This window comes from Novosphingobium mangrovi, from assembly GCF_022818885.1.
GTDB classification, from domain to species: Bacteria; Pseudomonadota; Alphaproteobacteria; order Sphingomonadales; family Sphingomonadaceae; genus Novosphingobium; species Novosphingobium mangrovi.
In genome coordinates this window covers 1-114,813 of sequence record NZ_JALHAT010000006.1, presented here as the reverse complement: position 1 = coordinate 114,813, position 114,813 = coordinate 1, and the positions used below count along the sequence as shown (strand labels likewise).

The window sequence follows — 114,813 nt, the reverse complement described above, 5'->3', positions numbered from 1 at the left end:
GATGGCCCTGGCAACGGCAACGCCGGAAGGCGTACCCTCGGTGCGCATGGTGCTTCTGAAGGGCCATGGCCCCGACGGTTTCGTGTTCTACACCAATGGCCACAGCCGCAAGGGCGGTGAGATCGCGGCGAACCCGCACGTTGCGCTGCTGTTCCACTGGAAGAGCCTGCGCCGCCAGATCCGCATCGAAGGCGCCTTGAGCCCGGTGACGCCTGCGGAGGCCGACGCGTACTTCCACTCGCGCCACCGCGATTCGCAGCTGGGTGCGGTGGCCTCCGACCAGTCCGCCCCGCTCGACAGCCGCGAGACCTTCCTCGCCCGCTACGAAGAGGTGCGCGCGCGCTTCGAGGGCGGCGAGGTCGAACGCCCCGCGCACTGGGGCGGCTACCGCGTGGTGCCGGTCGCCATGGAGTTCTGGCAGGACCGTCCTTATCGTCTTCACGAACGCCGCCGCTTTGAGCGGGTGGGCGAGGGCCCTTGGTCGAGCACGCTGCTCTACCCCTGATGTCTCTGGTTTCGATGGGAATTGATTCATGAGCGATGGACGCAGCCAGGTCCGCGCAATGCTGACCCGCAGTGCGGCGTTCGCCAGTATCGCGGCGGCGCTGTTTCTGCTCGTGCTCAAGGTCTGGGCGGCGATCACCACCGATTCGACCGCGATGCTGGGCAGCCTTGCCGACACCACGCTCGATCTCGTCGCCAGTCTGGCGACGCTGCTGGGCGTGTGGATCGCGGCGCAGCCGGCCGATGACAAGCACCGTTTCGGGCATGGCAAGGCCGAGGCGATCACCGCGCTGTTCCAGATCGTGCTCATCGTCATCTCGGCGCTGGGCATTGCCGCGCGCGCCGTCGAACGGCTGCTCGTGGGCAACGAGGTCCAGGCAGCCGAGCAGGGCATCGGCGTCTCGATTGCGGCAATCGCGGTCACGCTCGCGCTGCTGGCCTGGCAGCGCCACGTCATCCGCCGCACCGGCAGCCTCGCGATCACCACCGACAGCGTGCACTACCAGTCGGATCTGTTCCTCAACCTCGCGGTGATCGTGGCGCTGGTCCTCGACACCTATGTGGGTATTGCGGGCGCGGACGCGCTGTTCGGCTTCGGTATTGCGGCCTGGCTTGCCTACGGGGCCTGGGGCGCTTCGGACGAAGTGCTCGACCAGCTCATGGACCACGAGTGGCCGGAGGAGAAAAAGGAGCGCTTCCTGCAGCTTCTGGCGACGTTTCCGGACATCAGCGGGGTCCATGACCTGCGCACCCGGACCTCGGGCGACAAGGACTTCGTGCAGTTCCATATCTGGGTCGACCCGCAGATGACCGTGCGCGAGGCGCACCGGGTGATGGACGGGATCGAGCACCGCCTCGAGGCCGACTTCCCGGGCGTGGAGGTCCTGATTCACACCGATCCCGATGGTCTGGTCGACGAGAAGGGGGAGGCAGGCCGCGACGTACTGCCGCCGATCCGTGTCGGGTTGGAGCAGGACGTGAAGCTCTAGGCGTACCGGATATAGAAAAAGATGAATCCGAGGGCCACTGCCCTCGGGCTCCCGGAACCGTCGACCTCACGATTCTCGCGCAATCTGGGCCGAGATACGTAAGGTAGCCGGTTTTGGGGACAAGGGGTAATAACCCCTTGAATCATTGCCTTCATTCTTAATTCTTTGACGTTCTACTTCCCGCCCGGAAACAGCGCCAGAAGCGCCCCGATGCGCTCGTGCACGGCGCGTTCCTGGTTGGGCGCGCTGCGGCCCAGGCGCACTACGGTCAGAAGCTGTTCGGGCGAGCTCACGACGTACTGGCCGTATTCGCCCAGGCACGCGAAGACATCGGCCGGTGCGGTGGCGGGCCAGAGCCTTGCGGTTTCACCGGGAGGCGCGGTGTTGAGCCAGACCCCGGCGCCGTAGGCTGCGTTGCGCGGGCTCGGCTCGCGCATGAACGAGATCCAGCGGCGTGGCAGGATCTGGGCGCCAGCGACCGAACCACGGTGGCGCAGGAACTCGGCGAGCTTGGCCCAGTCGCGCGCGTTGGCGTGAATCATGCCCGAGCCGATCAGCGTGCCCGCCCGGTCAAACCCGGCCTGGGTCGATTCCATGCCGATGGGGGTGAGGACGCGGCTTTGCAGGTAGCCCATGACGGCGGCGCGGCGCGCTTCGGGTGATCCGTCCGGGGCAAGGACCCGCGCGGCAAGATCGGCGAGGATGATCGCGTTCGCGCCCGAATCCGCAAAAGTCTGGCCTGCAGGCGACTCCAGTGGCTGTGCCTCGGCGTAGGCGGCCATGTCGTCGCGCCCGTCGAGGTAGAGGAGGCGCATCGCATCGGACTGCTCCGTGATGCCGCCTTCGCGCCCCGGCCGGCCTTTGGCAAAGCGCAGGCCCGAGCGCATCTGGAGAAGCTGGCGCAGTGTCACTTCGCCGCGCGGATCGCCCGGCCGGCGCCATTCGGGGACAGGCGCGGACTCGTTGAGGCGCAGGCGCCCGTCGCTGACCAGCTGGCCGATCATCAGGCTGGTGAGGCACTGGCCCGCGCTCCAGCCCGGCAGGCGCGTCGTGTCGGAGATACCGGGGCCATAGCGCTCGGCGATGACCGCGCCGCGCTTCATGATGACAAGCGCGTGCGTCGGGCCGACCGCATCGGAGTTGAAGAGGCCATCGATCGCGCGGCCGAGTGCGGCGTGGGGGGCCCCGCCGTCATCGGCGATGGCCGCTTCGGCCTCGGTGCTGGGCGGGGGCGGGCCCTCGCTCGCGGGTTCTCCACAGGCCCACAGGCTTGGCAGGGCCAGCAGCGGGAGGATAAGGCGGATCGGATACACCGGCATGACGCGCGGTGTAGTGTGCGAGAAGATCGGGAATGGCAACACCGCCCAAATCGGGAGCCGGGGACAAGCTGCGGCAGGCCTGGCAGCAGCGACAGGCATCGCGTGGACCTGAGCGCGGGCGTGCGTCGGGGGGCCAGCCTGCCGCCAGGGCCCCGCGCGCTCCCCATGCCGCGCGCCAGCCTTCGCGCTGGCTGCGCAACCTGGTGGTCCTGGCGCTGCTGGTGGGGGCAGGGCTCCTGGCCTGGCAGTGGGCGGACCTGCGCGAGCGGACGCGCATCGGGGGCGCTTATGCCGCGCGGCTCGGCTGCGTGTGCCGCCATGTCTCGCAGCGCGATCTCAAAAGCTGCGAGGCCGACCTTGCGGTGGCCCCGCTTGGCGGCATCGCGGGGCGCGTCTGGCTGAGCGAGGACGCCGAGACGCGCAGTGTCAGTGCCGGGCTACCGCTGCTCGGCTACCAGAGTGCGCGCTACGACAGCCGCCATGGTTGCCGTCTCGAGCCTTGGGACGGGTGATCGGGCGCTTCGCTCAGAGCGGGGTGGCGGGCGTGGTGTCCTCGATCCAGCCCCCGCCGACCACGCGTTCGCCCGCATAGATCACCGCGGCCTGGCCCGGCGCGACGCCGTATTCGGGATTGGCGAAGCGCAAGGTGGTCTCTGCACCCTCGCCCAGCGGACCTTCAAGCGTGACGGGCACGGGCTTGGCCAGCGAACGGACCTTGGCGGTGAGCGGCGTGCCCTCGGGGAGGGGGCCAATCCGGTTGGTCTCGATGATCCGGGCCGAGGCGACCGCGAGCAGATGGCGCGGGCCGACGAGGACCCGGCGTGAGGGCGCATCGATGCCCACCACGTAGAGCGGTTCGGGCTGGCCGCCGATCTCGAGCCCGCGGCGCTGGCCCACGGTGTAGTGGATCACACCCTGGTGCGATCCGAGGACTGCGCCGGTCTCGACATGGACGATGTCGCCGGGCGCGGCCCCCTCGGGACGGACCGAGCGCACGATCTTGGCGTAGTCGCCGTCGGGCACGAAGCAGATGTCCTGGCTGTCGGGCTTGTCCGCGACGCGCAGGCCCGCCGCTTCGGCGAGGCGGCGCGTTTCGGTCTTGGGCAGGCCGCCGAGGGGAAAGCGCAGGAAGTCGAGCTGGGCCTCGGTCGTGCCGTAGAGAAAGTAGCTCTGGTCGCGCGCCGGGTCGGCCGCGCGGTGCAGTTCCGAGCCCGCCGGGCCTTCCACGCGGCGCACGTAGTGGCCGGTCGCGAGGCAATCGGCACCCAGGTCCCGCGCCATCTGCAGGAGGTCGGTGAACTTGGGCCCCATGTTGCAGCGAATGCAGGGGATGGGGGTGCGTCCGGCGAGGTAGTCGTCGGCGAAACGGTCGACCACCTCTTCGCGAAACGCGCTCTCGTGGTCGAAGACGTAGTGGGCGATGCCGAGGCGGTCGGCGACTGCGCGCGCGTCACGGATGTCGTCGCCTGCACAGCACGCGCCCTTGCGGCCCGTAGCGGCGCCGTAGTCGTAGAGTTGCAGGGTGATGCCGATGGTCTCGGCACCGGTGGCCGCGGCCAGCGCGGCGACGACCGAGGAATCGACACCGCCCGACATGGCGACGACGATGCGGCGCGCCGAGAGCGGCGCGGGCAACTGGAACAGGTCGGCCGGATCGAGGCCGTTGAAGAGGTTTGCGTCAGGGGACATGGGGAGCGCTCATACAGCGCCTCGTCGCGAATTCCTACCCGATCGGCGCGAAGGCGCGACCATTGGGATCGCCCTGGGCCTGTCATTAATCTTCCATTGACCATGTGAGCCCTATCCTGCCGCCATAAGCCGGGTCGTTTGGTGTGGTCCTGCCGGGAAGGCTGCGAGCGCCGGAGGGCTCGCGACGGTCCATGTGCATCGGGCCGGAGGTGTGGGAGGCAGGTTTGACGATGCAACTGGATGAAAGCGCGAACTTTTCCTGCTTGATGAAAGCCCCTGAACGCCCCGTGGAAAATCCTTAATAAGAGTCCCTAATGCTCATTAACCGTACTGCTTCAAGCAATGGCAAGTCCGAATGGACAAAGAGAGGCTCACCACCGGCTCCAGCAAAACCGGTGGGCGAGGGCTAAGATGATCGAAAACCAGAAAATCAGACCCGCGCAGGTAATCGGGCCGCTGGGTGAACCGCTCACTCTGGAGTCGCTTCCCCCCGCCAATACCACGCGCTGGGTCGTGCGCCGCAAGGCCGAGGTCGTGGCTGCCGTCAATGGCGGTCTGCTGACCATCGACGAAGTGTGTGAACGTTACCAGCTGACGCTCGAGGAATTCGCCTCCTGGCAGCGTGCCGTGGATCGTTCGGGAATGCAGGGACTGCGCGTCACGCGCATCCAGCACTACCGCGATCTCTACGAGCGCCAGCAAAAGTACTGATCACCCCCCGATCAGTTCCGCGGGACCGACAAACGGCGACGAACCTTCCGGGTTTGTCGCCGTTTTTCTATGTCTGTTGGTTCCATGCCGTTGAACGAGGCGAGAAGTCGTTGGTCGATCCGGGGCGTATCTGGAGCGAGACCGCGTTGCCACCTTTAGAGCGCGCACGTATACGTCAGGATCAGGGATTAACGGCCATGATCCGGGCCGTGCGGGGCGATGCGTGACCTTGCACGGGAAACTGGGGGACCTGTGAGGGTGCCGGGACGATGCGGCCAGTGCGGTGACGGAATGAATTACACGAGCAAGTTGGACAAGGATCGCGCCGAAGTCGTGAGCAAGGAGGACCTCGGCGCACAGACGGGCGCGGACGGGGCTTTCGAGGCACATGAGGCGCAGGCGCAAGGGCCGGACAAAGGCTCCACGCGCCTGATCTGGCTTGGCGTTGCCGGGGCCTTCGTGCTCATCGTGGGAATCTGGTTCTACCTCCACAGCGGCGCGGAAACCGCCTCGGTTGAGTCGGCGCAGGTGCCGGTCGTGACCGTCGTCAAGCCGGGTCGCTCGACCGTCGTGGGCACAATCACCGCCACCGGATCGCTCGCCGCGCGCCGCGCCATGCCGATCGGCTCGGTGGGTGAGGGCGGCGAGGTCCGCCGCGTTCTCGTTGAACCGGGGGATTGGGTGAAATCAGGCCAGGTGCTCGCCGTTGTCGACAGTTCGGTGCAGGTCCAGCAGCAGGCCAGCCAGGCCGCGCAGATCAAGGCCGCCCAGGCCGACGCGCGCCTCGCCCAGTCGAACCTCGACCGCGCGCTCCAGCTGGTCGATCGCGGGTTCATCTCCAAGGCCGACGTCGATCGCCTCACCGCCACGCGCGATGCCGCGCTGGCCCAGGTCGAACTGGCCCGTGCCTCGCTGCGCCAGCTTCAGGCCCAGGCCGCGCGCCTCAACATCGTCGCGCCCGCCGCCGGGCTCGTGCTTGAACGCAATGTCGAGCCGGGGCAGGTCGTGGGCGGCGGCTCGAGCGTGCTGTTCCGCCTTGCCAAGGGCGGTGAGATGGAACTGCTCGCCAATCTCAGTGAGGACGACCTGGCGCGCGTGCGCGTCGGCGCGCAGGCCGAGGTGACCCCGGTCGGTTCGGAGCGCTCCTTCACCGGGCAGGTCTGGCAGGTCTCGCCGGTGATCGATCCCACGTCGCGCCAGGGCACCGCGCGCATCGCACTTGCCTATGACCGCGCGCTGCGTCCGGGCGGCTTTGCCAGCGCCACGCTGACCAGCGGCACGGTGGTCGCGCCGATGCTTCCCGAGTCAGCGATCCAGAGCGATGCCGAGGGCAGCTTCGTCTACGTCGTGGGCAAGGACAACAAGGTGGCGCGGCGCGGGGTCGAAACCGGGCTCGTTACCGCCGATGGCATCGTCATCTCCAAGGGCCTTGCCGGCACCGAGACGGTTGTCCTGCGCGCCGGTGGCTTCCTCAATCCCGAGGACACCGTCGAGCCGCGCATGGCCAAGGCCGCGGACTGACGCGTCGGGCAGGGACAGACATGAACTTTCGCAACATCTCGGCCTGGTCGATCCGCAACCCGATCATTCCGATCGTCTTCTTCATCGGTCTGATGATCGCGGGGATGGTCTCGTTCGGGCGCATGAACGTCAACAACATGCCCGACGTGGATTTCCCGGGCGTGGTCGTGCGCATCAGCCAGCCCGGTGCCGCCCCGACCGAGATCGAGACCCAGATCACCCAGATTGTCGAGGGCGCCGCGCGCTCGATCAGCGGGGTCGAGGAGATTGAATCCAACGCCTCGGAAGGCAGCTCGGTCACCTTCGTGCGCTTTGCCATCGGCACCGATGCAGACGTTGCGACCAACCAGGTGAAGAACGCGGTCGACCAGGTGCGCGGCGACCTGCCCGACGGCATCCTGGAGCCGCAGATATCCAAGGTCGAGGCAGGCGGTGGGGGGACCCTTGCGGTCTTCGCGGTCAGCGCCGATGACATGACCATCGAACAGCTGAGCTGGTTCATCGACGACACCGTTTCCAAGAATCTGCTTTCAGTACAGGGGCTTGCATCGGTCAGCCGCAACGGCGGCGTGGACCGCGAGATCCGCGTCGTGGTCGATCCCGACAAGATGATCGCCTTTGGCGTGACCGCGCGCGACATCAACACGGTGCTGCGCCAGGTAAACACCGATGCGGCGGGCGGCGAGGCGGAAATTGCCGGGTCGCGCCAGTCGGTGCGCGTGCTGGGCAATGCCGACAGCGCCTATGACCTTTCGCAGACGCGGATCAATCTGGGCAATGGCCGTCAGGTCAAGCTGTCGGACGTTGCCAAGGTCTACGACGGCTATTCCGAGCGCTACCGCATGGCCAAGCTGCGCGGGCGCGAGGTCGTCACCTTCAGCTTCGACCGCGCCATCGGTGCCTCCGACGTCGCGGTCTACGACGGCGCGATGGAAAAGCTCGACGCGATCCGCAAGGCCAATCCCTCGGTCCACTTCACCCGCCTGTTCTCGCAGGTGGACTACACCCGCGAGCAGTACACCAGTTCGATGGAGATGCTGGTCGAAGGCGCGGTGCTGGCCATCGTCATCGTCTACCTGTTCCTGCGCGACTGGCGCGCGACCTTCATCGCGGCCATCGCCATCCCGCTTTCCGCAATCCCGACCTTCTGGTTCATGGATCTGATGGGCTTCACGCTCAACTTCCTCTCGCTGCTCGCGCTGAGTCTGGTGGCCGGTGTCCTTGTCGATGACGCCATCGTCGAGATCGAGAACATCGTGCGCCACATGCGCATGGGCAAGAGCGCCTACCAGGCCTCGATCGACGCGGCTGACGAGATCGGCCTTGCGGTTGTCGCCACCACCTTCTCGATCGTGGCGGTGTTCTTCCCCGTCGGCATGATGCCGGGTATTTCGGGGCAGTTCTTCAAGGCCTTTGGCCTCACCATCGTCGTGGCCGTGCTGATCAGCCTTGCGGTCGCGCGCATGATCACGCCGATGGTCGCGGCCTATTTCCTGAAGTCACATGGCCATGCCGAACATGGCGGCGGGCGGATCATGGACTTGTACGTGAAGATCCTCGCCTGGACGCTCGATAGCCGTGAGGCGCTGCGCCGCAAGGCCGCGCTGGTGCGCCCGGATCATGGCCGCTGGTATGCGCTCCCGGCCGTGATGCTGCTCTTTGTCCTGCTCCTTGCGGGCATTGCGGGGGCCGTCGTCGCCTTCCAGGCGCTCGCCGCAGGCGTGGCCGCACTGGGGCTTGGCAACAGCGCGCAGGTCGTCCTGCCTTCGCTGATTGCTCCGCTGGCGGTGCCGCTCGTGATCTTCGGGCTGGGCAAGGTGTTCCGACTGGTCTGGGGGCTCATGGGCACCTTTGGCCAATGGTACCGCTACTGGCACGACCGCGTGGCCGCGCGCACGCGCGATCACCGCTTCTACGCCTTCCTCGCCGGTGTCTACGCGCTGGTGGTGACCTTCGCGTTGCTGCTGGGCCTGCCGCAGGAGTTCATGCCCGCCAACAACTCCGACACGAGCCGGGTCAACATCGAGATGGTGCCCGGCACCACGCTCGAGCAGACCGAAGCCGTGGCCGACGAGGTGACCCACATCATCGAGGCGCAGTCCGAGGTGGAGCTGGTCATGGCTGCCTCGCGCGAGGGTGAGGCGACGCTCTACATCACGCTCAAGCCTGCCGATAAGCGCGATGCGACCAGCATCGAGTTCGAACGCCGCCTGGCGCCCGAACTGCAGCGCATTCCCGATGCGCGCGTGAGCTTTGCCACCCAGTCGGGTGGCTTCGGGTCGGGCCGCGATATCTCGGTCATGCTTTCGGGCAGCGATTCCGACCAGCTCAACGAGACCGCGCAGATCCTGGTCGACCAGATGCGCGAGATCCCGGGCGTGGTTGCGCCGCGTATCGCGGCCGACCTCCAGCGCCCTGAACTTATCATCGTGCCCCGGCTTGACCTCGCCGCCCAGCTTGGCGTGACCACGACCGCGCTCAGCCAGACGATCCGTATCGCGACCCTGGGCGAGATCGACCAGAACGCGGCCAAGTTCTCGCTCTCGGACCGCCAGGTGCCGATCCGCGTGGTGCTCGACCGGGATTCGCGCCGCGACTTCTCGACCATCGAGAACCTGCCGGTGACGACGAGTGCGGGGGGCAGTGTTCCCTTGAAGCGCGTGGCCGAAATCCGCTTTGGTGCCGGTCCTACCGAGATCGCCCGCTACAACCAGGCGCGCCGCGTCTTTGTCGGGGCCGACCTTGGGCCCGGGCAGATCAAGGGCACGGTGATGGAGGCGATCCAGAAGCTGCCGATCATGCAGAACCTGCCGATGGGTGTCTCCAACGCGCCGGTGGGCGAGGACCAGTGGCAGGCCGAGATGATCACCAACTTCATCATCGCGGTGATCAGCGGCATCTTCCTCGTCTTCGCGGTGCTGGTGCTGCTCTACAAGCGCTTCGTCTCGCCGCTGGTGAACATGGCCTCGCTGCTGCTGGCGCCGCTCGGCGGCCTGCTGGCCATCGCAATCCGGGGCGAGCCGATTTCGATGCCGGTCTTCATCGGCATTCTCATGCTGCTGGGCATCGTTGCCAAGAACTCGATCCTCCTCATCGATTTCGCGATCGAGGAAATGCACCGCGGCGTGGAGAAGGTGACCGCGATCATCGATGCCGGGCACAAGCGCGCGCAGCCGATCGTGATGACCACCGTGGCGATGACGGCCGGCATGGTGCCAACCGCGCTCTCGATCTCAGGCGATGGGGCCTTCCGCGCGCCGATGGGCCTCGTGGTGATCGGCGGGCTCCTCCTCTCCACCTTGCTCACTCTGGTAATTGTCCCCGCAGCCTTTAGCCTTGCCGATGGTTTCGAGAAGCGGATCGGACCCAAGCTGCGCACGACGCTGCTGACGTTCGAGCCGCACCATGCCGAGGAGGCGCACGCCCGTTCGCAAGGGGGCTCCGCGCTTCCCGCCGAATAAGGGAAAGGCGCGTAGTCTTGGCGCAGGACAGTACATTCAAGGAGGTCGGCGAGGGTAACGGCAAGGCCGACAGGGCGCGCCGCATGCGCCTCTTCGCGACCGGTCTCCTCCTGACCATGGCCGCGCTGTTCCTGGTGCTTCACCGCCTGCACGGGCTCTTTCCCGCTTGGGACACGCCGCTGGGCTACGCCATTGCCTTTACCGAGGCGGCGATGGTGGGCGGGCTGGCTGACTGGTTCGCGGTCACCGCGCTCTTTCGCAGGCCGCTGGGCCTGCCGATCCCGCACACGGCGATCATCCCGGAGAACAAGGACCGCATCGCCGATTCCATGGCGCGCTTCCTGCGCGAGAATTTCCTGACCCCGCAGGTTGTCGCCCGGCGCCTGCAGGGCTTCAATTTCGCCGCGAGTCTCGGCGGTTTCCTCGGCGATCCGACGCGGGGCGAGAATCCGAGGATCCGGGCGGGCGCGGCCAATCTCCTTGCCGATGTGCTGGAATCGCTCGACCCCGAACAGATGGGAGGCATGGTCAAGACCGGTCTCAAGGCGCAGCTTGCGCGGATCGATGCCGCGCCGCTCCTGGCCCAGATGCTCGAGAACGCGATTGCCGACCAGCGCCACCTGCCCGTCCTCGAGGCGATGCTGCGCAAGGTGGGAGAGGTGATCGAGGCCAACGAGCCGATGATCCGCGAGATGATCCACGCGCGCGCCAACACGATCATGCGCTGGACCGGCCTCGACGAGCGCCTTGCCAACGGGGTCCTCGATGGGACCTACCGTCTTCTGGCCGAGATCATCGTGCAGCCCGACCATCCCTTGCGCGGCAAGGTCGACGAGGCGCTGACGGCCCTCGTGCGTGACTTGCGCAGCGATCCTGAAATGCAGGCGCGGGTGGCGCGCATCAAGGCCGAATTGCTGGCCAATCCGGCGCTGGGCGCCTGGATCGAGGCGATGTGGGAGCGGGGCCGCACCGCGCTGCTCGAAGCCATGCGCAACCCTGACGCGGCGCTCTCCGGCTCGCTCGGCGCGACGCTGGGACAGGGCCTTGGCCAGCTGGGCGCGGCGCTGGGCGGTGACGCGCGCCTGCAGGTCATGGTCAACCGCTTTGCTCGCCGCACGCTCGTCGGCGTGAGCGCGCGTTATGGCAGCGAGATCGTGCGGCTCGTCTCCGAGACAGTGAAGCGCTGGGACGCGCATACGGTGTCGGCCCGGATCGAGGGGGCGGTCGGCCGCGACCTCCAGTTCATCCGCATCAACGGGACGCTGGTGGGGGGCCTCTTCGGCCTTGCCATCCATACCGTGGAGCGTTTCCTGTGAGCCAGGAGCCCTGGCCCGAGGGCCTGACCGCGCCCCTGCTCACCACCGCGCGCTTTGAACTGTGGCAGCCGCGGGTGGGGGATCTGGCCGCGCACATGGCGCTTCTCGCCGATCCGGAGGTGACACGTTACCTCGCGCCCACACCGCCCGACCCGGAAAAGCACATGGAGCGTCTGATCCGCCATGCCGAAAGCTGGCTCCAGCACGGCTATGGGCTCTTCGCGGTGCGCCCGCATGGATCGGAGGCGATGATCGCGAGCTGCGGCCTGTTTCACTCGAACCGGGGCTTCGGCAAGGGCTTCGACGAGGTCACCGAGGCGGGCTGGATCGTGGCGCGCGACTGGTGGAGCCAGGGCGTCGCCCGCGAGGTCATGGAGGCGAGCCTCGACTGGTTCGAGGAACGCCACGGCCCGCGCCGCATGGTCTGCATGATCGAGGAGGGCAACCTTGCGTCCGAGCGTCTTGCTACGGCGCTGGGCTTCGTCGCCTACGACCGCAAGGAGCCCGATGCCGAGGACCCGGTCGCGCTCAACCTTTACGAGCGTCTGCCTTCAGACCTGACCTAATTTAGTATGAAGGTGGCCGTAACAGCCCAGTAGCTCGTCACCGGGGTATCATCGGCAAGCCGCGCGGGCTCGAACGTGAGATTCGTCATCCGTTCGCATACCAGTTCGTCGAACCTTGGGTCGTTCTGGGACAGGGGCACGCGGCATCCCTGCATCTTCCCTTGCGGATCGACCGTGACGACGACGTTGACGCGGGCTTGTGCGCCCTTGCGGATGAGATTCCTTGGAAATTTCAGACCCATCTGTCGGCGCAGTTCGCCATCTCCGGCCGGGCGAGCTTCGTAGGCAACCTGATCTTGGACATCGGGATCGACGCCCCATTGGCGCAAGAGATCCCGAGTGCAGGTGCGCAAGGCGGCCAGAGGCTTCTCGAGAGCGCCGGTATTGAATCTGAGCGTGCGGGGGCCGAGGTCGACATCGAAATGATCGACTTCGCCGGCAACGGGACGCACGAAATGCGGATTGGGCTCCTCGCCTTTGGCGAGGGCCGAGGCACGCTGATCGGCGTCCATGCGATCGAGTTCATCGTGATCGATGGCGATCTCGGTGGTGAAGAGCAGGGAGTCGTAAGTGTCATCGACTTTCGCTGCGATCGCATCGGCTTCGTAGGAGGGGAAGGGTGCAAAGGCGACGTCGATGTCCCGGTGGGGCAGGTTGAGCTTGGCCGGGCCTCCGGTGAGCTGGATCTGGTAGGTGTAGTCCGGCGTGAAGTTCATGAAGCGCAGGAGGACGCCCTCCTCGCCCTCGCCGTACATGCGCTGCAGGAGGCAGGCGTTGTCGGCCCAGTCCACGTTCCAGGGCGAGGAGGCTTCCAGTACGAAGGTGTCCGGCTTGGCCTGTGCGTCCGGCGCCGTCAGCAGCCCACATACCGTCGCAATGGCCCAACCCGTCCTGCGCATTTCGATATCCCCCATCCAGTTGACCAAGACTGGCATGAGGCCGGGTAGGGGGCAAGCCGGTCTTGGGACGGCAATGTCGTATCGATCTACGAAAAAGCCCCCGCCAGGCCGGAGCCGGGCGGGGGCTTTTCAAACCTTCGGGCCGAAGCCTCAGAGCTTGCCGGTAAGTTCCGGCACCGCGTCGTAGAGGTCGGCGACAAGACCGATGTCCGCGACCTGGAAGATCGGGGCGTCCTCGTCCTTGTTGATGGCGATGATGGTCTTGGAGTCCTTCATGCCCGCAAGGTGCTGGATCGCGCCCGAGATGCCGACCGCGATGTAGACTTCGGGAGCCACGATCTTGCCGGTCTGGCCGACCTGGTAGTCGTTGGGGACATAGCCCGCATCGACCGCCGCGCGGCTGGCGCCGACGGCCGCGCCGAGCTTGTCGGCGAGCGGCAGGATGGTCGCTTCGAAGGTGTCCGCGTCCTTGAGGGCACGGCCGCCCGAGACGATGACCTTGGCGCTGGTGAGCTCGGGACGTTCGCTGGTCGCGATTTCCTGGCCCACGAAGCTGGAGAGACCCGCATCGCCCTTGCCCGAGACGGCCTCGACGCTGGCCGAACCGCCCTCGGCAGCGGCCTTGTCGAAGGCGGTGCCGCGCACGGTGATGACGAGCTTGGCGTCGGTGCTCTCGACGGTGGCGATCGCGTTGCCGGCGTAGATCGGACGGGTGAAGGTCTTCTCGCCCTCGACCGAGAGGATGTCCGAGACCTGCATGACGTCGAGCAGGGCGGCGACGCGCGGCGCGATGTTCTTGCCGGTGGTCGTGGCGGGCGCGAGGAAGGCGTCGTGATCGCCCATCAGTTCGACGATGAGCGGGGCGACGTTCTCGGCGAGGCCATGCTCGTAGGCCGCGTCCTCGGCGAGGTGTACCTTGGCGACGCCTGCGATCTTGGCGGCTTCGTCGGCGACGGCCGCGCAGCCTGCGCCTGCAACGATGAGGTGAACCTCACCCAGCTTGGCGGCGGCGGTGACGGTGGAGAGCGTCGCGTCCTTGACGGCGGCGTTGTCGTGTTCGACCCAAACAAGCGTCTTCATTACGCGACTCCCATTTCCTTGAGCTTGGCGACAAGCGCATCGACGTTCTCGACCTTGATGCCGGCGCTGCGCACCGGCGGCTCGGCGACCTTGAGCGTCTTGAGGCGCGGCGCGATGTCGACGCCATAATCAGCGGGCGTCTTGGCATCGAGCGGCTTCTTCTTGGCCTTCATGATGTTGGGCAGCGAGGCGTAGCGCGGCTCGTTCAGGCGCAGGTCGGTGGTGACGATGGCGGGCATCGCGAGCTTGACGGTTTCGAGACCGCCGTCGACTTCGCGGGTGACGGCGACGCTATCGCCCTCGACCACGACCTTGGAGGCGAAGGTGCCCTGCGGACGGCCCAGGAGAGCCGCGAGCATCTGGCCGGTCTGGTTGGAATCGTCGTCGATCGCCTGCTTGCCCAGGATCACGAGGCCCGGGGTCTCTTCCTCGACCACGGCCTTGAGGATCTTGGCGACCGCGAGCGGCTCGACTTCTTCGTCGGTGGCGACGTGGATCGCGCGGTCCGCGCCCATCGCCATGCCCGTGCGCAGGGTTTCGGCGGCCTTGGCCGGGCCGATCGAGACCACGACGACCTCTTCGGCGTTGCCCGCTTCCTTGATCTGCAGCGCTTCCTCGACGGCAATCTCGTCGAAGGGGTTCATGCTCATCTTCACGTTGGCAAGGTCCACCCCGGACCCGTCCGCCTTTACCCGCGGCTTCACGTTGTAGTCGATCACCCGCTTCACGGGCACGAGGATTTTCATGAGAATATGTCCTCTCAAACTCTGCTGCAGGCCTGTTTAGCCATGCGATTAAATTGCGCGGTGGATGCCATCGCGCCCCACGCTCAAGACGTCAACCCCCGCAATTGTTCCATCGCCCCAAGAGGGGCTTTAGTCATACAGGGGCAATTGGCCCGGGGAGTGCATGAGGGGGGCTGTCCCCGGCGTACAGAGCCGGGCCGGGCCCTGTTCAAAGGGCAAAAAGAAAGCGGCGGGGGCCTCGGGCCCCCGCCGCTTTGCGTGTCGTTTCGATGCCTGTGGGGCCGATCAGGCCGCCTTGACTTCGGCGACGATCTTCTTGGCTGCATCGCCCAGGTCGTTGGCCGGAACGATCGGCAGACCCGAGTTGGCGAGGATGTCCTTGCCCTGCTGCACGTTGGTGCCTTCGAGGCGAACCACGAGCGGCACGCCCAGGTTCACTTCCTTGGCCGCCGCCACGATGCCTTCGGCAATGACGTCGCACTTCATGATGCCGCCGAAGATGTTCACGAGGATGCCCTTCACGTTGGGATCGCCGAGAATGATCTTGAACGCCGCGGTCACCTTTTCGGTGGTGGCGCCGCCGCCCACGTCGAGGAAGTTGGCGGGGAACGAGCCGTTGAGCTTGATGATGTCCATGGTCGCCATGGCAAGCCCTGCGCCGTTCACCATGCAGCCGATGTCACCATCGAGCTTGATGTAGGCCAGGTCGTACTTGCTGGCTTCGATCTCGGCCGGATCTTCCTCGGTCTCGTCGCGCAGTTCACGCACGTCGGGGTGACGGTAGAGTGCGTTCGAATCGAAGCTCATCTTGGTGTCGAGGACGAGCAGCTGGCCGTCTTCGCTTTCCACCAGCGGGTTGATCTCGAGCATGTCGCAGTCGAGGTCCATGAAAGCCTCGTAGATCTGCTTGGCGATCTTCTGCGCCTGCTTGTTGAGATCGCCGGTCAGCTTGAGACCGAAAGCGACGGCGCGGCCGTGGTGGGGCTGGAAGCCTTCGGCCGGGTCGATCGTGATCGTGGTGATCTTTTCCGGAGTCGAGTGGGCGACTTCCTCGATGTCCATGCCGCCTTCGGTCGAGGCGATCATCGCGACGCGGCCGGTGGCGCGGTCGACGAGCATCGAGAAGTAGTATTCCTTGGCGATGTCGACGCCGTCGGTCACGTAGAGGCGGTTGACCTGCTTGCCTGCATCACCCGTCTGGATGGTGACGAGGGTGTTGCCGAGCATTTCCTTTGCGAATTCCTCAACCTCGTCGATCGACTTGGCGAGGCGCACGCCGCCCTTGGCGTCAGGGCCGAGTTCCTTGAACTTGCCCTTGCCGCGGCCACCGGCGTGAATCTGCGCCTTGACGACGTAGAGCGGTCCGGGAAGCTGCTTGGCGGCGGCAACGGCTTCTTCGACGGTCAGGGCGGGGATGCCGGCGGGGATGCCCACGCCGTACTTCGCAAGCAGTTCCTTGGCCTGATATTCGTGAATGTTCATCGGTCAGTCGCTTTCTGCTGGAGTTTCCTCGAAGGAGGGCGCGAATGGTGATTTTTGCAACGCCGCCTAAGCATATCCCTGCGCGCTTGAAAAGGCCTCTAAGGCTCCGCATGACGTGGGAAATGGACATCCGGGCGACTTTGTCGGCAAATCGCGAGGGAGTTTCGGCATAATGCGAAGCAATATCAATAGATCGGCGCCGGAGGGCTTCCCGCGATGATCGACCGCGCACGTCTCGAGGCGATCGTGCGTGAGGCCGGGCGCATTGCGCTCGCCGCCTGGCCGGGCGACGGACATGTCCTGGCGCACTGGGAGAAGGACCCGGGCAGTCCGGTCAGCGCCGCCGACCTTGCCGTGGATGCCTACCTCAAACGCGAGCTGCGCGCGCTGCTACCCGCTGCGGGATGGTTGAGCGAGGAGACGCTCGACAGCGACGCGCGCTGCGCGCAGGACCTGGTCTGGCTGGTCGATCCCATCGACGGCACGCGCGACTTTATCGGCGGGCGCGATGGCTGGGCGGTCTCGGTCGCGCTGGTCAATCGCCACCGTCCGCTCTTCGGCTATCTCTATGCGCCCGCGCGCCGGCGCGATGAGGGAGGCGAGTTCTGGAAGGGGGAGCTGGGCCGCGGCGCCACGCGCAATGGCATCCCCCTCATGGCGAGTGCGCGCCCCGCGCTGGCAGGCGCGCGGGTGCCGGCACGCAAGCTCGCGCCCGAAGACGCGGATCTGCTGCGCATCGAGCAGCCCAACTCGATCGCGCTGCGCATGGCAATGGTCGCGGCCGACGAGGCGGACCTGCTGGCCACGCTGCGCTGGGGGTTCGAATGGGACATTGCCGCCGCGGGGCTGATTGCCCGCGAGGCGGGCGCGGCCGTGACCGATGCCTTCGGCAAGCCGCTCAACTACAACAAGCACGATCCGCGCGCGTTTGGCGTCCTGTGCTGTTCGAGCGCGATGCACGGCGAGGCGGTGGCCCGCCTCGCCGACCGGGCCGCACGTTACTCGGCGTAGGCCTGAGGGGCGTGGCTCTCGTTCGAGGCACGCCACAGCTCGCGCATCTGGCGAAGTCCCGCATCTTCCTGGGACTGGATCACGCTCGGGGCCAACTGGGGGAAGACGCTCTCAGCTTCGCTGGTCGCCGGCGCCTTGGCGGAATGCGCCGCGGCCACCGAGAGCAGCGTCGACTTCAGTTCCTCGGCGCCGCAGGGCCAGGGCAGATATGCGCCTGCCCCCTTGAGGAGCGCTGCGGAACGGCGCTGCGGGCTCGCGTCGGCCGAGAAGGCAACGAAGGGGAGGTCCTTGTGGTGCATGTGCAGGAGACGGCACAACGAATCGACCGCTCCGCCGGCATCCTCGACCAACAGGACCGCGTCCCTGGGCCAGCACTGGGTGAGTTCGGAATAGTGTTCCAGTGGAATCACGTAACTAGCTAGATTGGTCAGCTCATGGGCAATTCTTGCCCGTCGATGCACATCGCTATCTATAAGTACAAACTGCGCTCTTTCCACTTTCGCCTCCATACTGAAAACAAACTCTCTCATGAAAATACATAAAATCACGAATGAATTGATTTCGTATTTCACGTAATGGATAACCAATAGTGCTTCTGCTCTAAGGGTAATTACTAAGAGGTCGGCCCGTATGAGGGTGGAGGGCGCAATTAAGCGTCAATGTGGTGGAGAAATAATCAGAAGTGCAAAACTGCGGGTGAGTCCGGTGCAACTGGAGCCGGATTCCCGAGGCGCGGAAAAGCGGGGATGTTGCACTTTGTGCAACATCGTTCGCCGTTTCGTCATTTGCCCGAATCCGGGGTTGAACGTACATGGGACGGGCCTTTCAGGCATCCTCTCCCAAATGAACTAAAACGGCCGGTCCGCCATGGACCGGCCTTTTTTTTGCCCTGCGCGGGCGAGGATGGGGAAGCGTGCAGCCCATGGGGGCGCACGCTTCGCATGTCGGGGCGCTCAGTTCGCCGACTGGGCTTCCTCGGTCGTGACCGGGGTGATCTTGATTTCCACGCGGCGGTTGAGCGCACGGCCCTCGGCGGTGGTGTTGTCCGCCACGGGGTAGTCCTCGCCCATACCCTGGGTCTGCAGACGGGCTGAAGCGACGCCGCGGCTGATCAGGTAACGCGCGACCGAATCGGCGCGTCGCTTGGAGAGGTCGAGGTTGTAGCTGGCCGCGCCTGTCGAATCGGTATGGCCGTAGACGTCGACGAGGCTGTTGGGATACTCGACCATCGACTGGGCGACCTTGTCGAGCGAGCTCTGGAACGAAGGGCTGATCGCGGTCGAATCGACGGCGAAGGTCACGTCGGGCAGGTTGACGAGAATGCCGTCGCCTTCCTGCGTCACATCGATGCCCGAACCGGCGGTGTCTTCCTTCAGTTCCTTGATCTGCTTGTCCATCTGGTAGCCGACCACGCCGCCCGCAACGCCGCCGATGCCGGCGCCCAGGATACGTGCAGTGCGCCCGCCGATGACGCTGCCCAGAAGGTAGCCCAGGCCCGCACCGCCGGCACCGCCGATGGCCGTGCGCGACACCTTGCGCTCGCCCGTGTTGGGATCGGTGACGCAGGCCGAGAGGCCCACCAGCGAAAGAGCGGCCGCTGCACTGACGAACAAACGCGATTTTTTCATAACGATGCCTTTCCTAGATCCGCATGCCTGCAGGAGGTCTGTGCTGTCGTGCACATTAATCCGTCCTGTCCACCTTGCCCACAACGAACAATGGGTCAGGGTGTTCCGCAGGCGGGCCCAAAGTCGTTTTTGAGAGGGAAGGGCTACGCAACCGCTTCGCGCTGCCGCCGAACTCTGCTAGCGCAGATCCATTGTGACGCCATTTCCCTGGACCGACCTTCTCGTCATCGTTGGGCTGATCCTGCTCAATGGCCTTTTTGCCATGTCCGAGCTTGCGATCGTGTCGGCCCGAGTCCCACGCCTGCAGGTCAGCGCGGACAAGGGCAACACGGCGGCCCGCACCGCGATCGCGCTGGCGCAGGATCCGGGCAAGTTCCTCTCCACCGTCCAGATCGGCATCACCCTCATCGGCATCGTCGCGGGCGCCTATTCGGGTGCGAGCCTGGGCGGTCCGGTGGGCGAGCGTCTGGCCATGCTGGGCGTGCCCGCGGCCTATGCCGACGAAGCGGGCTTTGCCCTCGTGATCGTGGCGACGACCTACGCCAGCCTGGTGGCGGGGGAACTGGTCCCCAAGCAGCTCGCGCTGCGCGCCGCCGAGCCGGTGGCTATCGTCATGGCCCTGCCGATGGCCTGGATGGCGCGCATCATGGCGCCGTTCGTGTGGCTGCTCGATCGCTCCTCAGGCTTGATCCTGCGCCTCCTGGCGATCCGAGGCGGCGCGCAGGAGCGGCTGACGTCCGAGGAACTCCAGATGATCTTCGCCGAGGCCACGCGTTCGGGCGTGATCGAGGAGGAGGAGCGTGCGATGATGGCGGGCGTCATGCGCCTGGCCGACCGCCCGGTGCGCGAACTGATGACGCCGCGCAACCAGCTTGACTGGATCGTCCTCGACGCGAGCGAGGAGGAACTGCGCGCCCGGATCGCGGAAACGCCGCATTCGCTGCTCCCCGTGGCGCAGGAGGAATCGCGCGACACCATTGTCGGCGTGCTGAAGGTGCGCGAAGTCCTCGCGGCGCTGGTTGCGGGTGAGCGCGTCGACATCGCAAAAATGATGACGCGCGCCGAGGTCATCCCCGATCAGCTCGATGCCATGGACGCGCTGCGCAAGCTCCAGAGCGCGCCCGTCGCGATGGCCTTCGTCCACGACGAATACGGGCACCTGGAAGGCATCGTGACACCCACAGACGTGCTTGAGGCGCTGGTGGGCAACTTCGCCAGCCATCAGGACTTGGGCGATGCGCCGCTGGTGATCGACCGGGAGGACGGCTCGATGCTCGTCTCGGGCGCGATGCCGGCTGATGCGCTCGCCGATCGCCTCGCCATGACGCTGCCCGAAGACCGCGAATTCGCGACGGCGGCGGGCTATATCCTCGCCGTCCTCAAGAAGGTGCCGGGGGAGGGCGAGCACTTCACCGAGCAGGGCTGGCGTTTCGAGGTGGTCGACATGGACGGTCTCAAGATCGACAAGATCCTCGTCCAGCGGCAGGGCGACGAGGCGGAAGGCGACGGCGTTACCGGCGAGGGGTGAGATACCACCAGAAGAATGATTCCGAGGGCCATCGCCCTCGGGCTCCCCAAACTGTCGAGCGCACCTTACATGCGCACGCTTGGCTAAGGCGGCGAGGACAAATTCGTACGTTGGGTTTCGCCTCATTGCGGACGGCAACGGATGCTGGCATCCTCTCTATGGATGATGAAGGGGCGAAGCCTTGAGCCAAGATTTGAAGGACTCTATTTTTCTTTGGTTGGTTGGAATCGGCTTTGCGGCTTTGATCTGGGCAGGCTTGCATTTCAAGCCGATGGAAGGCGTTTCAAAAGGTTGGAGAGACGTTGCAGGTTGGAGAGACGTTGCAGGTTGGGTGCTTTGTATAATCAACCTTGGATGGTTCTTCTGGGGCCTTTGGCAACGCCGCGCATCGAATCCTAATAATCCCAATCAAAACTAATTCGTTGACGCCCACTTTCCCGATATTTCGGCCATGACGAGCCGCTTGCGCGGAGCCCGATGGCAGGCGATTGTTTATGGCCCGGACCGACGGCTTCATTTGTCCACGCAGACTCGTACGGTGAGGTCGCCTGGTTCGGGTTCAAGGGACGATGGCCCCTTGAATCGGGCTCCTATTCTCTCCCGACTTCAGACGCAAAAAGGGCCGGAAGCGCATCGCCCTCCCGGCCCTTTTTGCGTCTTTGGAAGCCTGGCTCAGCCGCCGACGGCGACCTGGGCTTCGCGGCCGTCGCCTTCAGGGGCGGACAGGATCGAGCGGGTCACCTGGCCCTTGGCGACGGTGTAGGTGTCGGGATCGCCCACGGTCGAGCGGATGCCGGGCTCGGCCTTGCCGGCCATGGCGAGGGTGGCCGTTTCCACGTCGCTGCGGGCCTGCGGGCCGCCGAACAGCGCATCGAGGGTCTGCTCCTGAAGCGCGCCGTCGGAGGGGCGCGGTTCGCCCTGCTTGGGCGGCTGCAGCGAGAAGTCGGGCGGCACGACCAGCGGCGTCTGGCGCTGGACGGCGAATTCGTCCGGCCGCGCGCGGTTGAACAGGCCGCTGCTGCCACAGGCCGAGAGCAGGAATGCGCCGCTCGTGACAAGGATCAGGGCGCCGGTCTTCTTAACGAACATCAAATCAACTCTCCGGAGCGGGGCTTGCTGTGGTTTCGGGCTTGTCGCGCGAAAGGAGCGTGCGGGCAAGGATAATCAGGACGCCCAGGGTAATCGCGGCATCGGCGATGTTGAAGACCAGGAAAGGCCTCCATTCGCCGAAATGCAGGTCGGCAAAGTCGACCACGTAGCCGAAGCTGAAGCGGTCGCGGATGTTGCCGAGCGCGCCGCCCAGGACCAGGCCGAGCGCGCCGATCTCGGGCAGCTTGCGCTCGCGCAGCAGCCACACGAAGACGAACAGCGCAATTCCCGCGGTCATCGCGACCAGCGCCCAGCGCCCCTCGGGCGAGCCCGCGGTGAAGAGGCCGAGCGAAACGCCGAAGTTCTGCGTGAAGCGCAGCGCGAAGAAGGGCAGGATTTCCTGCACGTCGCCCACCCGGTCGATGCCGAGCGGGCCTGTGACCCAGGACTTCACGCCCTGGTCGACAAGGAACACAAGGGCTGCGGCCAGAAGGCCGAGCAGGCGCTTGCGCATGAGGGTCACGCGGCGGTCTCCGGCGCGTCCACCACGTCCTCGCAGCGCCCGCACAGCGCGCCGTCTTCCGATACTTCGGGAAGCAGGCGCCAGCAACGGCCGCACTTGTGGTGGGTGGTCTTGGTGACGGTCACGTCCTCGCCTTGCCCGCGCGAGACTGTCGCGGTGATGAACAGCGCGGCCAGGTCGGCGTCCGAGAAGCCCTCGGGCACGGCGCTGGCGGGCACGGTGACTTCGGCCTCGAGGCTGGAGCGCACGGTCTTCTCGCGGCGCAGCGGCTCGATGGCTTCGGTGACCTTTTCACGCAAGGCGCGCAGGGCCGCCCAGGTGTCCTTGTCAGCCTCGGGCGCGGGGACTTCGGGCCATTCCAGAAGGTGGACGCTGCCGCCTTCGGGATAGCGCGAGGTCCACACTTCCTCGGCCGTGAACACGGTGACAGGGGCCGCGTAGCGCACCAGTGCGTGAAACAGCGTGTCGAGCGCGGTGCGGTAGGCGCGGCGCTCGAGGCTGGCGGGATCGTCGCAGTAGAGACGGTCCTTGCGGATGTCGAAGAAGAAGGCCGAGAGGTCCTCGTTGCAGAAGTCGAGGAGTCGCCGCACGTAGGTGTTGAAGTCGTAGTCGGCGACCGCCTGCTTCAGGTCCGCGTCGAGATCGGCGAGCAGCGCGAGCATGTAGCGTTCGAGCTCGGGCATGTCGGCCAGGGCCACACGTTCGTCCTCGGCGAAATCGCTGAGGGCGCCGAGCATGTAGCGGAAGGTGTTGCGCAGGCGGCGGTATTGGTCGCCCACGCCCTTCAGGATCTCATCGCCAATGCGGTGGTCCTCGGTGAAGTCGACCGAGAGCGCCCAGAGGCGGATGATGTCCGCGCCGCTGGTCTCCATGACCTTGATCGGGCTGATTGTGTTGCCCAGCGACTTCGACATCTTGAAGCCCTTGGCGTCCATCGTGAAGCCGTGGGTGAGCACCGCCTTGTAGGGCGCATGGCCGCGCGTGGCGCAGGCTTCGAGAAGTGAGGACTGGAACCAGCCACGGTGCTGGTCGGAGCCTTCGAGGTAGAGGTCCGCGTGCGGGCCTTCATAGCCTTCGGGGCGCAGCAGTTCGGGCCACTTGCCCGATTCGAGGACGAAGGCGTGGGTCGAGCCGGAATCGAACCAGACATCGAGAATGTCGACGACGCGCTCGTAGTCCTCGGCCTTGTAGGCCTCACCCAGGTATTCCTGCGCGCGCTCGTCCGACCAGGCATCGACGCCGCTTTCGCGGATGGCCGCGATGATGCGCGCGTTGACCGCCTCGTCGACGAGGTATTCGCCGGTTGTGCGGTTCACGAAGAGCGTGATCGGCACGCCCCAGGCGCGCTGGCGCGAGAGCACCCAGTCGGGGCGGCCCTGGACCATCGCGCCGATGCGGTTGCGGCCCTTGGCGGGCACGAAGCGCGTGTGGGCAAGCGCCATCTCGGCGGTTTCGCGCAGGGTCATGCCATCGGGCATGCCCGAGGTTGCGGACGGCGTGTCCATGGGCACGAACCACTGCGGGGTGCAGCGGTAGATGACCTTGGCCTTCGATCGCCACGAATGCGGGTAGGAGTGGCTGTAGTCGGCCGAGGCCGAAAGCAGCGCGCCAGCCTCCTTGAGGTCCGAGCAGATCGGGCCGTCGGGGGCGGTGAACCTGGGGTTGATGACCGAGGCCGAGCGTTCGTCGGTGCGCGGCAGCCACAGCCAGTCCTCGCGGTAGCGGCCATCGGCCTCGACCACGAACTTGGGATTGAGGCCGTTGGCCTTGCACAGGTCGAAGTCGTCCTCGCCGTGATCGGGGGCGAGGTGGACAAGGCCGGTGCCCGAATCGGTGGTGACGAAATCGCCCGCCAGCATCGGGCGCAGTTCGGCGTAGAAGCCGCCCAGGTGATGCATCGGGTGGCGCACCTTGGTGCCTTCGAGGCCTGCGCCCTTCATGAAGAAGTGCAGGTCGTGCGTTTCATGGCCCAGGCGCTTCACGAAGGCGTCGACCAGCGGCTCGGCGATGAGGTAGCGGCGCCCGTCGGCCTCGATCAGGTGGTAATCGATGTGGGAACCGTAGGCGAGCGCCTGGTTGACGGGGATCGTCCAGGGCGTGGTTGTCCAGATCACCGCGTAGGCGCCGATGAGGTCGGGGTCCTGCGATTCGACGATCTCGAAGGCGACGTCGATCTGGGTCGAGACGATGTCCTCGTACTCGACTTCGGCTTCGGCGAGCGCGGTCTTCTCGACCGGCGACCACATGACCGGCTTCGCGCCGCGGTAGAGCATGTTGCTCTGGGCAAACTTGAGGAGTTCGGTGACGATGGTGGCTTCGGCGTCGAAGTCCATCGTCAGGTAGGGCTGGTCCCAGTTGCCGTTGATGCCCAGGCGCTTCAACTGCTCGCGCTGGGTGTCGACCCACTGGCGGGCGTAGGCCCGGCATTCGGCGCGGAATTCCTCGGCGGGAACCTCGTCCTTGTTCTTCTTCTTCTTGCGGTACGCTTCTTCCACCTTCCACTCGATGGGAAGGCCGTGGCAGTCCCAGCCCGGCACGTAGGGCGCGTCCTTGCCCAGCAGCGTCTGCGTGCGCACGACCATGTCCTTGAGGATGTGGTTGAGCGCATGGCCGATGTGCATGTCGCCATTGGCGTAGGGCGGGCCGTCGTGGAGGATGAACTTCTCGCGGCCCGCGCGCGCGGCGCGAACCTGGTCGTAAATCCGCTCGTTTTCCCAACGCGAAAGAATACCGGGCTCCTTCTGGGCGAGGCCGGCCTTCATGGGGAAATCGGTCTTCGGCAGGAAGACGGTGTCTTTGTAGTCGCGTTGTTCAGTCATGACCGGCCGCCACTAGAGCAATTGCGCGGTTCTTGGAAGGGAGGAAGAGTCCATGAACGGACTCTCTTTTACAGATCAGGTCAGGGGAGCGAGAAGTTCGCGTGCCTTGACGCAGTCGCGCCCGATCTGAGTCATCATTTCCTCGATCGAGGCGAACTTGGCCTCGGGGCGGATGAAGTGGTGGAACTCCACCTCGATGATGAGGTCGTACATGTCCTCCGACACGTCGAAGAAGTGCGGCTCGAGCAGCTCCAGCGGAGGCTGGATCGTCGGGCGGATGCCCAGGTTCGCTGCGCCCGGAATCCGGCGCCCGTCCGGGAAATTGCCGATCACGGCATAGATCCCGTAGTGCGGGCGCAGGTAGCTTGCCATGTCGATGTTGGCGGTGGGAAAGCCCATCTGGCGCCCGAACTTGTTGCCGTGCTGGACGGGCCCGCGCACCGCGAAGGGGCGGGTGAGGAGGCGTGCGGCGGCCTCGCAGTCGCCCGCGATGAGCGCTTCGCGCACGCGGCTCGACGAGATAGGTCCATACTGGTCGTGAACCGCAGGCACCGTGCGGTTGGTGACGCCGAATCGGGCTCCGATCTCGCGCAGCACGTCCGGATTGCCGCCACGGCCCTTGCCGAAAGTGAAATCCTCGCCGGTGACGACGCCAGCCACGCCGAGCTGGCGGTGGAGAACTTCCTCGATCCATTCAGCCGCGGTCATGCTGGCCATCAGCCGGTCGAAGTGGAGCACCAGCATGGCATCGGCCCCGGCCGCGCCGAACAGGTCCTCGCGCTGGTCGAGGGTGGTCAGCCGGAAGGGCGCTGCATCGGGCTGGAACAGGCGCACCGGGTGCGGATCGAAAGTCGCCACGATGACCGGGCGGCCCTCGGCGCGCGCCCAGCGGATCGCTTCGCCAACGACGGCCTGGTGGCCCTGGTGGAAACCATCGAAGTTGCCCAGCGCGACAATGGCGCCATGGAGCGAATCGGGGACGGGTACGCGGTTGTCGAGGCGAATCATGTCTGGCGGCTATAGGTTGCGCTGGAGGGTCACGAAAGCGTGAGGCGGAAAATTGCCGTTTGCCGGATGTTCCTCGCGCGCGGTCTCGCGCCAGGTGTCGTCCAGGATCGGGAAATGCGTGTCGCCGACGTAGTCCTCGTGGATCTCGGTCAGCTCGATGCGGTGGGCGTGGTCCAGGAACAGCGCGTAGATCTCGGCTCCGCCGATGATCGCGATCTCGCCTTCGCCTGCCTGCGCCAGCGCGTCCTGGGCGGTGTGGACCACTTCGGCGCCCTCGGCCTGCCAGGTAACATCGCGGGTGAGCACGATGTGGCGGCGGCCGGGGAGGGGCGAGGGAAAGCTCTCGAAGGTCTTGCGGCCCATGATCATGGGCTTGCCCATGGTCAGCGCCTTGAAGCGCTTGAGGTCGGCAGGAAGGCGCCAGGGCAGCTGCCCGTCGAGGCCGATCACGCCGTTCGCCGCGCGGGCGGTGATGAGGAAGATGTCCTGCACCTGCCCGCTCAGTCGAAAGTCAGGCGGGTGACGTGGCCCATCTTGCGGCCCGGGCGCACATCGCCCTTGCCGTAGAGGTGCAGGTGGTTGGCCGGGTCCTTGAGGATCTCGGCCCAGTCGTTTGCGGCCTCGCCGATGAGATTGCGCATTTCCACAGCGTCGGCGGCCAGTTCGGTGCTGCCCAGCGGGAGCCCGCAGATCGCGCGGATGTGGTTCTCGAACTGGCAGGTGACCGCGCCCTCGATGGTCCAGTGGCCGGAGTTGTGGACGCGCGGGGCCATCTCGTTGAAGACGGGGCCCGCTTCGGTGGCAAAGAATTCCAGTGTCAGGACACCGACGTAGTCGAGCGCGTCGGCGACCTTGGCGGCAAGCTCGCGCGCGGCCGGAACCTGCGCGGTGATCGCGTCGGGCGCGGGCACGGTGCTGAGCGCGAGGATGCCGTCCTCGTGGCGGTTGTGCGCGGAATCGAAATAGCGGATTTCCCCGTCCTGACCGCGACACAGGATCACCGAGAACTCAGCCGAGAAGTGGACGAAGCCCTCGTAGATCAGCGGCTGGTCGGGCAGGTCGAGGCCCTCGGCGTCTTCGGGCGACATGATCCGCCACTGGCCCTTGCCATCATAGCCATCGCGCCGGGTCTTGAGGATGCCGGGCGTGCCGATCTTGGCGATGGCGGCGCGCAGGTCCTCGGGCGAATCCACAGGCGCGAAGGGGGCAGGGGTGCCACCCAGTTCGGTGACGAAGGTCTTCTCGTTGAGGCGATCCTGCGCGGTTTCGAGCGCGCGCGGGTGCGGGAAGACCGGAACCTCGCCCAGCGCGGCGAGCGGGGCGACGGGCACGTTCTCGAACTCGTAGGTCACCACCGCGCAGTCCGCCGCGAAGGCCGACAGGCCCGCCGCGTAGTCAAACGCGGCCTGGGTGTGCGCAGCGCTGACCTCGGCGGCGACCGAGTGGTCCTCGGGCGCATAGATATGGCAGCGGTAGCCAAGCCGCGCGGCGGCCATCGCGAGCATCCGGCCAAGCTGGCCGCCACCAAGGATTCCGATGGTTTCGCCGGGAGCAATCATGCGCTGTCGTATCTGCCTTTGCGGTCGTGTGAGGAAGGGGGATCAGTCGGAGGTCGGGCGCTCGGCGACGCTCTGCGTCTGCTTTGCGCGGAAGGCCTTGAGCCGCTCGGCCAGGCCCTCGTCCGAGGTCGAGAGGATCGAGGCAGCCAGCAGGCCCGCATTGGCCGCACCCGCTTCGCCGATGGCGAGCGTGCCGACCGGGATGCCTGCGGGCATCTGCACGATCGAGAGCAGGCTGTCCTGGCCCGAGAGCGCGCGGCTCTGGACCGGAACGCCCAGCACCGGCAGATGCGTCATCGAGGCGACCATGCCCGGCAGGTGGGCGGCACCGCCTGCACCTGCGATCACGACCTTGAAGCCGTCCTCTTCGGCGCTCTTGGCGAAGTCGACGAGGCGGTCGGGGGTGCGGTGGGCCGAGACGATGCGGGCATCGTAGGCGACCTCGAGCGTGTCGAGCATGTCGGCGGCGCGCTGCATCGTCGGCCAGTCCGACTGGCTGCCCATGATGATGGCGACGCGGGGCTTCTCGCTCATCTCAACGCTCCGAGAGGTAGTAGCGGTCGAGAACCGCAAGGTCGGTGTCGAGATCGTAGACGATCGGCTGGCCGGTCGGGATCTCGAGGCCGGTGATCTCCTCGTCGGAGATGCCCGACAGATGCTTCACCAGCGCGCGCAGCGAGTTACCATGCGCCGAGACGATCACGCAGGCGTCCGCGCTCGTCTTGAGGTGCGGCACGATGGAGCTCTCATAATAGGGCAGGACGCGCGCGATGGTGTCCTTGAGGCTCTCGGTCTGGGGCACGTCGATCCCGGCGTAGCGCGGGTCGGAGGCAAGATCGAACTCGCTGCCGCTCTCGAGCACCGGCGGGGGCGTGTCGAAGCTGCGGCGCCAGATCTTGACCTGGTCCTCGCCGTGCTTCTCGGCGGTCTCGGCCTTGTTGAGACCGGTAAGGCCGCCGTAGTGACGCTCGTTCAGGCGCCAGTCCTTGGTCTCCGGGATCCACAGGATGCCCGCCTCTTCCAGCGCAAAGTGCAGCGTCTTGATCGCGCGGGTCTGCAGCGAGGTGAACGCGACGGTAGGCAGGATACCCTTGTCCTTGAGCAGACGTCCGGCGGCGCGCGCTTCGCCTTCGCCCTTCTCGGTAAGATCGACGTCCCACCAGCCGGTGAAGCGGTTTTCAAGATTCCACTGGCTCTGGCCGTGGCGGACAAGGATCAGACGGGGCAAGGCAGGTATCCTTTGCTGGTATCGTCGCCCCGGTGGCATCCGGCTGATGCACCGTGCGGGCAAGGCTACGGGTCTTGGCGCAAGCCCCTAGCTTTCCGGGGGCGGTTTGGGAAGCCTGCCTGATTCGTGTCCGGCGCGCGGAGAGGGCGAGTCGCTTGCCGATTCGCTGTCGGATCCGGCCGATTCGGACACGATGGTGGCGCGGGCCTGCGCCTTGCGGCGTCGCAGGTTCTCGCGCAGCTTGGCCGCGAGACGTTCCTCGCGGGTCAGGTTCTTCCCCCCGGAAACCGCAGACTTGTCAGGCTTGGGAGAGGATTTGTCGGGACCGCTCATGGCCTGTGCAATGGCCCTGCTCACCAGAAAGTGCAAGCAGCGCTTGACAATTCATTCCGGCACGACCAATAGCGCCCCCCTGTCCTCGGGACGCTTCACTTCCCCCGCGAAGAGAGGCCGCTTTTCCAGGACGGCGCTTTGAAATTTTCAGCGCCCGGTTCGGCGCTGCTGTAGCTCAGTGGTAGAGCGCACCCTTGGTAAGGGTGAGGTCGGGAGTTCAATCCTCCCCAGCAGCACCATTCCCCCTTCTTCCAGATATATCTGTCTGTCGCATTGCAGCATCTGCGATGCCTCTTTTTCCTCCCTGTTTCCCGCAGGTTGCTGTCATGCGAGCGTGTCGCACCTGTCATGGAACTGACAGAATAACAGCATTTGCCTGTCATATTACGCACCTAGGGGGCCCTTCAAACACGTTTGATCAGGGTACACAGGGGCTCTCTTCCTTATGAAAAATTCCGTCCGCATTCTTGCAGGGCTGCTCGCCACCGCCGCATTTCCGGCCATGGTCCACGCCGGCGAGGTCGCCGGTCACGTCTCGGACGCGACGGGCACCCGCGCGCTGCAGTCGGCAAGCGTGCGCATTGTCGAGCTCAACCGCATTGTCGAGACGAGCCGCGATGGCAGCTACATCTTCGGCGACGTGCCCGCCGGTGACTACACTCTCGAGGTGACCTACGTCGGCGCGATCGTCGAGACCCAGACCGTCTCGGTCCCCGCCACCGGCCGTGTCGAGGGCAACTTCGCGCTTGCCGGCATTGGCGGCGAGGCGATCCTGGTCGTGGGGCAGACCGCGAACCTCGCTAGCTCGCTCTCGCGCCAGAAGGCGGCAGACGGTGTCTCCTCGGTGCTGACGCGCGACGCCATCGGCCAGTTCCCTGACCAGAACGTCGCGGAATCGCTGCGCCGCCTGCCGGGTGTCAATATCCTCAACGACCAGGGCGAGGGCCGCTACGTCTCGGTCCGCGGCCTTGATCCCGATCTCAACTCGACCTCGCTCAACGGCGTGCGCGTGCCTGCGCCCGAATCCGATTCGCGCGGCGTGGCGCTGGACGTCGTCTCCTCCGACCTCATCGAATCGGTCACCATCAAGAAGTCGCTGACCCCCGACATGGACGCCGACACCATTGGCGCCTCGATCGAGATCAAGACTACCAGCGCCTTCGACCTCAAGAAGCCGACGTTCACCGTCACCGCCGAGGGCAGCTACAACGACTATTCCGACGCGGTCACGCCCAAGGGCGCGTTCAGCTTCTCGGCGCCCATCGGCGACAGCTTCGGCATCTCGGGCGGCGTGAGCTACTATGAGCGCAAGTTCGAGACCGACAACGTCGAATCCGATTTCTGGGCCGACGACGATGGCGTCCCCTACAGCGAGACGCTGGAATACCGCGACTACGACGTGAAGCGTAAGCGCCTTAACGCCAACCTCAACTTCGACTGGCGCGTGTCCGACACCACCACCGCCTACATCAAGGGCGTGTGGAGCCAGTTCGACGACCACGAATACCGCAACCGCACCACCTTCGAGTTCGACGAAGCGCCCAGCGCCTTCGGCGCGAACGGCCCGAGCTTCAGCGACGAGGACGGCGAGATCGCCATCGAACGCGACCTCAAGGACCGCTTCGAGCGCCAGCGCATCCGCACGGTGGCCGTGGGCAGCGACACCGACACCGGCACCTGGAAGTTCAACTGGGTCGCCAGCTGGTCGAAGTCGACCGAACTGGAAGACAACTCGGTCGACCCGATCCGCTTCGCACGCGACTTCGACGGCGATGGCCTGACTATCGACTGGGACTACTCCGATCCGCGCGTGCCGACCTACACCGCCTCGAGCGGCGCAGCGATGCTCAACGATCCGGCCTCCTACGAGTTCGACAAGATTGACCACACCACCCTGTCGGACAGCCAGGATGAGGAATGGGCGATCAAGGCCGACCTTGCGCGCACCTTCGCGATGGGCACCGGCGACCTGACGCTGCAGGCGGGTGGCAAGGCGCGCTGGCGCAAGAAGTCCTATGACTTCAACGTTACGACCTACAAGGACGGCGATATTCCCTACACGATGGAAGGCTGGACCGGCGAGCAGACCTACCGTCTGGCTGACATCAGCCTGGGTCCGGTCAGCTACAAGGGGGCGGGCAAGGACTTCCTCGCGCAGTACGGCGATACGCTCGAAGTCGATGCGTACGGCTCGGCCTACGATTCGGCGGTCGATGACTACAGCGTCAAGGAAGACATCTACGCCGGTTACGCTCTTGCTCGCTGGGACTCGAGCGACCTTCGCGTGGTGGGCGGCGTGCGCATGGAGCACACCGAGAACCAGCTCGACGGCAACATCGTCACCGACGATGAGGACAACTTCGAGCTGCCCCCGATCGAGGCCGTGCGCTATGATCGCAGCTACACCGACTGGCTGCCCAGCCTGACCGTGCGCTATTCGCCGCAGGACAACATCGTGGCGCGCATCGCGGGCTCCAAGAGCCTGGTGCGTCCCAAGTTCTCGCAGCTGGCCCCGCGCAACACCGTCAACGAGGACAACGAGGCCGAGTTCGGCAACCCCGAGCTGCTGCCCTTCATGTCCTGGAACTTCGATGCGGGCGTGGAGTACTACTTCTCCTCGAACGGCGCGCTGACCTTCAACGGCTTCTACAAGTCGATCGAGAACTACACCTACACGCAGACCTTCGACGACTACACCTACGAGGGCCGCACCTACGACGAGTTCCGCACCGCGCTGAACGGCGAGACCGCCGAGATCGTGGGCTTCGAGGCCAGCTACAGCCAGGCCTTCTCGATGCTGCCCGCGCCCTTCGACGGCCTGCTGACCCAGCTCAACTACACCTACACCCATTCCAAGGGCGAACTGGCCGATGGCCGTTCGATCTCGCTGCCGAGCACCTCGAAGAACACCTTCAACGCGGTGCTGGGCTACCAGAAGGGGCCGCTCAACCTGCGCTTCTCGGGCACCTACCGCGATCGCTACCTAGACGAGGTGGGCGACGACGTGACCGAGGACCGCTACGTCGACAACCACTTCCAGCTCGACTTCTCGGGCAAGGTGCGCGTCACCGAGAACGTGCGTCTCACGCTCGACGTCATCAACATCAACAACGCCAAGTACTTCGCCTACCAGAACCTCGCTGGCGCGCAGCGCCTGCTGCAGTTCGAGAAGTATGGTCCCACGGTGAAGTTCGGTGCACGGGTGAACTTCTGATGAGAACATCTTTCACGAATCTCAGCATGATCGTGAAGCAGGGGTCGGGCGCATTGCTCCCGGCCCTTCTGCTTGGCGCCTGCGCGACCACGAGCGAGGAACCGTCCGTTCGGCTCCCCGCCGTCGAGGTGCCCGCGAGCGGCGAGACGAAGCCTGTGGGCACGGTCAATGACGATGCGGCCGATGACCCGGCCATCTGGCGCAACCGGACCGATCCGGCGGCAAGCCTGGTGCTGGGCACCGACAAGAAGGCGGGCCTCTACGTCTATGGGCTGGACGGCGAGGTGCGCGATTTTGCCGCTGCAGGCCGTCTCAACAACGTGGACCTGCGCGAAGTGACTCTGGACAGCGGGCAGACCGCGGTGCTGGTCGCGGCGAGCGACCGGGGCGATGAGGCCGAGCCGCGCATTGCGCTGTTCTGGCTCGACACAGCGACCGGCAAGCTTCGCGACCTGGGGACGCAGACTTTCCTCTCGGAAGGGCACCGCGCGATGGAGGCCTATGGCTTCTGCATGGGCGCGCCGCTGGGCGAGGGGGAACTGGCCCGCGCCTACGTCGTGATGAAGGACGGGACCGTGGCCGAGAGCGCGCTCACCGAGGCGGATGGCGCCATCCGCGCGGCCTTCACACGCGAGGTCAAGGTCGCGACGCAGGCCGAGGGCTGCGTGATCGACGATGCCACCCACACGCTCTACCTCGCTGAAGAGGATGTCGGGATCTGGCAGGTCGCGCTTGGCGCGGCCACGCTCGTGCCCGAAGCCCTGGCGAAAGTCGGGGCTAAGGACGGTCTTGTCGACGATGTCGAGGGCCTTGCCCTGGCACGCGGCGAGGATGGCAAGGCCTGGCTTCTGGCCTCGAGCCAGGGCGACAGCGCCTATGCGGTCTTCACGCTGCCGGGCGGCGCCTACGCCGGGCGCTTCCGCATCAATGGCGGCGATCTGGGCGGCACCAGCGAGACCGACGGGATCGAAGTTGCCCTGGGTGATTTTGGCCCCACGTATCCGGGCGGGGTGTTCATGGCGCAGGACGGCGACAACGCGCCTTATGCCCAGAACTTCAAGCTGGTGGCCTGGGACGCCATCCGCGCAGCCCTGAAGCTCGACTGACGGCGCGCGGCGGCTGGGTCTGCGAAGGGCCTGTCCGCCGCGGCGTTCCTGGAGTAAGGAACAGGGCATGAAACACGGGTGGGCACGGCATCGCGCCAAGCGATTCGCGCTGGTGGCAGCTGCCACCGGTCTTGCCGTGTTCGCTTCGTTTCCCGCACGGGCCGACGTGCTCGAAATCGGGCAGTCGGGCGCGCAGTGGGTGGCAGGTGGCCCGCAGCCGAACGCCGAGCCGGATCTGCCCCTGGACGAGGGCGCGCTCGCCATCGACCAGGCTTCGCTCACGCAGACGCTCGATGCGGCCGGGCCCGAGCGCTGGCGCGCGCATGTTGCGCAGCTCGCGGCCAAGTACGACATCAGCCCGGCGCTTCTGGAAGCCGTGATCTGGCAGGAAAGCCGCTGGAACGAGGGAGCCCGCTCGCATGCAGGCGCACGCGGTCTTGCCCAGCTCATGCCCGGGACCGCGCAGCAGATGGGCGTCGATGCCGACAACCCGCACGCGAACCTGGAGGGCGGCGCGCGCTACCTGCGCGAACAGCTCGACACCTTCGGCGGGGATATCGAGAAGGCACTTGCCGCCTACAACGCAGGCCCCCGGCGGGTGGCACAGGCGGGCGGCATTCCCCGCATCCGCGAGACTCAGGCCTATGTCGCCGCGATCATGGGGCGCCTCGCCGATCCGGTTCGCAAGTAACCGTCTGGCGCGAAGCTGGCCGCCAAGGATGGTCGGCGGGGCAGAGCGCTGCTACGGGCGCGGCCTTGAACCCTGACGATTTCTTGCGGAAAGGCCGCCGATGATTACCCCCACCGACACCTTCAAGGACAACCTTGCCCAGCTTCCCTCGATCGAGGGCGTGGAGCGCATCGACTTCGTTGACGGGACCGGGGCCGTGCTCGACACGATCCCCAACGCACCGGGCAAAAAGGGCTCGCTGGCGCTCTACCAGTACCTCCAGCAGGAGTTCGGCACGCTCGACGCCAAGGCCGCGGACCATGGTCTCGCCATCTTCGCCGAGATGGTCGAGGACGCGCGGGCCAACCCGGGTGCACACCCCAACATCGATCGCCTCGTGGCCATCGTCAACGGCGCCGCGCCGCTGGGTATCGAGGTTATTCCGGCTTCGGAGTGAAGTTTCTTTTCAAGGGGCCATCTCCCCTTGACCCCGGATGGGCAACCTCACCTTTCTCAGCCAGCTGGGCGGGCGAAAGGTGAGCCAGCCAGTTCGGGGGCCCGAGGGCGATGGCCCTCGGATCTATCTTTCTGATACCTCGAAAAAAGGGGCGCAGTTCGTGTGAACAGCGCCCCTTTTTTTGCCGCAGTATCCAGGCCAATCAGCCCAGGATGCGCTTGGCCATCGCGCGCACGTCCTCGCCCATGTCCTCGCGGTCGAGGGCAATCGAGAGCGTGGCTTCGACGAAGCCCAGCTTTGAGCCGCAGTCGAAGCGCTGCCCCTCGAAGGTGACGGCGTGGAAGGGCTGGGTGTCGATCAGCTTGGCCATCGAATCGGTCAGCTGGATCTCGCCGCCCGCCCCCTTGTCCTGGCTGGCGAGCAGGCCCATGACTTCGGGCTGGAGGATGTAGCGGCCCGAGACGATCTTGTTGGAGGGCGCGTCTTCCACCTTGGGCTTCTCGACGAGGCCCTTCACTTCGGTCAGCTTTCCATTCACCGCACCGGGCTTGATGACGCCATAGCTGGAGACCTCGTTCTCGGGCACTTCCAGCACCGAGACCAGGTTGCCGCCAACTTCGTTGTAGGCCTCGATCATCTGGGCCATGCAGCCGGGCGAGCCGTACATGAGTTCGTCGGGCAGGAAGATTGCGAAAGGTTCATCGCCGGTGACCGCGCGGGCGCACCAGACCGCGTGGCCCAGGCCCAGAGGCACCTGCTGGCGCACGGTGACGAGGTTACCCGGCTTCATGCGCGTGGGCTCGAGCGGGTCGAGCGATTTGCCACGACCGCTCATCGTGGCTTCGAGTTCATAGGCCGTATCGAAGTGTTCGACGATCGCGGTCTTGCCGCGGCCAGTCACGAATACGAATTCCTCGATGCCGGCTTCGCGTGCTTCGTCCACCGCATACTGAATAAGCGGGCGATCTACGACCGGGAGAAGCTCTTTTGGAATGGCTTTAGTTGCGGGGAGGAAGCGGGTTCCAAGTCCGGCCACCGGGAATACGGCTTTGCGGACAGGCTTTCGGAAGTTGTTGGCAGTCATGGACCTCGCAGTACCCTTCAGATGTTGCAAAGCAATTAAAGCGTTTTCGGCGCTGCAGTGCAACCAAGCCCTTCCACAAACACATGAAGCTGCCAATGGTTGCGCGCTTGCTGGCGCGCCAAATCACGCTAAATGGGTGGGGATGGACAAGATCGTTATTCAAGGCGGCAAACGCCTTTCCGGCACTATTCCCGTTTCCGGCGCAAAGAACGCAGCGCTCACGCTGCTGCCCTGCGCGCTCCTGACCGAGGAGCCGCTGACGCTGCGCAATCTGCCGCGTCTCGCGGACATCGACGGTTTCCAGCACCTGATGAACCAGTTCGGCATCTCGACGGCCATCGCGGGCTCGCGGCCGGAGGATTTCGGCCGGGTGATGACCTTGCAGGCCACCCGCATCACCAGCACGGTCGCGCCCTATGATCTGGTGCGCAAGATGCGCGCCTCGATTCTGGTGCTGGGCCCGATGCTGGCGCGCATGGGCGAGGCGACTGTCTCGCTGCCCGGTGGCTGCGCCATCGGCAATCGCCCGATCGACCTGCATTTGAAGGCCCTCGAGGCGCTGGGTGCGCAGATCGAGATGGCGGCGGGCTACGTGAAGGCGATTGCGCCCGATGGCGGCCTTCCCGGCGGACGTTTTTCTTTCCCGGTGGTCTCGGTCGGCGCGACCGAGAACGCGCTGATGGCCGCGGTCCTGTGCAAGGGCAAGTCGACCCTCCACAACGCCGCGCGCGAGCCGGAAATCGTCGACTTGTGCAACCTTCTCACCGCGATGGGCGCCCGGATCGAGGGCATCGGCACCTCGGATCTCACCATCCATGGCGTGCCGCGCCTGCACGGGGCGACCTACATGGTCATGCCCGATCGCATCGAGGCAGGGTCCTATGCCTGCGCCGCGGCGATCACGGGCGGCGAGGTCCTCCTCAAGGGCGCGCGGATCGAGGACATGGAAGCGACCGTGCAGGCGCTACGCGATGCGGGCGTGCTCGTCGAGCCGAGCGAGGACGGCCTCTACGTTGCGGCCAATGGCCCCTTGCGTCCGGTCACGCTCTCGACCGCGCCGTTCCCGGGCTTTGCCACCGACATGCAGGCCCAGCTCATGGCGCTCCTGTGCAAGGCGGAAGGCTCCAGCGTTCTGACCGAGACGATCTTCGAGAACCGCTACATGCACGTGCCCGAGCTCAACCGCATGAGCGCGCATATCGAGACCAAGGGCCGCACCGCCATCGTCCATGGCGTCGACACGCTGACCGGCGCCGAAGTCATGGCAACGGACCTGCGCGCCTCGATGAGCCTTGTCATCGCCGGGCTTGCCGCCGAGGGTGAAACTCAGGTGCACCGCCTCTACCACCTCGACCGCGGCTACGAGCGTCTGGAAGAGAAACTGGCGCTGCTCGGCGCACAGATCGAACGTATCGGCGCCGATTGAGGAACCGCACGGGCCCCTTGTGCATTTTCCCTTCAAACGCCCGCAAGGGCGGCTGAGAGGAGATTGGACAATGGGCCTTATGCGAATGGCCGCGCTCGGCGCGGCAGGCTACGCGTTCTACAAGTACACGCAGAAGGACAAGGGCGACACGCCCAAGGTCCGCGATGCAGGTGCGGCGAACATGGAAACCACGCCCAAGTCGTGGTCCAAGACCGACGAAGCGCTCGACGAGACCTTCCCGGCCAGCGACGCGGTCGCCAACTACTGACAACGCAGTTGCATGTCCCTGATGCAACGTACCCGAGGGGCGGGGCCGAAAGGCTGTCCGCCCCTTTCCCGTTGGGGCGTCGGAAGGCGCAGAGAGAAGGAAAGTCGGATACAAGGGGCCATCGCCCCTTGACCCCGGAATGGGCGACCTCACCTTTCTCAGATAACGATGCGCGCCAAAGGTGAGTCAGACAGTTCGGGGAGCCCGAGGGCGATGGCCCTCGAAACTGTTTTTCTGATTTTCGTGTCGACTCACTCTTCAAGCGGGGTCACCGAACCGGCAAAGCGCAGCATCAGCCAGACCCGGATCGCACTTGCAAGGCCAGGCGGTACTTCGGCCTGTGCGCGTTCGAGGTCGATGCGCGCGACAAGCGCGTTGATCGGCACGCGTTCTTCCTCGGCGGCCGAGACCAGCGCGTCCCAGAACACCGGTTCCAGGCTGATCGAGGTCTTGTGTCCGGCGATTTCCACCGAGCGTTTGACGGGTGGGTGAAAGGGGGAGACCATCCCCCTGCAATAGGGGCATGCCCCCGGGCCGGCTACGATTTTTTTGGGGTGCCCTGTACGCGGCTCGCGCCCTAGGCTTTGCAGGCCAAGTGATTGCGATCACGCGTGGAGACAGATGGGATCATGGCAGAAGGGGACCTTCAGGACGGCTACGCGGCCCTGACCGAGCGAGAGAAGGAGACGCTGCGGCTGATGGCGCGCGGGCATGACGCCAAGTCCTTGGCACGCCATTTCGAATTGTCGGTTCACACGATCCACGAGCGCCTTCGCAACGCGCGGCGCAAGATGGCCGTTTCGAGCAGCCGGGAGGCAGCCCGTCTGCTTCTGGATCGCGAGGAAGGGCTGGGAGCGGAACCGCCCCCCCAATCGCCAGGGGACACGGAAATGGGGGCTGCGTCCGGCGCGGATCGCACGGCAGACCGGGAGGAGCCGAAACGCGCTTCGAAGACCCGGCTCCTTCTGGTCTGGGCGCTCGGCGGAGCCCTTGCCATGTCGCTTGCCCTTGTTGCCGCTCTTCTGGTGCTGTCTCCGTCTGCCTCGCTTCAGTCCGCACCCGAGGCGCAAAGCGTGGAAAGCGCGCCGGTCGCCTCGGCACGCGCCTGGCTGCACCTTGTCGATGAAGGGGAATGGGAAAAGAGCTGGGCCGAAACCGGAGAGGTTTTCCAGGCCCAGAACACGGCCGCACGCTGGGCCAGCCTTGCGGGCCAGGTGCGCCCGCCGCTTGGCGAGGTCGTCACCCGCCGCCTGCTAGGCGAAGAAGCCGTGCCCGGCCCGCCAAGCGGGCTCAAGGTCGTCAAGTTCCAGAGCGAGTTCGCCCACAAGGCGAACGTCATCGAGACCGTCTCGCTCAGCCCGGAAGAGGGGCGTTGGAAGGTTGTCGGCTACTGGATGTCCTGAGTCTAGGTCGGGAAAAGAGGAATCCGAGGGCCATCGCCCTCGGGCTCCCCATCCCGTCAACCTCACCTTCCGCGCGCCGCCCTGGCTGAGAAAGGTGAGGTTGCCCGTTTTGAGGGCAAGGGGCGATGGCCCCTTGAATCCGGGCTTCGTGTCCCGGTGTCTTAGTACATGTGCTGGCCGCCGTTGATCGACAGCGTCGAGCCGGTCACGAACTCGGCGTTCTCCGAGCACAGGAAGGCGACGCCGCGGGCAATCTCGTAGGCGTGGCCGAGGCGGCCGACCGGGATCTTGGCGACGATCTTTTCCAGCACCGGCGCGGGCACGGCCGCGACCATGTCGGTGTCGATGTAGCCCGGCGCAATCGCGTTGACGGTGACGCCGTACTTGGCGCCTTCCTGGGCCAGCGCCTTGGTGAAGCCGTGGATGCCCGACTTGGCCGCGGCGTAGTTGACCTGGCCGTACTGGCCGGCCTGGCCGTTGATCGAGCCGATGTTGACGATGCGGCCCCACTTGCGCTCGCGCATGCCGGGGAAGGTGGCCTTGGCCATGTTGAAGCACCCGCCGAGGTTGATGCGCATCACCTCGTTCCAGTCCTCGAAGCTCATCTTGTGGAGCACGCCGTCGCGGGTGATCCCCGCGTTGTTGACGACGATGTCGACCGGGCCGACTTCCTCGGCAACCCTGGCCACGCCTTCAAGCGTCGCTTCGTGGTCGCCCACGTCCCACTTGTAAGCCGGAATACCCGTCTTGTCGGTAAAGGCCTTGGCCTTCTCATCGTTGCCTGCGTAGCTCGCAACAACCTTGTGGCCCCTGTCCTGCAGAGCCAGGGAAATAGCCTCTCCGATACCGCGGGTGCCGCCAGTAACAATCGCAACGCGTGCCATATTCAGCCTTTCGCTTTCGTGTGCATCCACCAAGCACATTGCTAAGAAAGGAATATGAATGCGGCAAGCTCAGTGTGGCGATATTTGCATTCGCCCTGGCGAATTAAGGGTGCGACAAGTGCAACTGCGCTTGCGTGCCTGCGAATTACAGGCAGCTAGCGGTCATATTTCAACAATTTAGCAATATTGTCAGAAGCTGAACTGGGTTCCGACATAGACCGCCTGGCTGTCCTGACGGCCATCGGTGAGCGGCTGCAGGCGTTCACGGTCCTGCGAATAGCGCACGCCCGCGGTCACGTTGAGGTTCTTGGCCACGCGGTAGGCACCGCCCAGGTCCACCTCGCCCTCGATCCCCGCGAAGGTGCGGGGGGCACGCCCCGCCGCGCGCTTTTCGTCGATTGAGATACGGGGGGTGAAGCGCGATTCCTTTTCCTCCTTGGTGCCCGGCGTCAGGCTGTAGGACTGAAGGTCGGGCAGGGCGGCCACGGAGCGCTTCTCCGAAGGCTTCACCAGGTCCTGTGCAAAGTTCTGGTACCCGCGCGACGTACCCAGGCTGAACGAACTGGCCGCGATCTGCGGGTTGGCGGCTGCGCGCGGGCTTTCGGCCTTCGGCGCTTCGTAGCGTCCGCGCACGATGATCGCCTTGGCCGCGACCGGATCGTCGCGCACGACCACCAGCACCGAGCGTTCGGGGCGATGCGGGGTGCCGGCCGGGGTGAAGGCAAATTCGCCCCCCTTCGCAAGCGAGCGCATGGCGACCGCGCGCGAGAGCGTTTCGCCCGAGGCCTGGGATTCCAGCGAGCCCAGGCTCTCGCCTTGCGGATCCTCGCCATGAAACGACGCGGAAAAAGCCATGACTGCGCTGGGCAGCGCGAGCAGACCGACCGATCCTGCCAGCAGGGCACCGGCCCGCACACCGCCGCGCGAAGCGGCCGGGGCTTCTGTCGGGGGTGGGGCAGGGGTCTGCGCGGTCACGTCGAGGCACTCCCTAGAGGTGGCCAGCGTACTGGCCATGGTCATGGCGTCTTGGTCTTGCACGATTCTTCTTAACACAGTCTGAGCCGGAAGGGGAAATGGGGATCGCACCGGCGTGGCTCAAGAGGGAGGCGGAGGCCGAGGACAGGCGAGCATTCATCGCGGGTTTACCTGCCAGCGGCTCTACAGGGCGCCAGATCCAGGCCCGCCTACGGCCTGGGCTGTCCCGTTTGCGGCAGCATCAAAGGCAAGGGCGCTCTTGCTCCGAGGCAATGGCGGTTATAGAGGCAATGCAACATGTCGGGGACCGCAGGGCCAACCTCTGGGCCGATCCCTGCCGACACAGACCAGGAACCGGGAAGTAAAATGACAGGCAGCACTGAATTCGGCCTTTTCGCCCCGCGCAAGACGATGACCGCCGCGGTATGCGTGGTCGCGGCCCTCGCGCTGGCCGGCTGTGGCGGCAAGAAGAATGACGTGTCGGGCGCGCTGGCGCCTTCGCATGTCACCACTATCGGCGTGAACAGCTACCTGTGGCGCGCGAGCCTTGATGCGCTCTCGTTCATGCCGCTGGTCCAGTCCGACAGCAATGGCGGCGTGATCATCACCGACTGGTACGTGAACCCGGACAAGCCGAGCGAGCGCGTGAAGGTCTCGGTGACGATCCTCGACCAGGACCTGCGCGCCGATGCGCTGCGCGTCTCGGCCGCCCGCCAGGTCCGCGAAGGCGACGCCTGGGTCGGTGCTCCGGTTCAGGCCGCGACCGTCCAGAAGCTGGAAAACGTGATCCTGACCCGTGCGCGTGACCTGCGCCGCGATTCGGTCGGCGGCTGATCCGGCCCTTCGCCGACCCAACCCCAATTTCGAAAGGTCCCCTGCGTGGGGGCCTCCACCATGCAAGAACGCAAGGGCCGCAAGGGTCCTCGCAGGAGACCAGACTGAAATGACCGAGCGGTTCGACCCGGCGCAGGCGGATGTCCGCTGGCAGGCAGCGTGGGACGAAGCCCAGTGCTTCAAGGCGGACGACACCTCGACGAAGCCGCGCAGCTACGTCCTGGAGATGTTCCCCTATCCCTCGGGCCGCATCCATATCGGTCACGTGCGCAACTACACCATGGGCGACGTCCTGGCGCGTTACAAGCGCATGCGCGGCCACGAGGTGCTCCACCCGATGGGCTGGGACGCCTTCGGCATGCCGGCTGAGAACGCGGCCATGGAAAAGGGCGTCCACCCGGGCGGCTGGACGCGCGACAACATCGCCAACATGAAGGCGCAGTTGAAGCGCCTGGGCTTCGCGCTCGACTGGTCGCGCGAACTCGCCACCTGCGAGCCGGACTATTATGGCCACGAGCAGGCGCTGTTCCTCGACATGTACGCCCACGGCCTTGTCTACCGCAAGGAATCGGCGGTGAACTGGGACCCGGTCGACATGACCGTGCTCGCCAACGAGCAGGTCATCGACGGGCGCGGCTGGCGCTCGGGGGCGCTGGTCGAGAAGCGCAAGCTGAACCAGTGGTTCCTCAAGATCACCGACTTTGCCGACGAACTGCTCGAAGGGCTGGGCAATCTCGACAAGTGGCCTGAAAAGGTCCGCACGATGCAGGAAAACTGGATCGGCAAGTCGCAAGGCCTGCAGTTCAGCTTCGACCTTTCGGATGGTGGCAGCGTCGAAGTCTACTCGACCCGCCCCGACACGATCTTCGGCGCGAGCTTCGTGGCCGTCGCCGCCGATCATCCGATTGCGCAGGGTGTGGCGAAGGACAGTGCTGAGGCGCAGGAGTTCATTGCCGAGTGCAAGCGCGGCGGCACCACCGCGGCCGAGCTTGAAACCGCCGAGAAGCTGGGCTTCGACACCGGCATTACCGCGAAGCACCCCTTCACCGGCGCGGATCTTCCGGTCTTCATCGCCAACTTTGTGCTGATGGACTACGGCACCGGCGCGGTCATGGCCGTTCCGGGCCACGACCAGCGCGACTTCGAGTTCGCGACCAAGTACGAACTGCCCATCCTGCGCGTCGTCGCGGCCAATGCGGACGATGCCGACAAGCCCTTCGCGGGCGAGGCGGAAGCCGGGGACGGCGTTCTTGTCCACTCCGATTTCCTCAACGGCATGAGCGTGGCCGAGGCCAAGGCCGAAGTCATCCGCCGCGCCCAGGACGGCGGCTGGGGCGAAGGCAAGACGGTGTGGCGCCTGCGCGACTGGGGCATCTCGCGCCAGCGCTACTGGGGCACGCCGATCCCGTTCATCCACTGCGAGGTCTGCGGCGTGGTGCCGGTGCCCAAGAAGCACCTGCCCGTGACGCTCCCCGAAGACGTCGATTTCCAGACGCCGGGCAACCCGCTCGAACGCCACCCCACCTGGAAGCACGTCGATTGCCCGCAGTGCGGCCATGCCGCGCGCCGTGAGACCGACACGCTCGACACCTTTGCCGACAGCTCGTGGTACTTCCTGCGCTTCGCCAGCCAGCCCGGCGACAAGCCCTTCGACAAGGAGGCCATCGCCAAGTGGCTTCCGGTCGAGCAGTACATCGGCGGCATCGAGCACGCGATCCTGCACCTGCTCTACGCCCGCTTCTGGACCCGCGCGCTCGCCCGCATCGGCCTTGTCGACGTGAAGGAGCCGTTCGCGAGCCTGTTCACGCAAGGCATGGTCACGCACGAGGTCTATTCGCGCAAGGAAGGCGGACGCGACGTCTACTTCGCGCCCTCCGAGATCACGCGCACGGCTGATGGCGCCACCTTGAAGGCCGACGGTTCGACCATCGAGGTCGGCAAGGTCATCAAGATGTCCAAGTCGAAGAAGAACGTGGTCGATCCCGACGAGATCGTCGCGACTTACGGCGCGGACGCGATCCGCTGGTTCATGCTGTCCGACAGCCCCCCCGAGCGCGACCTGCCCTGGTCGGAAGCCGGGATCGAGGGCTGCGCACGCTTCGTGCAGCGCCTGTGGAGGCTGTTCGCGCAGTTCGACGCATCGGCTGAGGGCGAGGACAAGGCGCTCGACCGCAAGCTGCACCAGACCATTGCGGCGGTGGCCGAGGACATCGAATCGCTCGGCTTCAACAAGGCCGTTGCGCGCATCTACGAGCTGACCGGCGCGGTCGAGAAGGCCAAGCCTTCGGCAAGCCGCTCCACCGCGATCCGCGAACTCCTGCTGCTCATCGCGCCGATGATGCCGCACCTTGCCGAGGAAGCCTACGCCACCTTCGGCAAGGGCCTTGTCGCCGAGGCGCTGTGGCCCGAAGTCGATCCGGCGCTGCTGGTCGAGGACGAGGTCACCATCGCGGTTCAGGTCAAGGGCAAGCTGCGCGACACGCTGACGGTTGCCAAGGGCGCGTCGAAGGAAGACCTCGAGGCGCTTGCGCTGGCCAGCGAGAAGGTCCAGCGTGCGATCGATGGCGCCGAAATTCGCAAGGTAATCGTCGTGCCCGATCGTCTGGTCAATATCGTCGCGTGAGGTCCCTTCGCGCCTTTGCCGCCGCGCTTGCGCTGGCCGTTCCGCTGGCCGGATGTGGCCTCTCGCCGATGTACGCGGGCGGTGGCAGCGGCGAGGTCGCGCGCGGCCTCTCCGACATCCAGGTCGCCGCGATCGAGGGGCGCGCGGGCTGGCTCGTGCGCAACGCCCTGATCGACAAGATGGGCGAGCCGCCGGCCGGTACCACGCCGCGCTACCGGCTCGACGTGCGCCTTGACGATCAGCTCGAAGGCTTTGGTCTCCTTTCCGATGACACGATCGGGCGCGAGCGGCGCACGCTGCGCGCGCGCTTCCAGCTCGTTGACACGGCCAGTGACGAGATCGTCGTCGACGCGACTGCGGGCTCGGATGCGGGTATCGACGTGGTCTCGTCCGACTACGCCACCATCGCCGCGGAACAGCGCGCGCTGGAGAACCTGGCCAAGGACGTCGCCGACCGTATCGTGACCAATCTCGCGCTGCGCCTGCGCGACGATGCACGTCCGTAAGGTCCCGTGAAGGCCACCCAGAAGGACTTCGCCTCGGTTGCGGCCCGGGTCGCGCGTGAGGCCCGGCTGTTCTTCCTGTGTGGGCCCGACGAATCGGGCGCGAGCGATGCGGCCGCGAAGATCGTCTCGCTCCTGGACGACCCGGGCGAACGTATCGAGATGAGCGGGGCGGAGCTGCGCCGCGATCCGGTGCGCCTGGGCGATGAGGCCCGCTCGACCTCGCTGTTCGGCGGCACTCGCCACATCTACGTGCGCGCGCAGGGCGACGAGGCGCACGATGCGGTCAAGACCCTGATCGAGAACGAGGTCGAGGGGTGCCCGGTCCTGATCGTGGCGACCGGCGCGACCGACAAGTCGCGCACGGCCAAGCTGCTGGCCGGGCGCGGCGATGCGTTGGTGGGCATGTTCTACCCGCCCGATCTCGCCTCGGTGACTGCCACGGTGCGCACATTGGCCAACGGCGCGGGACTCAAGATGGGGAGCGAAGTTGCCCAGCGCATTGCGCGTGCGGCAGGGCTCGACACGCGCCTTGCGCGCTCGGAAGTCGAGAAGCTGGCGCTCTATCTTGATGCCGTGCCCGAGGCGCCGCAGGCGGTGACGATGGAGGCTCTCGATGCCATTGGTGCCTCGACCGAGGACGATGCCTTCGGTCCGCTCGTCGATACGATCCTGGGGGGTAAGCGCGAGCTCCTCGCCTCCGAACTCAAGCGCATGCATGACCTGCAGATCAATCCGGTGGGTCTGTTGCTGGCGCTGGAGCGGCGTGTGGCCCAGCTCGCCGCGCTCAACGCGCAACTGGGAGCCAACGGCGATGTCGGGGCCCTGCTCGAAGCCGAAGCCAAGGCGCGTCGTGTATTCTGGAAAGACAAGCCGGCGCTGGCGCAGCAATTGCGGGTCTGGCGCGGCCCGCGTCTCGACCGTCTCGTGTCGCGTCTTGTTGCACTGCACCAGAATCTCTTGTCCAATAGTCAGGATTCAGAGCTCTTGTTGGCTGATGGTCTCGTGCGAATTGCCCGATTGGCTATAGGATCTACAAAACAACGCGTAAGCAGAACCGTCTAAGGTTTTTCGATTGCTACTTGGGGGCCATGAGGACTATACGTATTGCACTGCAGCATTACCGTCTTCGAACTAACGCAGGGGGCAGGGCAAGGTGAAGCTGGCTGTCGGGAGTGCCGAATCCATGAATGCGCCGTTCGCGCCACGTGCCGTGCTTAATACTTCGCCGGAGCAAGGGGTTAGCCCCGTTGCGCCGGCTCTCGTGCGGCGGCGTTTGCAGTGTTACCTGGGCATCATGCTCGGCGACATGCTGGCGATCGCGATCGGTTTCGCGGTGATCGGCTGGGCGATTCACGGCCAGGTCGGCTTCGCGCGGGCGCTCGTCTATGGACAGCTGGTCCTTCCCATCTTCCTGACACTGGCCCTCTACAACGGCAGCTATTCGCTCACCACGCTGCGCAACGCCTGGTCCGGGGTCGCCCGCACGATGATGGCGATGACGCTTTCGGTGGCCGTCGCGGTCTTCGTGCAGTTCCTTATCCGTCCCTCCGGCGAATTGCCGCGTCTGGCCTTTGTCCTTGGTTCGGTCACGGCGATGATCCTGATGGCCATTTCGCGCCGTCAGATGCGGGCCCTCGTCCGCTGGCGCTGCGGCGCCCAGGTGCTCAACGAACTGGTGATCGACGATGGCGGTCCCAAGGTCGATTTCCCCGGGGCCATTCGCGTTTCGGCCACCGCGATGGGGCTGCGTCCCGATCTCAAGGATCCCGATGCGCTTGACCGCTTCGGTCTGGTTCTGCGCAATATCGACCGTGTGATCGTGAGCTGTCCGGTCGGGCGCCGCGCGGAATGGGCGATGATGCTCAAGGGCGCCAACGTCGATGGTGAAGTGCTTGACGATGTCGTTGTGCGGCTTGGCGCGCAGGGGGCCCGAGTCTCGGGCCAGCATGGTCTCCTCCTGGTTTCGGCAGGGCCGCTGGGGCTTCGCGAGAGGGCGATCAAGCGCATGTTCGACCTTGCCTTTGCGGGCAGCGCCATCCTTGCGCTCTCGCCGCTTCTGATCGTGATTGCGCTGGCCGTGAAGTTCTATGACGGGGGCTCGGTGCTCTTCGTCCAGCGGCGCATGGGGCGCGGCAACCGCTTCTTCAACATGTACAAGTTCCGTTCGATGACCGAGGCCTTGTGCGATGCCGATGGCAACCAGTCAGCTTCGAAGAACGACCAGCGCATCACCCCGGTCGGCAAGTTCATCCGCAAGACCAGCATCGACGAGCTGCCTCAGCTCTTCAACGTGCTTCTGGGCGACATGAGCCTCGTCGGCCCGCGCCCGCACGCCACGGGATCGCTGGCGGGCGACAAGCTGTTCTGGGAGGTGGACCTGCGCTACTGGCAGCGCCACAGCCTCAAGCCGGGCCTGTCGGGCCTTGCCCAGGTGCGCGGCTATCGCGGCGCGACCGACAAGGAATCGGATCTCGTCAACCGCCTCCAGTCGGACCTGGAATACCTCGAAGGCTGGACGATCATGCGCGATGTGCAGATCATCTTCCTCACCTTGCGCGTTCTGGTCCACGACCGCGCGTTCTGAGCACGCGGCGCGCCAGACCAGGCACGAAAAAGCCCGCCGGGTCACTTCGACCGGGCGGGCTTTTTCGTGGCCGTGTTCGGCCAGGCTCAGTTGGACGAGGTGGGCACGTTGAAGGTGCCCTTGACGCGTCCGCCGGAGGCCGAGGAGACGCCGGTCTTGAGGTCGACCACGAAACGCCCGCCGCGCAGCGTGTCGGTGCTGCCGCGCTTGAGCGAGGCGTTGCCGACCATGGTGATGATGCGCTTGTTGAAGTCGTAGACGGCCACGTCGCCCGTGGCGACTTCATCGCGCCGGGTCACGCGTACGCCGCCGGTCGCGGTGATGCGCTGGACCTCGAGGCGCTCGGCGTTGGTGAAGTTGACCACCGTGCGCGCGGCTTTCAGCGTCAGGCCGGCCTGGCGGATGTCGACATTGCCGGTGAGCACGACGCGGTCCTCGCGGTCCTGCAGTTCGATCTTGTCGGCCGAGAAGTCGACCGGTGCGTCGGTGTTGTGGCCTTCGAGGGCCTGCGCCCCGATCCGCTGGGAGGCGACAAGGCCGCCTGTTGCCAGGATCGCGAGGGCAAGGGCCGAACGCAGCGCAAGGGAGGGCAGGCGAACGGACGTCATTGGGGTATCTCCAGCTTGCTGCCAGGGGTCATCCGCAGCTTGGCATTGCCTTCAAGGGTTACGGTGCGCGCTTCGAGGTCGGCCTGCATGGTCTCGGCCTTGAAGGTGCCGCTGGGCACCCGGCCTTCGACTCCGCCCGAGCCATGGGCGAGCTTGGATGCGATATCGACCGAGACGTTGTTCGCGGTCATGTGGTAGCCATCGCTCGCGGCGAAATCGACAGGTCCATCGACGTCGAGCAGGTCCTCGTCGTAGTTGTAGCGCCCGCGTGGGGCGACGATCTTGCCGGGCCCGTCGCTGAGTGCAAGCTGGGCGGCGAGGTCGAACATCTCGACGATGGGACTGGCTGCGCTTTCCTGCACGGCCGTGCCGGCCGTGACGGTGAAGGCGCGCCCCCGGTCGTCCTTGCCGCTGTAGGCGGCATCGTCGACCGAGAGGCGGTTTTCGGTGACCTCGACCTTGTTGCGGTCAAGCAGGAAGCTGACTTCGCCGCGCGGGCTGAGGGGCACGAGGATCATCACCGCGGCAACCACACCGATCGCGGCGGGTAGGCCCTTTACCAGGAAACCCACCAGGCGGTCGTGCGAGCCGCCGGGCGCGGCCAGGTGCCGGCGGCGGTTGCGGATCTGTCTGGCTTCCTCAGACATGGGCGCGTGGTTCCTGCAGCGTCAGGCCGCTTGGTGGCTGAAAATGTCGTGGTCGGGCCACCCGGCGAGGTCGAGACGCGCGCGGGCGGGAAGGAAATCGAAGCAGGCCTGGGCCATTTCGGTGCGGCCCTCGCGGGCGAGGCGCTCGACCAGGATGGTGTGCATCGCGTGGAGGTGACGCACGTCCGAGGCCGCGTATTCCTTCTGCGGATCGGACAGGTCCGGTGCGCCCCAGTCGCTCGACTGCTGCTGCTTGGACACTTCCTTGCCGAGCAGTTCGCGCACCAGGTCCTTGAGGCCGTGGCGGTCGGTGTAGGTGCGCACCAGCTTGCTTGCGATCTTGGTGCAGAACACAGGCGCAGCCATCACGCCCATGTAGTGCTCCATCGCGGCGAGGTCGAAGCGCGCGAAGTGGTAGAGCTTGAGACGCGCCGGGTCGGCCAGAACCGCCTTCAGATTGGGCGCGGCATAGTCGCTGCCCGGCGCGAAGCGGACGAGATGCTCATCGCCTCCGCCATCGGAAATCTGGACCACGCACAGGCGGTCGCGGCGGGTGATGAGTCCCATCGTCTCGGTGTCGACGGCAACGGGCCCCGGCGCCAGGACGCCCTCGGGGAGATCTTCTTCGTGGAGATAGACAGCCATGATGCGAAAGTGCTTAGGGATTGCCGGTCGGTTGCGCAATGGGCGCAAGCCCACCTTGTTGCCGGGCGCGGAGGAAATTTGCGATGAGCGGATCGGAAAGCCATACCGCTGCCGAGGGCGCCGAGGCGGTGCCGGACAGCTGGCGTGCCGCGCTTGCCCCGGTGCTGGAAGCCCCCGAGGCCCGCCGCCTGGGCGCCTGGCTACGCGCCGAGGAAAATAGCGGCAAGACCATCTATCCCCCGCGCGGCAGCCGCCTGCGCGCGCTGGAACTGACCCCGCTCGATGCGGTCAAGGTCGTGATCCTGGGGCAGGACCCCTATCACGGGCCGGGACAGGCGCACGGGCTGGCCTTCTCGGTGCAGAAGGGTGTGCGCGTGCCCCCCTCGCTGGTCAACATCTACAAGGAACTGGCCAGCGACTGCGGCATGACGGCGCCCGGGCACGGCAATCTGGAAGGCTGGGCCCGCCAGGGTGTGCTGCTCCTCAACAACGCGCTGACGGTCGAGGCAGGGCAGGCCGGTTCGCACCAGAAGCGGGGCTGGGAGGCGATCACCGATGCCGCCGTGGCAGCCGTTGCGGCGCGCCGCGAGCCGTGCGTGTTCCTGCTGTGGGGTTCGCATGCGCAGAAGAAGGCGCAGCGGGTTCCGGGTCTGATGCAAAGCCAGCACCTCATCCTGCAGGCGCCGCATCCCAGTCCGCTCTCGGCGCACCGCGGGTTCCTGGGATGCGGGCATTTCAGCCGTACCAACGCCTTCCTGAAAGAGAATGGCCGTCAGCCGATCGATTGGGGCTGCGTCTGATTGACGCAGCCGATCAGGCTGATCGCAAGCCCTGCGGCAACCACTTGGGCGCCTGACGCATTCTCTTTGGCGAACCCCCAATCGCCGAGAGGACCCATCCATGGCCGACAAGCCCACCCTGACCACCAGCGCCGGTGCCCCTGTTCCCTCCAACGAGAACTCGCTGACCGCAGGCACGCGCGGGCCCGTGCTGATGCAGGACTACCAGCTCCTGGAAAAGCTCGCCCACCAGAACCGCGAGCGTATTCCCGAGCGCACCGTCCACGCCAAGGGCTGGGGCCTGCAGGGCACTTTCACGGTGACCAAGGACATCACGAAGTACACCTGCGCGAAGATGTTTTCCGAGGTGGGCAAGGAGACCGAGGTGCTTTCGCGCTGGTCGACCGTCGCGGGCGAGGCGGGCGCGGCCGATGCCGAGCGCGACGTGCGCGGTTTCTCCCTCAAGTTCTACACCGAGGAGGGCAACTGGGACATGGTGGGCAACAATACGCCCGTCTTCTTTGTGCGCGATGCCTACAAGTTCCCCGACTTCATCCACACGCAGAAGCGCCATCCGCGCACCAACCTGCGCAGCCCCGAGGCCATGTTCGACTTCTGGGCCGCCCAGCCCGAATGCGTGCACCAGGTGACGATCCTGATGTCGGACCGCGGCATCCCCAAGAACCCGATGCACATGAACGGCTATGGCAGCCACACCTTCTCGATGTGGAACGCAGATGGCGAGCGCTTCTGGGTCAAGTTCCATTTCAAAACCCAGCAGGGCCACAAGTTCTACACCAACGCCGAGGCCGAGAAGCTGATCGGCAAGACGCGCGAATCCTACCAAGAGGACCTCTACAACGCGGTCGAAAAGGGCGAGTATCCCAAGTGGACGCTCTACATCCAGGTCATGCCGGAGGAGGACGCGCTCAAGACGCCCTACAACCCCTTCGACCTGACCAAGGTCTGGCCCCACGGCGATTACCCGCTGATCGAGGTGGGCGTCCTGGAGATGAACAAGAACCCGGACAACTACTTCCAGATGGTCGAGAACGCAGCGTTCAGCCCTTCGAACATCGTGCCGGGTATCTCCTTCTCGCCCGACAAGATGCTGCAGGCGCGCGTGTTCTCCTATGCCGATGCGCACCGCTACCGCCTGGGCACGCACTACGAAGCGCTGCCCGCCAACGCCGCCAAGGCCGCCAAGGTGAATCATTATCACAAGGACGGCGCGATGCGCTTCTTCACCAACGACTTCGGCAACCCGGACGCCTACTACGAGCCCAACCAGTACGAGGGCCCGGTTGCCGATGCGGGCGCGCAGGAGCCGCCGCTGCGCATCGATGGCGACATGGATCGCTATGGCAACCCGCAGGAGATGGACGACTTTACGCAGCCGCGCGCGCTCTATGAGATGTTCACGGACGAACAGAAGCAGCGCCTCTACACCAACTACGCGCAGGCCATGGGGCCGTGCTCGAAGGGCGTGAAGGAGCGCTGGTTCGCGGTTCTGGAGAAGGTCCACCCCGACTACGCGGCGGGCGTGCGCAAGGCCTGTGAGGAACTCGACAGCGACGTGAACGCGGTGCCGATCACGAGCGAAACCGCGACCGACGCCGAAGAGGTGAATACGGCGCCCGACACCGTGAAGGCACACGCGGAGTAAGCAGGACGTCTAATTTCAAGGGGCCATCGCCCCTTGACCCCTAAACGGGTGAGGTCACCTTTCTCGTCCAAGGCTGCGCGACAAAGGTGAGCTTGCCCGTTTTGGGAGCCCGAGGGCGATGGCCCTCGGATTTCTCTTTCTTGCCTGCGGCTCAGGCCACCGCGCTGGTCCGCCGCAAGGGTTCGCCCTGTCCTGCGATCTCAGGGCGCGCCTCGCGCATACGGGTGCGGAAACCCGACATGAGTTCGCTGAGACCGCGCGCCTCGCTTTCCAGGCTCCGGGTCGCGGCGGTGGTTTCCTCGACCATGGCCGCGTTCTGCTGGGTCATGCGGTCCATTTCGCCGACCGAGGTGTTGACCTGGTCGAGGTCGCTTGCCTGCTGGCGCGCAGAGGTGGCCATCTGCTCGATGAAGCTGCGCAGTTCGCCCACTTGCGCCAGGATCGCCTCGAGCCGGGAGCCAGTTTCGCCGACCAGCTCGACGCCGCCTTCCACTTGCGCGCTGCTCTTGGTGATGAGCTCCTTGATCTGGTGGGCGGCGTCGGCGGAGCGCTGGGCGAGGTCGCGCACCTCGTTGGCGACGACCGCGAATCCCTTGCCCGCATCGCCCGCGCGTGCGGCTTCGACCCCGGCGTTGAGGGCCAGGAGATTGGTCTGGAAGGCGATGCCGTCGATGAGGTCGATGATGGTCGAGATCTCGCGCGCGGACGCCTCGATGGCAGACATCGCGGAGACGGCCGCGCGCACGACCTCGCCGCCCTCGCTGGCCTCATCATGGGCGGTGGTGATGGCTTCTTGCGCCTGAGCGGCGGTTCCTGCCGATTCGCGGATGCGGTCGGTCACCTGCGCCATGGCCGCAGCGGTCTCCTCCAGGCTCGCGGCCTGCTGCTGGTTGCGCTGGGCAAGGTCATCGGACCCTGCGCGGATTTCTGAGATCGCGTTCATCACGCTGGAGGCGCCGACGCGCACGGTGCCCATGGCCTTGCAAAGGGCGGTCACGGCCTCGTTGAAGTTCGTGCGCAGCGCCTCGTAGCTTTCCGGGAAGGGCTCGGTGATGCGGTATTCGAGGTCCTTGGCCGCGAGCTTGTGGAGGCCGACCGAGACATTCTCGACCACGCGCCGCTGCTCCTCGTCCGCGCTGGCCTTTTCGATCCCGGCGCGGCGGAAGACATCCATCGAGCGGGCCATCGTGCCGAACTCGTCGCGCCGCTCGGTGCCGTCAATGACGATGTCGAAGTCGCCCGAGGCGAGGTGGCCGAAGCTGCGGCTGGCGTTCTCCAGCGGGGTGACGATCCTACGGTCGATCAGCCGGGCGGCGTAGGGGATGGCGCCCGCCAGCAGCAGCGCGATGAGAGCGCTGGCCAGCAGGCAGGCGGCGGTGATCCAGGTGTCGGTGCGCATCTCGGCCGTGGTGAAGGCGCGGGAGAGGGCGACGAGCTTGAGCACTTCCTGGCGCTGGCGGTCGTAGATGGGGGAGAGCTCTCGCACCTGGATCCAGTACATGGCATCCCGGTCGCGGCCCTTGGCGGCCTTGGCGAACTTGCCGTCGACAATGCGCCAGAAGTGGTCGGCCACCCGAATCACGCGGGCCAGCTGGTCGCGCACTTCGGGGGGCACCTCGTTCTCCTGCCAATAGGCCTGGCGTTCGCGGAATTCGCCTTCGAGACGCGCCAGCTCTTCAAGGACGAGCGGGGCGTTGCCCGGGTTGGCGGTCGCCTGCGTGACCTGAAGGTAGGGTTCGACGACGAAGGCGGGCGGCGGCAGGATGTCGGCCAGCATCTCGTTCTGGAGGGCATGCTTGCGCTCGATCGGACCGCCGAAGCGGATCATGTAGACGGCAAGGCCGGTCAGCAGCACGGCGAGCGCCACGAGCGCGGTGAGCCCGCGTCCGGCCTTCCGGGTCTGGTCCTTGATCACCGTCTCGCTCCATCCCTTATGCGCATACAGACGCGCGTCCTTGCAGGCGGCCCGTGGCCGGGCTGCCGGGAAGATGAGGTAACGGCGCACGGTGAAATGGGCGCCAAGGCGCACCTAGGCGACTTTGCGGGGGAGGCGGGCAGGAAGCGGCAAGATGCCACTGCGTTGGAGTGGGCGCGCGCAAGGCCTTCGCAAGGCCATGAAAAAAGGGGCGCCCCTGCGGACGCCCCTTTGTCTCTTACAGGCCGTGTCGGCCTGTCTCAGCGCGGCAGTTCGCTCGCACCCATCAGGGCCTCGTCGACGGCGCGCGCGCACTGGCGGCCTTCGCGGATGGCCCAGACGACGAGGCTCTGGCCACGGCGCATGTCGCCGCAGGCCCAGATCTGCTCGTCCGAGGTCTGGTAGACCTGGGTGTCGGCCTTGACGTTGCCGCGCGCGTCGAGCTCAACGGCGGCCTGGTCGAGCATGCCGGCCTTCTTGGGGCCCACGAAGCCCATGGCGAGAAGGATGAGATCGGCTTCGAGCGTGAACTCGCTGCCCTCGACCTCGACCATCTTGCCGTCCTTCCACTCGACGCGGACGCATTCGAGGCCCTTGACGTCGTTGTCGCCCACGACGCGCTTGGTCAGCACGGCCCATTCGCGGTCCGCACCTTCCTCGTGGCTGCTCGAGGTGCGCAGCTTCAGGGGCCAGAACGGCCAGGACATGCCCTTGTCCTCGTGGACCGGGGGCTTGGGCATGATCTCGAGCTGGGTCACCGACTTGGCGCCCTGGCGGTTGGAGGTGCCCACGCAGTCCGAACCGGTGTCGCCGCCGCCGATGACGATGACGTTCTTGCCGGTCGCGGTGAGCGAGCCGCGCGGCGCGGCGCGCAGTTCATCGTCGCCCGCGTTGCGCTTGTTCTGCTGGGTGAGGAACTCCATGGCGAGGCGCACGCCGGGCAGTTCGGCGCCCGGGATCTGCAGCTTGCGCGCATCCTCGGCGCCGCCGGCAAAGACGATCGCGTCGTAGTTGTCCTTGAGCGAGCTCACCGAGACGTTCACGCCCACTTCGGTGGAGGTGCGGAAGGTCACGCCTTCGGCCTCCATCTGCGCGGCGCGGCGGTTGATGAGGTGCTTCTCCATCTTGAAGTCGGGGATGCCGTAGCGCATCAGCCCGCCCACGCGGTCGTTCTTCTCGAACACGGTGACCGAGTGGCCCGCGCGCGCCAGCTGCTGGGCGCAGGCGAGGCCCGCCGGGCCCGAACCCACGACCGCCACCGACTTGCCGGTCTTCGCCTCGGGAATCTTCGGCGTGATCCAGCCTTCCGACCAGCCCTTGTCGACGATCGCGCACTCGATCGACTTGATCGTGACGGGTTCGTCGATGAGGTTCAGCGTGCAGGCTGCCTCGCACGGAGCGGGGCAGATGCGGCCGGTGAACTCGGGGAAGTTGTTGGTCGAGTGGAGGACCTGCAGCGCGTTGCGGAAGTCGTCCTCGTAGACCAGGTGGTTCCAGTCGGGGATGATGTTGTTCACCGGACAGCCGGTGTGGCAGTGCGGCACGCCGCAGTTCATGCAGCGCGAGGCCTGCCCCTTCAGCGTTTCCGCCGAAAGGGGGACCACGAACTCCTTGTAGTTCTTCAGACGCTCGTCGACGGGTCCGTACGTACGGTCCTGGCGGTCAAGCTCGAGAAAGCCGGTTTCCTTGCCCATGTCTTCTATATTCCTTCGAACTTATTCCGCCGCGACCGTGGCGGCTTCGAGACGCTCGGCTTCGAGCATCTTGAGCGCCTTGGCGTAGTCGCGCGGCATCACCTTGACGAACTTGCCCAGCGCATCCTCGAAGTTGTCGAGGAGTTCGCTGGCCCGGCTCGAGCCGGTGTGCAGCTTGTGGCGTTCCAGCAGGACGCGGATGCGCTCGGCGTCGTGACGCAGCATGTCGCCCATGCCTAGGTCATTGACGCTGACCGTGCGCTGCTGCGGACGGCCGGTGCCCTCGTCCTCGTCCGGGGTCGCCGAGACGCTTTCGAGATCCACCATGGCGGTGTTGGCGAGGTCCTTGAAGCGGCCTTCCTCGTCGTAGACGTAGGCGATGCCGCCCGACATGCCGGCTGCAAAGTTGCGTCCGGTCTTGCCCAGCACCATCACCACGCCGCCGGTCATGTACTCACAGCCGTGATCGCCGCAGCCTTCGACAACCGCGATCGCGCCCGAGTTGCGGACTGCGAAACGCTCGCCGCCCACGCCGTTGAAGAACGCCTCGCCCGAGACCGCGCCGTAAAGCACGGTGTTGCCGACGATGATGTTCTCGGTGGGAACGCGCTTCACGTTGTCCGGCTGGCGCACGATCACGCGGCCACCCGAGAGGCCCTTGCCGACGTAGTCGTTGGCATCGCCGACGAGGTCGAGCGTCACGCCGTGGCCGAGCCAGGCCGCGAAGCTCTGGCCAGCAACGCCGGTCAGCTGGATGTTGATGGTGTTGTCGGGCAGGCCTTCATGGCCGTAGCGACGCGCCACCTCACCCGAGAGCATCGCGCCCACGGTACGGTTGACGTTGATCACCGGCTTTTCGATGCGCACGGCCTCGCCGTTCTCCAGGGCCGGGGCCGCAGCCGCGATGAGCTCGTTGTCGAGCGCGTTCTCGAGGCCGTGGTCCTGGCGCTCCGACCAGTTCAGCGAGGGGCTGTCGCCCAGCGGTGCCTGGTAGAGGATGCGGGAAAGGTCGACGCCCTTGGCCTTCCAGTGGGTGATCGCCTTCTTCATGTCGAGCTTGTCGACGCGGCCGACCATCTCGGCGACCGTGCGGAAGCCAAGCTGTGCCATGATCGCGCGCAGTTCCTCGGCGACGAAGAAGAAGTAGTTGATCACGTGCTCGGGCTGGCCGGTGAAGCGGGCGCGCAGAACCGGGTTCTGCGTGGCCACGCCGACCGGGCAGGTGTTGAGGTGGCACTTGCGCATCATGATGCAGCCGGCCGCGATCAGCGGAGCCGTTGCAAAGCCGAACTCGTCGGCGCCCAGGAGCGCGGCAACCGCCACGTCACGGCCCGTACGCAGGCCGCCGTCCGCCTGGACAGCGACGCGGCTGCGCAGGTTGTTGAGGATCAGCGTCTGCTGGGTCTCGGCAAGGCCGATTTCCCAGGGGGAGCCCGCGTGGGTCAGCGAGGTCAGCGGCGAAGCGCCGGTGCCGCCCTCGTAGCCCGAGACGGTGATGTGGTCCGCACGGGCCTTCGAGACACCCGCGGCAACCGTACCCACGCCCACTTCGGAGACGAGCTTGACCGAAACGCGGCTCGTCGGGTTCACGTTCTTGAGATCGTGAATGAGCTGCGCAAGGTCCTCGATCGAGTAGATGTCGTGGTGCGGCGGCGGCGAGATGAGGCCCACGCCCGGGGTCGAGTGACGGGTCTTGCCGATCACCTTGTCGACCTTGTGGCCGGGCAGCTGGCCGCCTTCGCCGGGCTTTGCGCCCTGCGCCATCTTGATCTGGATGTCGTCGGCGTTGACGAGGTACTCGGTGGTGACGCCGAAGCGGCCCGAGGCAACCTGCTTGATCGAGGAACGCATCGTGTCGCCGTTTTCCAGCGGCTTGAAGCGCTTGGGATCCTCGCCGCCTTCACCGGTGTTCGACTTGCCGCCGATACGGTTCATGGCGAGCGCCAGCGTGGTGTGCGCCTCCCACGAGATTGAGCCGTAGCTCATCGCGCCGGTGGCGAAACGCTTCACGATCTCGCTGGCGGGTTCGACTTCCTCGATGGGGATGGCCGTGTCGGCCACCTTGAAGTCGAGCAGGCCGCGGATGGTCAGCATGCGGGCCGACTGGTCGTTGATGCTCTCGGCGAACTCCTTGTACTTGGCGGGCACATTGCCGCGCACCGCGTGCTGGAGGTTGCCGATGTTGTCGCTGGTCCAGGCGTGGTCTTCGCCGCGCACGCGCGAGCCGTAAATGCCGCCCACGTCGAGCATGCCCGCGTAGATCGGGTTGTCGCCATAGGCTTCGGCGTGGCGACGCACGGTTTCTTCGGCGATTTCGGCAAGGCCGGCGCCTTCGATGGTCGTCGCGGTGCCTGCGAAGTAGGTCTCGATGAACTCGCTCGAGAGGCCGACCGCGTCGAAGATCTGCGCGCCGCAGTACGACTGGTAGGTCGAGATGCCCATCTTGGACATCACCTTGCGGATGCCCTTGCCCACGGCATAGACGTAGTTCTTGGCGGCATCGTCTGCCGAGATCGGCAGCTTCTTGCGGACCCGCATCTCTTCGATCGTCTCGAAGGCGAGGTAGGGGTTGATCGCTTCGGCGCCGTAGCCGGCAAGCGCGCAGAAGTGCTGGACTTCGCGGGCTTCACCGGTCTCGATGACAAGGCCGGTCTGCATGCGCAGGCCCTGGCGCACGAGGTGGTGGTGCACCGCTGCGGTCGCCAGCAGCGCGGGCATCGGGATGCGGTCCGGGCCCTGAGCACGGTCGGACAGGATCAGGATGTTCTTGTCCGCGAGCACGGCTTCGGTCGCCGCCCAGCACATTTCCTTGATCGCCATCTCGAGGCCGGCCGCGCCGCTTGCCGCGTCCCAGGTCATGTCGATGGTCTCGGTGCGGAAGGCGCCGTCAAGGGCGGCTTCCACCGAGCGGATCTTGGCCAGACCCTTGTCGGTCAGGATCGGCTGGCTGACTTCGAGACGCTTGTGGGTCCCGGCATCGTGGCCCAGCAGGTTCGGGCGCGGACCGATCATCGAGACGAGGCTCATGACCAGTTCCTCGCGGATCGGGTCGATCGGCGGGTTGGTGACCTGCGCGAAGTTCTGCTTGAAGTAGTCGTAGAGCAGGCGGGCCTTGTTCGACAGGACCGGGATCGGCGTGTCGGTGCCCATCGAGCCGATCGGATCATCGCCGTTCATGGCCATCGGCTCGAGGAAGCGCTGGGTGTCTTCCTGCGTGTAGCCGAAGGCCTGCTGGCGATCGAGCAGCGTGCCGGTGGGCGCGGGGATCTCGGCCAGTTCGGGCTCGATCACGTCGAGGTCGGCGAGCTTGTACTGCGCCTTGTCGAGCCACTTCTCGTAGGGTTCCTCCTCCGAGAGCTTGGACTTGATTTCCTCGTCCTCGATGATGCGACCTTCCGCGAAGTCGATCAGCAGCATGCGGCCGGGCTGGAGGCGCCACTTGCGCACGATGCGCTCCTCGGCGATCGGCAGGACGCCGCTTTCCGAGGCCATGACGCACAGGTCATCGTCGGTGACAAGGAAGCGCGCGGGGCGCAGGCCGTTGCGGTCGAGGGTGGCGCCGATCTGGCGACCATCGGTGAAGGCCACGGCGGCCGGACCGTCCCAGGGCTCCATCAGCGCGGCGTGGTATTCGTAGAAGGCGCGGCGCTTGGCGTCCATCAGCGGGTTGCCGGCCCAGGCTTCCGGGATGAGGATCATCATCGCGTGGACCAGCGAGTAGCCGCCCGCAAGCAGCAGTTCGAAGGCGTTGTCGAGGCACGCGGTGTCCGACTGGCCGTGCGGGATGATCGGCCACATCTTGTCGAGGTCCGCGCCCAGGAGGTCGCTTTCCATGGTGCGGCGGCGCGCGTTCATCCAGTTCACGTTGCCGCGCACGGTGTTGATCTCACCGTTGTGGGCCATGAAGCGGTAGGGGTGCGCGAGGCGCCAGCTCGGGAAGGTGTTGGTCGAGAAGCGCTGGTGTACGAGGCCAAGCGCCGAGACGAAGTCCGGGTCGCGCAGGTCATCGTAGAACGAGCCGACCTGGGTTGCCAGCAGCAGGCCCTTGTAGACGATCGTGCGGCTCGAGAAGCTCGGCATGTAGAGCTCGGTCAGGCCGGGCATGTCGTTCTTCTCGGCAAGGTCGTGCAGCGGGTTCTGCGTCTGCTTGCGGATCACCAGCAGCTTGCGCTCGAACGCGTCCTGGTCGGCGCAGTCACCGTCGCGCGCGATCACGCACTGGCGCACCACCGGCATCGATTCGAGCACGGCCTTGCCCAGGCCGTCGAGCGTGACCGGCACGTCACGCCAGCCCACGAGGCGCTGGCCTTCCTTGGCAATGAACTTTTCGAACTTCGTGACCACGAAGTCGCGCGAAGCCTCGTCGCGGGGCAGGAAGCACATCGCAACGGCGTAGTCGCCCGGCTGCGGCAGCTCATGGCCATTGGCCTCGGCCCACTTGCGGAAAAGCTGATCGGGAATCTGCGTGAGAATGCCCGCACCATCGCCCAGCAGCGGGTCCGCCCCCACGGCGCCGCGGTGGTCGATGTTTTTCAGAATCTCCAGAGCCTGGGTAATAATGGCGTGCGATTTCTCACCCTTGATATGGGCTACGAAGCCCACACCGCAGGAGTCATGTTCATTTCGCGCATCATAAAGGCCCTGGGGCTTAGGAAATCCCATCGATAATACCCATCCTGTCATTTTGTCAGGGGTCGCAAAACCCGCTTCGCCCGCGCAGCGCGCACGAATCGAGCGCCGCTCTTGAGCGACATAGTGACCCCACGGTCCCCATGCAGATTGAGGGCCGGTTTTGCAACCGACTTCGGGCCTCGACGGATGAAAAATTCCAATTGACGCCGATTCTAGGCCATTTTGTTATCAAGAATCGGCGTTTGAGAACTGTCGCAATGGTTTGGTGATGCAAGTGTCCGTGGAGCGGAACCCGCTTCGGGGGACGGAAGGCAGGCGATTGCGTTCGTGGGCCCCGCGATGAGGTGGCGCGATCAGGCGGCGCCGCTCATCCGCTGGAGCGTGGCGAGGGCTGCGCGCAGGGCCTTCTCGGTCTCTTCCGCGTCTTCGCGCGGCGGAGCATCGAAGGGGCGAGGCTGCGCATGGGAGGCATCGGCCTGCAGTTGGCGCGGGAAGGCCAGGGGCTCGGACCCTCCGGCTGGGGTCGCATCGAAGGGACGCGTTGCCTCGCTCGATGTGCGGGCAACCTGACTGCGCGCCTCTTCGCCCGGGAAGATCACCACCGGTTCGATCTCGTCGTGTGCCTCGGGTTCCTCGACGCGCACGAAGGACGGCGCGTCCTCGGCCGGGCGCGAAAGGCCCAGAAGCGAGGAGTAACCCTGTTCGAGCACGCTTTCTTCCTCGGCGTCGTTTTCCTCGGGCTCTGCGGGCGCAAGACCGGCGGGCGCGGCGAAAGGGGCCGAGAGCGGGGACGCTGCGGACGGGGGCGCGGGCGCGCGGATGTGGCGGGCCGGGATGTAGTCCGGCAGCGCCTCGTCGTCCTCGTCCTCGAACGCATCAAAGTCGATTCCGCGCATGGCGGCGGGCAGGACCGGCTTCGCGGCTGGGGCGTCTTCGGCAGTTGTCTGCGCAGCCTCGTGCGAGGCAGGTCCGCTGGTGGCTTCGGAGATTGGCGCGGCGAAGGGGCCGCGGGCCAGAGCGACCGGGGTCGGCTCGGGAGCCTCAACCTGCGGGGGTGTCGCCTCCTCTTCGGCCGATGGCGTCGGAATCGGCGGCGCCTCGGCGGCAGTTTCCGGCGAATAGGGCTCCGGGATGGCTGGTTCGCTCGTGGACGACGCCGAGGTCGGTTCCTCCGGGGTCTCCTGGGCCGCGTCCCGCGCCTCGGTCTCGCGGCGGCGCGTCATGGCCAGAGCGAGGCGCTCGAGCAGTTCGATCGGCGAGAGTTCATCGAGTTCGCGTGCGGCGATGCGTTCCGCGCCGCTGCGCGGGGCTGTGCCTGCGCCTGCGGTGAACTCGGCCATGGCCGCCGCGGCGAAGGGCAGCACTTCGGGCGCGTCGGACGGAGCGGTTTCGGCGCTGCGGGGCTCCTCCGTCGCAGTGGGCTCGGACATGTCCGGGGTATCGTCCCAGATCAGTGCGCTTTCGGCGCTCTCTTCATCCTTGTGCGGGAGCAGCGAGAAACCGGGAGCCGCGGTCCTGGCGGCGATTGCCTGCGAATAGGCATCGAACAGGCGCTGGCCGGGGGCGGCAGGTACCTCGGCGTCGGGCGCGGAGGCGGAGGGTGCGCTTGTCCGGAAGACCTGCGCTTCGGGTGGGATGGGGCGCGACGGGGCCACGTTGTCCTCCGGAACGACAGGCGCATCCGGGGCTTTGGCTTCGCTTGGCGCGGGCATCGCGTCCGGCTCGTCTGCGGGGGCCTGCGCGCTGTCGAGATAGGCGTCGAGATCGAACTCGCGCATGTCGAGGATGCCCTCGGCAATTTCGCCTCGTTCGGTCGTTTCAGGGAGCGCCTCGGCAGATGCAGGTGCAGCGGCCGTCTCGGGCTGCGCGAAGGGCGCGGCGGTCTCGAGCGCAGTACTTTCCTGCGCCTCGGCGGTCTCCGCGCTCGCTTCCTGGGCGCTCGCGGCTTCCAGTTCCATGTTGGCCAGCGCCCGGCGACGGCCCGCAGGGGCGCGTTCAGCGGCAGGCACAGAGGCCGGGGCCTCGTCCCGAGCCATCTCGGTGCGATCTGCACGGGCGCGGGCGGACGGGCGCGGGCGCACGATGCGCAGGGCCAGGAACCCGCCGAGGAGGGCACCGATCCCGGTCATGGCAAGGGCAAGGGCGATGCGGAAGGTGGCCCCCAGCGGCGGAGCGGCCATGGGCACGAGCGTGTCGAGGCCGGTGGCGAGAATCGCCTGCTCGACCACGGCGGGGCGCAGCGCGATGCTGCACAGCCCGGCCAGCGCGCCGCACCACAGCGCGATGATGGCGGGGAAGATCGGATGCTGGCTGATCGGCGGCTTTCCGCCCTTGGTCTTGCGCATCTTATCGGCCACGTCGCACACCCCCAGGAGTGATTATCGGGCCGGGAATCGCGGAACCGATCGCGTTCTAGTGCCCATGTTGCGCCACCACAGGTGACAGCATTTGGTAAACGTCTTGATAACGCCTGGCATTGGCGGACCAGTCGTGCGCGCTGCGCACATGGGCAATGCCCGCTGCGCGTAGGCGTTCCCAACTATCGCGCGCGCCAAGCAGTTCGGCAAGCGTGTGCGCGAGATCCTGTGGATCATCGGGCGCAAAGAGCACGCCGGTCTCGCCATGGGTGACCAGTTCGCGATGTCCGCCCACGTCACTGGCCGCGACGATCTTGCCCTGGGCCATGGCTTCCAAGGGCTTGAGCGGGGTGACGAGATCGGTGAGCCGGCTGCGCTTGCGCGGATAGGCCATGACATCGCACAGCGCGTAGTAGCGTTCGACCTCGGCGTGGGGAACGCGGCCCACAAAGCGGATCGCGTGGGCAGCCGGAGACTCTTTGGCCTGTTTGGCAAGCGCCTCGGCGCGCGGGCCTCCGCCGACCAGCAGCAGGCGCGCGTCGGGCTCACGGGCGAGCAGGGCGGGCATGGCCGCGATGAGGTCGTCGAGGCCCTCGTAATCGTAGAAACTGCCGATGAAACCGATGACCGGGCAGGGGCGCCCGTCCGCGCGCTGGAAGCCGAGCGTCTGGGCAAGCGCCTCGTCGCGCCGCGCAGGCGTCCCGAAAAGGTCGAGATCCACGCCGTTGGGCATGACCGTGATCTTGTCGGCGGGCACGCCGCGCCCGGCAAGGTCGGCGCGCAGGCCCTCGCAGATCGTCACCACCGCATCGGCGCGCGCGACGACGTGGTTCTCAAGGCCGCGGGTCAGCCGGTACTTGAGCGAGCCTTCGCTACCTGTGCCGTTGCCCACCGCGGCGTCTTCCCAGAAGGCCCGGATCTCGTAGACGAGGGGGATCGCGTGGCGCCGGGCGGCCCGCAGCGCCGCTGCGCCGCACAGCGCGGGCGAATGGGCGTGGAGGATGTCCGGGCGCCAGGCCGAGATCGCGGCCTCGATCCCGGTGTGGAAGCGGGCGACCTCACGCGCCTCGCGCCAGACGGGCGGGCCCTTGGCGGTTCCGGGGGTGCGGTGGAAGAGCAGGCCATCGGTCTCTTCAGGGGCCGTGTCAGCGGGAGATGTCTCGGCCTTGTGGCGCAGCCCCGTGACGCCGCGTACCTCGTAGCCCATCGCCTGCTGCGCCTTCAGGATCGCGCGGGTGCGAAAGGTGTAGCCACTTTGCAGCGGCAGCGAATGGTCCAGCACGTGCAGGATGCGGGGCGGGCGTGTGCTCATGGCGCTCGTTTGCTACAGGACAACGCTTAACGCGGCGTCAACCCCGGCGCCTTAGCAGGTTTTGCGATGGTCGACATCTTTGCCCTTGCCCTCTCCCACGGCCTGATCGCGCTGGCCGTGTGGCGCCTCTTGCAGCGGCCCGATCTCGACCGCGAGGGCGAGCCCCCAGCGCCGCGCCGTGCCCCGCGTGGGCAGGGGATGCGCGTTCCCGGCCTTGTTGCCGAACCGCAGTCCGAAGAGGATGCGCACACGCCGCCTCCGGGAGCGCCCGGTGCTTAACCTCGCCTTCACCGGCTTTTTTGTCGCGCTTCTGCTGGCCGGGCTGCGCCGCCCGTTCCTGTGGGTGCTGTGCTATCTCTACATCGACATCGTGGCACCCCAGATCATTTCCTGGGGTTTCCTCTCGGTCATCCCGACCTCGCTGATTGCCTTCGTTGCGGCCTTTGGGGGGTGGCTGGCGCTCGACGGGAAGGAGGGGACGCGCTTCACCTGGCGCCAGGGGGTGATGCTGGCGCTCCTTGCCTACTGCGCGATGACCACGCTGCGCGCGGACTATCCGCTGCCCGCGCTCGAGAAATGGGGCTGGGTGTGGAAGGCGCTGGTCTTTGCGATCTTCCTCCCGCTCACCTTGCGCACGCGCCTGCGGATCGAGGCGGCCGCGCTGGTGATGGTGCTGGCGGCCAGCGCGCTCATCATCGACGGAGGGATCAAGACCGCGCTCGGCGGAGGCGGCTATGGCACCTTGCGCATCTTCGTGGAGAACAACACAGGGCTCTACGAAGGCTCGATCCTCTCGTGCGTGGCCATCGCGATCATCCCGATCATCCTGTGGCTGGCGCGCCATTCGACGATTTTTCCCTCCGACTGGCGGGTCTGGACTTTCGCGGTGGCGCTCATCTTCGCCTGCTGCCTGATCCCTGTGGGCACGCAGGCGCGCACCGGCCTCGTCTGCCTTGCGGCCCTATGCATCCTCTATCTGCGCACTGCGCGCCACCGCGTCCTGATCCTTGCGGGCATGACGCTGGCTGCCTTTGCCGCGATTCCCTTCCTGCCCCAGTCTTTCGTCGCGCGCATGAACACGATCGAGAACCACGAGGCCGACCAGTCGGCCGGCACGCGGCTGGGGGTGTGGAAATGGACCTGGGACTACGCGCGGGAGAACCCGCTCGGCGGCGGTTTCGAGGCCTACCTTTCGAGCCGGGTCGAGTACGACACGGTCGTGCGTGAGACCACGGGCGAGCTCACGACGGTGCGCCGCGAGCACGTGGTCGAGAAAGGCCGGGCCTACCATTCCAGCTACTTCGAGATGCTGGGGGAGCAGGGCTATCCCGGCCTGTTCCTGTGGTTGCTGCTCCAGGCCTCGGGGCTGTGGCAGATGGAGGCTCTGCGCCGCCGTTACCGCACGCAAAGCGCGCCCGAGGTGGCCTGGGTGGCCCCGCTTGCCAATGCGCTCCAGCTCTCGCAGGTGTCCTACCTCGTCGGCTCCCTTTTCGTGGGCATCGCCTTCCAGCCCTTCATTCTCATGGTGATCGGTCTGCAGTGTGGCCTGTGGAGCTATCTTGCGCGGGTCGGTACACCACAGGTGAAGGGCGACCGCGCGAAGCCCCGTGCGCGCGTGGAAAGGAAAATGAAGGTGCGCCCCTTAACCTGAAGGGCACATCGCCGTTTTGGTTACCGTGGGGATGTGCGGTGGCACGACTAAGAATCTTTCCATAGTCTGCACTTCGCTTCCGCATTTACGGCAAATTAACCTTTAACCTTCATCCCACCTATGGTTAATTCTCGGCAAGGTCCGTTGCGAAGCGGTTACCGCAGTCTACACCGGGAGCCGATAGGGTCGGCAAATAAGGGCAACAAGGGGATCACCCAATGCGAGTTCTGTTGATCGAGGACGAACCCACCACTGCACGTGCGATCGAGCTGATGCTCACGGCAGAAGGGTTCAATATCTACTCGACGGACCTGGGCGAGGAAGGCCTCGATCTGGGCAAGTTGTACGATTACGACATCATCCTGCTCGACCTCAATCTGCCCGACATGCACGGGTACGACGTGCTCAAGAAGCTGCGCGTGGCCAAGGTGCAGACCCCGGTGCTCATCCTCTCGGGCATCGCGGAAATGGATTCCAAGGTCCGCTCGTTCGGCTTCGGCGCCGACGACTACGTCACCAAGCCCTTCCACCGCGAAGAACTTATCGCGCGTATTCATGCGGTTGTGCGCCGTTCCAAGGGGCATTCGCAGTCGGTCATCCGCACCGGCAAGCTGGTCGTCAACTTGGATGCCAAGACCGTTGAAGTCGATGGCGCGCGCGTGCACCTGACCGGCAAGGAATACGCGATGCTGGAGCTGCTCAGCCTGCGCAAGGGCACCACGCTGACCAAGGAAATGTTCCTGAACCACCTCTATGGCGGCATGGACGAGCCCGAGCTGAAGATCATCGACGTCTTCATCTGCAAGCTGCGCAAGAAGCTCAGCCACGCCTGCGGCGGGGCCAACTACATCGAGACCGTCTGGGGTCGCGGCTACGTCCTGCGCGATCCGGATGAACTGCAGGAAGTCGCCTGAGCGCCCTGCGCCCCGATCTGACCGATTCGCAAACGGCCGGCGTTCCTTGATGGAATTGCCGGCCGTTTCGATTCGCACCGGCTCAAAGGAATATTGCGAGCAGTGAAAGCAGGGCCGCCGTCATCACCGCGTTGAGCGCCATGCCCAGGCTCGCAAAGGCGCCTGCGGTCTCGCTGACCTGGAACGCGCGCGCGGCTCCGAAACCGTGCGCGGAAACGCCAAGGGCAAAGCCGCGCGGGCGGTAATCGTCGAACTTCATCGCGTTGAGGAGCGGGGTGGCCGTCATCGCCCCCACGATACCGGCGAACAGGACGATGCAGGCCGCCAGCGCCGGCACGCCGCCCAGCTGCTGGGCAATGGCCATGGACACGGGCGTCGTGGTCGCGCGGGGCGCGATCGAGGCAAGGATGTCCGCAGGCGCTCCGAACAGGGAGAGAATCCCGACCGCGCTTACGATCGAGGTGACCGCACCGGCCGCGAGGGACAGGACAATCGGGACAGCAAGGCGGGCAATGCGCTCACGCTGCGCCCAGATCGGGACCGCAAGGCCAACCACGGCCGGGCCAAGCAGGAAGCTGAGGAGAAAGGTGTCGGCCTGGTAGTCGGCATAGGAGGTCCCCGTGGCCCAGAGCAGCGCGATCAGCACCGGCGTGGTCCAGAGCACCGGGTGGCACAGCGGATGGCGTCCCGAGCGCTGCGAAAGGCGCTCGAAGATCTCGAAGACACCCAGCGTCGCGGCCAGCCACAGGAGCGGGGTGGCGAGAAGACCCGTCAGCGCACTCATGCCCCACGCTCCGCAGGCTGTACGGGGCGCTTGCCGACCTCCTCGGGGGTAAAGCGGCGAAGCGCCCAGCGGAACACCAGCGCGGTGACGGCGATGGTCAGCAAGGTCGAAACCCCGGTCGCCAGCGCAAGCCCCAGCCCATAGCGGGCAAGGGCGGGACCTTCCTGCATGAGGCCGACCGCGGCGGGCACGAACATGATCGAGAGATGCGCGGTCAGCCACCCACTGACAGCGCCCAGCGTGGGCCGCTCGCGCCGCACCAGCGCCAGCCAGCCCAGCAGTAGCACCATGCCGATCACCGAACCGGGAAGCGCCAGCCCGGTGATCCGGTGCAGCGCCTCTCCGATGAGCTGGCAGGCAAGAAGGAGGAAGATGGCGGCGAGCATGGTGAAAGGTCCGGTCCTGTTGGGGGCGGGTGGTTCGCCCTGCCTGGGAGGGGGTATGGCCGGGCCGGGGCGTGCGTGCAATTCGTCCTTTGCGTGGTTTCAAGGAACGAAGCCATGTGCGGACAAGGATGGAAAGATGATTCCGAGGGCTATCGCCCTCGGGCTCCCCAAACTGTCCAGCGCACCTTTCTCGCGCGGCCCTGGCCGAGACGGGTGAGGTCGCCCGTTCTGGGGTCAAGGGGTAATAACCCCTTGAATCAGGACTTCCTTCTTCATCTCTTCGGTCAACCGCCCTGCACCGGGAAAGAGAGGCCCTGCTGCCCAGCCCACCACGTGCAATATTGACCCGCACGCGCTTGCCTGCCAGTGCCGCGGCCCATGACTGCGCACAAACCCGGCGATCCCACGACTCTCAACCGCCTCTATGGCCGCTCCAAGGGCAAGCCCCTGCGTGCGGGCCAGCAGGGCCTCGTCGACAACCTCCTGCCCAAGATTGCGATGCCCGAGGACGGGCCGATCACGGCCGAGGGGCTGTTTGGCGATGATCGCCCGCTCCATTTCGAGATCGGCTTTGGCGGCGGCGAGCACATGGCCGCGCGCGCCGACATGCTGCCCGGCCACGGTTTCATCGGCGCCGAGCCCTTCATCAACGGTGTCGCGCAGGCGCTGATGCACGTTGCGGGCGACAACGGCGCGCATCCGCCGCTCGGCAATGTGCGCATCCACCATGGAGACGCGCTCGAGGTCCTCGCACGCATTCCCGACGGTTCGCTCTCGTTCCTTTACCTGCTGCACCCCGATCCCTGGCCCAAGGCGCGCCACGCCAAGCGGCGCATGATGAACGATGGTCCGGTGGACATGTTCGCGGCCAAGCTGAAGCCCGGTGGCGAGTTTCGCTTCGGCACCGATCACGCCATCTACCTGCGCCATGCGCTGATGGTCATGCAGCGCCACACCGACCAGTTCGAATGGCTCTGCGACAAGCCCCTCGATTTCCAGAAGCGCCCGGGCGGCTGGCCCGAAACGCGCTACGAGGCCAAGGCCCGCGCGGTCTACAAGCACGAGGTCTGGTACTTCCGCTACCGCCGCAAGGGCTGAGCGGAAGAACGGAAAAATGGTTCCGAGGGCCATCGCCCTCGGGCTCCCCGAACTGTCGACCTCAGGGTTCTCGCGCCACGTGGCCTGAGAATGGTGAGGTCGCCCGTTTTGGGGTCAAGGAGTGATGACCCCTTGAAAAATGTCTTCCTGCTTATGCTTGTACCGCTTCAGAGGTACTGCTGCACCTTGTTCAGCAGATCGCGGCGGCGGCGGCGCTGGCGGATCTGGTCGGTGGCGATGCTGAGCGGCTGGACGCGCGGGCCCTTGGGCACGTTGCGTTCAAAGTGGAAGCTGCGCGTCGCGCCCACGGGCAGGTCCTCCAGCGCGTAGAGCGCAACCACGGTGAGGTCGAACTGGTCGACTTCCTCTTCCTGCACGTCGGTTTCCTCGTTGGCGTCGAGCAGGGTGCGCACGATGTCATCGAAGTGGCCGATGTTCATGAACTGGCCGGTTGCAAGGCTGCCCTGGCCCATGATCGAGCGCGGGTCTTCGCCAAGGTCCCCAGGCAGTTCGCGCAGGTCCGTAAGCGCCAGTTCGATCTGGCGCCCGCGCACGTGCACTGTCGCGATGAGACTGGAGACGTAGAGCGGCTGGCTGCTCATGTTGGTGACCAGGCAGCGGCTGCGCATGCCCCGGCCCGCGGCGCGGGTGATGAGGATCGTCGAGCGCTTGGTGCCCCGAAACTGGACCAGCAGCAGCTGCAGGTAGATCACCCAGACGATCAGCATGGCAAAGCTGAGGGCCACGCTGACGACCTGCGTGTTCCCGGTAAACCATTGCCACACGGGGCGCCTCCTTGATTCCATGCTGCGGCCCGGTGCCGCGATGGGGGGCAGCCTTTAGGATGGACCCGGGGCGGGTCAATTGAAATTCGCGCCGATCAGGCAGCGTTCGGGCGCTGGACTGCACTTCGCAGGCCAGGCGTTGCAAAAAGGCCCCGGCAGGAGAGTCCTGCCGGGGCCTTCTTGTCAGGTGTCGCCGGGAACAGGGCCGTCCGGGAAAGCGGCCCTCTCCGGTTGCGTTGCCGTGGCCTCAGCCCGCGATGCCGGCGGCCGCGAGCACGGCGCTCGTGAGCACGTCGGGCGCGATCGCGGTCATCGGTACGATCTGGACCGGCTTTTCCATGCCCAGCAGGATCGGACCGATCGAGGTCGTGCCGCCGATCTCGCGCAGCAGCTTGGCCGAGATGTTGGCCGACTGCAGACCCGGCATGATCAGGACGTTCGCCGGGGCCGAGAGGCGGCAGAACGGGTAGAGCGCCATGATCTTGGGGTTGAGCGCGGCGTCGGGAGCCATTTCGCCTTCGTACTCGAAGGGCACGTCGTCACGCTCGTCGAGGATGTGCACGGCATCGCGGGTGCGCTCGACCCACTGGCCCTCGGGGTTGCCGAAGGTCGAGTAGGAGAGAAACGCAACGCGCGGCTCGTGGCCCATGCGCTTGGCGACCGACGCGGCTTCGGTGGCGATGATCGCCAGTTCCTCGGCGCTCGGACGCTCGTTGATGGTGGTGTCGGCCAGGAACACGGTGCGGTTCTTGCCCACCAGCATGTGCATGCCGAAGGGCAGCTTGTCCGGGGCCGGATCGAGCACGCGGCGCACGTTCTTCATCGACTGCGCGAAGGGACGCGTCATGCCGGTGATCATGGCATCGCCCACGCCCATCTTGAGCAGGCCCGAGGCGAAGGTGTTGCGGTCGGTGTTGACCATGCGCTGCACGTCGCGTTCCAGATAGCCACGGCGCTTGAGGCGCGCGTAGATCATCTCGACCATCGGGGCGACGTGGTCGGACACCATCGAGTTCTCGATGTGGAAGCTCTCCGGGTTGGGCACGCCCAGCTCGCCCATGAGGTCGAGGATGTTCTGGGTGCGGCCGACCAGGATCGGTTCGCCGTAGCCGAAATCGCGGTACTGGATCGCGGCGCGCAGCACCACTTCGTTGTCCGCTTCGGCGAAGATCACGCGCTTGGGGTTCGCGCGAACCTGGGCGTAGACCGAACTCAGCACCGAGGTCGTCGGGTTGAGGCGGCCCTTGAGCTGGAGGCGGTAGGTGTCGAAGTCCTCGATCGGGCGCTGCGCGACGCCCGAATCCATCGCCGCCTTGGCGACGGCGGCGGGCACGACTTCCATCAGGCGCGGATCGAAGGGCGCGGGGATGATGTAGTCACGGCCGAACTGCTGGACTGCACCACCGTAGGCCGCCGCGACGTCCTCGTGGACCTGCTCGCGGGCGAGTTCGGCGATGGCCTTGGCCGCTGCGATCTTCATCTCTTCGTTGATCGCGGTTGCCGACACGTCGAGCGCGCCGCGGAAGATGAAGGGGAAGCCCAGCACGTTGTTGACCTGGTTCGGGAAGTCCGAACGGCCCGTGGCGATGATCGCGTCCGGACGCACGGCCTTGGCCTCGTCGGGATTGATCTCGGGAACGGGGTTGGCCATCGCGAAGATGATCGGCTCGTCGGCCATCTTCTTGACGTATTCGGGCGGAAGCGCGCCGGCGGCCGAGAGGCCGAGGAACACGTCGGCGCCGACCAGCGCCTCTTCCAGAGTACGCGCCTCGGTGTTGGCCGCGTGCGCGCTCTTCCACTGGTCCATCTGCTCGGTGCGACCCTGGTAGATCGTGCCCGAGCGGTCGCAGATGATGACGTTGTCGTGGCGCACGCCCATCGACTTGATGAGCGAGGTGCAGGCCAGCGCGGCCGCGCCCGCGCCGTTCACCACGACCTTGATCTCGTCGATCTTGCGGCCGGTGATGAGGCAGGCGTTGATGAGGCCGGCTGCGGTGATGATCGCGGTGCCGTGCTGGTCGTCGTGCATGACCGGGATGTTCATGCGGTCGCGCAGGGTCTGCTCGATCACGAAGCACTCGGGCGCCTTGATGTCTTCAAGGTTGATGCCGCCAAAGCTGGGTTCCATCATCGCGATGGCTTCGATGAGGGCCTCGGGGTCCTCGCTGTTCAGCTCGATGTCGATCGAGTCGACGTCGGCGAAGCGCTTGAACAGGACCGCCTTGCCTTCCATCACCGGCTTGGACGCGAGCGCGCCCAGGTTGCCCATGCCCAGGATGGCCGAGCCGTTGGAGATGACCGCGACGAGGTTGCCCTTGGCGGTGTAATCGTAAGCCTTCTGCGGATCGTCGGCGATGGCCTGGACAGGCACGGCGACGCCGGGCGAATAGGCGAGCGACAGATCGCGCTGCGTTGCCATCGGCTTGGATGCGATGATCTCGATCTTACCCGGACGGATTGTCTGGTGGTAAAACAGAGCCTCGCGCTCGGTAAACTGGACCTTGCTTTTCTCGGACAATGAATTTCTCCCGGATGAGCGAGGGCCGATAACGAAAGATTCCGGGACGCGATAGGGGAAAGGCAAGGGGCTTGCGCTTCACAAGCCCCGGGGAGCGGGGCTAACGCAGCGCCATGAGTTCCGGCGCAACACCCATGATGGCCCAGTATCTCGCGCTTCGCGAGGAAGCTGGCGAATGCTTGCTGTTCTACCGTATGGGGGACTTCTTCGAGCTTTTCTTCGAAGATGCAAAAATCGCAAGTCAAGTTCTCGATATCGCACTTACCACGCGCGGGGAGCACAACGGAACCCCGATCCCGATGTGCGGCGTGCCGGTCCATTCGGCCGAAAGCTACCTTGCCCGGCTGATCAAGGCGGGCTGCCGCGTGGCCATCGCCGAGCAGACCGAGACGCCCGCCGAAGCGAAGAAGCGGGGAGGCTCCAAAGCCCTTGTGGCCCGCGATATCGTGCGCTTCGTGACGGCGGGCACGCTGACCGAGGAAGCTCTCCTCGAACCGCGCCGGGCGAACGTTCTCGCCGCGGCCTGCGAGGTGCGCGGCGTGATCGGTCTTGCCGCCTGCGACATCTCGACCGGGCAGATGGTGCTTGAGGAATGTGCACCTGATCGCTTTCTTGCAAGCCTTGCACGTCTGGGCGCGCGCGAACTGGTCGTGCAGGATGGCTGGGAGCTGGCGCCCGAGGACGCAATCGGGCGTTCCGGCCATGAATTCTCCTCCGAAGGCGGCGAGGAGCGGCTCAAGGGCATCCACGGCGTCTCCACGCTCGACGGCTTTGGGGCCTTTACCCGCCCGATGCTGGCCGCCGCTGGTGGCCTCATTGCCTATCTCGACCATGTCGGGCGCGGCGCGCTGCCGCTGCTGCTGCCCCCTGAAGCCCGTTCGGGCGAGGCGACGCTGGCGATGGACGAGGCCACGCGCGCGAGCCTGGAAATCCTCGAATCCGCGCAAGGATCGCGCAAGGGCAGCCTGATCGATGCGGTCGACCGCTGCGTGACCGGTGCGGGCGCACGCCAGCTGGCCGAGGACCTTGCCGCGCCGCTGACCGACCGCACCGCCATTTCCGCGCGTCTCGAACTGGTCGGCTGGCTGCATGAGGACCCGATGCTGCGCGAAGACCTGCGTGCCGCGCTGCGCGCGCTGCCGGACGTGGGCCGTGCGCTGGGCCGCGTGGTTGCCGGGCGCGGATCGCCGCGCGATCTGGGCCAGTTGCGCGATGGTCTGGCTGGGGCCCATGCCATTGGCGGGCGCCTTGCGGGCCGCGCGGACCTGCCGGTGCTGCTCGACAGCCTGCTCCCCGCGCTGGGCGGCCATGTCGCGGGCTGGGGCGCGATGGTGGAGCATTTCACCCGCGCGCTCGTTTCCGCGCCGCCGACCGAACGCGGGCAGGGCGGCTTCATCGCCGAAGGCTACGATGCGAGCCTTGATGAGCTGCGCGTCACTTCAGGCAACGCGCGCAAGGCGATTGCGGCGCTTGAGGCGAAGTACCGTGAGGATACGGGCGTCTCCGCGCTCAAGATCAAGCACAACAACGTGCTGGGCTACTTCATCGAAGTGCCCTCGCGCCACGCCGACACGCTGATGCAGGCCGAAAGCGGCTTTACCCACCGCCAGACGATGGCGGGCGCCATGCGCTTCAACGCGCTGGCGCTGCACGAGGAGGCGAGCCGCATCACCGAGGCGGGCGCGCACGCGCTCGCGGCTGAGGAAGCGCATTTCGAGACGCTGGTCGAGGAGGCCGTCGCCGCACGCCAGGTGATAGCGGCCACCGCAGCCGCGCTCGCCCGCATCGACGTTGCCGCCGGACAGGCCGAGCGCGCTGCGGAAGGGGGCTGGGCACGCCCCGAAGTGGTCGAGGGACTCTCGCTGGAAATCGAGGGCGGGCGCCATCCCGTCGTCGAGGCGGCCCTCAAGGCGCAGAACGAGCGTTTCGTCGCCAATGACTGCCGTCTCGCCAGCCACGACCGGCTCTGGCTCATCGGCGGCCCCAATATGGGTGGTAAGTCGACGTTCCTGCGCCAGAATGCGCTCATCGTCCTGCTTGCGCAGGCGGGCGGGTTCGTTCCGGCGGACGCCGCGCGGATCGGCTTGGTCGACCGCCTGTTCAGCCGTGTGGGGGCCTCGGACAACCTGGCGCGCGGGCGCTCGACCTTCATGGTCGAGATGGTCGAGACCGCCGCGATCCTCTCGCAGGCGACCGAGCGCAGCTTCGTGATTCTGGACGAGGTCGGGCGCGGAACGTCGACCTACGATGGCTTGGCGCTGGCCTGGGCGGTGGCCGAGGCGGTGCACGAGACCAACCGCTGCCGCTGCCTTTTCGCGACCCACTACCACGAGATGGCGCGCCTTGCCGAAACCTGCGAGGCGCTTTCGCTCCACCATGTGCGGGCGCGCGAGTGGAAGGGCGAACTGGTGCTTCTCCACGAACTGGCCGAAGGTGCGGCGGACCGCAGCTATGGCCTCGCCGTTGCGCGCCTTGCAGGGGTTCCCCCCAAGGTCATCAGCCGGGCCAAGTCGGTGCTGGAAAAGCTCGAAAAGGGCCGTGCGGAAACGGGCGGCCTGGCCGCCGGCCTTGGCGAGCTTCCGCTGTTCGCCGCTGCCGAAGAGGCGCGCGAGGAAGCCTGCGACAGCTTGCGCGAAAAGCTGCGGGACATGGATGTCGACGCGCTTGCTCCCCGCGACGCGCTGGAAATCCTCTACGATCTCAAGCGCGAGGCGGGAACGGAGGGTTAACCGGGAAGGTCCACAAGGGGGCCATGATGTTTCTCGGTCCGCGCCTCACCCGCGTCTTCCGCAGCCGCTGGCACGCTCTCTTCTGGGCGGCCAGCGTGCTGCTGACCGCCTACTGCACTGTCCCGGCGTCCGAAGACGGGGGGCGCGACAAGCCGGAAGCTGTCGCCAAAACGCATGGCAAGCATAAGAACCCTTGGGCGACAGAAACGCCCACCTCTCCCGATTGATTTTCGTGTTTCTGGGCTGAGATCCTAGCCTCAACTGCCGTCGGACGCCAGATCCGGTTCGGGCGCGCTTTCCCGTCCGTAGCGGTCTTCGAGGTCATCCATCGCCTCTTCGCCCGCGTATGCGGACATGTCGATGGTGCCGCTCGTGTCCATCTGGCGCATGTGGTCAACCAGATCCTGCGCGTTCGCGCCGTCGAGGCTGGCGGAGAGCTTTTCACTCTGTTCGAGCCCCAGCACCGAGGTCGACTGGTTCAGGGCCTGCTCGGCCACTTCCTGCGCCTGCATGGGCGCATCGGCCTGCTCGGCGTTGACCGTCTCGGGGGCGAAGTCGTCGTTACGTTGGGCCATCGGATATCTCCTTTGACATCTGTAACGGAGCGAATGCGAGTCGCGTTCCCCGTGAAGGGACAACGAAGATTGGAAGAAGGGGAAATCCGAGGGCCATAGCCCTCGGGCTCCCGGACCAGTCAACCTCACCTCCCACGCGCCACGGTGGCTGAGAAAGGCGAGGTCGCCCGTTCTGGGGTCAAGGGGCGATGGCCCCTTGAATCTTCTTGTTCTTTCAGCGGGTCGGGACCGGCTCCTCGCCCGAATAGTCGTAGAACCCCTTCCCGCTCTTGCGGCCGTACCAACCCGCCTCGACGTACTTCTGGAGCAGCGTGGCCGGACGGTACTTGGGATCGCCGGTGCTCTCGAAGAGGACCTTCATGATCTCGAGCAGGGTGTCGAGGCCGATGAAGTCGGCCAGCGTGAGCGGCCCCATCGGGTGGTTGGCGCCCAGCTTCATCGCCGCGTCGATGTCCGCGACATTGGCAACGCCCGCGCCCAGCACGCAGATCGCCTCGTTGAGCATCGGGCACAGCACGCGGTTGACCACGAAGCCGGCCTCGTCGCCCGCGAGGACGACGGTCTTGCCCAGCTTCTCGCCGAAGGCCTTCATCTTCGCGACGGTGTCTTCGCTGGTGGCAAGACCGGGGATCACCTCGATCAGGCCCATGACCGGCACCGGATTGAAGAAGTGCAGGCCGCAGAAACGGGCCGGGTCGATCGTGCCTGCGCCCATGCGGGTGATCGGGATCGAGCTGGTGTTGGAGGCCATGAGCGCGCCGTCCTTGAGCACCTTGCCCGCCGCCTCGAAGATCTTGGCCTTGATGTCTTCGCGTTCGGTCGCGGCCTCGATGATGAGGTCGCACTCGGCCATCGCCTCGTAGTCGCCGGTGGGCGTGATGCGTGCAAGGAGCGCGTCTGCATCGCCTTGCGTGATCTTTTCCTTGGCGATCAGGCGGCCCAGGCCCTTCTCGATCTTGGCCTTGCCCTTTTCGGCCGCCTCGAGGCTGACGTCGGTCAGGACGACGTCCATGCCCTTGCCCGCGACGGTCTGGGCAATGCCCGTGCCCATGATCCCTGCACCGATGATACCGATTGTCTGCACGCTGTGTGCTCCCTCTCGAACGTCTGGCCGCAGGGACGCGCAGGTCCGGGGCCTGGTGAAAATTACATCTGCCGCATTACCGGTTCTGCCCGGGCACCCACAATACGTCGCGCGCGCCGTTTTCGTTCAGCGCGCGGGCGAGCACGAAGAGGTAGTCGGACAGGCGGTTGAGATAGGCAAGTGCGGCCGGGTTGACGGGCTCGTCCCCCGCCAGCGCGGTCGCACAGCGCTCGGCGCTGCGGCAGCTCGCGCGCGCAATGTGGACGCGGCCCGCCGCTTCGCTGCCGCCGGGCAGGATGAAGCTGGTGAGCGGCTGGAGCTCGGCGTTGACGGCGTCAATGGCGCCTTCCAGCCAGTCGACCTGGGCGGTGACCATACGCAGGGTCATCTCGCCCGGGGTGAAGTCCTCACCCGGGGTCGCGAGGTCCGCGCCAAGGTCGAACAGGTCGTTCTGGATGCGCACGAGGTTGGCCCTGTGCGGGGCCTCGGTATCGAGCGCGCAGACCGCGAGGCCGATCGCGCTGTTGACTTCGTCGACGCTGCCGATGGCCTCCATGCGGCGCGCGTGCTTGGGCAGGCGCGATCCGTCGACAAGGCCGGTGGTGCCGTCATCGCCGGTGCGGGTGTAGATCTTGTTGAGCTTGACCATGGTTCTCTCTCGCCGGGGTGTGGCCGTCCCTAGTGTGTCGGTCAGGCGAATGCACCTCCCAAAGGGAGGGCAACTGCCTGTCGGATCGCTCAGGAAAGAGGTGGCGGCGCCTAGCGTGCGAAGGCCAGAAGCAGCGCGCAGACCAGAACCGCGGCGGCCTGGTACTTGATGCGGTTGAACATCATCCGGTTCTGCATCTGCTGGCTTTTCGACGGGCCGGTCTCACTGGGATCGCGGTTGAGGTCCTCCTTGGTGCCGTTGAGGAAGGCGATGATCCCGCGCACCAGACTGATCACGACCGCGATCATCAGGGCGACAATGACGATGACGAGTAGAGTGTACATGGCCTCAGGCTACGCCTTCGCCCAGCGAAAGGCCAGCGGGGAAGGCATGGGCGCGCAAGGCCGCGGCGAGCGCGGGGCCATCCTCACCCGCGCGGCGCCGGTCGGCCAGCGAGGGTGAGCCACGCCGTTTGGCAAGCTTGCGGCCATCCGCCTCGACCAGCAACGGGTGGTGGTGCCAGGTGGGCACGGGCAGGTCGAGCAGGGCCTGGAGCAGACGGTGGATGTGGGTGGCGCCGAAGAGGTCCATGCCCCGGGTGACAAGGGAGATGTCGTCTGTGGCATCGTCGAGCGTGGCGGCGAGGTGGTAGCTGCCCGGAAGGTCCTTTCGCAGCAGCACGACATCGCCGTAGGGCGCCGGATCGGCCTGCTGCACGCCGGCCCGTTCGTCCTCCCAGATGAGGGGCCCGGCGTGTGAGATCGCCGCCTCCATGTCGATGCGCCAGGCCGCACCTTCGGGGGCGAAGGTGCGGTGCTTGCAGGTGCCGGGGTAGACCGGCCCATCGGGTCCCATTCGGGTGGCGGCGGCGGCTATTTCGGCGCGCGTGCAGCGGCAGGGATAGAGGAGCCCCATCGCCTTCAGCCGCTCGCCCGCGGCGACGTGTGCGCCGACGTTGCGCGACTGGATGCGCACCGGTCCGTCCCAAGTGAGGCCCAGCCATGTAAGGTCCTCCAGCGCCTCCTCGGCGAGTTCCTGACGGCTGCGCGCACCGTCGATGTCCTCGATGCGCACGAGGAATTCGCCGCCGCGCGAACGGGCCAGATCATGCGCAACGATAGCGGCATAGGCATGGCCCAGGTGAAGCGAGCCGTTGGGGCTGGGCGCAAAGCGTGTACGGATCATGAAAAAGGCTCGTGAATTGAAGATGATGCCCTGAACAGCGCGGAGGTGTTCGTCGCATTTCGGCAGGGCTGTACCATAGGGGACTTGACGCCGAGTCGCGCAAGTGCTGCAAAAGACTTCATGTGCTGCCATGAACTTGTCATCACGGCCTGCGACAGGAGGCCATGCTCAGATCGGAGCTGATAGAGCGCGCGGCCCGTTTCCGCAGCGCGGAGGATGATCCCTCCCGAAGTCTTTCGGACTGCCCTGCGCTTGTTCTCAATGCGGATTACACGCCGCTCTCCTATTACCCGCTCAGTGTCTGGCCCTGGCAGACCGCGATCAAGGCGGTGGTGTTGGAGAAGGTGGACGTGGTCTCGTGCTACGACCGGGCCGTGCGCAGCCCCAGCTGGACAATGCAGATCCCCTCGGTAATCGCGCTCCACGACTACGTCAAACCCTCCGAGTTTCCCGCCTTCACGCGCTTCAACCTGTTCCTGCGCGACAAGTTCACCTGCCAGTACTGCGGATCGCCCCACAATCTGACCTTCGACCACGTGGTCCCGCGGAGGCTGGGCGGAAAGACGAGCTGGGAGAACATCCTCACCGCCTGCTCGCCCTGTAACCTCAAGAAGGGCGGGCGCACGCCCAAGCAGGCGAACATGCCGCCCATGGTCGCACCCATCAAGCCGACCAGCTGGCAACTGCAGGACCGTGGCAAGGCCTTCCCGCCCAACTACCTGCACGAAACCTGGCGCGACTGGCTCTATTGGGACATCGAGCTGGAGCCCTAGGCACAGGGTCCTAGTGGACTGTCGGCGCATCAGGCGCGGCATCGTTCTCGTCTTTTTCTTCCCCCGCAACCGCCGTGGTCACCGCGACGTCCATCGTCACGTTGCCCAGCGTGCGCATGATGTCGGGCAGCATTTCCACGGCCACAAGGATGCCGAGCGGCCAGAGCGGCGCGCCCATTGCGGCGGCAATCGGCCCGGTTGAGGCGATGAAGCTGACCGTGCCGGGGAGCGAAACCGTGCCGAAGGTGGTGACGAAGGCGACGAGGACACCGGCTGCGATGGCGCTCGCCGAAAGCTCGTACCCGGCCAGCTGCGCGGCGTAGACGGCGACGCCCACGTTCATCGCCGGGCCGGTCGCGCGAAACAGCGTCACGGCAAGGGGGAGGGCAAATTCGGCCGCCGTGGCCGGAACTCGCAGCGCCCGTGCGGCGGCCAGCATCGCGGGCAGGCTGGCGAGCGAGGACTGGGTGGAGACGGCCACCACCTGCGCAGGCAGAACCGCGCGGGCGAAGGTGCCGAGGTGCCGCCGTCCGACCAGCACCGCGAGCGGGTAGGCGGTGAGCAGGAACACCGCGCCCAGCGCCGCGACCAGCAGGATGTAGTGCCCCAGCGTCCCGATGGCCGCCGCGCCAGTCCGGGCGGCGAGCGAAAGGCCAAGGGCAAAGACGCCGAGCGGCGCGAGCTTGAGCACCCATCCGATGACCACGATCATCGCGCCCGCCAGCCCCTCGAACAGGAGGGCCAGCTGGCGGCGCGGTTCCTCGGCGAGGCGGGTGGAGGCGAGCGCGAAAAGGGCAATGAAGACGATGACCGGCAGCATCGCGTCCTCGGCCGCTGCGCCCAGCACGTTGGAAGGGACGAGTGAGCCGAGGAAATCGCCAAGGCCGGGCAGGTTTGCCTCGGGCGCCTCGCCGTGCCCTGCAAGATCGAGCGCGGGAGCGGGAAACAGACGCAGGAGAAGCGGCATCAGGAGGCCGCCGAGGCAGGCGCTGGCCGCCAGCACACCTACGATGAGGCCGAGCGTGCGGCGGGCCATGGCGCCTGCCTGCGCGGCCGCGGCGGTCTCGACGATGCCGGTGAACAGGAGGCCTGCGACCAGCGGCAGGATCGTCATCTTGAGCGCGCGCAGCCACAGGTCGCCCAGCGGCTCTGCCAGAACCAGGATATCACGCAGAGGTGCCGAACCCTTGAACAGGGCGCCCGCGGCGAGCCCGGCGAGGAGGCCGCCCAGCGTGAGGAGACCCGGAACGCGGATCTCGGGCATGCGGCTGGCGCTGGAAGGCTCGGTCATCAAGGTCCCTGGTCGTGTCTGGAAGGGGGTAGGAAAAGGCGCATCCGGGTGAAAGGACGGGCGAGGGGGGTGACATTACCAGCCCGGCGCGGCATGGCAATTTGCAAGACGCACGGCAGGTGACGGACAGGCATGAGCAAGCAATTCTTCGGAACCGACGGCATTCGCGGCCGCACCAACCAGGGTGCGATGACCGCCGCGACAGCCGCCAAGGTCGGCCAGGCGGCGGGCAAGCTGTTCCAGCGCGGCACCCACCGCCACCGCGTGGTGATCGGCAAGGACACGCGCCTGTCGGGCTACATGCTCGAGAACGCGATGACCGCCGGTTTCACCAGCGTGGGCATGGACGTGATCCTCCTGGGCCCGATGCCCACGCCTGCGGTCGCGCTGCTCACCCGCGAATTGCGCGCCGATGTCGGCGTGATGATCTCGGCCAGCCACAACCCTTACGAGGACAACGGCATCAAGCTGTTCGGCCCCGACGGTTTCAAGCTCTCCGACGCCGACGAACTGGCGATCGAGAAGATGCTGGGCGAGGACCTGGAGCTTGCCGATGCCGAGGATATCGGGCGGGCCCGGCGTATCGATGACGCGCGCGGGCGCTATATCCACGCGGTGAAGGCCTCGCTGCCCAATACGGTGCGTCTGGATGGCCTCAAGATCGCGGTCGATTGCGCCAATGGCGCGGCCTACCAGGTCGCCCCATCCGCGTTCTGGGAACTGGGCGCCGAAGTGGTGACGGTGGGCGTGACGCCCAACGGCAAGAACATCAACAAGGCCTGCGGCTCGACACACCCCGAGCTGCTGCAGGAAACGGTTGTTTCGGGCGGCTGCGATATCGGCATTGCGCTCGATGGCGATGCCGACCGTCTGATCGTTGTTGATGAGAACGGCAAGGTCGTGGACGGTGACCAGATCATGGCGCTGCTCGGCACGCAGATGGCCGCCCGCGGCAAGCTGCGCGGCGGGGGTGTGGTCGCCACGGTCATGTCGAACCTGGGTCTGGAGCGCTACCTCCAGGGCCTCGAACTGACGCTGGAGCGCACCAAGGTGGGCGACCGGCACGTGCTCGAACGCATGAAGTCGGGCGGTTTCAACGTGGGCGGTGAACAGTCGGGCCACATGATCCTGCTTGACCATGCGACGACCGGCGATGGCACCGTGGCGGCTCTCCAGGTGCTCGCCGCGCTTGTCCAGTCGGGCAAGAAGGCGAGCGAGGTGCTGCACCTTTTCGATCCGGTCCCTCAACTCTTGCGCAACGTGCGCTTTGCAGGCGGCAAGCCGCTGGAGGATGCGCGCGTGCAGGCTGTCATCGCCGAGGCCGAGAGCACGCTGCGCGGCGAGGGCCGCCTCGTCATCCGTCCCTCGGGCACCGAGCCGGTGATCCGGGTCATGGCCGAGGGCGATGATGCCACCAAGGTCGAAGCGGTGGTCGCCGCGATCTGCACCGCCATTGAAGAGGTAGCCGGCTGATGGCTCTGGAAATGCGTCCCGATTGCGCGCGCTGCGGCGCGGCCCTTCCCGCCGAAGCGCCCGGCGCCTTCATCTGCTCGTTCGAGTGCACCTACTGCGCGGAATGCGCCGAGGATCTCGATGACCTGTGTCCCGAATGCGGGGGCGAGCTGACCGACCGCCCGACCCGCGCCAAGAAGCACCACGACGCCGCGCCCCCGTCCAAGGTGCGCCGCTACAAGGTCAAGTGACACGCCTCAGGCCATGACCACACCTCCTCGTATTCTTTCCATCGCCGGCTCGGATTCCTCAGGGGGAGCGGGCATCCAGGCCGACATCAAGACGATCACGATGCTGGGCGGCTACGCCATGACCGCGATCACCGCGATCACGGCGCAGAACACCTGCGGAGTGACCGACGTCGTCGCGCTGTCGCCCGAGATGGTGGGCGCGCAGATCGACGCCTGCGTCAGCGACATCGGGGTCGATGCGGTGAAGATCGGCATGCTGGGTTCGGCCGAGATCGCGCACGTGGTGGCCGCGCGGCTGGAGGAACTGGGCGTGCCGGTGGTGTTCGATCCGGTCATGGTCGCGACGTCGGGATCGGTGTTGGCCGATGCGGCAACGATCGCGGCCTTCTCCCGGCTCATGGCCTGCGCCGCGTTGACGACGCCCAACGTGCCCGAGCTTGAGGCTCTGGGCGGCGATGCGGCCCTGGAGGCCATGGGTGTGGCCTACCTCGCCAAAGGCGGCGATGCCGAAGGCGACGTGGTCGAGGACCGCTTGATGGTGCCGGGCAAGGACCCGGTCATCTGGCGCGCCCCGCGCATTGTCACCTGCCACACCCACGGCACCGGCTGCACGCTTTCGAGCGCGATTGCGACCGGACTCGGGCAGGGAATGTCGCTTCCCGAAGCGGTCGAAGGCGCGCGCGAATTTGTTCGCCGTGCCCTCAGCGCGGCCCCGGAGCTGGGCGCCGGGCATGGCCCGATGGGCCACCAGGCGGTCCGATAAGTTCAGGAAGAACAACGTGATTCAAGGGGCCATCGCCCCTTGACCCCGGAATGGGAGACCTCACCCGTCTCAGCCAGGGTGGCGTGAGAGCCTTGAGGTCGACAGTTTGGGGAGCCCGAGGGCGATGGCCCTCGGATCTGTCCTTCTCTTGTCCTGCCTCACCCGCAGTCGAGATCGTAGAAGGCACGGATCGCCTTCCACCCGTCCTCGGCGGTTTCGCACCAGGTGAACAGGTCGAGGTCCTTGCGGGCGATCACGCCTTCCTCGGCCAGCGCCTCGAAATTGATGACCTTTTCCCAGAACTCGCGTCCGTAAAGGAGCACCGGGATCGGCTTCATCTTGCCGGTCTGGATGAGGGTGATCATCTCCAGCATCTCATCGAGCGTGCCAAAGCCGCCCGGGAACACGGCGACGGCGCGGGCGCGCAGCAGGAAGTGCATCTTGCGCAGCGCAAAGTAATGGAACTGGAAGGAGAGGCGCGGCGTGACGTAGGGGTTGGGTGCCTGCTCGTGCGGGAGAACGATGTTGAGGCCCAGCGATTCCGCGCCGACTTCGTGCGCGCCGCGGTTGGCCGCTTCCATGATCGAGGGGCCACCGCCCGAGCATACGACGAATTGGCGCATGCCCTTTTCCACCAGGCCGCACTGGCTGGCGATGCGGGCGAGCTTGCGCGCTTCCTCGTAGTACTTCGCCTTGGCGACGAGCCGTTCGGCAACCTTCCTGTCCTCGTCGCTGGAGGCCTTCGCGAGCACGTCGTCGCACTTTTCGGGCGAGGGAATGCGCGCCGAGCCGTACATGACGAGGGTGGAGCCGATGTTGGCCTCTTCCAGCAGCATCTCGGGCTTGAGCAGTTCAAGCTGGAAGCGCACCGGGCGCAGTTCGTCGCGCAGCAGGAAATCGGTGTCCTGGAAGGCCAGCTGGTAGGCCGGGTGCTGCGTCTGCAGGGTGCCGGTCTGTTCGCCGGCGAAGGTGGCTTCCTGTTCCGCCTTGTAGAAGCGGCGGTCGGTGAGTTTCTTTTCTTCTTCTGTCATTTGCCTATCCATGGACCGGGAAGGCCGGTCCGTCGAGAGATTTGCCGAGACGCCGCCGCGGGGCGTGGCTAGGGTGCCACACCATGCAGTCCAGACGCCAATGCCTGAAAACCGTCGCGACCCTGGCCGGGGGGCTTGCCCTTTCGGGCCTCCCATTTGCCGCCACCGATCGCGCGCATGCGAAGGACAACGCGGGCAGGGGCGAAAGGCTCCGCGCCCCCCGCCTGCGGCCCGGCGACGGGTTGGGGCTGGTCGCGCCAGCGGGCTTCATCGGTGACCGGTTCGGGATCGAGGAAATCGCCGAGGCCGTGCGCGCGATGGGGCTGGAGCCGATCCTGGCGCCCAACCTGACCGCGCGGGCGGGCTACCTGGCAGGTGAGGACGCGGCGCGCGCGGCCGCCTTCATGGAGACCTGGCAGGACCCCCGCGTAAAGGGCGTCATGGCCGTGCGCGGCGGCTGGGGCACCGCGCGCATTCTGCCCCGGCTGGACTTTGCCGCGCTGCGCCGTAGCCCAAAGCTCTTCACCGGTTTCAGCGACAACACCGCGCTCCACGCCGCGCTGGCCGCCCATGGCTGCGCGCCCAGCGTGCATGGGCCCAACGCCTCGGCCAGTTGGCCGCCTGCCGCCTGGGAAAGCTGGCGCGCCCTGGCCTTCGAGGGCGCAACACCCACGCTCTCGGTCGCAGCCTACACAGGTCCCAGTCTTGGCGGAGGCCGCCGCACCCCGCGTGTCTTTGCAGGCGGAGAGGCGCAGGGACGCCTTCTCGGCGGCAATCTCAGCGTGCTTTCGGCGCTGGTCGGCACGCCCTATTTTCCCGACATGCGCGGCGCCGTCCTGTTCCTGGAGGACACCAACGAGTCCGAGTACCGGATCGACCGCATGCTGACCCAGCTTGCCCTGGCCGGTGTCCTCAAAGGTCTGGCGGGCATCGTCTTCGGACAGTGCACCAATTGCCGCAACCCGGGACCCGGCTATTCCAACTTCACGATCTACGAAGTGCTCGACCAGCATTTCGGGAAGCTCGGCATTCCGGCCTTCCAGGGCCTCTCGATCGGTCACATTGCCGCGCAGGCGAGCGTACCGGAGGGGTGCCAAGTGCGCCTCGACGCCGATGCGGGCACGCTCGAGGTCCTCGAACCGGTCGTGACCTGAACGGCCGTCCCATTTCGGGTGGGTCAGTCCCGCTCTCCGGGCAGCGCGTAGCGGCGCACGAGATCCCCGTAGACATAGAGGTCGAGCGGTTCGGCGAACTCCAGCCCGGCGCAGTGCGCGTTGGACCAGGCGACGAAGGCAAGGGCCGGGCGTTGGCCGGGCAGGGCAAGACGCACCGCCTCATCGGGTTCCAGCCCCTCCACACCCTCGATCCGGGCGCCATAGGGGGTGAGATCCTTCAGCATGACCGTGCTGCTGGAAATGGTGCGGCGAAAGCGCGCCAGCATCTCGACATGTTCGCGCGGCGCTCGCCGTCCGAACGGCGAGCAGGGCGCTTCTGGCGCTGCCTCGACAAGGCTCTCGGTTCTATCCCGCGATGCCGCGGGGAACAGGGCACGGACCATCCGATCTCCTTCCGGCCATTCGGTTAGCCAGCCAATCAAGCGGCCTGGAGAAGCAATCTAGGTCGGATAGGGTTAGCGGATCGCAAGCGGCAGCCTACGGATATGCGCGTGGTCTGCGGACACGAAAAAGGGGCGGCCTCGTGGGGAGGCCGCCCCTTCTCGGGGCCCGGTCTATCCGGCGGGAGGATGCGCTGCGATCAGGGTTTCAGGCAACCGCAGCGGGGAACCGGACGACGGGCGCCGTCCTGTCCGACGATCAACAAGGGACCGGACCGCCGGACGAGACGTGAGTTGCCTTAGAAGTCCACCTTCGCGCCGATGCGGAAGTAGCGGCCCATGAAGAGACGATCCTGCCATGCGGCGTTGAAGTTGTAGATGCCGTAGGCGGCGTTGGGGTCGTACTTCGGCTTGCCGTCGAGGATGTTCATGACATCCGCGTAGAGCGTGAACTTGCCGTCGCCGATCTTCGTCTCGGCGTGGCCGTCGAGGTTGAAGGTGCTGGGGCCATGGCACTGCACGGCACGGCCGCTGTCCGGGTAGGTCACGAGCTGACCAGCTGCGGCGCTGGCTTCGCAGTCCTTGTAGGTGCCACCGGCATCGGACGCGGTGCTCGAGTAGCCGCTGGTGTAGTACGCGGTGAGGGTCACGCTGGTCTGCTCGTCGAAGTCCAGCGTGTTCTGCCACGAGGCGCGGAAGCGCGGAGCGCCCGAGCACGAGGTCCAGTTACAGCCACCCAGCGAGCCATCGAAGCGGTTGATTGTGCCGTCGATGTCCTGCTGCAGACGGATCAGGTACGAGGCCGTGGCGTTGGTGCGCCAGGTGATCGTGTCGGTGATCCCGAAGTAGGCCGAGCCCGAGAAGTCGATACCCTTGCCGAGCATCGAGTTCGCGTTCTGGAACGAGCTGCCGATCTCGCCGATCAGCGGAAGCGCGCCCAGGTTCTCCGGATCGGGTGCCCCCTGCGTCACGGTGATGCCCGGCATGTTCACCTGGCCGTTGTTGCCGTAGTAGGCGGCATAGAGCGCATCGGTGGGGTTCACCGAGGTGATCAGGTTCTTGATCTTGGTGCGCCAGTAGTCGACCGTCAGCGTGATGTTGCGGGTCGGCTGGATCACCGCGCCGAAGGTGTAGGAGGTCGACTTCTCGGACTTCAGGTCCGGGTTGCCGGCCGAGGTAATGCCCAGGTTGTAGCCGCCCTCGTAGTAGCCGGGGTTGCTGGCGTGGGCCGCGCAGAAGTCCTGGAAGGCCGCGTTGCTGCAGTTGATCGTGGCGTTGATGTAGCCGGTCGAGGGCAGCTGGAACGATTCGTTCAGGTTCGGGGCACGGAAGCCCTTGGTGAACGTGCCGCGCAGCTTAAGCTCGTCGATCGGCTGGAACTCGGCCTCGAACTTGGGCGCGAAGTTTTCCTGGCCGGTCGAGTAGTGGTCATACGAACCGTCGGCCTTCACGCGGAACTCGTCCACGATCGGAACCGAGATCTCGTAGGCCGCCGACCACACGTCGCGGTGGCCCTTCACGCCGATGGCGTTGATGCCGTAGTAGCGGTCCGCCGGGTTCACGTCGTTGGGGGCGTTCGAGCTCGGGTTGTTGATCGACTCGTAGCGGTACTGGCCCTGGATCGCGACGTTGACCATGCCGCCCGGCAGCTCGAACACGTCCTTGCTGAGGGTCGCCATGACCTGCGCCAGCTTTGAGGTCGCGCGCTTGTGCTGGTCGGGGAACACGCCCTGGATGGCTTCGGCCGAGTTGGCCGAGGGATCCATGAAGTTGTAGGTGCCCTGCGCCACCGCGTCCATCAGCCCCTGGGCGTTGATGTAGCCGGTGTTGGTGACGTCGAGCGTGACTTCCGAGGCGGTCGCGCCGATCATGTAGTCCCAACCGTCACCGAACGAGCCGTCGACGCCGCCCGAGATGCGGTAGGTCTTGGCGTTGGTGTAGGTGTAGCGCGGCATGTCGGGCATGCCGAGCAGGCGAGCCGACTGGCCCTGCGCCGCGAATGGGTTGTTCGGGTTGAGCGTGCCGTTGCTGGCATCGCAGCCGGTGCCGGTCAGCTGGTTGTCGGCCGAGAGCGTGCCCACGCCGTTCGCGCAGACATAGGCGGGCAGGTAGATCTGGCTGATGGTGACGCGGTCGCCGCCTGCGGCCGTGCGGCCCGTCCAGCCCGAGGGGGCCATGCGGTTTGCCGTGGTCACGTTGTAGTAGTTGAACATAAGGAACGCCTCGGTGAGGTCGTTCAGACGTACCGTGCCGCGCAGCGTGCCACCGATGCGCTTGGTGCGCGCGGTGTAGGCCTCGTAGTCGTTGGTGAGGTCCTGCTGGCAGACCACCGAGGGGGTGCCGGCGATGCCCTGGGCCTGCTGCTCGGGGGTGAGGGTGACCGCGTTCAGGCGGCCGCAGCCCGCATCCGGGTTGAGCAGCTGGTAGTCGCCCTGTGCGACATAGTTGCCGTCGGCGTCCTGCGTGAAGGGCTGGACAAAGGGAACGATGGTCGACTGGATGCCGTTGAAGCCGCCGTCGGCCTGGATGCCGTTGCGCACGCTGTTGGTAAGGCAGCCGTCGGCCGGGCCGCCGCAGATCGAGGACTGGTCGGCCGTGCTCCACGGACCCTTGCGGGCCGAGAGGTCCATTCCGGCGTTCTTCTGGTACTCGAAGTTCGCGTAGATGTTGAAGCCCTGGTCGTCGAGATCGCCGTAGCCGTAGGTGCCGTTGATGCGCTGCTCGTCACCGTCGCCGCGCTGCGAAACGCCCATCGAGGCATCGAGGTGCAGGCCCTGGATCTGGCGCTTGGTGATGACGTTGACCACGCCTGCGATGGCGTCCGAGCCGTACGTCGCCGAGGCGCCGTCGAGCAAGGTGTCGACGCGGTCGACAACCGATCCGGGCATCGAGTTGATGTCGACGATGTTGCGCTGGCCGTCGTCCGCAAGCGGGTAGTAGGCGGTGCGCATGCCGTCGAACAGCGTCAGCGTGTAGGCGTTGTTGAAGCCGCGCAGCGACGGGGCGGTGGCGCCGGTGGTGAAGCCGTTGCCCGACCAGCTGGCGGGGATCGTGCCTGCGTTGTTGGCCGTCAGCGTCTGCAGCGTGTCGGCGACAGTCTTGATGCCGCGCTTTTCCAGATCGTCCGAGGTGATCGAGACGACCGGCGAGGCGGTGGCGGCGGCCGGGTTGCGGGTGATCGAGCCGGTGACGATGATGACATCGTCGGCGCCTTCACTGGCGGCCGGGGCCGGAGCGGTGGCGTCCTGAGCCTGGGCGGTGCCGCACAGCAGGGCGAAAGCGGTCAGGCTGGTGGCGCCGCGCAGCGCAGCCTTCCGGAAAGTGGGTGTCACGTAGTTGTCCTTGTCCCTTGGAGCCGGGCAGCGTGGGGGCGCTGGGGGATCCCGGCTCGGTTGCAGGGCTTTCGCGATCGACAGACGCGAGAGCCGTGAGCGCTGTCTGTTGGCGGGCAGGGCAGGGACGTTCAATGCCTTTGGAAATGTTCAAGCAATATCTTTGCGAGGCGTTGCAATCATGCAACGCTTTGGTTTTAAATAAAAAATGTATCCTTTTGCGAGATTTCTCCAACAAGGTTCGGGCATTGTAGAAACAAACTGCAACAATCTTCTTGTCGGCAAGAAGGCCGCGTTGTGCGACGCAATATTTGTAGGAAAGCGGATATCATTCCTCTTTCGAGTTCGATTGCGCCTGTCAACTGATAAGGGGGATATCCTCTTGGTTTTTCACAGGCGCAGTGCGATGAACAAAATCGCCATAAAAGTGTAATAAAATTGCAGACTGCGCCAAGAACTGACGCCTTGCGAAGTTTCTTCGTTGCTCCGTCTACAGGGGCCTCAAAGGCAGGGCCCAGATCTGCTGACCCGGCCACCCAAGGGAGCTCAGAGCACCTTGAAGCCGACCAGCAGTGTGCGTCCCGGCCCGGGCAGGCCGAGCTGCGGGGTGACGACTTCGTCGGTGAGATTGGCCAGATTGATGAAGAGCTGCAGCGGCAGGCCGGGCCCGTGAAGGATGTAGCTGGCCTGCAGGTCGAACGTGGTGGCGCGGTTGAGTGGGACGAGCGTGCCGTCCGCGTCCGCGGACCAGGCGCGTCCGATGTGCCGCGCGCGCAGCCATCCGGCGATGCCTGCCGGAGCCGTGTAGCGCGCGGTCATCGTGGCGAGGAGGGCAGGACGCTCGGCAATGCGGTTGATCTGGCCTGGCGGGGGATCCTTGCGGCGGGTGTGCGTCCAGGTCACGTTTGCGCTCAGGGCGAAGGCTTCGTTGGCCTGCCAGTTGCCCCCGGCCTCGAGCCCCTTCACCTGCGAACCTGAAAGGTTGATGCGCTGGCGCAGCCCGTCGACCCGGCGCTGGTCGATGGTGTCGTCAAGGTCCTGGAGGAAGGGGACAAGATAGAAGGACGAGCCCTCCCCGTCGGTCCACTCCGCCCCCAGTTCGGCGCTGACGATGGACTCGGGGTGCAGGTCCTCGTTGGCCAGGAAGCGGTTGATGCCCGACCCGAACAGTTCGCGCATCGTGGCGGAGCGCGTCTTGCGGCCAAGGGCGGCGCGCAGTGTCCAGCCCCCGCCTGCGCCGGCCAGGAGCGCGGCGCGTCCGCTCCACGCGCCCACGTCTTCGATCCGGGGAAACGCGCCCGTGCGCCGGTATTCGACGACGTCGTAGCCCACTCCTATCTCGGCGCGCAGCGCTTGGCCGAAGGCGTATTCGAGCTCGCCCCCCAGGCTCCAGGTGCGCTGGGTGTAGCGAGCGGTGGGGCCTCGCCCCGCTGGCAGGACATTGCCGACATAGTCGGCGTCGCGCTGACGGTGGGTCGACTGCAGGAGATTGAACGAGCCCTCGAACGTGGCTGCGCCAAAGCTGTGGTGCAGCAGTTCACGAAGGCCCCAGGTCCGGTCCCGGTCGGTCTGGAGGCTGTCGCGCGCGGTGTAGCTCGCGTCGGCAAAGGCCACGATGTCCTGGTCGAAACGCTGGATCCAGCCGGTGCTGTCGAGCGTGGTCGCCGGGCCGAGCGGGGAATGCAGGCTGGCGGTCAGGACCGTGTGGGCAATGCCGTCATAGCGCCAGTGACGCGCGCCGTCCGCGACGTTGCCTTCCGGTGCGATGCCCTTGTTGCCCCAGACGTGGAAGGCGGTCACGCGCAGGGTCTGGCCCGCAAGATCGGTGTCCAGATGGGCAAAGACATCGCCGAGCCGTCGATCGGTGTTGGTACGAATGTCGGGGGCGCTCTGTGCATGGGGCAGGTTGGCTCCGCGTGCGAGGGCCGTGCCGTCGCGTGCCGAGTAGCCCCCGCCCAGAACCGCTGGCCCTGCGCGTATGGCGACGCTGCCGCGCGTCAGGTCGCCGGTTCCGTGGGCAAGACTGCCCCCGCCACGGTTCCGAGCCCAGAAGCTGATCGCGCCCAGCGCGTTGACGCCGTAGTGCGGAGCCAGCGGGCCCGCCGCACTCTGCACGTGGCCCACGAGGCCAGCTGGAAGCAGCGAGAGGTCGAGCCGGTTGTCCCAGGGGATATTGAGACTGGCGCCTTCGAAGAAGGTGGAAAGCTGGCGTTCGCTCGCACCGCGCAGCACCGCGATGGCCTCGCCGCGCGAATTGACCGGGATGTGGACGGCCGGAAGGCTGGCGGCGAGTTCGTCGAGCGTGGTTGCGTTGAGTTCCTCGATCCGTGCGGCTGAGACGTCATGGCGGGTTTCGGAGGCGGCGAGCGGGCCAAGGTCCTCGTCGGCCTGGACCACGATGGTCTCGGAGATGGCAAGCCCTTGGGCAAGGGCAGCTTGCGGCAGGCCCAGGGTAAGCGCGCATCCCGCGGCGAGCGTGCGGGAAGCGCGTCGTAGCGGTACGGAGGGAACAAGAGGCCGGGTCAACAAGGTGCGGAACGTCCTTTGGCCATGCGCCGCGTCTTGCGCAGGCCGTGGCGGGATGGCCGGCTTCAGGTCTCCGGGACGGCGGGGTCGCCCTGAAGGTAGGCGGTGAGTTCGGCCGGAGTGATCGGCCCCAGTGCGGCGTCAAGGTCCTGCACGATCCCGCCCAGGGCCTGGCGCAGTTCGGCCAGACGCGCGACGGCGTCGCGCCCGACCGGCTGGTCGGCCGCCGTGGTCTCCCGGTAGAGGTAGGTCACGTGGGTCTCGAGGCCGGGCTGGCTGTAGCGGATCGGCGGGGTCAGCAGGCGCTGCGCGATGGGGGTGAACGTCGCTTCGGCCACGCGGCCCGTGGCCTGGGCCCGGCGCAGACGCCAGGCCGCCAGTCTGGTGTCGTGGACCAGCGCCAGTACGCTCCGGTTGTGCGCGAACTGCGCGTCGAGGTCGGCCTGGGTGACCCCGCTCGCCACGATGCGCGGGTCCTCGACCACGGTGAGCGGCTGGGTCATGGTAGAGCCGCCCTGTTCGATGCGCACGCTGTAGGTGCCCGGCACGGCCATCGGCCCCTGGGGGAAGTGGTCGGTCTTCGTCATGCCGGTGAGGAGCGCGCGGCTCTCCGGTGTGGTGGCAAGGCCAAAGGGCTTGCCGGTGGTGTGCAGGTCCCAGATGAAACGGTGCATGCCCGGGTTCGCGTCGGGATGGGCGGAGGTGCGCGCGCGGTAGCCGCCCGAGGTATGGCCTGCCCCGTCCTTCTTCGGGCTATCCCCGGCGCTGGTGAAGCGGCGGACCAAGTTGCCCTGATCGTCGAGCACGGTGAGGGTGAGCGGACCCGAAGCGCCGGGGGCCAGGTAGTAGTCGATCTCGGCCCCGGGCAGGACATGGCTCGGGCCTTCGCCAGGGGCGGGACCCTTGTCGGCGCGGGCGTTGACGCGCACCGCCTCGACGGGCCGATAGAGGCGGCTGGACGAGGCCGAGGTCCCGGCGGGCGGCAGCTGGCGCAGGACGCCAAGGTTGTCGAGGATCCAGAAGCCGCGCCCCTGCGTCGAGAGCACGAGGTCGCCGTGCGCTAGACGCAGGTCGGTGATAGGTGTTGCCGGCAGGTTGAGCTGGAAGGGCCGCCAGTTGGCCCCCCGGTCAAACGAGACATAGAGGCCGAACTCGGTGCCCGCGTAGAGAAGGCCCGGGCGCTCCGGGTCCTCGCGGATGACGCGGGTCGGCTCGTCTGTGGCGATGCCGTTGGTCCCGTCGGTCAGCCTGGTCCAGGTCCGGCCGAAATCATCGGTGCGGTAGAGGTAGGGCGCGAAGTCGCCAAGCAGGTAGCGGTGGATCGCGACATAGGCCGTGCCCGCCGCGTGCTTGCCCGGATCGATGTTCTGGACGCGTCCGCCTTCGGGCAGCCCCTCAGGCGTGACGTTGGCCCAGGTCTTGCCGTCGTCCCGTGTGACCCAGACCAGCCCGTCGTTCGAACCGGCCCAGATGACGCCCGGCTGCACGCGGCTTTCGCGGATCGCGTAGAGCGTGGAGTAGACCTCTTCGCCCGTGGCATCGCGGGTGATCGGCCCGCCCGAGGCCTTCTGTGTGCCCTCGGGCGTGGCGGTGAGGTCGGGGCTGATGACCTTCCAGCTTTCGCCCCCATTGCGCGAGCGGTGCACATACTGAGAACCGTAGTAGACGGTGTCGGGATCGGTGGGCGAGGTTTCGAGCGGGGCGACACGCTGGAAGCGGTAGCGCAGCTGGTCGGGATCGTTGCCGTAGAGCGACTCGCTGCCGATCCAGAACTGCTGCTCGTTGCCGTTCGTGCTCATATCGAGGCGCGAGAACTGGCCCTTGCAGCCGCCCCAGACAACATTCGGATCGTCGGTTTTGGGGATGATCGGGCCGGTCTCGCAGCCCGGGCCGATGAGGTAGTCGGGGCGGTTCTGGCCCAGCGGCTGCGAGGGCACGATGACGGTCGTGTTGTCCTGCTGCGCGCCATAGAGGCGGTAGGGGAACTGGTCGTCGACCGCGACCTGGTAGAGCTCGGCCGTCGGCTGGTTGGCCTGCGTGCTCCAGTGGTCACCGCCGTCGAAGGAAACGTTCGCGCCGCCGTCGTTGGCCTGGATCATGTTGGCGGGATCGGCCGGATTGATCCAGACGTCGTGGTTGTCGCCGTGGGGCACGGGGCGGGTGACAAAGCTCTGCCCTGCGTCCACCGACCTGAACCAGCCTTCGTTGCCGACGTAGACGACGTCCGCGTTGCTCGGATCGACGCCCAGCGTGGTGTAGTAGAAGGGCCGGGTGATCAGGCGCTTTTCATCGTTCACCCGCGTCCAGCTCGTCCCCTCGTCGTCCGAGCGGTAGAGGCCGTGGCCCGGGTCGGCCTCGATCAGGGCGTAGAGGCGGGAGGGGGTGGCGGCGCTCACCCCCACGTTGGCGCGCCCCAACAGGCCGGTGGGCAGGCCTCCGCCCAGCTTTGCCCAGGTGTCGCCGCCATCGCTGGACTTGTAGATGCCCCCATCCAGGCTGCCCGAGATGATGGTCCAGGGCTTGCGTAGCCCGTGCCACATGGTGGCGTAGAGGACGCTGGGATCGCCAGGCTTGAATTCGATGTCGGCTGCGCCCAGCGCGTCGGCGAGGAACAGGACCTTCGTCCAGCTCTGGCCGCCGTCGCGGGTGCGGTAGACGCCGCGCTCCGGACTGTCCGTGAAGGGATTGCCCGAGGCCGCGACGAAGACCTCGTCGGGGTCTTGCGGGTTGATCCGTACGGCCGCGATCTGGCCGACGTCACGAAGGCCGATGAACGTCCAGGTCTCGCCCGCGTCGGAGGACTTGTAGATGCCGCGCCCGATCGAGACGTTGCTGCGGATCTTGGAGGAGCCGGTGCCCGCGTAGACGATCTCGGGGTTGCTTGGGGCTACGGCAACCGCGCCGATCGAGCCGACCTTTATCTGCCCGTCGCTCACGTTGTTCCAGGTGTGCCCGCCGTCAGTGGTCTTCCAGACCCCGCCGCCGGTCGTGCCCATGTAGTAGACCAGAGGTGCGCCCTCGACGCCGGTCACCGTGGTGACGCGCCCACCGCGCCAGGGGCCGACCTCGCGGTAGGCAAGGCCCGCCCATTCGCTGTCCTGATAGGCCGGCCCGTCCTGCGCGAGGGCGGCCGTGCTCGGCGCTGTCGTGGTCAGGGCCGTGCTCGCGGTGAGCAAGGCCAGCGTGCGGATCAGTTTCATCAATCCCCCCCTTTGGAATACTTCGTGATGCCGGATGTCCCCCGGATCTAGTCGGCCTCGGCGAGGAGCAGCAACGTCGCGAGCCCGGCGCTCATGCTGGCAAGGTCGCTCTCGCGGTCGAGTTCGAGGTACTCGTCGAGCGAGTGCGCGCGGTGGGTGGTGAAGCCCGAGCCGAGCGTGACGGCTGGAATTCCCAGGCTCATCGGGAGGTTGCTGTCGGTCGAGCTGCTGCCGTAGTGGACCTTGAAGCCCATCGCCTCGCTGGTGGCGCGCGCATATTCGACGATGGGCGCGGAGCGCTGGGTGAGGCCGACCGGGCGGTCGCCGATGAGCGTGGTCTCGTAGGTGATCTCGCCTTGCTCGGTTGAGCGCGCGGCGTTCTCGCGTGCGGCGGCACCGGGAAGGATGGCGAGGAAGGCGGCTTCCTCTTTCGCCAGTTCCTCGGCGCTTTCCGAGCGCATGTCGACGGTCATCGAAGTTGCGAAGGGGATCGAGTTGACCGAGGTGCCGCCCTCGACGATCCCCACGCTGTAGGTCGTCTTGGGCGAGGCGGGGACCTGCATCCGCGCGAACTGGGTGATCGCATCGCTCATCGCGTAGGCCGGGTTGACGAGACCGAAAGCCCCATAGCTGTGCCCACCCGGGCCCTTGAAGGTCACCGTGTAGCGCCTGGAGCCGATGCCGCCATGGGTGATGCGCCCGGCCTTGCCCGGCTCGAAGGAGATGAAGGCGTCGATCTTGCCCGCGTAGGGCCCTTCGTTGAAAAGATGGCGCATGCCGCGAAGGTTGCCCGGGCCCTCTTCGCCCACATCGCCCAGGAACAGGATGTCGGCTCTGGTCGTGTACCCGGCCTTGTCCATGGCGCGGATGAAGGCGAGGAGCACCGGCAGGCTGCTGGTGTCATCGCCGATACCGGGGGCTGTCAGGCGGTCGCCCTCGCGCTTTACGGTGACATCGGTGCCTTCGGGAAAGACCGTGTCGAGGTGTGCGGCGACCGCGATCAGCGGGCCGCCACCCGAACCCTTGCGCAGACCCATGACATTGCCTTGGGCATCGGTCTGGACGTTCTCGAGTCCGGCCGCCTTCAGCATCTGCGCGTAGGCGGCCGCGCGCTTGTCTTCCTTGAACGGGGGCGCCTCGATCTCGGTCAGGGTGATGAGATCGGCAACAATGGTGTCGTAGTCGGCCGCGAGCGATTGCCTGGCGGCCGCGAACTTGTCGCTGGCGAGGAGGCGGCTGGCTTCGTTGTCATAGTCCTGCGCCGCGGCGGGCAGGGGCGCCAGCGCAAGGGCTGCCAGGCTCGCGGCGAAGCCCCAAGTACGCGCTTTCTCATGAGTAGGTTGGAGCGCAGACGCGTGACTGCGTGCCGGATGGACGTGCTGTATGGTCATGAGATCGGCAGGGCCCCCTGTATTTTCGGACGCGCGCGCCTTGCGGTGCGGATGGAACGGCGCGCCCATTCCTGAGCCACTCTACCGATGGTGCGGGCGCTGACAATGCGCGGGGATCATGGCGGGATCAGGTATGGTCCAAACCTTGACAGGCCGAGGCGGCCCTTAATCGTTCGCGCTCCCTTCCTGTGGAGCGGCCAGTCGCCGGGCGAGGACCACCATCGCCCAGGTGTCGCGGGTGCAATAGGCCCGCAATGCCTCTTCCAGCGCGCGGCGGCGCTCGGGCGAGGTGGCGGGCGAACTGGCTTCCAGAAAGCTGTCCTGGGCCATCGCGCCGTCCTGAACGGCAAGCTGGGTGTAGGCGAGGTCCGGGGCAATCGTGGGCAGCACCGCCTTGATCGACCAGGAGCCACGCTGGTCGCGGTGGTACCAATGGTTGCGGGTGACGGGGAGCAGGTCGACCGTGCGTTCGGTCAGCGCCATCAGGGGGGCTTCGAAAGCGGGGACCTGGCGTGCCAGCGCGCGCAGGATCGCGCGCTCGAACCCGGCATTGTAGGCAATGATGGTCGCGTTGGGCGGGATCGTGCGCGCCAGTGCCTCCGCGCAGCCCGGCCGTGGGTCGCTGCCATCGACGCACAGGTATTGATGGTGGGTTATCGTACTGTCGGTCTGCTCGAGGTGGAGCGAGAACTGGAAGGGCACCTGCTGGTAGGGTTTGGTACCCGTCCAGAGCGGTACCGAGGCGGCAATCGTCTCGAAATCGAGCCAGGCGCGGGGCCGGCTCCAGGACGCCATGGCGCGGCGCGCCCCTTGGGTGTCATGGTAGGGTTTGCCGCTCTGGGTGGCCGCCACGATGCGAGCCTCGCGCGGCTTTGCCATGGTCGCTGCGTCGAGTTCGCGAAGGTCGCACACGCCTTTGCGGGCCCACTTGCGCCCGCCTCCGTCCGGCAGAAGCGTGACCGGCCATTCCGGCGCGTCCTCCAGCGCCTGGCAATGCGCGGCAAAGGGGCAGGGCGCAGGCTTGCGGCAATGCGGGCCGGTCGGGCAGTCCGGTTCTGCTCCCGAAACGATCCGGCGGGCTTCCCCGAGCCGATCCGCCATGTCGGACTGCTGCGCGCGCGCGGAGGCGGTGACGTCGGTGTCGGTGAAGAGACCGCGATACTCTCCCGGCGTTTCGAGCACGAAACTGGGAGCGATATGGCGGATCTGGGCGCGGGAGATTGGTACCCCGCACTGTTCGAGGGTCCACATCTGGGCCGCCAGCCTGGCGACATGGTGGGGCTTGGGCTTGGTGGTCCTGTGCACGGCGGTAAGCCGCCAGCGCTCCGGCGCCAGGGGATCGCGGGTGAGCAGGTCTGTCTCTGCCAGGAGGCCTTCGTGGACGAAGCGGGCCTCGAAGATAGGACCCGGGTGTCCGGCGGCGAGGATCCGGCGGGTACGTCGCAGCGCCGTTTCGTGGCTTTGGTGCGGGCCAAGCCGCGTGCCGGTGCCTTCCTGCGCACGGGCCAGTTCGTGAATGTCGAAGGGCGCGCTCTCGAAGTGGGGCGTGGCTCGCGCCAACTCGGGACGATGAGCCTCCAGCCAGAGCCGACGCGGGCACTGGGCCAGCGCGGCCAGATGGCGCGGGCGCAGCAGCCGGTCAGGTCCCGGCACGGAAAGGGTCGAGGGCAGGCATCGGCAAGGAGCGCTCCACGGGCAGGCCGTGCGCGGCCATCCTGGACAGGCTTTGTGGTGCGGGCGGCGGGACTCGAACCCGCACGATCAAGGATCAGGGGATTTTAAGTCCCCGGCGTCTACCATTCCGCCACGCCCGCACAGGCGTGGCCAGCGATCTGGCAGATCGCGGGGCCGGCGGCAACGAGGAACTTGCGAGGACCTTGCAGGCGCGCGCGAAGCCGCGGGGGGCCCGGCGCGCCCGGCCTGGTCAGGTGACGTTGAGGCGCGCGCGCATTTCCTTGCCCGGCTTGAAGTAGGGCACCCGCTTTTCGGGGACCTCCACGCTTTCGCCGGTGCGCGGGTTGCGGCCCACGCGGCTGTCACGATGGCGTGTCGAGAAGGCGCCGAAACCGCGCAGTTCCACGCGTCCACCGTCGGCGAGGCGCTGGCCGATCTCGTTGAAGAAGGTGTCGAGCGCGCTTTCCACGTCCTCGGCACGCAGTTCGGGATTTTCCTTGGCGAGTGCCTGCAGCAGTTCGGATCTGATCATTGCATCCCCCAATTGCACCGGGTCCGACCACGCCGGACATTCCGGAACTGGTTCCAACAGCGGCCCGAAAAAAGGACCGCACCCCATCGAATCATAAAATTGCGTATTCAAACGTCCGCGTCGAAAGGGAAAATGACATTTCGTGGCGCATGACGCAACGCCTAACCTTTGCCCGTCCATTTCCGGGGCGAATCGCTGGCCTTCGCGCCGTGACATGGGTGTGCACGAGGCAAGGTCCCCCCTTCACAATGACCGTTTTGGCGCTAGGCTCGCCCGTCATACGCGGCCCGCGCCCCTCTGCTGTGCGGCGCACAGGGCCGAACAACACGATCAATCAAGGGAATTCCGGGGTCGATGGCGACACACTATGCCGAAAGCGGGGATGCCCGCGGCACCATATTGGGGCATCCGAAAGGCCTCTTCGTCCTGTTCTTTGCCGAAATGTGGGAACGTTTCTCCTACTACGGCATGCGCGCGCTGCTCATTTTCTACCTGACCAAGCACTGGCTCTTCTCGGACGGGGAAGCGGGTGTCATCTACGGCGCCTACACCGCGCTCGTATACATCACCCCGGTGCTGGGCGGCTACCTTGCTGACCGCTACCTGGGGCAGCGCAAGGCGGTGTCCTACGGCGCGATACTTTTGACATTCGGCCATTTCCTGATGGGCTTTGAAGGTTCGGGCGGACAGGATGCGGCCAGCCTCAACGTGTTCTGGCTGGCGCTGGCCTTCATTATCGTGGGCTCCGGCTTCCTGAAGGCGAACATCTCGGTGATCGTCGGCCAGCTCTACCCGCGCACCGATGCGCGCCGTGATCCGGCCTACACCATCTTCTACATGGGCATTAACCTGGGCGCCTTCCTCGGTTCGCTGCTGTGCGGCTATCTGGGCGAGGTCTACGGCTGGTCCTATGGCTTTGGCGCGGCGGGCGTGGGCATGTTGCTCGGCCTTGTCGTCTTCGTCGTCTTCAAGCCGCTCCTGATGGGCCGCGGCGAAGCGCCCAAGCCCTTGTCGAAGGGCTTTGAATGGGCGCTTTACGGCGTCGGCCTCGTGGCCGTGCTGGCCTGCTGGTGGCTGGTGCAGAACCAGGCCGTGGTCGGCACGCTGCTCGGCGTCTTTGGCGGGATCCTGGTCCTGGGCGTGATCCTCTATTCGGTCGTGAAGCTGCCCGGACATGACCGCGACCGTATCTTCGCGGCGCTGTTCCTGATCTTCGTGTCGATCGTGTTCTGGGCGCTGTTCGAGCAGGCGGGCAACTCGCTCTCGCTCTTCACCGACCGCGAGGTTGACCGCAACATGCTTGGCTTCGAGGCGCCCGCCTCGATGTTCCAGTCGCTGAATGCAGCCTATATCTTCCTTCTTGCCCCGCTCTTTGCCGGGATCTGGACGATGCTGGGCCGCCGCGGGTTCGAGCCTTCGGCGCCCTTCAAGTTCGGCCTGGGCGTCATCCAGGTCGGCCTTGGCTTCCTCGTTCTCGTCTGGGGCGCGAAGGCTGCGGGAATGGACAACGCCGTGCCGGTGCTCTTCATCTTCCTCATCTACCTCCTCCACACCACAGGTGAGCTTTGCCTCTCGCCGGTCGGCCTGTCGGCGATGAACCGACTGGCGCCCGCGCACATGGCCTCGCTCATCATGGGCACCTGGTTCTTTGCTTCGGCAACGGGCAACTTCGCGGCGGGCCTCATCTCGCAGGCGGCCGGCGGCGATGGCCTCGAAGGCGGCGAAGCGGGCAAGGAACTGGTGCTGGGCGTCTACAATACGGTGGGCTGGTATGGCGTGGGGATCGGCGTGGCCGTCCTCGTCCTCAGCCCGCTGGTCAAGCGCCTCATGCACCTCGACAGCTTGCGCGACGACGGCGCGGAGGACGATCTTGCCGGGCAGGGCGAAGCGGGCCTCGAAGCCCAGGAAGGCGGCGTTCACCCCGAGGTGAAGCCGAACTAAGGTCACAAACATTCCGGCCCGGTCAGCGATGATCGGGCCGGAGTTCTTTCAAGCAGGGGCATGACACATGAGGATGACGTCGCAGATCGGGCGGTGGAGCAGCGCACTGGCGCTGACCCTCGCGCTTACGCTGGCGCCGGGCGCGCAGGCGAAGTCGAAGGACAAGGACGCCGAGGCGTCGCGCGAGGTGCCCTACGCCTCGACCTACAAGGCCTATCCCGGGCGCCCGACCGCGCTGGTGGGCGCCACTGTCTATGACGGGCGCGGGGGCCGGATCGACAATGGCACGGTCCTCTTCGCCGAGGGCAAGGTGGTCGCCGTGGGGGCCTCCGACCTCGCCATTCCCGAAGGCTACGACCGCATCGATGGCACTGGCAAGTTCGTGACGCCGGGCGTCATCGACGCGCACTCGCACCTGGGCGACTACGCCTCGCCCGGTGTCGATGCCAACTCGGACGGCAACGAGGCGACCGCACCGACCACGCCCGATGTCTGGGCCGAGCATTCGGTCTGGCCGCAGGACCCCGGCTTCAGCCGGGCGCTGGCGAATGGCGGGGTGACCTCGCTTCTGATCCTGCCAGGGTCGGCCAACCTCATGGGCGGGCGCTCGGTCATGCTCAAGAACGTGCCCGCGATCACCGTGCAGCAGATGAAGTTCCCGGGCGCGCCCTATTCGCTCAAGATGGCCTGCGGCGAGAATCCCAAGCGCGTCTACGGCTCGCGCGGGATGAAGCCGTCCACGCGCATGGGCAACTTCGCGGTCAACCGCCAGACCTGGATCGACGCCAAGGCCTACATGGAGGGCGACCACGAGAAGCGTGACCTTGCCAAGGAAACGCTGGAGGGCGTGCTGAAGGGCGAGATCCTCGTCCAGAACCACTGCTACCGGGCCGAGGAAATGGCGCTCGTGCTCGATATGGCGAAGGAGGCGGGCTACAAGGTCACCACCTTCCACCACGCGGTGGAGAGCTACAAGATCGCCGACATGCTGCGCGAGGCGGACGTGTGCTCGGCGGTCTGGGCGGACTGGTACGGCTTCAAGATGGAGGCCTACGATGGCATTCCGGAGAACGCCGCGCTGATCGCCAAGGAAGGCGCCTGCGTGGTCATCCACTCGGACGACCAGAACGGCATCCAGCGCCTCAACCAGGCCGCGGCCAAGGCGCAAGGTGCGGGGCGCCGGATGGGGATCGACATTCCCGACGCCCAGGTCATTTCCTGGTTCACCTACAACGCGGCCAAGGCGGCGGGCATTTCCGATCAGACCGGCAGTCTGGAAGAAGGCAAGATGGCCGACGTCGTCCTGTGGAACGGCGATCCGCTCTCGGTCTACACCCGCCCGGAAAAGGTCTGGATCGACGGCGCAATGCTGTTCGATGCCACCAATCCCCGGATGCGTCCGGTCAGCGATTTCGAACTTGGCCAGCCCGGTGAAGGAGACGTGAAATGAGCCGTATCCTCGCATTTGCCGCCAGCCTGATGGCCATCGCCGCGCCGCTTGCCGCGTCTGCGCAGGACCTTGCCGTTACCAACGCCACGCTGGCGACGGGCGATGGTAGCGAACCCGTCGAGGGCGCGACCGTCCTCGTCCAGGGGGGCAAGGTCGTCGCCGCGGGCGTGGGCGTTGCGGTCCCGGCCGGGGTCGAGACCGTGGACGGCACCGGCAAGTGGGTGACGCCCGGCATCTTCGCGGCGGTTTCCGACATGGGACTGTGGGACGTGCAGGCGGTTGGCGACAGCAACGATCTCTCGGCCGACAAGAGCCCGTTCAACGCCAGCCTCGATGTCGTGCCCGCCTTGAACCCGGCGAACGAACATATCGCGGTCAGCCGCGAAGGCGGGGTGACGCGCGCCAGCGTGACGCCGTACCCGGGCAACGCGATCTTTGCCGGGCAGGGCGCGTTGATTGATCTGGGCGCGGACGCTGCGCTCGTCGACAAGCCGCGCGCCTTTCAGCTCGTGGTGCTGGGTGAGGGCGGCGCGCGTGAGGCTGGCGGCAGCCGCATGGCCGCGCACGTCACGCTGCGCAATGCGCTGCGCGAGGCGAAGGCACTTGCAGGTGGGTCGGCCTCGGCCGAGCGAGCCTCCGATGCGCTGCTGACTCACGCGGACGCAGCGGCTCTTGCACCTGTCCTTTCGGGGGAGCAGGCGCTTTACGTCAATGTCGAACGCGCCTCCGACATTCGTGCCGTGCTTGCGCTCAAGAGCGAGTTTCCCGCTCTCAAACTCGTGCTGATCGGTGCCAGCGAGGGCTGGATGGTGGCGAGCGAGATTGCCGCATCGGGCGTTCCGGTCCTGACCATGCCGCTGCGCGACTTGCCTGAACAGTTCGAGGTGCTGGGCGCGACCCAGTCGAATGTCGGGCGCATGGTCCAGGCGGGCGTCAAGGTCGGCATTGGCCTTTTCGTGGGCGACAACCAGCCCCGCCGCGCGACCGAGCAGGCGGGCAACCTTGTAGCCCTGACCAAGCTGCCGGGCGCGACTGGCCTCACCTGGGCGCAGGCCTTTGCCGCGATCACCTCGATCCCGGCCGAGATCAGCGGCATGGGCGGCAAGGAAGGCGTCCTGGCACCTGGCGCGGTGGGCGACGTGGTGATCTGGGACGGCGATCCGCTGGAGCTCTCCTCGGCGCCCGAGGCGGTCTACATCGACGGGGTCAAGCAGCCCTTCGACAGTCACCAGGCACGGCTGCGCGAGCGCTACAAGGACCTGGACCGCACCTACCTGCCCAAGGCCTACGACTGGTAAGTTCGCAGCGTCGACACTTTCGCGCTCCGCAGGCGTTCCTCCCCTGAAGCGAAGAAGGGACATACGAGGACACCATGCGGATCGCGATCGTGACGGGCGGCGCCCAGGGTATCGGCAAGGGGGTAGTGCTCCACCTTCTTGGCACGGGGTGGAAGGTGGCCGCCTTCGACCGTGACGAAGAGGCGCTGGCCGAACTTGCGGCCGAGTGCGCCAGTCAGCACCTTCTGACCCAGGCCGTCGATGTGGCGGACGAGGATGGCATGGCACAGGCCTTTGCCCAGGTCGCGCAGTGGACGGATCATGCCGGCCTCGATCTCCTTGTTTCCAACGCCGGGATTGCCGATCCGGTCTCCGGGCCGATCGAGGAGCTTTCGCTGCAGGAATGGCGGCGCTGGCAGGACAGCCATGTGACGGGTGCGTTCCTGGCCGTGCGCGGTTCGGTCGCGCCCTTGCGGATGCGGCAGGGAAGCATCGTCCTCATGGCGTCCACCCGCGCGCTTCAGTCCGAACCCGATACCGAAGCCTACGCGGCGGCCAAGGGCGCGCTGTGCGCGATGACCCACGCGCTTGCCGTCAGCCTGGGCCCCGAGATTCGCGTGAACGCGATTCTGCCGGGCTGGATCGAGACGGCCGATTGGCAGAAGGCCAGCGCGCGCAGCGAGCCCGAACACAGGCCCATTGATCACGCGCAGCATCCCGTGGGGCGGGTCGGCGTGCCTGCGGACATCGCGGGGGCTGTCGCGTTTCTCGCCTCGGAAGGCGCGGGCTTCATCACGGGGCAGCAGTTCGTCATCGACGGGGGGATGACGCGCAAGATGATCTACGCGGATTGAGGGAGGGCGAATGATTCAAGGGGCCATCGCCCCTTGACCCCCCAAATGGGCGAACTCACCTCTCTCCGCTAGGACAGCGGAAGCAAGGTGAGGTGTACTGGGGTGGGGAGCCCGAGGGCGCTGCCCCTCAGGCCCTGGCTTCGCTCACGCCCTGGCTGTTGTGGCGCAGGGCCGAAAGCACGGTGTCGACGATCTGCGGCGCGTTGAGGCCCGCATCGTCGTACTGCTTCTCGGGCTTGTCCTGGTCCTGGAACACGTCGGGCAGGCGCATGGTGCGGATCTTGAGACCTGCATCGGTAAGGCCCTCGTCGCTCGCCATGGTGAGGACGTGGGCGCCAAGGCCGCCGATCGAACCTTCCTCCAGCGTGATGACCACTTCGTGGCTCAGCATCAGGCGGCGGATGAGATCCGTGTCGAGCGGCTTGGCAAAGCGCATGTCGGCCACTGTCGTCGGCAGGCCCTTGGCCTCCAGCGTGTCGGAGGCCTTGAGAGCTTCGCCAAGGCGCGTGCCGAGCGAGAGAATGGCGACCTTGCCGCCCTTTTCCGCCGAGCCACGCACCACGCGGCCCTTGCCGATCTCGAGGCGCAGCGGGGTCTCGGGCAGCTCCACGCCCACGCCGTTGCCGCGCGGGTAGCGGAAGGCGATGGGGCCACTGTCATGCTGCGCGGCGGTGTGGGTCATGTGGACCAGTTCCGCTTCGTCTGCGGCGGCCATGACGACCATGTTGGGGAGCGTCGCCAGGTAGGTGATGTCGAACGAGCCTGCGTGGGTGGCGCCGTCCGCTCCGACAAGTCCGGCCCGGTCGATGGCGAAGCGCACCGGCAGGTTCTGGATCGCGACGTCGTGCACGACCTGGTCGAAGGCGCGCTGCAGGAAGGTGGAGTAGATCGCGCAGAACGGGCGCATGCCCTGTGCGGCCAGACCGGCTGCAAAGGTCACGGCGTGCTGTTCGGCAATGCCGACGTCGAACGAACGTTCGGGGAAGGAGGAGGCGAACTTGTCGAGCCCGGTGCCCGACGGCATCGCGGCGGTGATCGCGCAGATCGTGTCGTCCTTCTCGGCCTCGGCGATCAGGGCCTTGGCAAAGACGCCGGTGTAGCTGGGCGGACCGGCAGGGGCCTTGGTCTGCTCGCCGGTGACGACGTTGAACTTCTGGACGCCGTGGTACTTGTCGGCCGCATCTTCGGCGGGCTGGTAGCCCTTGCCCTTCTGCGTCACGACGTGGAGCAGGATCGGGCCTTCGCCCGCATCGCGCACGTTTTCCAGGACCGGAACCAGCGAATCGAGGTCATGGCCGTCGAGCGGGCCGACGTAGTAGAAGCCCAGTTCCTCGAACAGGGTGCCGCCCATGGCAAGGCCGCGGGCGTATTCGTCGGTCTTGCGGGCGGCCTGCGCCAGCGGGCGCGGCAGGCGGCGGGCAAACCGGCGCGCAAGTTCGCGAAGCCCCAGGAACTTGCCCGAGGAGACAAGCCGCGCGAGGTAGGACGAGAGGCCCCCGACCGGCGGCGCAATCGACATGTCGTTGTCGTTGAGGATCACGATCAGCCGGTTGCCCGCGGCCTCGGCGTTGTTCATCGCCTCGTAGGCCATCCCGGCGCTCATCGCGCCATCGCCGATCACGGCAATGCCGCGTCCGGGCACGCCCTTGATCTTGTTGGCCATGGCAAAGCCGAGCGCGGCCGAGATCGAGGTGGAGCTATGCGCGGTGCCGAAGGGATCGTACTCGCTCTCGGAGCGCTTGGTGAAGCCCGAGAGGCCGCCGCCCTGGCGCAGCGTGCGGATACGGTCGCGGCGGCCGGTCAGGATCTTGTGCGGATAGGCCTGGTGGCCCACGTCCCAGATCAGGCGGTCGGCGGGCGTGTCGAAGACGTAGTGGAGCGCCACTGTTAGTTCGACCACGCCGAGCCCCGAGCCCAGGTGTCCACCGGTCTGCCCCACGGCCGAGATCGTCTCGGTGCGCAACTCGTCGGCAAGCTGGCGCAGCTGGCCGGGCGCAAGCGCGCGCAGGTCATCAGGGGTGGAAACGGTGTCGAGGAGGGGCGTTGCCGAGCTGGCGTTCATCAGGTTAGCCTTACACGTGTGCGGCGGGCATGTCGATCTGATCGACTTCGGAGCCATCGGGTCCTAACGGCCGTCCGTAAGGATTGTGCCAAGGAAAAGTCAAGAAATTGGCGGGCGTTTCAAGTTGGCACTGGGAAAAGAGGGTGCCTCAACTGCACGAAGCGCAGGTTCCGCGCAGTTCGACGACCGGGCGCACGTCGGCAAACCCGTTGTCGCGGGCGGCCTTGATGAGCGCGCCGGTCAGTTCATCGTCATCGATATGAACGACTTCGCCGCAGGCATCGCAGATCAGGAAGATGCAGTCGTGGCGACAGCCGGGATGCGAATTGGCAATGTAGGCGTTTGCGCTCTCCACCCGGCGCGCAAGGTTGGTGCGCACGAACAGGTCGAGAATCCGGTAGACGCTGTTGGGGGCAACACGCTTGCCGCGCAGCGCCGAAACGCTTTCGGCAAGGTCATAGGCCGAAGCGGGCGTGGTGCGTTCGGCCAGCGAGGCAAACACGTCCGCGCGCATGTCGGTCCACTGTTCGCCCGCCGACACGAGCACGTCGCGCGCGGCCTTCTTCAGGCCTTCGCCGCTGTGTTCGTGGTGGCCGTGCGTGATTTCGCAATCGTCGTGAAGATCGGTGCCCATGCTTCCAATATGGGCCATCGGGCCCCGCTTCGCAATGTCGGGTGGTACCGTGGGCCCGGGCGGCTGTGCGCCGCGCCCGGCGTGCCTCAACGCGTGGTGGCGGCTTCGGCCGGGGGAACCATCGAGTCCGAAAGCGAGGTGCCGGTGTCGATGCCCATGACGCCGAACACCAGCACGGCCCCACCGGCGAAGCCGAGAGCGAAGAAGCGGGCGAATTGGGTCTTGAGCAGGCGCATAGGGTATCCAGGCAATCGAGCGGTTGGGGCTAGCGATCAAAGCTAGCGGTTGGGGCGGCGCGGGCCGCCGGTTTCTTCCGCGCCCTCTTGTCCCAAAACGGCTGAGCGTCGAGTGAATAAAGGGCATCATCCGTTGACCGGACGATGAGTTGTTTCATGTGGGCGGTAGGGCGAGGAAATCGGCGGGAACGTGTCACATTCCTGTCGAAGGACTGTGCGTTTCCATCAGCATTTCGAAGAGCGAAAGCGCGGCCAGAATCAGCACCGGCAAGGTCGCGCAGCCGAAGGGAAGGCCGAGCGCGGCGATCCAGCTGGCCGGGCGCGAGAGGCGCCCCATGCGCAGCAGGATGGCCGAAATCAGGAACCCGGCCATGAAGCCGAGCGTCACGAGGGGGCCGAGCCAGAGCAAGGTCATGTTCGCAGCGGCCCCCGGCGTGTCGGTGTCTTAGTGACGGAAATGGCGCATTCCGGTGAAGACCATCGCGAGGCCCGCTTCGTTGGCGGCCGCGATCACTTCATCGTCGCGGATCGAGCCGCCGGGCTGGATGATCGCGCTGGCACCCGCTTCGGCGGCGGCGAGAAGGCCGTCGGCGAAGGGGAAGAAGGCGTCCGAGGCGACCGCGCTGCCATGGGTGCGCGGCTTGTCCCAACCGAACTTTTCAGCCGCTTCGGCGGCCTTCATTGCGGCGATGCGCGAGGAGTCGCGGCGGTTCATCTGGCCTGCGCCAATGCCCGCGGTGGCGCCGTCCTTGGCATAGACGATGGCGTTCGACTTGACGTGGCGCGCCACGGTCCATGCGAAGAGGCAGTCGGCCAGTTCCGCATCGGTGGGCGCGCGCTCGGTGACGACCTTGAGATCATCGAAGCCGATGGCGCCGTTGTCGCGGCCCTGAACGAGCAGGCCGCCGGTGATGGGCTTCACGTTGAGGCCGCCGCGGCGCGGGTCGGGCAGTTCGCCGGTGAGCAGCAGGCGCAGGTTCTTCTTCTTGGCGAAGAAGGCGCGCGCGTCCTCGTCCGCGTCGGGCGCGACGACGACTTCGGTGAAGATCTGGCAGATCGCCTCGGCGGTCGGGCCATCGAGAGTCTGGTTGACCGCGACGATGCCGCCGAAGGCCGAGACATCGTCGCAGGCCAGCGCGTCGTTCCAGGCGCCCAGCAGCGTGTCACCCTGGGCAACGCCGCAAGGGTTGGCGTGCTTGACGATGACGACAGACGGCTTCTGGCCCTTGAACTCGGCGGCGAGCTCGAAGGCAGCGTCCGCGTCATTGTAGTTGTTGTACGAGAGTTCCTTGCCCTGGATCTGCTCGGCCTGGGCGAGACCCTTGGTGTAGGGACCGACCGGCGTGTAGAGCGCGGCCTTCTGGTGCGGGTTCTCACCATAGCGCAGGGTGGTCGAGAGGCGGCCGTTGACGGCGAGCATCTCGGGGAACTCCTGGCCCTGGTCGGCAAAGGCGAACCACTGCGAGATCATCGAATCGTAGGCGGCGGTCTGGGCAAAGGCGCGCGCGGCCATCAGCTTGCGGAATGCGAGCGTGGTGGCGCCGTCGGTGGCCTCCAGTTCGACCATCAGGCCCTCGTAGTCGACCGGGTCGGTGACGATGGTGACGTAGGCGTGGTTCTTGGCCGCCGAGCGCACCATCGAGGGGCCGCCGATGTCGATGTTCTCGATGATCGTGTCGCGGTCCGCGCCCTTGGCGACGGTCGCCTCGAAGGGGTAGAGGTTGACGACGACGAGGTCGATCGCGCCGATCGCGTGGTCTTCCATGGCCTTGGCGTGCTCGGCGTTGTCGCGCACGGCGAGGAGGCCGCCATGGACCTTGGGGTGCAGCGTCTTGACGCGGCCATCCATCATCTCGGGGAAATCCGTGATTTCCGAGATGTCCTTCACGGTAAGCCCTGCATCGCGCAGCGCCTTGGCGGTGCCGCCGGTCGAGACCAGCTCGACGCCGCGATCGGCAAGGACCTTGCCCAGTTCGGCAAGCCCGGTCTTGTCGGAAACCGAAAGCAGGGCGCGGCGGATCTGGACAGTATCGCTCATGGTCGAAAGGCTTCCTTGCAAAGAAGAGGGCGTCAAGTCTTTGCGCGCGCCCTTAGGCCGCGGACGGGACAGGAGCAAGGGTACGTGCGGCAAAAAGTGGCCCGCACGGCCGCGTCCACACCCGAAGGGCGGACAGGGTGACACAAAGTTGACACAGGTGACACGGTCCAGGGGGTGTTACCGGCCCCCTCGTGTCACCTTCGAAAAGCGTTTGGTTTCAGGAGGAGAGTGAGGCATGCGACCGCCTTCGTCCGGTCTCGCACAAGGGCGCGGGTGTAGGAAAGCAAAATCCCGTGCCGCACAGAAACGAAGCAAGGCCAATGCGAGGGCTATCGCCCTCGCGCTCCCGGAACTCGGACAGCGCAGGACGTGCGGTGAGGTCTGCTTCTGGGCAAAAGCGGAAGGTCTGCACCTTGGAAGCGAAAATGGAGCGATGAGTGACCGGGAAGGGTCGGGCCCGGAAGGGCCTCTATGCACTGGCGGCGGGAGTGGCCGCCACGCGGCCCTGTCGGTCGTTCGAGAGCCGAAGCGACCCGCCAGGGCGCGGCCCGTCCGGTTACGCTTGTCGATCCGATCGGCCTGCAGCCGGGATGGGTGGTTAGCGGACATCACAGTGCAGATCAGGGATCGGGCGGATCGACGTCATTTGATCCACCTGAAACTCTGAGCCGAATGCGCCTAGATGACCATATCCGAAACCAAGAAGCGTTCCTAATCCAAGAAATTCAGAAACCTTCCGCCGCCCGACAAACTTCACGTGATAAGCCGCGACAGGATAGCGCCCGTACTTACTGATGAACTCCCCGGAATTGCGGTTGGCACTCACCATTCTGCCCTCCGCGGTAGCGTCAGAAGGATAGTATGCCATCCAAGGTGCTCGGTCGAAATACGGCCCACAAGCATCTACAACCGTTTGATTTTCAAAGAAGCTCGATCCTTCAAACAGGTCTATCCACGTTCCTTCAATCATGCGTGTTCGTTGAACGTACGAAATCGTCCCGATCCAAGCACAAATGACCAGCGCAATGGCGACGATTAGCAATGACAGTTTGCGGTACAGCATCACCAAAAAGTAGCCGAATGTTCAATGTCCGCAACGGAGCGTGTGCCGAAATTCCGCCACGCGCCCATTCATGACCTTCGTCCATCGCGTCAGCGAATCCGAAACCCGCCGCGCGCTACTTCATGCATGCAGAAATTATTCAACATCGCTGTATTCTGCGACGAGTTTCGTTGTCTGGTTCTCATAGCAATATACCGGTGAGCCGCCGAGAGCGCCCCGCTCTAGCTCAAGTTCGATACAGAGCATTCCTGAGCCTTGGTTGCGTGTCGGAATAAACATTGATCGAGGCTTTCGATGTTGCAGAATTTCTGCATTGGAAGCCGTGGTCTTTCTTGCCCAACGCTCAACCGCGTCCTGAACTTGCTCATCCGTTCCAATCCACCTCTCGGCAGGATACTCTAGAACCTTCAAGGGCGAGGGGGCAGAATGTCGTGAACCTTCGAAATTGCCCAAGCCGTAGCCCGCCACGAGTAACGCCGAGGAATAGATCCCGATAAGAACGATCGTTTGGATACGCATTCAGCATCTTTGCACCCTTGATGGACTGCAGCAATACTGGCGGCAACGGACCGATGGCTATCCTCAGGTCGGCTGCTGAATTCAGACAGTCGCCTACCGGCCCGGCGTTGGCGCTCCGACAGGAAAACCGGAACGTCCGCATCTGGGAACTCGAAATTGGCGGCTGAGAGTCTTGAATGGGTCGAAACTGCGACGTTGCGGGTGAGCATAAGCGCCCGGTTCGCATTGCGCTCGACAGTGCGGGGAGCCCGAGGGCGATGGCCCTCGGATTGTCTTCTCTTCCGATCTTGCAGAACCCCGGTGGGCTCAGCCCATCTTCTTGAAGAGCCAGCTGAAGGTGCCGCCGCCGCGTGAGGCGAGGCCCTGGAGGACGATCTGGTGGGTGGCCTGGGGGCGGCCCTGGCCATCGACCCAGAGCGAATCCTCGATCTCGACGGTGCCTGCGCCTGCGCGGAACTGCCAGTAGCTGCCGTCGGCAAGGACGAGGGCGGCGCCCTGGCCGTCCTCGGTGGGGGCAACGGTGACTTCGGGGGCAAGGTGGAAGCGGATCGCAAAGCCGACCTTGCCGCGCTTGGCCTTGCGCCCGGAGGGCAGCAGCATGTCCTCGCCGCGCAGTTCGGTGCCATCGTCGCGCAGGATCAGGATGCGGCGGTGGGTCAGCGTGTAGCGCTGGGCATAGCCGTTGTGGCTGGCCTCGAGCCGGGTCGCGCGCGCGCCGCTGTCGGTCTCCATCGTCTTGCGGTCGACATCGACGGCGGTGACGCCCTGGCCAATCGCGCCGTTGATGAGGATGGCCGTGGAATTGGCATCGTCGAGCGTCAGGGTGGAGTGCGCGGCGGTGGCGCGCAGGCCCTGGTCGAGCCGTGCGGGGACGAGCCCGCCCGCGCTCGCCGCGCCGCCGCAGTTGACGATCATGCGCTGGCGGTTGTGCGAGAATTCAAAGGCAAGCGTGGAGGCGCAGCCAAAGCGCCCGTCGCGCGGCATCGGCGGCGGGGCGGTGTCGAACTGGAGGATCGACTTGTGCGCGGCAACGCGCTGGTAGCCCCACTGGCGCACGTCGCGTAAGGGGCGGGTGCGCACGCCGCTCGCTGCGACGAGGCCATCCACGGTGTCGGCCGGGACCGCCCAGCCGCCCTGCCAGGAGCCCAGCGAACCATCGCCGTGGCACAGTGCAAGGAGCGGGGGCACGAGCATCTCGATGACGTGCTCCATCGCCTCGGTGCTGTCGCGCCGCGTGGCCTGGTAGCAGTTGCGCAGGCGCACGAGGAGGGCGATGGCCTCCATCTGCGCAAGCGGGCTGCGCGAGAGGACACCGCCGTCATCGCCCATCAGCTCGCCCAGCGCCTTCATCAGTCCGGCTTCGCCGTAGAGGCGGCGCGGGCGGCCTTCGGGCAGCAGCAGGCCGCAGGCCACGAGGCCGCACCAGCCCGCAACCGCACCCAGCGAATCTTCGGCGTGGTGGACCTGCCGGTCAAGCCAGCGGGCGGTCTCGGCAATGTGGCGCAGCATGCGCACGCGCAGCGCCTTTTCACCCGAGAGGATGAGCGGGGCGTGGACCAGCCAGTTGAGCAGGCGCGCGCCGGTGTGCCCCACCGTCCAGGCCGGGCCGCGGCTGGCCTTGCCGGTCTTGGTGGGGGCCTTCGGATTGGCCTGGAGCCAGGAGGTGAGGATGCGCTCGGCCACGGGGGCGACCTGTTCGCGGGGCCCGCAGGCTTCGAGGTCGGCGAGCCAGGCGAAGCTGTGCACGGTGCGCTCGAGCGGCGGGGGCACGCGCGCTGCGCCGCCGAAGTCGACCTGGGTGATCGGCGTGCGCGCGCCGTGGACAAGGAAGTGGCCTGCGCGAAGGGCGGTGCCGGCCGCCTTGTCGCCGGGCACGGTGCCACGCACGGTGGCCAGCAGGCGCATGCGGGCCTTCTTGCCCATGGGCGCGGTGAGCATGGTGCCCGGCACGCCCAGCTTGTAGGCAAAGCGGATCAGGCGTTCGCCCGCGCTGACGGTGGGCGCCGCAAAGTCGACCAGCGCAAGCGCGCGGCCGGTTTCGGACTGGTCGGCCCCGACGACGGGGGGCTCGGCACCCTCGGGCACGGATGTATCTCCCAGAGGCGGGTCCACGCGGCGCGCGGCGCTGTCTTCTGTGGGTTTGTACATGGAGCCCTCCTCGACGCCCGGCTCGGCGGCGTCAGCCGGTAGCGGAACGGCCGAAGGGGGCTCCTGGTTGCGCGCGGCGGCGTCGATGGGAAAATCGCGCCGCACCGTGCTCAGTCGAGGCCCTTGAGCCTGCGGATGTTGGCCGCGTAGTGATCGGGGCCGCCCTTGAAGGTGGCCGAGCCCGCAACCAGCACGTCGGCACCGGCGGCCACGCACTGCGGCGCGGTCACGGCATCGACGCCGCCATCGACCTCGATCTGGATGTCGCGGCCCGACTTTTCGACCATCTTGCGCACGGCTTCGATCTTGCGCAGCTGGCTGGAGATGAAGCTCTGCCCGCCGAAACCGGGGTTCACGCTCATGATGAGGACGAGGTCGATGTCATCGATGAGGTAGTCGAGCATCTTGGCGGGCGTCGCCGGGTTGAGCGAGACACCGGCCTTCTTGCCCAGCTTCTTGATCGTCTGCACCGTGCGGTGGATGTGCGGGCCCGCTTCGGGGTGGACGGTGATGATGTCCGCGCCCGCGTCCGCGAAGGCTTCGAGGTAGGCATCGACCGGCGAGATCATGAGGTGGACGTCGAAGGTCTTGGCCGAGTGCGGGCGCAGCGCCTTGACGACGGCCGGGCCGATCGTGATGTTGGGCACGAAGTGGCCGTCCATGACATCGACGTGGATCCAGTCGGCCCCGGCTTCATCGATCGCGCGCACTTCTTCGCCCAGACGGGCAAAGTCAGCAGACAGGATCGACGGGGAAATGAGCGGCGTGGTCATGGATCTCGTGAAACTCCTCTAGCCATCCAGATACGGCACCCCATGTTGGGGCGACAAGGCAGGATCGGGCCGTTTTCCACACACGATGTGGGGTTTGCCTCCGATCCGGATCGACGCGCGGATAGCGTCTTTCGCCCCGCGTGCAAGCCCATGTAGGGTCTCGCGTGCCCGGAGTGCTTGAAATTCAGTGCCTATTCAGCGCACCAGACCTAGATACCTGCTTCAAGGCCTGCCGATTGCGCAGGCGCGGCCCTGTCCGATGTGAGGACAGAGCGCCGGAAAAACGAGTTGTCTTGAGGATTGGATCGATATGATTCGACACAGAATGGGCGCTTTCGCGCTGGTCGGCCTCCTGGCCGTGGCAGGCGCGGCGCCCGCATCCGCGCAGTTTCGCAACGAGATTTCGAACGACCTGCGCAAGTGCACGAGCGCGAGCGGGCCGGGCCTGCTGGTCACGGTCGACGGGGTGAAGGCCTCGCAGGGCGACATGCGCGTGCAGTCCTACCGCGCGACCAAGGCCGACTGGCTCGAGAAGGGCCACTGGCTCTCGCGCATCGAGGTTCCGGCCAAGGCGGGCACGATGACCTTCTGCCTGCCCGTGCCGGGCCCGGGTACCTATGGGGTCGCGGTGCGCCATGACCTCAACGGCAATGGCAAGACCGACATCACCGAGGATGGCGGGGCGATGTCCAACAACCCCTCGATCAACATCTTCAACCTGGGCAAGCCGAGCTACACGAAGGTCGGCGTCGAGGTCGGCTCCAAGGTGAAGTCGATCCGGGTCCAGATGAAGTACATGTAAGGGGTGGAAGAAAAGTCTTCTTCTCAAGGGGCCATCGCCCCTTGATCCCTTAACTGTCTTGCGCACCTCGTGCCGGAAGCTCCGCTCGTGAAGCGTAAAGTCAGCCGGCATGAAAGAGAGGGGCAAAGCCCCTCAATTCGATAGTCCCCTTCCTCTGTCGTGCCCCGGCATCCGGCCCACGTGCGCTCGACAGTTCGGGGAGCCCGAGGGCAATGGCCCTCGGAACTCATCTTCCTGCCTACTGGGTCTTTCGCGCAGCAAGGATCGCGCGCACGTCGACAAGGTCCGAGGGCTTGTCGACATCGACCGCAGCAAGGCCGTCGCGCGCCGCGACGCGCACCGCCGCCACCCCGATCTTGCCGCCGAGCCGGGCAATCGCTTCGGCCATGGTCAGGCGTCCCAGCGCAAAGCGCAGGAGGATGCCGGGGCCAAGGCGCAGCGCGATGCGCCAGGGGCGCTTGCGGTCGGCTTCGACCGCTTTCCAGGTCTCGATGGCGGCGTCTGCGCCGGGACGGGCGAGGAGGAACAGGTTGCAGCCCGACCAGGCCCCATCGGCCATCTTGAGCCAGGTGCGCTTGCTGCCGGGCAGTGCCTTTTCCACCGCCTCACGCCGTGCAAGGAGGATCGCGACGTCCGCATCCTCTCCGGCATCCGCCACGAAATCGGTGACCCACTGCGCGTCGAGCAGCGCGTGATCGGCGGTGGTGACGAGCATCGGCGCGCCCAGGTGCGCGAACCCGGCCGCGACGCTGGCGCTGGGGCCTGCCTCTGCCGGCAGGACTTCGCAGCCCAGATCCTGCGCCAGCGCAATCACTTCAGGCGTGCTGGTGATGACGGCGACGCGCGCGATGTCCGCAGCCTTGAGGGCGGCCACCACGCGCGCGAGCATCGGCTGCCCGTCAATCTCGATCAGCGCCTTGTGCGCGACGCCTTCTGCGCTGGCAACGGGATCGGGCGCGCCGGGGCGCGACCCGGCCAGCACGAGAGCGCTCAGGGGGCGGGCCTGTGCGGGACCGGGAGAGCCTTGGGCAGATGTCACGCGGCGCGGTCGTCCGTAGTGTCGGGGGCGTTGGCGGCCGCGAGACTCGCGGCCTTGCGCGCGCGCCACACACTCCACAGCACGCTGGGCGCGGCGAGCACGGGGTGGCGTTCGCGCCAGGGCGTGACAAGGACGGGGACGCCGGTGTGGCGCTCGATCTTCCAGGCGGCGTAGCGGGCGGCGCCCTCGAACGTGGTCGAGGCCTTGATCAGGCGCAGCACGTTGTAGGGCTTGCCCAGCCGCTGGCGGCGCTGCCACCAGCTGAGGATACGGGCCTTGGCGGGCGCACCGAGCTCGGGCCGGATCGTGCCTTGCGGCCCGCCGCGCGCGAAGGGGATCCCCTGTGCGACGAGGGCGAGGGGGAGCAGGCCGTCGAAATGCTCGCGGTTGGCCGAGAGGATCGAGTCCTCGCGCCCTGCCTTTTCGACACGGAATTCTGCCGCATAGGTCGCGCGGAACAGCGCGCGCCAGTAGTCTTCGGGGGTGCCGCTGTCGGGGCCGAGCGCAACGGCCAGGCGCGCTGCGGTCTTCGCCGCGCCCGCGACGGCTT

At 66.3% G+C, this 114,813-nt stretch carries 98 protein-coding genes, 2 tRNA genes and 1 pseudogene (1 of these 101 only partly in view); 42 read left to right on the top strand and 59 right to left on the bottom strand.

Going from position 1 to position 114,813, the window contains the following annotated elements; all coding sequences use genetic code 11:
• On the top strand, positions 1-505 hold the 3' portion of the coding sequence (gene pdxH / locus MTR65_RS06510; RefSeq protein WP_243798339.1) for a pyridoxamine 5'-phosphate oxidase. The gene continues 107 nt to the left of window position 1, outside the view; 505 of the gene's 612 nt are visible here — the last part of the coding sequence; its start codon lies beyond the left edge, outside the window; it ends in the stop codon at positions 503-505.
• A gap of 28 nt (positions 506-533) precedes the next feature.
• Complete coding sequence (locus tag MTR65_RS06505; RefSeq protein ID WP_243798336.1) at positions 534-1,493, top strand: cation diffusion facilitator family transporter; 960 nt, start codon at positions 534-536, stop codon at positions 1,491-1,493.
• 173 nt (positions 1,494-1,666) lie between these two features.
• Here MTR65_RS06505 and MTR65_RS06500 read toward each other — a convergent pair whose 3' ends face one another.
• Positions 1,667-2,812: a serine hydrolase domain-containing protein gene (locus MTR65_RS06500; protein WP_243798333.1), complete on the bottom strand. Its 1,146-nt coding sequence runs from the start codon at positions 2,810-2,812 to the stop codon at positions 1,667-1,669.
• Between the two features lie 32 nt (positions 2,813-2,844).
• On the opposite strand from MTR65_RS06500, the gene MTR65_RS06495 reads away from it, so the two are divergent.
• Positions 2,845-3,324 (top strand): hypothetical protein, encoded by a 480-nt coding sequence (locus MTR65_RS06495; protein WP_243798330.1) that lies wholly within the window; start codon positions 2,845-2,847, stop codon positions 3,322-3,324.
• Between the two features lie 13 nt (positions 3,325-3,337).
• On the opposite strand, the gene mnmA is transcribed toward MTR65_RS06495, so the two are convergent.
• The gene (mnmA, locus tag MTR65_RS06490; RefSeq protein ID WP_243798328.1) at positions 3,338-4,501 is read right to left on the bottom strand and encodes a tRNA 2-thiouridine(34) synthase MnmA; all 1,164 of its coding nucleotides are present in this window, start codon (positions 4,499-4,501) and stop codon (positions 3,338-3,340) included.
• A gap of 411 nt (positions 4,502-4,912) precedes the next feature.
• On the opposite strand from mnmA, the gene sciP reads away from it, so the two are divergent.
• The 5 genes from sciP (at position 4,913) to MTR65_RS06465 (ending at position 12,076) form a co-directional block, all read left to right on the top strand.
• Entirely contained in the window at positions 4,913-5,212 is a 300-nt protein-coding gene (gene sciP, locus MTR65_RS06485) for a CtrA inhibitor SciP (protein ID WP_039390007.1), read from the top strand.
• Positions 5,213-5,503: 291 nt separating this feature from the next.
• The gene (locus MTR65_RS06480) at positions 5,504-6,733 is read left to right on the top strand and encodes an efflux RND transporter periplasmic adaptor subunit (RefSeq protein WP_268739281.1); all 1,230 of its coding nucleotides are present in this window, start codon (positions 5,504-5,506) and stop codon (positions 6,731-6,733) included.
• A 20-nt stretch (positions 6,734-6,753) separates the two neighbouring features.
• Positions 6,754-10,194, top strand: coding sequence for an efflux RND transporter permease subunit (locus MTR65_RS06475; RefSeq protein ID WP_243798323.1), 3,441 nt, complete (start codon positions 6,754-6,756; stop codon positions 10,192-10,194).
• Positions 10,195-10,277: 83 nt separating this feature from the next.
• Positions 10,278-11,510 (top strand): DUF445 domain-containing protein, encoded by a 1,233-nt coding sequence (locus MTR65_RS06470; protein ID WP_243798458.1) that lies wholly within the window; start codon positions 10,278-10,280, stop codon positions 11,508-11,510.
• A complete protein-coding gene (locus MTR65_RS06465) occupies positions 11,507-12,076 on the top strand; it encodes a GNAT family N-acetyltransferase (protein WP_243798321.1) in 570 nt (189 codons plus the stop codon). Before MTR65_RS06470 ends, MTR65_RS06465 begins: the two co-directional genes overlap by 4 nt.
• Here MTR65_RS06465 and MTR65_RS06460 read toward each other — a convergent pair.
• The 4 genes from MTR65_RS06460 to sucC all read right to left on the bottom strand — a co-directional run bounded on the left by MTR65_RS06460 (position 12,073) and on the right by sucC (position 16,283).
• Positions 12,073-12,975: a TonB family protein gene (locus MTR65_RS06460; protein ID WP_243798318.1), complete on the bottom strand. Its 903-nt coding sequence runs from the start codon at positions 12,973-12,975 to the stop codon at positions 12,073-12,075. The two genes, MTR65_RS06465 and MTR65_RS06460, sit on opposite strands and share 4 nt — an antisense overlap.
• Positions 12,976-13,125: 150 nt before the next feature.
• On the bottom strand, positions 13,126-14,055 hold the full coding sequence (locus MTR65_RS06455; protein ID WP_243798316.1) for an electron transfer flavoprotein subunit alpha/FixB family protein: 930 nt from the start codon (positions 14,053-14,055) through the stop codon (positions 13,126-13,128).
• Positions 14,055-14,801, bottom strand: coding sequence for an electron transfer flavoprotein subunit beta/FixA family protein (locus MTR65_RS06450; protein ID WP_226638038.1), 747 nt, complete (start codon positions 14,799-14,801; stop codon positions 14,055-14,057). The genes MTR65_RS06455 and MTR65_RS06450 overlap by 1 nt, the downstream gene beginning before the upstream one ends.
• A 285-nt stretch (positions 14,802-15,086) precedes the next feature.
• Positions 15,087-16,283, bottom strand: a complete 1,197-nt coding sequence (sucC, locus tag MTR65_RS06445; RefSeq protein ID WP_148627032.1) for an ADP-forming succinate--CoA ligase subunit beta — start codon at positions 16,281-16,283, stop codon at positions 15,087-15,089.
• 216 nt (positions 16,284-16,499) lie between these two features.
• Between sucC and MTR65_RS06440 the strand changes: the two genes are divergently transcribed.
• Complete coding sequence (locus tag MTR65_RS06440; RefSeq protein ID WP_243798314.1) at positions 16,500-17,294, top strand: 3'(2'),5'-bisphosphate nucleotidase CysQ; 795 nt, start codon at positions 16,500-16,502, stop codon at positions 17,292-17,294.
• Here MTR65_RS06440 and MTR65_RS06435 read toward each other — a convergent pair.
• Both MTR65_RS06435 and MTR65_RS06430 read right to left on the bottom strand, forming a co-directional pair.
• Positions 17,282-17,704, bottom strand: coding sequence for a response regulator (locus tag MTR65_RS06435; protein ID WP_243798312.1), 423 nt, complete (start codon positions 17,702-17,704; stop codon positions 17,282-17,284). The two genes, MTR65_RS06440 and MTR65_RS06435, sit on opposite strands and share 13 nt — an antisense overlap.
• Positions 17,705-18,247: 543 nt before the next feature.
• Entirely contained in the window at positions 18,248-18,922 is a 675-nt protein-coding gene (locus MTR65_RS06430; RefSeq protein ID WP_243798309.1) for a YiaD family glycine zipper/OmpA-like lipoprotein, read from the bottom strand.
• A gap of 193 nt (positions 18,923-19,115) precedes the next feature.
• Between MTR65_RS06430 and MTR65_RS06425 the strand changes: the two genes are divergently transcribed.
• Both MTR65_RS06425 and MTR65_RS06420 read left to right on the top strand, forming a co-directional pair.
• The gene (locus MTR65_RS06425) at positions 19,116-20,450 is read left to right on the top strand and encodes a hemolysin family protein (RefSeq protein WP_243798307.1); all 1,335 of its coding nucleotides are present in this window, start codon (positions 19,116-19,118) and stop codon (positions 20,448-20,450) included.
• A 181-nt stretch (positions 20,451-20,631) separates the two neighbouring features.
• Positions 20,632-20,868, top strand: a complete 237-nt coding sequence (locus MTR65_RS06420) for a hypothetical protein (protein WP_243798305.1) — start codon at positions 20,632-20,634, stop codon at positions 20,866-20,868.
• 254 nt (positions 20,869-21,122) lie between these two features.
• Here MTR65_RS06420 and MTR65_RS06415 read toward each other — a convergent pair whose 3' ends face one another.
• The 9 genes from MTR65_RS06415 to MTR65_RS06375 form a co-directional block, all read right to left on the bottom strand.
• Positions 21,123-21,539, bottom strand: coding sequence for a DUF3035 domain-containing protein (locus MTR65_RS06415; RefSeq protein ID WP_039392019.1), 417 nt, complete (start codon positions 21,537-21,539; stop codon positions 21,123-21,125).
• 4 nt (positions 21,540-21,543) lie between these two features.
• A complete protein-coding gene (gene lspA, locus MTR65_RS06410; RefSeq protein ID WP_213504298.1) occupies positions 21,544-22,053 on the bottom strand; it encodes a signal peptidase II in 510 nt (169 codons plus the stop codon).
• Positions 22,054-22,058: 5 nt separating this feature from the next.
• Entirely contained in the window at positions 22,059-24,881 is a 2,823-nt protein-coding gene (gene ileS, locus MTR65_RS06405; RefSeq protein WP_243798302.1) for an isoleucine--tRNA ligase, read from the bottom strand.
• A gap of 75 nt (positions 24,882-24,956) precedes the next feature.
• Entirely contained in the window at positions 24,957-25,889 is a 933-nt protein-coding gene (locus MTR65_RS06400) for a bifunctional riboflavin kinase/FAD synthetase (protein ID WP_243798298.1), read from the bottom strand.
• A 9-nt stretch (positions 25,890-25,898) separates the two neighbouring features.
• Positions 25,899-26,381: a dihydrofolate reductase gene (locus tag MTR65_RS06395; RefSeq protein ID WP_243798296.1), complete on the bottom strand. Its 483-nt coding sequence runs from the start codon at positions 26,379-26,381 to the stop codon at positions 25,899-25,901.
• An 8-nt stretch (positions 26,382-26,389) separates the two neighbouring features.
• Positions 26,390-27,448, bottom strand: a complete 1,059-nt coding sequence (locus tag MTR65_RS06390) for a 5-(carboxyamino)imidazole ribonucleotide synthase (protein ID WP_243798293.1) — start codon at positions 27,446-27,448, stop codon at positions 26,390-26,392.
• Between the two features lie 42 nt (positions 27,449-27,490).
• Complete coding sequence (gene purE / locus MTR65_RS06385) at positions 27,491-27,982, bottom strand: 5-(carboxyamino)imidazole ribonucleotide mutase (RefSeq protein WP_226638010.1); 492 nt, start codon at positions 27,980-27,982, stop codon at positions 27,491-27,493.
• A 1-nt stretch (position 27,983) separates the two neighbouring features.
• Positions 27,984-28,676: a 2,3-diphosphoglycerate-dependent phosphoglycerate mutase gene (gene gpmA, locus MTR65_RS06380; RefSeq protein WP_243798290.1), complete on the bottom strand. Its 693-nt coding sequence runs from the start codon at positions 28,674-28,676 to the stop codon at positions 27,984-27,986.
• Positions 28,677-28,763: 87 nt separating this feature from the next.
• Entirely contained in the window at positions 28,764-29,009 is a 246-nt protein-coding gene (locus MTR65_RS06375) for a hypothetical protein (RefSeq protein ID WP_243798287.1), read from the bottom strand.
• Positions 29,010-29,173: 164 nt separating this feature from the next.
• Between MTR65_RS06375 and MTR65_RS06370 the strand changes: the two genes are divergently transcribed.
• The 5 genes from MTR65_RS06370 to MTR65_RS06350 all read left to right on the top strand — a co-directional run bounded on the left by MTR65_RS06370 (position 29,174) and on the right by MTR65_RS06350 (position 34,456).
• Positions 29,174-29,248: transfer RNA gene (locus tag MTR65_RS06370), tRNA-Thr, on the top strand.
• A 206-nt stretch (positions 29,249-29,454) separates the two neighbouring features.
• Entirely contained in the window at positions 29,455-32,223 is a 2,769-nt protein-coding gene (locus MTR65_RS06365; RefSeq protein ID WP_243798284.1) for a TonB-dependent receptor, read from the top strand.
• A gap of 26 nt (positions 32,224-32,249) precedes the next feature.
• On the top strand, positions 32,250-33,329 hold the full coding sequence (locus MTR65_RS06360) for a phytase (protein ID WP_243798281.1): 1,080 nt from the start codon (positions 32,250-32,252) through the stop codon (positions 33,327-33,329).
• A 67-nt stretch (positions 33,330-33,396) separates the two neighbouring features.
• Complete coding sequence (locus tag MTR65_RS06355) at positions 33,397-34,020, top strand: lytic transglycosylase domain-containing protein (RefSeq protein ID WP_243798278.1); 624 nt, start codon at positions 33,397-33,399, stop codon at positions 34,018-34,020.
• A 100-nt stretch (positions 34,021-34,120) separates the two neighbouring features.
• Positions 34,121-34,456, top strand: a complete 336-nt coding sequence (locus tag MTR65_RS06350; protein WP_148627045.1) for a DUF2322 family protein — start codon at positions 34,121-34,123, stop codon at positions 34,454-34,456.
• A gap of 202 nt (positions 34,457-34,658) precedes the next feature.
• On the opposite strand, the gene MTR65_RS06345 is transcribed toward MTR65_RS06350, so the two are convergent.
• On the bottom strand, positions 34,659-35,540 hold the full coding sequence (locus MTR65_RS06345) for a UTP--glucose-1-phosphate uridylyltransferase (protein ID WP_243798275.1): 882 nt from the start codon (positions 35,538-35,540) through the stop codon (positions 34,659-34,661).
• A gap of 142 nt (positions 35,541-35,682) precedes the next feature.
• Here MTR65_RS06345 and murA point away from each other — a divergent pair, with 142 nt between their 5' ends.
• Entirely contained in the window at positions 35,683-36,966 is a 1,284-nt protein-coding gene (murA, locus tag MTR65_RS06340; RefSeq protein ID WP_243798273.1) for a UDP-N-acetylglucosamine 1-carboxyvinyltransferase, read from the top strand.
• Between the two features lie 70 nt (positions 36,967-37,036).
• Complete coding sequence (locus MTR65_RS06335) at positions 37,037-37,234, top strand: hypothetical protein (RefSeq protein WP_226637996.1); 198 nt, start codon at positions 37,037-37,039, stop codon at positions 37,232-37,234.
• Between the two features lie 251 nt (positions 37,235-37,485).
• Here MTR65_RS06335 and MTR65_RS06330 read toward each other — a convergent pair whose 3' ends face one another.
• Entirely contained in the window at positions 37,486-37,740 is a 255-nt protein-coding gene (locus MTR65_RS06330) for a ribbon-helix-helix domain-containing protein (protein ID WP_226638238.1), read from the bottom strand.
• Between the two features lie 123 nt (positions 37,741-37,863).
• On the opposite strand from MTR65_RS06330, the gene MTR65_RS06325 reads away from it, so the two are divergent.
• A complete protein-coding gene (locus tag MTR65_RS06325) occupies positions 37,864-38,637 on the top strand; it encodes a helix-turn-helix domain-containing protein (protein ID WP_243798269.1) in 774 nt (257 codons plus the stop codon).
• Positions 38,638-38,798: 161 nt separating this feature from the next.
• Here MTR65_RS06325 and phbB read toward each other — a convergent pair whose 3' ends face one another.
• The gene (gene phbB, locus MTR65_RS06320; protein ID WP_213499819.1) at positions 38,799-39,521 is read right to left on the bottom strand and encodes an acetoacetyl-CoA reductase; all 723 of its coding nucleotides are present in this window, start codon (positions 39,519-39,521) and stop codon (positions 38,799-38,801) included.
• 189 nt (positions 39,522-39,710) lie between these two features.
• Positions 39,711-40,541 (bottom strand): cupin domain-containing protein, encoded by an 831-nt coding sequence (locus MTR65_RS06315; protein ID WP_243798267.1) that lies wholly within the window; start codon positions 40,539-40,541, stop codon positions 39,711-39,713.
• 321 nt (positions 40,542-40,862) lie between these two features.
• On the opposite strand from MTR65_RS06315, the gene MTR65_RS06310 reads away from it, so the two are divergent.
• The 5 genes from MTR65_RS06310 to MTR65_RS06290 all read left to right on the top strand — a co-directional run bounded on the left by MTR65_RS06310 (position 40,863) and on the right by MTR65_RS06290 (position 47,043).
• Positions 40,863-41,330 carry a DUF3576 domain-containing protein gene (locus tag MTR65_RS06310; RefSeq protein ID WP_243798264.1) on the top strand — a complete coding sequence of 156 codons (468 nt, stop codon included), beginning with the start codon at positions 40,863-40,865 and terminating at the stop codon, positions 41,328-41,330.
• A 109-nt stretch (positions 41,331-41,439) separates the two neighbouring features.
• Positions 41,440-43,953 carry a leucine--tRNA ligase gene (leuS, locus tag MTR65_RS06305; RefSeq protein WP_243798260.1) on the top strand — a complete coding sequence of 838 codons (2,514 nt, stop codon included), beginning with the start codon at positions 41,440-41,442 and terminating at the stop codon, positions 43,951-43,953.
• On the top strand, positions 43,950-44,459 hold the full coding sequence (lptE, locus tag MTR65_RS06300; protein WP_039390055.1) for an LPS assembly lipoprotein LptE: 510 nt from the start codon (positions 43,950-43,952) through the stop codon (positions 44,457-44,459). The genes leuS and lptE overlap by 4 nt, the downstream gene beginning before the upstream one ends.
• Before the next feature lie 6 nt (positions 44,460-44,465).
• Complete coding sequence (gene holA, locus MTR65_RS06295; RefSeq protein WP_243798258.1) at positions 44,466-45,521, top strand: DNA polymerase III subunit delta; 1,056 nt, start codon at positions 44,466-44,468, stop codon at positions 45,519-45,521.
• Positions 45,522-45,642: 121 nt separating this feature from the next.
• Positions 45,643-47,043, top strand: coding sequence for a sugar transferase (locus tag MTR65_RS06290; protein WP_268739280.1), 1,401 nt, complete (start codon positions 45,643-45,645; stop codon positions 47,041-47,043).
• A gap of 86 nt (positions 47,044-47,129) precedes the next feature.
• Here MTR65_RS06290 and MTR65_RS06285 read toward each other — a convergent pair whose 3' ends face one another.
• From MTR65_RS06285 to MTR65_RS06275, 3 genes are read right to left on the bottom strand one after another with little or no spacing between them, the layout of a single operon-like run.
• Positions 47,130-47,651, bottom strand: coding sequence for an LptA/OstA family protein (locus MTR65_RS06285; RefSeq protein ID WP_226637981.1), 522 nt, complete (start codon positions 47,649-47,651; stop codon positions 47,130-47,132).
• Positions 47,648-48,298: an LPS export ABC transporter periplasmic protein LptC gene (locus tag MTR65_RS06280; RefSeq protein ID WP_243798253.1), complete on the bottom strand. Its 651-nt coding sequence runs from the start codon at positions 48,296-48,298 to the stop codon at positions 47,648-47,650. The genes MTR65_RS06285 and MTR65_RS06280 overlap by 4 nt, the downstream gene beginning before the upstream one ends.
• A 21-nt stretch (positions 48,299-48,319) precedes the next feature.
• Positions 48,320-48,943: a ribonuclease D gene (locus MTR65_RS06275; protein WP_213499809.1), complete on the bottom strand. Its 624-nt coding sequence runs from the start codon at positions 48,941-48,943 to the stop codon at positions 48,320-48,322.
• An 83-nt stretch (positions 48,944-49,026) separates the two neighbouring features.
• Between MTR65_RS06275 and ung the strand changes: the two genes are divergently transcribed.
• Positions 49,027-49,743, top strand: a complete 717-nt coding sequence (gene ung, locus MTR65_RS06270; protein WP_243798250.1) for a uracil-DNA glycosylase — start codon at positions 49,027-49,029, stop codon at positions 49,741-49,743.
• 100 nt (positions 49,744-49,843) lie between these two features.
• Complete coding sequence (locus MTR65_RS06265) at positions 49,844-51,388, top strand: catalase (RefSeq protein WP_243798247.1); 1,545 nt, start codon at positions 49,844-49,846, stop codon at positions 51,386-51,388.
• 151 nt (positions 51,389-51,539) lie between these two features.
• Here the strand turns inward: MTR65_RS06265 and MTR65_RS06260 are convergent, their stop codons facing one another.
• From MTR65_RS06260 to MTR65_RS06240, 5 genes are all read right to left on the bottom strand, one after another.
• Positions 51,540-53,417, bottom strand: a complete 1,878-nt coding sequence (locus MTR65_RS06260) for a methyl-accepting chemotaxis protein (RefSeq protein ID WP_243798244.1) — start codon at positions 53,415-53,417, stop codon at positions 51,540-51,542.
• Between the two features lie 146 nt (positions 53,418-53,563).
• Positions 53,564-54,997, bottom strand: a complete 1,434-nt coding sequence (locus MTR65_RS06255; RefSeq protein WP_243798241.1) for a glutamate synthase subunit beta — start codon at positions 54,995-54,997, stop codon at positions 53,564-53,566.
• A gap of 21 nt (positions 54,998-55,018) precedes the next feature.
• On the bottom strand, positions 55,019-59,659 hold the full coding sequence (gene gltB, locus MTR65_RS06250; RefSeq protein ID WP_243798238.1) for a glutamate synthase large subunit: 4,641 nt from the start codon (positions 59,657-59,659) through the stop codon (positions 55,019-55,021).
• Positions 59,660-59,982: 323 nt separating this feature from the next.
• Positions 59,983-61,986: a hypothetical protein gene (locus tag MTR65_RS06245; RefSeq protein ID WP_243798235.1), complete on the bottom strand. Its 2,004-nt coding sequence runs from the start codon at positions 61,984-61,986 to the stop codon at positions 59,983-59,985.
• A gap of 55 nt (positions 61,987-62,041) precedes the next feature.
• A complete protein-coding gene (locus tag MTR65_RS06240) occupies positions 62,042-63,298 on the bottom strand; it encodes a TIGR04063 family PEP-CTERM/XrtA system glycosyltransferase (RefSeq protein ID WP_243798233.1) in 1,257 nt (418 codons plus the stop codon).
• A 66-nt stretch (positions 63,299-63,364) separates the two neighbouring features.
• Between MTR65_RS06240 and MTR65_RS06235 the strand changes: the two genes are divergently transcribed.
• From MTR65_RS06235 to ctrA, 3 genes are all read left to right on the top strand, one after another.
• On the top strand, positions 63,365-63,577 hold the full coding sequence (locus MTR65_RS06235; protein WP_243798230.1) for a hypothetical protein: 213 nt from the start codon (positions 63,365-63,367) through the stop codon (positions 63,575-63,577).
• Positions 63,570-64,949: a putative O-glycosylation ligase, exosortase A system-associated gene (locus tag MTR65_RS06230; RefSeq protein WP_243798227.1), complete on the top strand. Its 1,380-nt coding sequence runs from the start codon at positions 63,570-63,572 to the stop codon at positions 64,947-64,949. Before MTR65_RS06235 ends, MTR65_RS06230 begins: the two co-directional genes overlap by 8 nt.
• Positions 64,950-65,167: 218 nt before the next feature.
• The gene (ctrA, locus tag MTR65_RS06225) at positions 65,168-65,863 is read left to right on the top strand and encodes a response regulator transcription factor CtrA (protein ID WP_148627068.1); all 696 of its coding nucleotides are present in this window, start codon (positions 65,168-65,170) and stop codon (positions 65,861-65,863) included.
• A gap of 82 nt (positions 65,864-65,945) precedes the next feature.
• Here the strand turns inward: ctrA and MTR65_RS06220 are convergent, their stop codons facing one another.
• Positions 65,946-66,647, bottom strand: a complete 702-nt coding sequence (locus tag MTR65_RS06220; RefSeq protein ID WP_243798224.1) for an LrgB family protein — start codon at positions 66,645-66,647, stop codon at positions 65,946-65,948.
• Positions 66,644-67,033 carry a CidA/LrgA family protein gene (locus MTR65_RS06215; protein ID WP_243798222.1) on the bottom strand — a complete coding sequence of 130 codons (390 nt, stop codon included), beginning with the start codon at positions 67,031-67,033 and terminating at the stop codon, positions 66,644-66,646. The genes MTR65_RS06220 and MTR65_RS06215 overlap by 4 nt, the downstream gene beginning before the upstream one ends.
• Positions 67,034-67,411: 378 nt before the next feature.
• Here MTR65_RS06215 and trmB point away from each other — a divergent pair, with 378 nt between their 5' ends.
• Positions 67,412-68,131, top strand: coding sequence for a tRNA (guanine(46)-N(7))-methyltransferase TrmB (gene trmB, locus MTR65_RS06210; protein ID WP_226637949.1), 720 nt, complete (start codon positions 67,412-67,414; stop codon positions 68,129-68,131).
• A gap of 167 nt (positions 68,132-68,298) precedes the next feature.
• Here the strand turns inward: trmB and MTR65_RS06205 are convergent, their stop codons facing one another.
• The gene (locus MTR65_RS06205; protein ID WP_052322114.1) at positions 68,299-68,916 is read right to left on the bottom strand and encodes a hypothetical protein; all 618 of its coding nucleotides are present in this window, start codon (positions 68,914-68,916) and stop codon (positions 68,299-68,301) included.
• A 247-nt stretch (positions 68,917-69,163) separates the two neighbouring features.
• Positions 69,164-71,434: an NADP-dependent malic enzyme gene (locus MTR65_RS06200; protein WP_243798220.1), complete on the bottom strand. Its 2,271-nt coding sequence runs from the start codon at positions 71,432-71,434 to the stop codon at positions 69,164-69,166.
• Positions 71,435-71,547: 113 nt separating this feature from the next.
• On the opposite strand from MTR65_RS06200, the gene mutS reads away from it, so the two are divergent.
• Positions 71,548-74,163 (top strand): DNA mismatch repair protein MutS, encoded by a 2,616-nt coding sequence (gene mutS / locus MTR65_RS06195; protein WP_243798218.1) that lies wholly within the window; start codon positions 71,548-71,550, stop codon positions 74,161-74,163.
• Between the two features lie 23 nt (positions 74,164-74,186).
• Positions 74,187-74,390 (top strand): hypothetical protein, encoded by a 204-nt coding sequence (locus MTR65_RS06190; RefSeq protein WP_243798215.1) that lies wholly within the window; start codon positions 74,187-74,189, stop codon positions 74,388-74,390.
• A 30-nt stretch (positions 74,391-74,420) separates the two neighbouring features.
• Here the strand turns inward: MTR65_RS06190 and MTR65_RS06185 are convergent, their stop codons facing one another.
• The 5 genes from MTR65_RS06185 to gluQRS form a co-directional block, all read right to left on the bottom strand.
• A complete protein-coding gene (locus MTR65_RS06185; protein WP_148627074.1) occupies positions 74,421-74,738 on the bottom strand; it encodes a hypothetical protein in 318 nt (105 codons plus the stop codon).
• 214 nt (positions 74,739-74,952) lie between these two features.
• Positions 74,953-75,822: a 3-hydroxyacyl-CoA dehydrogenase family protein gene (locus MTR65_RS06180; protein ID WP_243798213.1), complete on the bottom strand. Its 870-nt coding sequence runs from the start codon at positions 75,820-75,822 to the stop codon at positions 74,953-74,955.
• Between the two features lie 76 nt (positions 75,823-75,898).
• Positions 75,899-76,471, bottom strand: coding sequence for a cob(I)yrinic acid a,c-diamide adenosyltransferase (locus tag MTR65_RS06175; RefSeq protein WP_243798211.1), 573 nt, complete (start codon positions 76,469-76,471; stop codon positions 75,899-75,901).
• Positions 76,472-76,581: 110 nt separating this feature from the next.
• Positions 76,582-76,815, bottom strand: coding sequence for an HIG1 domain-containing protein (locus tag MTR65_RS06170; protein ID WP_148627077.1), 234 nt, complete (start codon positions 76,813-76,815; stop codon positions 76,582-76,584).
• 4 nt (positions 76,816-76,819) lie between these two features.
• Positions 76,820-77,656, bottom strand: coding sequence for a tRNA glutamyl-Q(34) synthetase GluQRS (gluQRS, locus tag MTR65_RS06165; RefSeq protein WP_243798209.1), 837 nt, complete (start codon positions 77,654-77,656; stop codon positions 76,820-76,822).
• A gap of 164 nt (positions 77,657-77,820) precedes the next feature.
• On the opposite strand from gluQRS, the gene MTR65_RS06160 reads away from it, so the two are divergent.
• Positions 77,821-78,429, top strand: coding sequence for an HNH endonuclease (locus MTR65_RS06160; protein ID WP_243798207.1), 609 nt, complete (start codon positions 77,821-77,823; stop codon positions 78,427-78,429).
• A gap of 10 nt (positions 78,430-78,439) precedes the next feature.
• Here MTR65_RS06160 and MTR65_RS06155 read toward each other — a convergent pair whose 3' ends face one another.
• Entirely contained in the window at positions 78,440-79,720 is a 1,281-nt protein-coding gene (locus MTR65_RS06155) for a dicarboxylate/amino acid:cation symporter (protein WP_243798204.1), read from the bottom strand.
• A 132-nt stretch (positions 79,721-79,852) separates the two neighbouring features.
• Here MTR65_RS06155 and glmM point away from each other — a divergent pair, with 132 nt between their 5' ends.
• Genes glmM through thiD form a run of 3 tightly spaced genes read left to right on the top strand, consistent with a single transcriptional unit; the run spans position 79,853 to position 82,186 of the window.
• Entirely contained in the window at positions 79,853-81,193 is a 1,341-nt protein-coding gene (gene glmM / locus MTR65_RS06150) for a phosphoglucosamine mutase (protein ID WP_243798202.1), read from the top strand.
• Positions 81,193-81,423 carry a DUF1272 domain-containing protein gene (locus MTR65_RS06145; RefSeq protein WP_243798199.1) on the top strand — a complete coding sequence of 77 codons (231 nt, stop codon included), beginning with the start codon at positions 81,193-81,195 and terminating at the stop codon, positions 81,421-81,423. Before glmM ends, MTR65_RS06145 begins: the two co-directional genes overlap by 1 nt.
• Positions 81,424-81,436: 13 nt before the next feature.
• Positions 81,437-82,186, top strand: coding sequence for a bifunctional hydroxymethylpyrimidine kinase/phosphomethylpyrimidine kinase (gene thiD / locus MTR65_RS06140; protein WP_243798196.1), 750 nt, complete (start codon positions 81,437-81,439; stop codon positions 82,184-82,186).
• 158 nt (positions 82,187-82,344) lie between these two features.
• On the opposite strand, the gene MTR65_RS06135 is transcribed toward thiD, so the two are convergent.
• Positions 82,345-83,217, bottom strand: a complete 873-nt coding sequence (locus tag MTR65_RS06135; protein WP_039390103.1) for an LOG family protein — start codon at positions 83,215-83,217, stop codon at positions 82,345-82,347.
• An 83-nt stretch (positions 83,218-83,300) separates the two neighbouring features.
• Between MTR65_RS06135 and MTR65_RS06130 the strand changes: the two genes are divergently transcribed.
• Positions 83,301-84,371: a S66 peptidase family protein gene (locus tag MTR65_RS06130; RefSeq protein ID WP_243798193.1), complete on the top strand. Its 1,071-nt coding sequence runs from the start codon at positions 83,301-83,303 to the stop codon at positions 84,369-84,371.
• 23 nt (positions 84,372-84,394) lie between these two features.
• On the opposite strand, the gene MTR65_RS06125 is transcribed toward MTR65_RS06130, so the two are convergent.
• The 8 genes from MTR65_RS06125 to MTR65_RS06090 all read right to left on the bottom strand — a co-directional run bounded on the left by MTR65_RS06125 (position 84,395) and on the right by MTR65_RS06090 (position 97,427).
• Entirely contained in the window at positions 84,395-84,775 is a 381-nt protein-coding gene (locus tag MTR65_RS06125; RefSeq protein ID WP_226637916.1) for a hypothetical protein, read from the bottom strand.
• A gap of 296 nt (positions 84,776-85,071) precedes the next feature.
• Positions 85,072-88,104: a TonB-dependent receptor plug domain-containing protein gene (locus MTR65_RS06120; RefSeq protein ID WP_243798190.1), complete on the bottom strand. Its 3,033-nt coding sequence runs from the start codon at positions 88,102-88,104 to the stop codon at positions 85,072-85,074.
• Positions 88,105-88,650: 546 nt separating this feature from the next.
• On the bottom strand, positions 88,651-90,630 hold the full coding sequence (locus MTR65_RS06115) for a TonB-dependent receptor (RefSeq protein WP_243798187.1): 1,980 nt from the start codon (positions 90,628-90,630) through the stop codon (positions 88,651-88,653).
• A gap of 65 nt (positions 90,631-90,695) precedes the next feature.
• Entirely contained in the window at positions 90,696-93,830 is a 3,135-nt protein-coding gene (locus tag MTR65_RS06110) for a WD40/YVTN/BNR-like repeat-containing protein (protein ID WP_243798185.1), read from the bottom strand.
• Positions 93,831-93,877: 47 nt separating this feature from the next.
• Positions 93,878-95,221: a M20/M25/M40 family metallo-hydrolase gene (locus MTR65_RS06105; RefSeq protein ID WP_243798182.1), complete on the bottom strand. Its 1,344-nt coding sequence runs from the start codon at positions 95,219-95,221 to the stop codon at positions 93,878-93,880.
• 165 nt (positions 95,222-95,386) lie between these two features.
• Entirely contained in the window at positions 95,387-96,874 is a 1,488-nt protein-coding gene (locus MTR65_RS06100) for a DUF2779 domain-containing protein (RefSeq protein WP_243798180.1), read from the bottom strand.
• 76 nt (positions 96,875-96,950) lie between these two features.
• Positions 96,951-97,035: transfer RNA gene (locus MTR65_RS06095), tRNA-Leu, on the bottom strand.
• Between the two features lie 110 nt (positions 97,036-97,145).
• Complete coding sequence (locus MTR65_RS06090) at positions 97,146-97,427, bottom strand: integration host factor subunit beta (RefSeq protein ID WP_039390108.1); 282 nt, start codon at positions 97,425-97,427, stop codon at positions 97,146-97,148.
• A 354-nt stretch (positions 97,428-97,781) separates the two neighbouring features.
• Between MTR65_RS06090 and MTR65_RS06085 the strand changes: the two genes are divergently transcribed.
• The 4 genes from MTR65_RS06085 to MTR65_RS06070 all read left to right on the top strand — a co-directional run bounded on the left by MTR65_RS06085 (position 97,782) and on the right by MTR65_RS06070 (position 102,949).
• Positions 97,782-99,368, top strand: coding sequence for a peptide MFS transporter (locus tag MTR65_RS06085; RefSeq protein ID WP_243798177.1), 1,587 nt, complete (start codon positions 97,782-97,784; stop codon positions 99,366-99,368).
• Between the two features lie 67 nt (positions 99,369-99,435).
• Positions 99,436-100,818, top strand: a complete 1,383-nt coding sequence (locus MTR65_RS06080) for an amidohydrolase (protein WP_243798174.1) — start codon at positions 99,436-99,438, stop codon at positions 100,816-100,818.
• Positions 100,815-102,116 (top strand): amidohydrolase family protein, encoded by a 1,302-nt coding sequence (locus tag MTR65_RS06075; RefSeq protein ID WP_243798172.1) that lies wholly within the window; start codon positions 100,815-100,817, stop codon positions 102,114-102,116. The genes MTR65_RS06080 and MTR65_RS06075 overlap by 4 nt, the downstream gene beginning before the upstream one ends.
• A gap of 74 nt (positions 102,117-102,190) precedes the next feature.
• Positions 102,191-102,949 carry an SDR family oxidoreductase gene (locus tag MTR65_RS06070; protein WP_243798170.1) on the top strand — a complete coding sequence of 253 codons (759 nt, stop codon included), beginning with the start codon at positions 102,191-102,193 and terminating at the stop codon, positions 102,947-102,949.
• A gap of 127 nt (positions 102,950-103,076) precedes the next feature.
• Here MTR65_RS06070 and dxs read toward each other — a convergent pair whose 3' ends face one another.
• From dxs to rpe, 9 genes are all read right to left on the bottom strand, one after another.
• Positions 103,077-105,011 carry a 1-deoxy-D-xylulose-5-phosphate synthase gene (gene dxs / locus MTR65_RS06065; protein WP_243798168.1) on the bottom strand — a complete coding sequence of 645 codons (1,935 nt, stop codon included), beginning with the start codon at positions 105,009-105,011 and terminating at the stop codon, positions 103,077-103,079.
• A gap of 148 nt (positions 105,012-105,159) precedes the next feature.
• Entirely contained in the window at positions 105,160-105,663 is a 504-nt protein-coding gene (locus tag MTR65_RS06060; protein WP_226637897.1) for a Fur family transcriptional regulator, read from the bottom strand.
• 68 nt (positions 105,664-105,731) lie between these two features.
• Positions 105,732-105,881, bottom strand: coding sequence for a hypothetical protein (locus MTR65_RS06055; RefSeq protein ID WP_213499743.1), 150 nt, complete (start codon positions 105,879-105,881; stop codon positions 105,732-105,734).
• A gap of 193 nt (positions 105,882-106,074) precedes the next feature.
• The gene (locus MTR65_RS06050; protein ID WP_213499741.1) at positions 106,075-106,296 is read right to left on the bottom strand and encodes a hypothetical protein; all 222 of its coding nucleotides are present in this window, start codon (positions 106,294-106,296) and stop codon (positions 106,075-106,077) included.
• A 30-nt stretch (positions 106,297-106,326) separates the two neighbouring features.
• Entirely contained in the window at positions 106,327-107,919 is a 1,593-nt protein-coding gene (gene purH, locus MTR65_RS06045) for a bifunctional phosphoribosylaminoimidazolecarboxamide formyltransferase/IMP cyclohydrolase (RefSeq protein ID WP_243798165.1), read from the bottom strand.
• A 598-nt stretch (positions 107,920-108,517) separates the two neighbouring features.
• Complete coding sequence (locus MTR65_RS06040; protein ID WP_243798163.1) at positions 108,518-108,889, bottom strand: hypothetical protein; 372 nt, start codon at positions 108,887-108,889, stop codon at positions 108,518-108,520.
• 228 nt (positions 108,890-109,117) lie between these two features.
• A complete protein-coding gene (locus MTR65_RS06035) occupies positions 109,118-109,501 on the bottom strand; it encodes a hypothetical protein (RefSeq protein ID WP_226637890.1) in 384 nt (127 codons plus the stop codon).
• 306 nt (positions 109,502-109,807) lie between these two features.
• Complete coding sequence (locus MTR65_RS06030; protein WP_243798161.1) at positions 109,808-111,754, bottom strand: heparinase II/III family protein; 1,947 nt, start codon at positions 111,752-111,754, stop codon at positions 109,808-109,810.
• Between the two features lie 5 nt (positions 111,755-111,759).
• Complete coding sequence (gene rpe / locus MTR65_RS06025; protein ID WP_226637887.1) at positions 111,760-112,422, bottom strand: ribulose-phosphate 3-epimerase; 663 nt, start codon at positions 112,420-112,422, stop codon at positions 111,760-111,762.
• Positions 112,423-112,732: 310 nt separating this feature from the next.
• Between rpe and MTR65_RS06020 the strand changes: the two genes are divergently transcribed.
• A complete protein-coding gene (locus tag MTR65_RS06020; RefSeq protein ID WP_243798159.1) occupies positions 112,733-113,224 on the top strand; it encodes a DUF2141 domain-containing protein in 492 nt (163 codons plus the stop codon).
• A gap of 238 nt (positions 113,225-113,462) precedes the next feature.
• Here the strand turns inward: MTR65_RS06020 and MTR65_RS06015 are convergent, their stop codons facing one another.
• On the bottom strand, positions 113,463-114,263 hold the full coding sequence (locus MTR65_RS06015; RefSeq protein WP_243798157.1) for a nucleotidyltransferase family protein: 801 nt from the start codon (positions 114,261-114,263) through the stop codon (positions 113,463-113,465).
• A pseudogene (locus MTR65_RS06010) lies at positions 114,260-114,813 on the bottom strand (hypothetical protein); the annotation flags it as partial. The gene MTR65_RS06015 and the pseudogene MTR65_RS06010, both read right to left, overlap by 4 nt.

Coding starts and splice junctions, on each gene's coding strand:
- MTR65_RS06505 (WP_243798336.1), top strand. CDS start 534: ATGAGCGATGGACGCAGCCAGGTCCGCGCAATGCTGACCCGCAGTGCG.
- MTR65_RS06500 (WP_243798333.1), bottom strand. CDS start 2,812: ATGCCGGTGTATCCGATCCGCCTTATCCTCCCGCTGCTGGCCCTGCCA.
- MTR65_RS06495 (WP_243798330.1), top strand. CDS start 2,845: ATGGCAACACCGCCCAAATCGGGAGCCGGGGACAAGCTGCGGCAGGCC.
- mnmA (WP_243798328.1), bottom strand. CDS start 4,501: ATGTCCCCTGACGCAAACCTCTTCAACGGCCTCGATCCGGCCGACCTG.
- sciP (WP_039390007.1), top strand. CDS start 4,913: ATGATCGAAAACCAGAAAATCAGACCCGCGCAGGTAATCGGGCCGCTG.
- MTR65_RS06480 (WP_268739281.1), top strand. CDS start 5,504: ATGAATTACACGAGCAAGTTGGACAAGGATCGCGCCGAAGTCGTGAGC.
- MTR65_RS06475 (WP_243798323.1), top strand. CDS start 6,754: ATGAACTTTCGCAACATCTCGGCCTGGTCGATCCGCAACCCGATCATT.
- MTR65_RS06470 (WP_243798458.1), top strand. CDS start 10,278: ATGCGCCTCTTCGCGACCGGTCTCCTCCTGACCATGGCCGCGCTGTTC.
- MTR65_RS06460 (WP_243798318.1), bottom strand. CDS start 12,975: ATGCGCAGGACGGGTTGGGCCATTGCGACGGTATGTGGGCTGCTGACG.
- MTR65_RS06455 (WP_243798316.1), bottom strand. CDS start 14,055: ATGAAGACGCTTGTTTGGGTCGAACACGACAACGCCGCCGTCAAGGAC.
- MTR65_RS06450 (WP_226638038.1), bottom strand. CDS start 14,801: ATGAAAATCCTCGTGCCCGTGAAGCGGGTGATCGACTACAACGTGAAG.
- sucC (WP_148627032.1), bottom strand. CDS start 16,283: ATGAACATTCACGAATATCAGGCCAAGGAACTGCTTGCGAAGTACGGC.
- MTR65_RS06440 (WP_243798314.1), top strand. CDS start 16,500: ATGATCGACCGCGCACGTCTCGAGGCGATCGTGCGTGAGGCCGGGCGC.
- MTR65_RS06430 (WP_243798309.1), bottom strand. CDS start 18,922: ATGAAAAAATCGCGTTTGTTCGTCAGTGCAGCGGCCGCTCTTTCGCTG.
- MTR65_RS06415 (WP_039392019.1), bottom strand. CDS start 21,539: ATGTTCGTTAAGAAGACCGGCGCCCTGATCCTTGTCACGAGCGGCGCA.
- lspA (WP_213504298.1), bottom strand. CDS start 22,053: ATGCGCAAGCGCCTGCTCGGCCTTCTGGCCGCAGCCCTTGTGTTCCTT.
- ileS (WP_243798302.1), bottom strand. CDS start 24,881: ATGACTGAACAACGCGACTACAAAGACACCGTCTTCCTGCCGAAGACC.
- MTR65_RS06400 (WP_243798298.1), bottom strand. CDS start 25,889: ATGATTCGCCTCGACAACCGCGTACCCGTCCCCGATTCGCTCCATGGC.
- MTR65_RS06390 (WP_243798293.1), bottom strand. CDS start 27,448: ATGATTGCTCCCGGCGAAACCATCGGAATCCTTGGTGGCGGCCAGCTT.
- purE (WP_226638010.1), bottom strand. CDS start 27,982: ATGAGCGAGAAGCCCCGCGTCGCCATCATCATGGGCAGCCAGTCGGAC.
- MTR65_RS06375 (WP_243798287.1), bottom strand. CDS start 29,009: ATGAGCGGTCCCGACAAATCCTCTCCCAAGCCTGACAAGTCTGCGGTT.
- MTR65_RS06365 (WP_243798284.1), top strand. CDS start 29,455: ATGAAAAATTCCGTCCGCATTCTTGCAGGGCTGCTCGCCACCGCCGCA.
- MTR65_RS06360 (WP_243798281.1), top strand. CDS start 32,250: ATGATCGTGAAGCAGGGGTCGGGCGCATTGCTCCCGGCCCTTCTGCTT.
- MTR65_RS06355 (WP_243798278.1), top strand. CDS start 33,397: ATGAAACACGGGTGGGCACGGCATCGCGCCAAGCGATTCGCGCTGGTG.
- MTR65_RS06350 (WP_148627045.1), top strand. CDS start 34,121: ATGATTACCCCCACCGACACCTTCAAGGACAACCTTGCCCAGCTTCCC.
- MTR65_RS06345 (WP_243798275.1), bottom strand. CDS start 35,540: ATGACTGCCAACAACTTCCGAAAGCCTGTCCGCAAAGCCGTATTCCCG.
- murA (WP_243798273.1), top strand. CDS start 35,683: ATGGACAAGATCGTTATTCAAGGCGGCAAACGCCTTTCCGGCACTATT.
- MTR65_RS06335 (WP_226637996.1), top strand. CDS start 37,037: ATGGGCCTTATGCGAATGGCCGCGCTCGGCGCGGCAGGCTACGCGTTC.
- MTR65_RS06330 (WP_226638238.1), bottom strand. CDS start 37,740: ATGGTCTCCCCCTTTCACCCACCCGTCAAACGCTCGGTGGAAATCGCC.
- MTR65_RS06325 (WP_243798269.1), top strand. CDS start 37,864: ATGGCAGAAGGGGACCTTCAGGACGGCTACGCGGCCCTGACCGAGCGA.
- phbB (WP_213499819.1), bottom strand. CDS start 39,521: ATGGCACGCGTTGCGATTGTTACTGGCGGCACCCGCGGTATCGGAGAG.
- MTR65_RS06315 (WP_243798267.1), bottom strand. CDS start 40,541: ATGACCATGGCCAGTACGCTGGCCACCTCTAGGGAGTGCCTCGACGTG.
- MTR65_RS06310 (WP_243798264.1), top strand. CDS start 40,863: ATGACAGGCAGCACTGAATTCGGCCTTTTCGCCCCGCGCAAGACGATG.
- leuS (WP_243798260.1), top strand. CDS start 41,440: ATGACCGAGCGGTTCGACCCGGCGCAGGCGGATGTCCGCTGGCAGGCA.
- MTR65_RS06290 (WP_268739280.1), top strand. CDS start 45,643: ATGAATGCGCCGTTCGCGCCACGTGCCGTGCTTAATACTTCGCCGGAG.
- MTR65_RS06285 (WP_226637981.1), bottom strand. CDS start 47,651: ATGACGTCCGTTCGCCTGCCCTCCCTTGCGCTGCGTTCGGCCCTTGCC.
- MTR65_RS06280 (WP_243798253.1), bottom strand. CDS start 48,298: ATGTCTGAGGAAGCCAGACAGATCCGCAACCGCCGCCGGCACCTGGCC.
- MTR65_RS06275 (WP_213499809.1), bottom strand. CDS start 48,943: ATGGCTGTCTATCTCCACGAAGAAGATCTCCCCGAGGGCGTCCTGGCG.
- ung (WP_243798250.1), top strand. CDS start 49,027: ATGAGCGGATCGGAAAGCCATACCGCTGCCGAGGGCGCCGAGGCGGTG.
- MTR65_RS06265 (WP_243798247.1), top strand. CDS start 49,844: ATGGCCGACAAGCCCACCCTGACCACCAGCGCCGGTGCCCCTGTTCCC.
- MTR65_RS06255 (WP_243798241.1), bottom strand. CDS start 54,997: ATGGGCAAGGAAACCGGCTTTCTCGAGCTTGACCGCCAGGACCGTACG.
- gltB (WP_243798238.1), bottom strand. CDS start 59,659: ATGGGATTTCCTAAGCCCCAGGGCCTTTATGATGCGCGAAATGAACAT.
- MTR65_RS06240 (WP_243798233.1), bottom strand. CDS start 63,298: ATGAGCACACGCCCGCCCCGCATCCTGCACGTGCTGGACCATTCGCTG.
- MTR65_RS06235 (WP_243798230.1), top strand. CDS start 63,365: ATGGTCGACATCTTTGCCCTTGCCCTCTCCCACGGCCTGATCGCGCTG.
- ctrA (WP_148627068.1), top strand. CDS start 65,168: ATGCGAGTTCTGTTGATCGAGGACGAACCCACCACTGCACGTGCGATC.
- MTR65_RS06220 (WP_243798224.1), bottom strand. CDS start 66,647: ATGAGTGCGCTGACGGGTCTTCTCGCCACCCCGCTCCTGTGGCTGGCC.
- MTR65_RS06215 (WP_243798222.1), bottom strand. CDS start 67,033: ATGCTCGCCGCCATCTTCCTCCTTCTTGCCTGCCAGCTCATCGGAGAG.
- trmB (WP_226637949.1), top strand. CDS start 67,412: ATGACTGCGCACAAACCCGGCGATCCCACGACTCTCAACCGCCTCTAT.
- mutS (WP_243798218.1), top strand. CDS start 71,548: ATGAGTTCCGGCGCAACACCCATGATGGCCCAGTATCTCGCGCTTCGC.
- MTR65_RS06190 (WP_243798215.1), top strand. CDS start 74,187: ATGATGTTTCTCGGTCCGCGCCTCACCCGCGTCTTCCGCAGCCGCTGG.
- MTR65_RS06185 (WP_148627074.1), bottom strand. CDS start 74,738: ATGGCCCAACGTAACGACGACTTCGCCCCCGAGACGGTCAACGCCGAG.
- MTR65_RS06175 (WP_243798211.1), bottom strand. CDS start 76,471: ATGGTCAAGCTCAACAAGATCTACACCCGCACCGGCGATGACGGCACC.
- MTR65_RS06170 (WP_148627077.1), bottom strand. CDS start 76,815: ATGTACACTCTACTCGTCATCGTCATTGTCGCCCTGATGATCGCGGTC.
- gluQRS (WP_243798209.1), bottom strand. CDS start 77,656: ATGATCCGTACACGCTTTGCGCCCAGCCCCAACGGCTCGCTTCACCTG.
- MTR65_RS06160 (WP_243798207.1), top strand. CDS start 77,821: ATGCTCAGATCGGAGCTGATAGAGCGCGCGGCCCGTTTCCGCAGCGCG.
- MTR65_RS06155 (WP_243798204.1), bottom strand. CDS start 79,720: ATGACCGAGCCTTCCAGCGCCAGCCGCATGCCCGAGATCCGCGTTCCG.
- glmM (WP_243798202.1), top strand. CDS start 79,853: ATGAGCAAGCAATTCTTCGGAACCGACGGCATTCGCGGCCGCACCAAC.
- MTR65_RS06145 (WP_243798199.1), top strand. CDS start 81,193: ATGGCTCTGGAAATGCGTCCCGATTGCGCGCGCTGCGGCGCGGCCCTT.
- thiD (WP_243798196.1), top strand. CDS start 81,437: ATGACCACACCTCCTCGTATTCTTTCCATCGCCGGCTCGGATTCCTCA.
- MTR65_RS06135 (WP_039390103.1), bottom strand. CDS start 83,217: ATGACAGAAGAAGAAAAGAAACTCACCGACCGCCGCTTCTACAAGGCG.
- MTR65_RS06130 (WP_243798193.1), top strand. CDS start 83,301: ATGCAGTCCAGACGCCAATGCCTGAAAACCGTCGCGACCCTGGCCGGG.
- MTR65_RS06125 (WP_226637916.1), bottom strand. CDS start 84,775: ATGGTCCGTGCCCTGTTCCCCGCGGCATCGCGGGATAGAACCGAGAGC.
- MTR65_RS06110 (WP_243798185.1), bottom strand. CDS start 93,830: ATGAAACTGATCCGCACGCTGGCCTTGCTCACCGCGAGCACGGCCCTG.
- MTR65_RS06105 (WP_243798182.1), bottom strand. CDS start 95,221: ATGACCATACAGCACGTCCATCCGGCACGCAGTCACGCGTCTGCGCTC.
- MTR65_RS06090 (WP_039390108.1), bottom strand. CDS start 97,427: ATGATCAGATCCGAACTGCTGCAGGCACTCGCCAAGGAAAATCCCGAA.
- MTR65_RS06085 (WP_243798177.1), top strand. CDS start 97,782: ATGGCGACACACTATGCCGAAAGCGGGGATGCCCGCGGCACCATATTG.
- MTR65_RS06080 (WP_243798174.1), top strand. CDS start 99,436: ATGAGGATGACGTCGCAGATCGGGCGGTGGAGCAGCGCACTGGCGCTG.
- MTR65_RS06075 (WP_243798172.1), top strand. CDS start 100,815: ATGAGCCGTATCCTCGCATTTGCCGCCAGCCTGATGGCCATCGCCGCG.
- MTR65_RS06070 (WP_243798170.1), top strand. CDS start 102,191: ATGCGGATCGCGATCGTGACGGGCGGCGCCCAGGGTATCGGCAAGGGG.
- dxs (WP_243798168.1), bottom strand. CDS start 105,011: ATGAACGCCAGCTCGGCAACGCCCCTCCTCGACACCGTTTCCACCCCT.
- MTR65_RS06060 (WP_226637897.1), bottom strand. CDS start 105,663: ATGGCCCATATTGGAAGCATGGGCACCGATCTTCACGACGATTGCGAA.
- MTR65_RS06055 (WP_213499743.1), bottom strand. CDS start 105,881: ATGCGCCTGCTCAAGACCCAATTCGCCCGCTTCTTCGCTCTCGGCTTC.
- MTR65_RS06050 (WP_213499741.1), bottom strand. CDS start 106,296: ATGACCTTGCTCTGGCTCGGCCCCCTCGTGACGCTCGGCTTCATGGCC.
- purH (WP_243798165.1), bottom strand. CDS start 107,919: ATGAGCGATACTGTCCAGATCCGCCGCGCCCTGCTTTCGGTTTCCGAC.
- MTR65_RS06040 (WP_243798163.1), bottom strand. CDS start 108,889: ATGATTGAAGGAACGTGGATAGACCTGTTTGAAGGATCGAGCTTCTTT.
- MTR65_RS06035 (WP_226637890.1), bottom strand. CDS start 109,501: ATGCGTATCCAAACGATCGTTCTTATCGGGATCTATTCCTCGGCGTTA.
- rpe (WP_226637887.1), bottom strand. CDS start 112,422: ATGACCACGCCGCTCATTTCCCCGTCGATCCTGTCTGCTGACTTTGCC.
- MTR65_RS06020 (WP_243798159.1), top strand. CDS start 112,733: ATGATTCGACACAGAATGGGCGCTTTCGCGCTGGTCGGCCTCCTGGCC.